Below are 108,642 nucleotides of genomic sequence, written 5' to 3'. Positions count from 1 at the left end.
TGCGAGAAGGCCCGGCCGGGCTACGATCCCGACCCCCGAGGCACCACCACAGAACACCCATCCCACCGACTCCCCCAGGGCCAGCCCCCAGAACAACCGACGACTTCTTCGGTGCCGAGAGCGGGCGGCAAGACCTCCGGCGCGCCACTCACCGAGGACGAACAAGCATCACTCGAGGCTCACGACGACCTCATGGAGCTCCGCCAACGCGCCAGGACCGAACGGACCGACCCCGAAGCCTGGCACCTGGCACCTGACGGATACGGTCTTCCTCAGCACCAGACCCTGGAACTCCTGACACCGGGCACCGTGCGGCGGTGGACGCTGGGGGCGCCCTTCGGCCGGAGCGCGCCCCGCCCAGCCGCGTCAGCAGTCAGTAGCGCGTCAACAGTCAGGGGTCATGGGTCAGGAATCGGTCGCCTCGCGCCAGGCGTCCAGGTAACCCGGCAGCTCCTCCTCCACCTCGTCCCAGTCGGGCTCGAAGACCTCCACCCCGTCCATGATCTCTTCGAGCTCCTCGGCGTCCTCCCCCGTCGCCTCGACATCGTCGCGCGCGGGGAACCCTCCGGCCTCGGACGGCACCCGCTCCTGCGCCTCCTCCGACAGCAGGAAGTCGATCAGCGCCTGCCCGTTCTCGCTGTCCGGCGCGCCATCCAGCAACCCGACGGTGTACGGCAGCGCGAACGTGGTCGGCTCCCCTCCCTCCCGCGCGGGGAACCAGAGCTCGAGGTTGGGCATGGTGCGGCTCTGGTCGTAGTTCATCTGCACGTCGCCGTTGGCCACGAGCAGCTCGCCCTTGTCGACCTTCGGCCCCAGCGCCCCCGTCGAGGACGAGGGCCCGACATTGTTCTCCTGCAGGTCCCCGAGGTACTCCATCGCCGGTTCGAGGCCGCCGAACTGCTCCATCGCCTGGATGAGCACGGCGGTCCCGTCCCCCGCCACCCCGGGCGTGGAGTACTGCAACCGTCCCTCGTACTCGGGGTCGAGCAGGTCCTCCCAGGTCTCGGGCGGCTCATCGACCTCCTCGGAGTTGTGCACGAACGCGAAGTAGTTGTCGACGACGGTGGTCCAGGCCCCGTCGGGGTCCCTCGTGGACACCTGCTCGGCACCTTCGGGTTCGTACTGCTGCAGGAGCCCGGCGTTGTCGGCCTGCTGGATGAACGGCGGCAGGGTGAGCAGTACGTCGGCCTGCGGGTTGGAGCTCTCCCGCTCGGCCCGCTGCACCATCTCGCCGGATCCGCCCTCGACGTACTGGACCGTCACGCCGGTCTCCTCCTCGAAGTCCTCGAAGAGCTGGTCCAGCCACCCGTCGCCGTCGACGTCGCTGAGCCCGTCGGCAGCGTAGACGGTGATGGTCTCGGCGGGTTCGGTGATGCCGCACCCGGTGAGGGCGAGCGCGGCGGTCAGGGTGAGGGGCGCCAGGGTTCGGACGCGCATGGTCTCCTCCGGATGGTCAACGGTGCCCGGCGCGGGTGCGCACCAGGGAGAGGGCGAACATGACGAGCAGGGTGGTGGCCATGAGCACCACCGCGAAGGCGGAGCCGGTGAAGAGCGCCCCGCGGTCGGTGGCGGTGAAGATCCGCACCGGGAGCGGGGTCCAGTCCGGCGGGTAGAGCATCATCGTGGCGCTGAGCTCGCCCATGGACAGGGCGAAGCAGAGCCCGGCGGCGCCGCTCAGCGACGGCAGCAGCAGCGGCAGCCGCACCAGGAACAACGTGCGCGCGGGCCGGGCCCCGAGGGAGGCGGCGACCTGGGCGTGCACGGGGTCGAGCCGGTCCAGGGCCGCCGACACCGACTGGTAGGCGAAGGCGGTGACCAGCACGGTGTGCGCGATGAACACGATCATCTGGGTGCCGTTGAGCAGCACGGGCGGGCTACTGAAGGCGACCAGGAGCGCGAGCCCGACCACGACCGTGGGAACGGCGACGGGGAGCATGAACAGGGCGTCCATGACCCGGCGTCCGCGCGGGCCGAGGGAGTGCGCGGACAGCGCCGCCCAGGTCCCGGCGACGAGGGCGCACACGCTCGCGATGACCGCGGTGACGACGCTGACGCGCAGTGCGTCCAGGGTGGGCCCGTTCAGGACGGCGGCGTAGTGCTCCAGGGTGAACCCGGAGGGCAGCGCCCCGCTCCAGTTGGTGCTGAGCGAGGCCGCGAGGATCACCGCCAGCGGCAGGGCGAACAGGGGCAGGAACACCAGGAGGAAGACCGTCTGGATGCTCCGGCGGGTGAGGCGGTCATGCACCAGCACGTCGGCCCCCCTTCTGCGTGCCGTCCTTCTGCGTGCCGTGCTTCCGCGGCCCGCCGGCCGGTCCCCTCAGGCGTGAGGTGGCGGCCCGGTAGAGCAGGTAGAGGCACACGGACAGGGCGGCGTTGACGGTGGCGACCACGCACGCGGTGGTGTAGTCCGCCTCGAGGATCGCCGCGCTGTAGACGAGCATCGGTAGGGTCACCACGTCCTTCGCGCCGGTGAAGAGCACGATCGCGAACTCGTTGAGGGACAGCACCAGGACCAGCGCCCCGCCGGCGACGAGCGCGGGGAAGGCCTCGGGCAGGATCACCGAGCGCACGATCCGCCCACCCCTGGCCCCGAGCGAGGAGGCGACCTCCAACTGCGCGGTGTCGAGCTGGGTGAAGGCGGCGAGCAGCGGCCGCAGCACGAACGGGGTGAAGAAGGTGATCTCGGCGAGGATCACGCCCCAGGGTGTGGCCATGAAGTCGAACGGACCGGTGTCGGCGCCGGTCACGTCGGTCCAGATCCCGTTGGCCACACCCACGGTCCCGTACAGGAACAGCAGTGCCAGGGTGATGAGGAAGGACGGGAACGACAGGTAGGTGTCGACGAGGCGTCCGGCGGCGCGGCTGCCCGGGAAAGGCACGAACGCGATGACCAGGGCCAGGCCGAGCCCGAGCACGAGGCAGCCGGCGGTGGCGCAGACGGCGACGAACACGGTGGTGGCCAGGGCGTCCCGGAACCTTTCGGTGGCCAGGACCTCGGCGTAGTGCGCGGTGGTGGCGGCGCCGTCGGGTCCGGTGAGGGACTCGGCGACCACGGCGCCCAGGGGGTAGAGCACCACGGCGGCGAGCGCGAGCACGGGCGGGACGGCCCACACCCACGCGGGCAGGCCCCGGCGGGGCGGTGGCGGCCCTTCGGCGGGGCGGCGCGGTTCGGGCACCCGGGGCGCGGGGTGCGGGGCGAGGGCGGTCACGGTTCCTCCCCCGCGGGCACGACGACCAGGTCGCGGCGGGTGAACCCGAGCTCGACGGTGGTGCCGAGGTCGGGGATCTCCGCGGTTCCGGGCACCTCCGCGGTGAAGCTGTGACCGTCGACGTCGGCGGTGACCCGGTGGGTGGACCCGCGCCAGCTCAGATCGGTGACCCGGCCCCGGACGGTGTGTTCGGACGGGCCGAGCGTGAGCCGGTGCGGGCGCAGGCACACGCGCAGGTCGTCGCCGTCGGCCACCCCGGAGGGCAGGGCGTCGGGCGCGTCCACGTCCAGGCCGCAGAAGCGCACGCTCCCCCGGTCCAGGCGTCCGGGCAGCAGGTTGGCACTGCCCACGAACCCGGCGGCGAAGGCGGTGCGGGGCCGGTCGTAGAGGTTGCGCGGGGTGTCGTACTCGCGCAGGCGGGCGCGTTCCAGGAGCGCGACCCGGTCGGCGAGGGTGAGCGCCTCGCCCTGGTCGTGCGTGACGTGCAGGACGGTGAGGTCGGGCAGGTCGCGGTGCAGGCGCGCGAGTTCCGTGGTCATCTCGCTGCGCAGGCGGGCGTCGAGGGCGGAGAGCGGTTCGTCCAGGAGCAGGACCTGGGGGCGCACGGCCAGGGCGCGGGAGATGGCCACGCGCTGCTGTTGCCCGCCGGAGAGTTCACGCGGGTGGCGGCGTGCGTACTCGGCCATCCCCGTGAGTTCGAGCGCCTCCCCGACCCGGGTGCGCACCTCCCGGCGGGGCACACCCTGGGCGCGCAGCCCGAAGGCGACGTTCTGGTCCACGCGCATGTGCGGGAACAGGGCGTAGCTCTGCACGACCATCCCGATGCCACGGCTGTACGGGGGCAGGTCGGTGACGTCGCGCCCGCCCAGGAACACCCGGCCGGAGTCGGGTCGCACGAACCCGGCGACGCTGCGCAAGGCGGTGGTCTTGCCGGAACCGGAGGGGCCGAGCAGGGCGGTGAACTCGCCCGGTTCGACGGTCAGGTCCAGGGAGTCCAGAACGGTGGTGCCGCCGTAGGAGACGCTCACCCCGTCGAGGCGGATACCCACGTCAGCCCTCCCTCGCCTCGAGCAGTCCGGGCAGGGCCGCCACGGAGTCGAGCACGTGGGTGGCCCCGGCGGCGCGCAGTTCCTCCTCGCCGTGGGCCCCGGTGCGCACCCCGGCCACGATCCCGGCGCCCGCGTTGAGCCCGGTGCGCACGTCGGAGTCGGTGTCACCGGCCACGGCGACCGCGGCCACGGAGGAGACACGGGCGCGCAGGGCGGCGGTGAGCACCATGTCGGGGTGGGGGCGCCCGCGTCCGGCGTCGGCCGGGCAGAGGGTGAGGTCGGTGAGGCCCTGCCAGCCCAGGGCGGCGATGATGCGTTCCTGGGTGGTGCGGGCGAACCCGGTGGTCAGGGCGATGGTGCGGCCCTGGTCGCGGAGGCGGCGCAGGGTCTCCTCGGCGCCGGGCAGGGGCGCGCAGTGGCCGTCGTCGACGAGGCGGGCGTAGGCGTGCTCGAAGGCGGTGTTGGCCTGTTGCGCGCGGGCCTCGTCGCCGCCGGTGAGGTGGCGGAAGACGGTGATCTTGGAGGTGCCCATGGTGGCGCGCACGTAGGCGGTCTGTTCGGGGCCGGCGCCGGGCAGGGCGGTGCGGAAGGCCTCCTCGACGAGCCCGTCGTCGGCGACGGTGGTGCCGGCCATGTCGAGCACGACGAGCTCGGTGCGGGCGAGGCGGTCGGTGAGGGCGGGGTTCGGGGCGCGGTCGGTCATGGTCACCATCCCAGGTCGTTCGCGGTGGTCTCGGCGATGGCGGGGGAACAGGTCATGCCGCGCCCGCCCGGCCCGGTGACGAGCCAGGCGCCGTCGGCGACGGGTGCGCGGTGCACGACGGTTCCGGGGTCGGTGCACTGGGCGTAGACACCGGCCCAGCGGCGGCGGATCGAGGGCAGCGGGCGTCCGAGCAGGCCTTCGACGACCCCGGTGAGGTGTTCGTAGGGGGCCTCGTCGGTGTCGAAGGAGAAGGGGTGCTCGTACTCGTGGGTGTCGCCGATGGTCAGGGAGCCGTCGGCGCGCTGGACCATGAGCAATTGCATGGCGTGGTCGCGGGCGGTCGCGGGCTGGGGCTGGTGTGCGTTGAGGGTGTCGAGCCCGGGGCCGCGGTAGGCGGGGTAGTACCGGAAGCTGTCGGCGTCGGCGACGGAGGTGGTGAGGGTGGTCTCCAGGGGCTCGGTCTGCATCATCTGGAGGCGCACGCGGCGGACGGGCAGATCGGGGGCGAGTTCGCGGACCAGGCCGCCGAGCTGGGCGCCGGTGCACAGGACGACGTGGTCGCCCTCGTGGAGGTCGCCGTGGTCGTCGCGCACGGCCCCGGGGCGCGGGAGCTCGCGGGCCTCGCGCCCGGTCAGGAGGGTGTACCTGCCGCTGCGGGCGAGGGTGTCCTGGAGGGCGCGTTGGGCGGTGCGGGGTTCCACCTGGGCGTCGCGGCGGCACCAGAGCGCGCCGAGCATCTCTCCGCGCAGGGCGGGGTTGACCTCACGGACCTGGTCGGGGTCGAGGTAGTGCAGGTCGCGCAGTCGGGCCTCGGGGGCGGCGAGGGCCTCCCGGGCGACGGCGCGTTCGCGGTCGGTGGTGACCGGGGTGAGGGATCCGGAGGCGCGGAACCCGAGGTCGGGGACCTGCTTGCCGATCTCCTCCCACAGTTCCCGGGCGCGCAGGGCGGTGTCGAGTTCGGGGCCGGCGGAGCGGCCGCTGACCCAGACGAGGCCGAAGTTGCGGACGGACGCGCCTCGGGCTGCAGCCTCGCGTTCGAGGTGGACGACCTCGTGTCCGCGGGAGACGGCCTGCCAGGCGTGCATGGTGCCGAGTACGCCGGCACCGACGATGATGACTCGCATGCCCCCGAGCGTGGCGAGCGCGGGTTGAGGCCCCGGTGACCTCGGGGGACACGCGGGTGAACGCGCCCGAAACTTTGGACCAGACACGTGATCTTTCCGTGATCTCAGGGGTCCGGGCGTGCCGGGTCGCTGCTTCGGAGGCCGGGGCGCGGGGCCGGGGGTTCGAGGTCAGGCGGGTCCGGGACCGGCCCCGGACAGGCGAGCGGTGAAGCTGAACCGGTCGCCGCGGTAGAGCGAGCGCACACGTTCGAACGGCCGACTGTTCCCGTCGCGGGAGACCCGGTGGATGAGGAGCATCGGCAGCGCGGGCGGCGTTCCCACGAGCAGCGCCTCCCGGGGTGTGGCCAGCACCGTCTCCAGTCGTTCGTCGGCGTCGGCGAAGGTGATGCCGACCCGCTCGTGCAGGAAGGCGTAGAAGCTCGAGTCCGGGTCGAAGTCGCTGCTCAGCCCCGGAACCCGGGCGACCGCGACGTAGGTGGACTCCAGCCCGACACGTTCGTCGTCGGCCCACAGCACACGTTCCATGTGCCAGACCGGTTCGCCCTCGGAGAGGTCGAGTTCTTCGGCGAGCGCGGCCGGGCAGGGCCAACTGCGCAGGTCGACGAGGGTGCGGCCCGGGCGCAGACCCTGGCGGCGCACGCCCTCGGTGTAACTGGCCAGGGAGAGCGGTTGGGCGAGCTTGGGCCCGGCCACGACCGTCCCCCGGCCGCGGCGGCGCAACCGGCCCTCCAGGAGGAGGTCGCGCAGGGCCTGGCGCACGGTCTCACGCGCGGCGCCGAAGCGTTCGGTGAGATCGCGCTCGGTGGGCAGGGTCTGGCCCTCCTCCAAGCCGTCGACGAGCTCGGTGAGCAGGATGCGCACCGCGTAGTACTTGGGCACACGGCCGTGCTCGGGCACCCCGGCGCGTACCGGGGCCCCGCTGTCCTGGGGGATTCCTGTGACCGACACGCGGGTCATTGTGCCCGACCCCGGTGAACGCCCCGGTGAACGGACCGACAACGCACCCGAACCACCACGGCCCCACCCGTCACCCAGGCCCAACTACGCCCCGCGTGACACCCCAGCACCAAGGCACCCTCTTCCACCGCGCCCACACCACGCACGAACAACGAAGCACGCATCCCACCACGCCCACAGAACGCGCGAACACCAGGTGCCCCAATCACGCCCCGCGTGACGCGCGAACGCCAGAGCACCTCCGCTACACCCACGCCACACAGAACGCGCGAAAACCGCGCGAATGCCGGGCCACCCCACCGCGCCCCCGTCACACGCCGACGCCAGAGCACCCCCGCTACGCCCCGCGTGACGCGCGAACGCCAGTGAGTGCGTCACGCGGGGCGAGAACGTCTTGAGCCCGGGCCCCAACAACGGTGCACGACTCGAGAACCGGGCCATGGTGGTTTCCGCTCCGTCCTGCACACTCGCCGGCGCTCACATGCAGGACGGAGCGTGTCTCGGGCTCGCACCCGGCCCCACCCGTCACCCGTCACCCGGGCTCGGGCACCGTCTCGATGAGCGCGGCCAACCCGTCGCGGTCGAGCAGGTCGGCAGGGCGCACGGTCTCGTTCGCGCGCACGTAGTGGAACGCCGCGTGCACCTCGGCCAGGTCCACACCCTGCAGGTCGGCCCAGGCCAGCCGGTAGGCGGCCAGCTGCACCCCCACCGCGCGGCGCTCGCTCTCGTTCGAGGGCGGGCTGCCGGTCTTCCAGTCCACGACGTCCCAACGGCCGGTGTCCGGGTCGTGGAAGACGGCGTCCATGCGTCCGCGCACCAGGCGATCACCGATCACGGTCTCGAACGGCACCTCGACCTCGACCGGGACCCGCGGCCCCCACTCGCTCTCCTCGAACGCACGCTGCAGCTCGGCGAGGTCCTCGTCCTCCCCCGCGGTCTCGTCGGCGGCGCCCGGGAGCTCGTCGAGCAGGGTCGCGCCCTGGCCGAAACGCTCCTCCAACCAGCTGTGGAACGCCGTGCCCCGCCGGGTGTGCGGCGCGGGCGGACGCGGCAACGGACGCCGGATCTGCCGCGCCAGGGCCGCGGGGTCGCGGGCCAGCCACACCATGGACGACACGGACAGGTGGTCGGGCAGCTCGACCTCCACCGGTCCGGGGCCGGGTCCGCTGCCCTCCTGGTGGCGGTGGGCGAGCAGGAGTTCGGTGTCGCGTTCCCACCCGCCGAGCCGGTGGCGCAGCCCGGGCGGCGGGGCGGGGCGTTCGGCCGGGTCCTCCTCCCCCGCGAGCATGCGCGCGCGGGCCTGCTCGACCATCGCGGCGCCGTCCAGGATCTCCTCGCGCCGGGTCCGCGGCCCCTCCTCCGGCGGTTCGGAAGGCCGGTCCCCCCGCCCGGGCAGTTCCTCCTCGGGCGGCCACACGGCGGACTCCTCCTCGTCGCCGTGCGGGCCCTCCTCGTCCGGGTCGGGCCGCGGTTCCCAGTGGTCGACGGTGCCGGCCCCGGCCTCGCACGCGTCGTGCACCTCATCGAGGAACTCCGACGGCCCCCGCTCGCTGGCCGCGTCGCGCCCCCACCAGTGCCCGGTGCACAGCAGCGCGAAGGACGCGCGGGTCACGGCGACGTAGGCGAGGCGGCGCTCCTCCAGGCGGTGGCGTTCCTGCTCGGCCGCCTTGAAGTCGTCGATGCCCTTCTTGTCCACGGACCGCAGTTCGGGCAGGTTGAGGCGGTCGCCGCGCAGGCGGTACGGCAGCAGGTGCTCGCCCTGGATCCACATGTCGCCCGCCTTGAGCTTGGTGGGGAACAGCGGCGCGCCCGACCCCTCGCTCATGCCGGGCACGACCACGACCGGCCACTGCAGCCCCTTCGCGGCGTGCATGGTCATGAGCTTGACGCTGTCGCTGCTGCCGACCCGCTCGCCGGGCGCAAGGCCGCTCTCCTTCTCCGCGGCGGCGTTGAGGTAGCTCAGGAAGCTCCCGAGCGTGGGGGTGTCGCTGTTGCCGACGAACCGCACCGCGTGGTCGACGAACGCGTCGAGGTCGGCGCGGGCGGAGAGCGGGTCGCGTCCGCTGCGGGAGGCGACCTCGATGTCCAGCCCCAGCACCCGTTCGACCTCGGTGACCAGGTCGGGCAGCGGCTGGCCGATCTGCTTGCGCAGGTGGCGCAGTTCTTCGGCCAGGCGGGTGATGCGGGCGTAGGCGGTCTCGGAGTAGTGCTCGGCCGGCCCGGGGTCGTCCACCGCGTCGACGAGGCTGCCGCTCTCGGAGGTCAGGTCCAGGACGGTGCGGCGCAGCAGGTCGTCCTCGCCGGCGTCGCCCTCGGGCCCGTCGGTGGTGAGGTCGCGCCGGGTGCTGCGCGCCAGGTCGGCTGCGCGCCGGCCCAGCGCGGCCAGGTCTCCGGGGCCGATGCGCCAGCGCGGCCCGGTGAGCAGGCGGGCGAGCTCGTTGCCGGCGGAGGCGTCGTGCACCACGCGCAGGGTGGCGATGATGTCGCGGACCTCCGGCACGAGCATGAGCCCGCCCAGGCCGACGACCTCGACGGGGATCCCGCGTTCCTCCAGGGCCTCGCGCAGGGCGGGGAACTGGGACCGCTTGCGGCACAGCACCGCGATGTCTCCGGGCCCGATACGACCGTCCGTTCCGGAACCCGCTTCCCCCTCGGGCCAGGGGATGCCGTCCGGCGCCAGCCGAGGCCCGCCCGGCTCACGCGGCCCGGCGCCGAGGTAGGCGTCGAGGCGGCGGGCGATCCACTCCGCCTCCTCGACCTGCCCGGAGAACAGCGCCGCGTGCGTGTGCCCCCGCCCGCGCCGCGCAGGCCCGGGGTGCAGCACCGGGACCTCGGCGGCCTGGGCGCGCAGCGGTTCCGAGATGCGCTCGGCCACCCGCAGCACGCGTTCGCCGTTGCGGAAGCTCGTGGCCAGGCGGCGCACCGGCGCGGACCTGCCCGGGGCGGCGGGGAAGTCCTGCGGGAAGTTGGTGAGGTTGGCGGCCACCGCGCCCCGCCACCCGTAGATCGACTGGCAGGGGTCGCCGACGGCCGTCACCGCGTGCCCCTCGCCGAACAGCGCGCGCAACAGCACGAGCTGGGCGTGGCTGGTGTCCTGGTACTCGTCCAGCAGCACCACCTTGAACCGGCCGCGTTCGATCAGCCCGACCTCGGGGTGGTTCTGCGCGATGCGGGCGGCCAGCGCCATCTGGTCGCCGAAGTCCATGACCTCCCGCCCGCGTTTGGCGTGCTCGTAGCGTTCCACCAGGGGCAGGAGCTGTTCGCGCCGCTGCTGGGCCGAGAGCAGGTTGCGCGTGGCCGGCGCGGGTTTCTTCGGCAGGTTCTCGGCCTCGGCCCGCAGCCACCGGCCGATGCCGCGCACCTGCTCGGGCCCGGTGAGGTGGTCGGAGATCTGCCCGGCCAGCTCCAGCGTCCGGCGGGTGACGGTGTCGGCCCCGACCGTGATGTGGTCCATCGGGCCGTCGTACTCGCCGACGATGCGGGACGCCAGCTGCCAGGACTGTCCCTCGCTCAACAGCCGGGAGGTGGGTTCGACCGCCTCGCGCAGGGCGTGGTCGGAGACGATGCGCCCGGCGTAGGCGTTGTAGGTCGAGACGGTGGGTTCGCCGTCGAGGAGCTCCTCGGGCAGCTGCTCCGTCTCGCGCAACTGGTCCAGGCGTTTGCGCACACGTTCGGCCAGCTCGGCGGTGGCCTTGCGGGTGAAGGTCAGGCCGAGCACGTGTTCGGGGCGCACGTACCCGTTGGCGACCAGCCAGACCACGCGCGAGGCCATGGTCTCGCTCTTGCCGGAACCGGCGCCGGCCACCACGACCCCGGGTTCGAGCGGGGCGGCCACGACCTCGGACTGTTCCGCGGTGGGTTCGGGCTGTCCGAGCAGGCGGGCGAGCTCGGCGGGAGAGAAGCGGGGGCGGTGGGGTTCAGACATGGCGTCCTTCGTCCTGGACCGGGCAGCAGGCGCGTACGGCGCACGACCTGCACCCCTGGTTGACGGTGGCGGTGAAGCGCGAGCCGCCCATGCCGGAGGCGACCTCGTGCACGAGGGTCTCGGCCCACCGGGGGTCGGGGTCCTGCGCCAGGGGAGGCTGGGCCTGCTCGCGGGCCTTCTTGATCTTCTCGCCGAGCTGCACGAGGGAGGCGCCGCCAGGTTCTGTCAGGCCGAGGCGTTCGAAGGCGCCCTGCAGCACCGCCATCTGGTAGACGCCGAGCTGGGGGTGGCGGCCGAGGTCGTCGGCCTTGCTCGCGCCGGTCTTGAGGTCCACGACCACGGCGCGGCCGTCGGCGTCGCGTTCGAGCCGGTCCACGCGTCCGGTGATCTCGACCCCGCCGACCTCGACGCGGAACCCCTGTTCGGTGACGACGAGCTCGCGCGGGTTGTCGGCCTCCCAGTCGAGGAGCTTGCGGACCATGGTGTCGGCACGCTCGCGCTGTTTGTCGGCCTGCCAGGGACCCCCGAAGTCCAGGTCGGCCCAGATCTCGTCCATACGCCGGCCGCCCTCGTCGGCGCTGCTGCCCTCGGCCACGAGCACGGCGACCGCGTGCACGACTGTCCCGAGCGCGGACGCGGAGTCGCCGGAGGAGGCCCCGGCCGCGCGCTCCAGCAGCCAGCGCAGTTGGCAGTTGGTGAAGCTCTCCACCTGCGAGGGCGAGACGCGGATGGTCTCCTCCTCCCCCGCGAGCGGCCGGTCGTCGCTGAAGGGCACCAGCGCGTACCACTCGGAGGGGTCGGCGCCGCGCACACCCTCCTCGGCGAGACGGGCCAGGTGGTCGGCGGCGCCCTCGCGCAGCGGGCCGGGTGCGGACGGATCGGTGACCACCGAACGCAGGTCGGCCACGAGCGCGGGCAGGGACAGCCAGCGCATGCCGGTGCTGACCGGTTCGGGGTCCCCGGCCGCCATCTCGTGCAGGAACCGGGAGGGGCGCTGGTCGCTGTCCTCGCCGCCGACCGCCGTGACCACGAGGGTGTGTCGGGCGCGGGTGAGCGCGACGTAGAACAGGCGGCGTTCCTCGACCAGGAGCTTGGAGGCCAGGGCCGCGCCCGAGGTGTCGGCGGAGTGCACGTCGGCGTCGACGAGCTCCTCCACCCCCAGCAGCGAACCCCGCAGGCGCAGGTCGGGCCAGTCGCCCTCCTGCACGCCGGCGACCACGACCAGGTCCCACTCCAGGCCCTTGGACCGGTGGGCGGTGAGCACGCGCACGGCCTCGCCGTCGGGGGCGCGTTCGGCGAGGCTGTCGCCGGGGATCTCCTGGGCGGCGAGGTCCTCCAGGAACCCCTCGGGCGAACCGGGCGGCAGCCGGTCGCAGTACCGGGCGGCGCTCTCGAACAGCGCGACGACGGAGTCGAGGTCGCGGTCGGCGGCCGCGCCCCTGCGTCCCCCGGCCAGGCTCGCGCGCAGGAGCCGGTCGGCGAGGCCGCTGTCCTTCCACAGCCGCCACAGGACCTGTTCGGCGTCGGCCCCCTCGGCGGCGAGTTCGCGCACGGTCGCCAGCGCTGTGGCCACGCGTGTGGCGGGGGCGGCCACGGCGCGGTCGACGAGTGTGAGGTCGCGGGGGTCGAGCAGGGCGTCCACGAGCAGCTGCGCGGAGGGCCGGTACCCCTCGTCGGTCTCCTCGGACCGCGCACGGTCGAGGTCGAGGCGGCGCAGGGCGCGCAGCAGCCGCCGAAGCCCTACGGTGTCGGCCTCCCCGAACGGACTGGTGAGGAGCTCGCGTGCGGCGGTGTCGTCGAGTTCTCCGGGGGCGAGCCCGTACCGGATCAACGCCAGCAGGGGCCGCACGAGCGGTTCGTCGGCCACCGGGAGGTCGTCGGCGCCCACGACCACGGGCACGGACGCCGCGGTCAGGGCGCGGCGCAGCACGGGCGTCTGGCGCACCGACGACCGCACGATCACGGCCATGCGCGACCACGGGACCCCGTCCACGAGGTGCGCGCGCCGCAGGGTGTCGGCGATGACGGCGGCCTCCTGCGCGGCGTTGTCGGCCTGCAGGAGCTTCACGGTCCCGTCCGCGGTGTCCTCGCCCGGAACCAGGTCGCGGTGCTCGTTGATCTGGCCCGGGGCGCCGCCGGCCACCGCGGGCAGACGGCGGGCGACCGCACGGGAGGCGGCGAGCAGGCCGACCCCGCTGCGGCGGCAGGTGCGCAGCGCCACGACGTCGGCGTCCTCACCGCGCGCCGTCGGGAAGCGCCGCGGGAACTCGAGGATGCCGCGCACCTCGGCTCCGCGGAACCCGTAGATGGACTGGTCCGGATCGCCGACCGCCACGAGGTCGCGCCCGTTGCCGGCCAGGGCGCGCAGCATCTGTTCCTGTGCGGGGTCGGTGTCCTGGTACTCGTCGACGAACACGACCTCGTGGGCGTTGCGTTCGCGTTCGCGCACCCCGGGGTCGGACAGCATGTCGGCGGCCACCCGCACGAGTTCGGCGTAGTTGAGGGTAGGCACGGGCGCGATGTCGAAACGGCCCGTGTAGCGCTCCAGGAACCCGGCGGCCGAGCGCCAGTCGTCCCGTTCGCGTTCGGTACCGAGCAGGTCGAGGGATGCGGGGTCGAGGCCGCGTTCCTGGGCGCGCATGAGGAAGTCGCGCAGTTCCTCGGCGAACCCGCGGGTGTTCAGGGCCGGGCGCAGGCGTTCGGGCCAGCCGTCGGCGCCGTCCTCCAGTTCGCCGCGCAGGAGTTCGCGCACCTCCATGAGCTGTTCGGGGCCGGACAGCAGCCGCGGCGGGTGATCGCCCATGCGCTGGAACTCGCGCCGGATCAGCGCGTACGCGTAACTGTGGAAGGTCATCGCCAGGGGCTCGCGCGTGGTCCGGCGCAGGCGGCCGGTGATGCGCTCGCGCAGTTCCTGGGCGGCCTTGCGCCCGAAGGTCAGCACCAGCACACGTGAGGGGTCCATGCCGCGGTGGTCGATGCGGTCGACGACGGCCTCGACGATCGTGGTGGTCTTGCCGGTGCCCGGGCCCGCCAGCACCAGCAGGGGCCCGCCCTTGTGCTCGACCACCCGGCGCTGGTTCTCGTCCAGCACGGGCGGCGGCTGCACCTGGTGGGCGCGCCGCACGAGACGGTACGGGGAGGAGTTCACTCCCCCAGTTCATCAAAGGGCAAAGACCGTCTCTGCCATCACCCGGGACGAAGGCAGCCCTCGGCCGGCGTTCAGGAGCCCTGCGGGCCCGCCCAGCGTGCCCTGCGCATGTCGACGCGGTCGCTGCGCGGGCGCAGGGGTGTGGCCTCCGCCGCGTAGTGAGAGAGCGCACGCACCTCGTGCCCGGCGGGCGGGCGGCCGTCGGCGCGCACCACGCGCCACCACGGCACGGCGCCGCCCCAGCCGGCCATGACCGCGCCGACCTGGCGGGGGCCGCCGCGTTCCAGGTACTCGGCGATGTCGCCGTAGCTCATCACGTGTCCGGAGGGGATGCGGTCGACCAGGTCGAGGACGTCCTGGCTGTATTCGTCGGGCTCCACCACAGCGCCCACCCTAGAGCGGGGATCTTGCTACCAGCGCCAATATCGGCGCCGAAGTCGGCTCTGGTAGCAAGATCCCAGGCAACGGGGCCGCCCCGGAAGGAGCGGCCCCGTGTGCGCAGTGTGCTCAGACCGACTGCGGCATGTGGTTGCCCCAGGCCAGTTCCGGGTCGCGCTTGACGTTGGCGCGGGCCGAGACCAGGCCGATGACGCCGAGGACCGCGATGACTGCGCCCAACCCCCAGGCGGTCGCGGCCGCCGCCGTCGAGCCGGTGAAGGCCAACAGCCACGGCAGGAGGAACGCCAGCACTCCGGCGCCCGTCACGGCGGCCTCGCTCGAGACCGCGCCGGGGCGGGTGATGGAGATGGTGGAGGCCATGATCGTGATGAGGCCCAGCACCATCATGAGCCCGCCGGGGAACCCCAGCAGGTAGTGCCAGGTCCAGCTCAGTGCGAGGGCGAGCCCTGCGGCGATCGCCACCCAGTTGTCCCAACGTCCCCTTCTACGCATCGCGCCACCTCCCAGCAGCGGGCCACCACCGGTCGGATCGGTGGCCTTCGAGGGGTTCGTACCCATTCGGTAGACCCCACAAGACGCACAGCGGTGCCCGGACCTGGGCCCGGGCACCGCTGTGTGTGCTGCCGTGGTGGCCGCGCGGGGCGGCCGCCGAAACGCCTAGTACGTGGGCAGGCTGGTGTCGACCTGGTTGGCCCAGGCCAGCACACCGCCGCCGACGTGCACGGCGTCGGAGAAGCCGGCGGCCTTGACCGCGGCCAGGGCCTCGGCCGAACGCACGCCCGACTTGCAGTGCAGGACGAGGCGCTTGTCCTGCGGGAGCTGCTCCAGGGCCTTGCCGTTGAGGAAGTCGCCCTTGGGGATCAGCGTCGCGCCGGGGATGTTGACGATCTCGTACTCGTGCGGCTCGCGCACGTCCACGAGGAAGATGTCGTCCGGCTTCTTGTCCAGGAGCTCCTTGAGCTCGGGCGCCGTGATGGTGGAGTCGGCGGCCGCCTCGGTCGCCTCGTCCGACACGGTGCCGCAGAAGGCCTCGTAGTCGATGAGCTCGGTGACGGGCTCGGTGTCGGGGTCCTTGCGGACCTTGACCTCGCGCCAGGTCATCTCGAGGGCGTCGAAGATCAGCAGGCGGCCGACCAGCGGCTCACCGATACCGGTGATGAGCTTGATGGCCTCGTTGACCATGACCGAGCCGATGGAGGCGCAGAGCACGCCCAGGACGCCGCCCTCGGCGCAGGAGGGAACCATGCCGGGCGGCGGCGGCTCGGGGTAGAGGTCGCGGTACTGGGGACCGTGCTCGTTCCAGAACACGCTGACCTGGCCGTCGAAACGGAAGATCGAGCCCCAGACGTAGGGGATGTTCAGGATGACGCAGGCGTCGTTGACCAGGTAGCGGGTCGCGAAGTTGTCGGTCCCGTCGAGCACGAGGTCGTAGCCGCGGAAGATCTCCAGGGCGTTGTCCGACTCCAGGCGGTCCTGGTGCAGGACGACCTCGACGTTGGGGTTGACGTCCTTGATGCTGTCGCGCGCGGACTCGGCCTTGGGGCGGTCCACGTCGCTCTGGCCGTGGATGACCTGGCGCTGCAGGTTGGACTCGTCGACGACGTCGAAGTCGATGATCCCGAGGGTGCCCACGCCCGCGGCGGCGAGGTAGAGCAGCGCCGGGGAGCCCAGACCGCCGGCGCCGACGACCAGGACCTTGGCGTTCTTGAGGCGCTTCTGCCCGTCCATACCCACGTCGGGGATGATGAGGTGGCGCGAGTAGCGGCGCACCTCGTCCACGGTCAGCTCGGCGGCTGGTTCGACCAGCGGCGGCAGCGACACGGTGACTCCTCAAAGTCTGTTGGTAGCTTCACACCGCCCGAATCCGAGAGGGACCACCGGGCGAGGGGGCGGGTCGCGAAGCGTGCTTGCACTTATACCCAACCTATCGGGTGGGGTATCTGATTCCCACCTCGGGGAGGTGTGGGACACGGCGCCCGCACGCTGGACCGTCCCACTCGATCACAACCACCGCCTCCCCCGAGTTCATTCCGAGGTGTTGACCCCCGACGGACCCTGGGAAGAGTAGTGTCCGCGAGAGCCGCGACAGTAGGGAGGACCTCGTGAGTACCCACGACGAGACGGGCAACCACCAGCCGGGGGCCGGAGAGGACCCCGCCGAGGCCGTCCCCGAGGCCGACTCCGCAGAACAGAGCACCGACGCAGCCCCCGCGGGTGAGCGGGAGGACTGGCAGCAGCGGGTCGCCGACACCCCCTTCACCGAAGGATCGGAGGCCGACGTGGTCGAGCAGTCCATCGACGCCGGCAGCGACGACGAGGACGAGCACCGCTGAAACCGCCGGCGGCACGGGAACCGGTGTGAAGTCACCCTCAGGGCCGGCCCCGGGCGCACCGTCGGCCGGACCGTGCACCGCCCGTGCACGCGTGTTTCCGGCCGGTTCCCCCGTGTGCCCGTGCCGGAAGGCCCTGCCCGCGCCGAACCTACGCGGGAGTAGGATGTGAGGAAACTGTGCGACGCGTCACCGATGGCGGGGGCGCAGGGCAGTACTAGCCACGCAGATGTTCGGTATGGCGTGCATCTGCCATGCCGAGTTCGGAGGGTGTGGGTGTGACAGCTCCTTCAGACGCCCGCTCCCGGGGCACCCGCTTGCCCCGGGTCAGGCGCCGACGCCAGCTCCTGGCCGCGGCACAGGAGGTCTTCGTCGCCCGCGGGTACCACGCCGCGGCCATGGACGAGATCGCCGACCGCGCCGGGGTCAGCAAACCAGTGCTCTACCAGCACTTCCCAGGGAAACTGGAGCTCTACCTGGCCCTGCTCGAGGAGCACTCCGAGGCCCTCGTGGAGAAGCAGCGCGAGGCCCTGGAGAGCACCGACGACAACGCACAGCGCGTCGCCGCGAGCTTCCGTGCCTACTTCGACTTCGTCGCCGGCGACGGAGAGGCCTTCCGGCTGGTCTTCGAGTCCGATCTGCGCAACCTGCCCGCGGTGCGGGAGAAGAGCGAGCAGACGATGCAGCGTTGCGCCGAGCTCATCGGCGAGGTGATCCGCCAGGACACCAGCATCTCGGACGAGGAGTCGCACCTGCTGAGCATCGGGCTGGTCGGCATGGCCGAGACCAGCGCCCGGTACTGGCTCAACAACCACGGCGCCGTCCCCAAGGACGCCGCCGAGCAGCTGGTGGCCCGCCTGGCCTGGCGCGGCATCAGCGGTTGGGGCCTGCAGCGCGGCGCCGACGAGCTCGCCACCGAGAACCTCGAGAGCGACGGGTCCACCGACAGCTGAGCGGATCCCCCGTGTGACGGCGGCCAGGGCCACGGGCCCCGGCCGCCGTTCTCGTTCTTCCACCCCCTGGGAACGGCGCCCACAGCTTCCTCGGAACCGGGTTCCGACCCCATTCCTGCGAACGGTCAATACCCGCCCAAGAATGGCCCAAGAAACAGAATTGCCCCCGCCCCGACTGCGCGTAGGGGTTCAATTCCATTTCGTCGGGTATCGCCGGAATGAGAAGTACAGACTTCTCCGCGACGTATCCGCCCCGGCCCGCAGAGCCTCGGCGGAACAAGCGAATCGGGGGTGAACACGTATGGACATGGGTCAGGGCCTGACGAGCGCCTGGGAGGCAGTCGCCTCCTTCGCGCCGTTGCTCATCGGCTTCCTGGTCGTCCTGGCACTGGGCTGGCTGATCTCATGGCTCGTGGGAAAGGCCGTCGGCAAGGGCCTGCACGGGATCGGTCTGGACCGTGCCCTGCACCGCGGCGGTGTGGGCGAATACTTCGAGCGCAGCCGCTGGGGCGCGAGTGAGCTCTGCGGCAAGATCATCTACTACGTCGGACTGTTGTTCACGTTCTCGTTCGCGTTCAACATCTTCGGCCCGAACCCGGTGAGCACTCTGCTCAACCAGGTGATCGCCTGGATCCCGCAGGGCATCGTCGCGCTGGTGATCGTGGTGGTGACCGCGATGATCGCCAAGGCGATCCGCAACGTGGTCTCCGGCGCGCTCGGCGGCCTCTCCTACGGCCGGTTCCTGGCCAACCTGGCAGCGGTGTTCGTCCTCGGTCTGGGTGTCATCGCCGCGCTGAACCAGGCCGGTGTGGCGCAGGCAGTGACGGTTCCGGTGCTGATCGCCGTACTCGCGACGCTCGGCGGCATCCTCGTCGTCGGCGCCGGCGGCGGTCTCATCCGGCCCATGCAGGAGCGTTGGGCCCGGTGGCTGGATGTGGCCGAGCGCGAGACCGGCCGCATGAGCGAGGAGTCCAGTTACCAGGCCGGCAAGGAAGCAGCGATGAGCCGACCGGGTGCCGAGCGCACCGGAACGGAGGAGGAGAGCCGCGAGGGGGCGTCGGCCTCCGGGCGCGGACCCGAGTCCACACCGTGATCGACCTCGAACGCGGCCGCCCTCACCCGGCGGCCGCACACGACGAGGGCGGAACCGCAGCGGTTCCGCCCTCGTTCATGTCTGTGGCCCGCGCCGTGACGGCCGGGCGTGGCCCCTAGAGGAACTCCGAGTCGCGCAGCTCGAGCTTGGACAGCTGCTCGATCCTGCGGAAGACCAGTACACCGCACGCGACGATGGTCAGCAGCCCCAGCCAGAACACGATGCTCGCGGGACCGCTGAAGACCATGGAGACCAGCGCGATGACGCCGATGAGCACAAAAAGCGCGAAGTCGATGCGGTCCTGTTGGATCAGGACGCCGACCGGTGGACGCGCCGCCCCATGCCGACCGCTCCTCATTCGCATTCCTTTCTCGCGGCCTCAGGGCCGCTCCGCCGTTCGGCGGTGCCCCGATCCTTCTTTCTCCCGGACCGGTAACACCGAGGGTCCCACGTTGCATTCCGCAGGGCCCGTACAGCGGGCAGGGTGGACCGGGCGACCGCCCGATTCTCAGCGTACGCGCGAAACCGGGTTTTCGCCGGGGAACAGGAAAAGGACCGGCAGTATCCAGGGGCCCAACGACATCGGTGGGCGGTTTCGGCGTCGTGGCTCACACCGTCCTGCGGACGTCACGACCCTAGCGGACGAAACCGCGCTCCTTCGCCAGGCGGCAGATGGCGAGGACGCGCAGGGTCTCCCAGTCGTAGTCCGCGGTCTCGGAGTCCCAGCCGCGCTCGAGGCAGCCGTCGAGGAACCCGTGGAGGTAGGTACCGAGTGTGCGGGCGTTGATCTCGCTGCCGGCATCGGCGATGCCGTCGCACACCTCCGCGGTGTGCTGGTCCAGCTCAGCGCACATCCAGGGTTCGAGCGGACCGTCCAGCGGACCGATCCGGTGGAAGTCTCTGGTGAGCCCGGCCAGCGGGTGGCGCACGGAGGTGCCGATGGGCATAGGGGTACCTACTAGTGATTGGTCTGAGGACGACGAGCGACCCCTACTGTACGTGCGGCCATCACCCGAACGTTACGAAAGTGTGCGAAATTACCCGCTCTTGACCAAGCGGAACCCAAGCTCCGGTCAACCCGGTGTCAGTCGCTCAACCCCATGGCCTTGAGCCGGGCGGCGTGCCGGTCGGCGATGGAACCGAACATGCGCGTGACGGCCGCGAGATCGCCGATGCCCGCGTCGTCGCCGCCCCCGTCCTCGGCCAGCAGGGCGGCCAGGCGCGGGCGTGCCACGGCGACCTGCTGGGCCTGGCTCAACGCTTCCCCGACCAGGCGGCGGGCCCACAGGGACAGGCGTCCGGCGAGGGCGGGGTCCTCCTCCAGGGCCGCGCGAACGGTCTCGGAGATGAACGCACCCCGGCTCTCCTCGGCGAGCACGGTCTCCACGAGGGAACCGGTGCCGGGGTCGGCGAGCTCGGCGACCTTGCGATAGAAGTCACCCGCGATGCCGTCGCCGACGTAGGTCTTGACCAGGCTCTCCACCCAGCTCTGCGGTTCGGTGCGCGCGTGCCAGGAGTCCAGGGGCTCCACGAAGGGCTCCATGGCCTCCTCGGGGTCGGCCCCGTACTCGACGAGCCGCTCGCGCAGGAGCTCGTAGCGCCTCTGCTCCTCGGCCGCGAGCGAGGCCAGACGGCCCTTGTCCCTCAGGGTGGGCGCCAGCGCCGCGTCGTCGGTGAGGCGGAAGAACGAGCCGAGCTCGGCGTAGGCGAGCAGACCGAGCAGATCGGTCACGGCGGGGTCGACGGAGGGGCCTGGGTTCATGCCCGTCAGAGTATCGCCCGCGCTCGCCGGGACGGTAGCGGGGACTAAACGGACGGCGGGCGCGGTTGCACCGCGTGGGAGCGGGTACGGTCCCTGCCGTCCACGGCCCGGTGAACCGGCATGTCGAACGGTGGGGTCTGCGGCTAGACTCTGCGTGATGACGAGCGTGTGCAGACGGCGCGGCCACCTGCTCCGCCGAAGTACGGCGGCGACCGGGCCTCGTTCACGGCGCCACGCGCGACCGATCCACGACGGCCCGCCGCGATCCCGCCCATGCGGGGTCCGTCGACCCCGACCACACACGACAGAACTGCGGATGGTTCCGGATCCGCGGCCGGGCTCCCCCGCGCCGGCCGGGACCAGGAGGCAGCGCCACCGTGTCCGTGCGACGTCACGACGTCGTGACACCGGTGAGCCGCGCCCTCGCTCGGCAGCACGCCGAATGCGACCGCACGCCGCGGCCACGCCAACGTTGCGGCCCGCCAAGATGGAGGCATGAGCCCTGAGCAGTACAGATGAGACCAACGAACCCCGGACCACTTTCCGTGCCCTGGGTGTGAACACCGACCTCGCCGACGCCCTCGAAGCCGAGGGGATCGTCGAGCCCTTCCCGATCCAGGAACAGGCCCTGCCGATCGCCCTCGCAGGCAGCGACATCATCGGCCAGGCCCGTACGGGTACGGGCAAGACCCTGGCCTTCGGGCTCCCCCTGCTCCAGTCGGTGCAGGAGGACCCGGGCACGTCCAAGCGCCCGCACGCGCTGATCGTGGTCCCGACCCGCGAACTCGCCATCCAGGTCGCCGCCGACCTCACCACGGCCGGCAAGCGCAGCGGCGCGAGGATCCTCACCGTCTACGGCGGCCGGTCCTACGAGCCGCAGATCAACGGCCTCAAGGAGGGCACCGACGTCGTCGTCGGCACCCCGGGCCGCCTCCTCGACCTGGAGAATCAGAAGCACCTTCGTCTGGACGCGGTCTCGGCCGTGGTCCTGGACGAGGCCGACAAGATGCTCGACCTGGGTTTCCTCCCCGACATCGAGCGCATCCTGACCAAGATCCCCGAGAAGCGCCAGACGATGCTGTTCTCGGCGACGATGCCGAGCGAGATCGTCACCCTCTCCCGCAACTACCTCACGCGCCCCACACACGTGCGCGTGGGTGACGACGACGAGATCGACGGCAGCTCGATGCCCGGGGGCATCACCCAGCACGCGTTCCGCACGCACCAGATGGACAAGCCGGAGATGCTCGCCCGTCTGCTGCAGGCCGAGGACCACGGCCAGAGCATGGTCTTCTGCCAGACCAAGCGCGCCTGCGACAGGGTGGCCGGCGACCTGAAGACGCGCGGTTTCGCCGCGGCGGCGGTCCACGGCGACCTGGGGCAGAGCCAGCGCGAGCGGGCCCTGCGTGCGTTCCGCAACGGCAAGATCAACATCCTGGTCGCCACCGACGTGGCCGCCCGGGGTCTGGACGTGGACGACGTCACGCACGTGGTCAACTACGAGACGCCCGAGGACGAGAAGACCTACACGCACCGCATCGGCCGTACGGGCCGCGCCGGGCGCAGCGGGACCGCCGTCACGTTCGTGGACTGGCAGGAGATGCCGCGCTGGAAGCTGATCAACGCCGCGCTCGACCTCGACAAGGCCGAGCCGGAGGAGACCTACTCCACGTCGAAGCACTTCTTCGAGGCGCTGCGCATCCCCGCGGGGACCAAGGGCCGCCTGGCGGCCGACAAGCGCGGTGAGCACGCCGGTCTGGAGGCCGAGGAGGTCGAGGACATCGGCGACACCGGCCAGCGGTCCGAGCGCAAGGAGCGCGGCAACGAGCGCGGAGGAGGGGGCGGGAACCGTCGCCGTGGCGGCGGCCGCAACCGTTCGCGCAAGCGCACCCGCGGCGGTGAGTCGGCGGAGGCCTCCACCGGGGGCAAGACCGAGAACCGCTCCGAGCCGTCCGAGAAGGGTTCCTCCGACGATCAGGGTGCGCGCCGCGTGCGCCGCCGCCGTCGGACCCGCGGTGGTGTGAGCGCCGCCCGCCGGGACCCCGAGAACACCTGATCCGGGCCGTGCCGCGCCCGCTCCGAGGCGGGCGCCACGGCCGACGCAGATGTGTCACCCGCGGCCACGGTCGCGGGTCCGTTCTTGTCCGGGGACCGTCCCCGTTCCCCAGCGGTCCCCGCAGACACAGGGGCACGGTCGCGGATCGCCTTGCGCGCGGCCCCGATCGTCTAGGGTGTCCCGACGTGAGTACACCCCAGTTCCTGACCCTGCCCCCGGGCGTCTTCCCCGTGGAGCTGTCGCTGCCGCACGGCCCGGTGGCCGCCCTGCGCGCGCTCCCCACCTCGGGCAGCAGCCCCGAGCTGTGCCCCGCCGTGCTCGTGCACGGGTACACGGGGAGCAAGGAGGACTTCATCGCGCTCCTCCAGAGCCTGGCGCAGGTCGGCCGGGAGGTGGTCGCGATCGACCTGCCCGGCACCTACCGTTCCCCCGGTTTCGAGACCCTCTCCCCCGCCCCCGGGTCCCCGCGCCCCGACTACCGGTTGCCGTCGCTCGGCATGGTGGTCGCGGAGGTCTGCGAGCTCGTCGGCGACGGCCGTCCGGTGCACCTGGTCGGCCACTCGATGGGCGGGCTGATCGCGCGCGAGACCGTCCTCTCCCAGAGCACGGAGGTGCACACCCTGACGCTGCTGTGCTCGGGCCCGGGTGCCATCGCCGGGCAGGCCGCCGCCCAGGTCCGCATGCTCATCGCCGCGCTCTCGGCCGTCGACCCCTCCCCGGACCGTATGCGCGAGCTGTGGGAGGAGCACGTGGCCGAGGGGGTCCGCGCGCGGATCACCGACCCCGAGATCCGCGACTTCCTGCGCGACCGCACGCTCTCCAGCAGCCCCGAGGCCCTGTTGCACACCGCCGAGGACCTGTTGGGCGCCCCGGACCGCACCGCGGAGCTGGCCGGCTCCGGCGTTCCGGTGCTGGTGCTCTACGGCGAGAACGACGACGGTTGGACCACCGCGGACCAGGAGGAGATGGCGGACCGGTTGGGCGCCGAGCGCATCGTCGTTCCGGGCGCCGGGCACTCCCCCAACGTCGAGGCCCCGGAGACGACCTCCTCCGCACTGACCACGTTCTGGAACTCCCGCGAGTCCGTCGGTCAGCGCTGAACCCACCGCACACGACGGCGCCGTGCCACCACCCGGGAATGGGCGGGGCACGGCGCCGGACTCCGTGTCAGGACCGGGGGATCAGACCCAGGAGTCGAAGTTGCGGCCCTCGGCGGCCGTGGTGGTCGCCGGCCCGCGGTCGGGCAGCAGACGCGTCTCGGGCGGGAGGGAGAGCAGCTTCTCGCCGATGGAGGCGAGCTGCGTGGTGTAGTCGAGGTAGGTGTCGCCGACCATGCCGGGCTCGCCGGAGCGGACGGTGTCGCCGCTGAAGACGACGCCCTTCTGGCTGATGGAGTAGCCGACGGTGCCCGTGGAGGTGCCGGGCAGGGCGAGCACGTCGATGTGCAGGTCGCCCACGTCCAGGGAGCCCTGGCCCTCGACCTCGATCTCGGGGCGGTGCTCTGCGCCGTGGTAGCGGCGCCAGACGCGCATCTCGCGGGGGTGGAGGGCGATGGGGGCCTCGGCCTCCTCGGCGACGGCGATGGCGGCGGCGATGTGCGGGGAGTAGCCGTTGGTGCAGGCCACGAGGTAGATGTCGCGCTCGCCGACGGCCTCGAGGATCGCCTCGGAGTCGTACGCGGGGTCGATGACGATCACACCGTCCTCGTCGGCGTCGACGATCCAGGTGTTGGCGACCATCTCGAACTTCTCGCCGTCGAACTCGAAGGTGCCGGCGGTGCGCACGCGGGTGATGCCCTCGCTGTCGGGGCCGGTCACACCGGTCTCCTCGCCCTCGTCGGCGAAGACGTCGGTGGAGGCGGGCTCCTCCGCGGCGGCGTCCTCGGGGTCCTTCTCGTCCCCGGCCTCCTCGTCGTCGGAGTCCTCGGCGCTCTCGTCGGAGGCGGTCTCCTCGGTCTCCCCCTCGTCGGAGGCGGTCTCCTTCTCACCGTCCCCGGCCTTGTCGGCGCCGTCCTTGCTCCCGGCCTTCTCGCTCCGGTCCTCGGACGCCGTCTCCTCGGCCTCTTCGACCTCCTCGGCCGACCCCGCCGCCTCCGCAGCGGAACCGGTGGCCTCCTGGCCGTCCTTCTTCTTCGACTTCCGCTTCCAGAACACGGCTCAGACCTCTCGCATCGTCCGGGTACGGGTTTTCACGCTGCGACCCATTGTGGCGCGCCCGCGCAGTGGTCCGTACCGTACCGAACCGTCCGGTGCTGACCGTTCACCCCCGGATGAGGGAGGCCCCGGTAGCGGGCCCGACGAGGCGTTCGAAGGCCTCGGGGGCGGTGGTGCAGCGGCCGAGGCGGTGGCCGGTCAGGGCACCGTGGTCGTCACTGGAACCGGTGACGACCACCCCGAGGTCGTCGGCGACCCCGCGCCAGTACCGGGCCTCGCGGCGTTTGTGCGAGGGATGGTCGGCCTCGATCCCGCCGAGCCCGGCCTCGGCCATGCGTTCGACCAGGTCCGGGGGGACCGCGCCGTTGAGGGCACCCTCGGCCCGGCCGGGGTGGGCCAGGGAACACACACCGCCCGCGGCGCGCACCAGTTCGACCGCGCGCACGGGGTCGATGGCGTACCGCGAGGCGTAGGCGGGCCCGCCCGAGCCGATCCACCGGTCGAAGGCGTCCTGCACGTCCCGGGCCGCACCGGCCTCGACGATGGCGCGCGCCAGGTGCGGGCGGCCGATGGTGTTGGCGTCGGCGTACTCGTCCTTGCCGGCCCCGGCGATCTCCAGGACCCGTTCCCACTCGACCTCGACCCCGTGCGCCTGCAGTTTCCCGACCATCTCGCGGGCGCGGGAGGCGCGGTCCGACCGCACTCTGCGCAGTTCGGCGAGCAGCCCCGGGTCCCCTGGGTCGAAGAGGTAGGACACCAGGTGCACGCTCGACCCGGCGTGGGCGCACGACAGCTCCATGCCGGGGACGAGGGTGAGACCGGGAGGCAGGTGCTCGGCGGCCTCCTCGATCCCGCCGACGGTGTCGTGATCGGTCAGGGCGAGCACGTCCAGACCGGCGGCGACCGCGTGGTCGACGACTTCGGCGGGGGTGTCGGTCCCGTCGGAGACAGAGCTGTGGGAGTGCAGGTCGATACGTGTCACCGGGCGATTGTACGTAAGGGGTGCCCCACACCCCCGGGCCAGATGCGGCTAGTCCGTTTCCTCCCGGGCGGCGAGCTCTCCGACCAGAAAGGGGCTCAACGCACCGAACGGGGGCTCCAGTGACACGCCCCCGTCGTTGATGCCGCGCAGGTCCCTGAGCGCGTGGATCTCGCCCATGAGCATGCCGGTGTCGGCGTCGGCGAAGATGATCCACAACCAGTGGGCGAGCGCCTCACCGGTGTAGACGGCCCGGCCGCGCCCGAGGTCGAGGTTCCAGAGCGCGATGTCGTGGCCGTCGAAGCGGAGTTTGTCGTCGGGGGCCCCGCCGTCGAAACCCTCACCCGGGTCGGGTCCGTCGAGCCCCGCGAGGCGGGCGCCCAGGCCCACCCCCGGGTCCTCGGCGACCACCGCACACTCGCCGACCCCGCCCAGGGGGCCTGGGCCGGACAGTGCCACGGCGGCCGCGACGGCGCCCGAGCGTTCGTCCCCGGCCTCGGCGAACCCCGTGACCACCCACCCGGTCGGCAACGGCCACGGGATCCACAACGGGACACGGGCCTGCGGAAGAAGCGTCTCCAAGGAGGCGGCCCCGGGCTCCCGCACCGGCTGGAGCGGGGCGACGGGACCGTGTGCGTCGCACTGCCAGGCGCTGGTCCACAGCCCCGGGGGCTGGACCACGCGCCCGCATCTGGGACACGAGGGCTCGGACTTCATGCTGGTTGCGGTCTACCCGTGTGACCTGCGCGAAAAACGCGGGGGCGGACCGCCCGTGCGGCCCGCCCCGATACGCCTGCGTCCCCGGGTCAACAGCCCCGGACGGCGCCCTCTAGGAGGACTGGCGCTTCTTGCTCGCGGCCATGCGCCCGCGCTCCTTGTGGTCCAGGACCACCTTGCGGATGCGCACCGCGTCCGGCGTGACCTCCACGCACTCGTCCTCGCGGCAGAACTCCAGGGCCTGCTCCAGGGAGAGGTGGCGCGGCGGCACCAGGCGCTCGAGCTCGTCACCGGTGGCCGAGCGCATGTTGGTGAGCTTCTTCTCCTTGGTGATGTTCACGTCCATGTCGTCGGCGCGGGAGTTCTCGCCGACGACCATGCCCTCGTAGACCTCGGTGCCCGGCTCGACGAACAGGACGCCGCGCTCCTGGAGGCTGAACATCGCATAGGTCATCGCCTGCCCGGCACGGTCGGCCACCAGGGCACCGTTGGGCCGGGTGCGCAGGTCGCCGAACCACGGCTCGAACTTCTCGAAGACGTGGTGGGCGATGCCGGTGCCGCGGGTCTCGGTGAGGAACTCGGTACGGAAACCGATGAGACCGCGGGAGGGCACGAGCCAGTCCATGCGAATCCAGCCGGTGCCGTGGTTGACCATGTTCTCCATGCGGCCCTTGCGGACGCTGAGGAGCTGGGTGATGGCGCCGAGGTAGTCCTCGGGGGCGTCGACGGTCAGTCGCTCGACCGGCTCGTGCACCTTGCCGTCGATGGTGCGGCTGACCACCTGCGGCTTGCCGACGGTGATCTCGAAGCCCTCGCGGCGCATCTGCTCGACCAGGATCGCCAGGGCCAGCTCGCCGCGGCCCTGCACCTCCCAGGTGTCGGGGCGCTCGGTGGGCAGCACGCGCAGCGACACGTTGCCGACGAGCTCCTTGTCGAGGCGGTCCTTGACCAGGCGCGCGGTGACCTTGGCGCCCTTGACCTTGCCGACCAGCGGCGAGGTGTTGGTACCGATCGTCATCGAGATCGCCGGCTCGTCGACCTGGATGAGCGGCAGCGGGCGCGGGTCGTTCAGGTCGGCGAGGGTCTCACCGATCATGATGTCGCTGATGCCCGCGATCGCGACGATGTCGCCGGCCCCGGCCTTGTCCGCGGACTTGCGCTCGAGGCCGTCGGTCTTGAGCAGCTCGGTGATCTTGACCTGCTGGGTGGTGCCGTCGGTGCGGATCCACGCCACCTGCTGGCCCTTGTGGATCTCGCCCTGCTTGATGCGGCACAGCGCCAGGCGGCCCAGGAACGGCGAGGCGTCCAGGTTGGTCACGTGCGCCTGCAGGGGCGAGTCGGGCACGTACTCCGGGGCGGGGATGGTGTCCAGCAGTGTGCTGAAGAAGGGCACCAGGTTGTCGTTGGCCGGCACCGAACCGTTGTCGGGGCGCTCCAGGGAGGCCTTGCCGTCACGGGCGCACGCGTAGACGATCGGGAACTCGATCTGCGACTCGTCGGCGTCCAGGTCCATGAACAGCTCGTAGGTGTCGTCCACGACCTCGGCGATCCGGCTGTCGGGCCGGTCGACCTTGTTGATCACGAGGATGACGGGGAGCTTGGCCGCGAGGGCCTTGCGCAGGACGAAGCGGGTCTGGGGCAGCGGGCCCTCACTGGCGTCGACCAGCAGGACGACACCGTCGACCATCGACAGGCCGCGCTCGACCTCGCCACCGAAGTCGGCGTGGCCGGGGGTGTCGATGATGTTGATGACCACGTCCTCGCCCTCGGGCGTGGTGTAGTGCACCGCGGTGTTCTTCGCGAGAATGGTGATGCCCTTCTCGCGCTCGAGGTCGTCCGAGTCCATGACGCGGATGTCGACGTCCTCGTTCTCGCGGAAGACACCGGACTGCCAGAGCATGGCGTCAACGAGGGTCGTCTTGCCGTGGTCCACGTGGGCCACGATGGCCACGTTGCGGATGTCTTTCCGGCGGGCGGAGCCCTCGACGGGCGTAGCGCTGGACATGGGTAAGTCTCGATCTCCTGATACTGGGTAGAGACCGCAGAATGCCACGGCCCACTCGCCAGTTTATGTGGTGGATGGTGTCTGGTCGGGTGCCTGTGCTGCGCCTCACTCCGACCGGGCGGCCGGCGGCGCCAGATGCGCCCCGACCGGTGCGAGGAAGGGCAGGTCCGCGGGCAGCCATTCGACCGTGTGCAGTTCACCGGCCGACAGCCACCGTAGAGCCAGGTGCTCCAGTGGGCGGGGGTCGCCCTCGACGAGCTCGGCCGTCCACAGGCGCAGGACGGCGCTCGGTCCCACGGCCGTCAGGGGGACGTCGGGACCTACCTGGTGGAGCGGGCGCACGTGCGCACCCAGTTCCTCGCGGCACTCCCTGACCAGCGCGGCCTCCGGGGCCTCCCCCGGCCGGGCCTTGCCGCCGGGGAACTCCCAGCGGCCGCGCAGGGCCTCGGGTCGGGCGCGCTGGGCCGCCAGCACACGGCCGTTGCGGAGGACGGCGGCGCCGACCACGACGAGAGTCTCTTGCACAGTCTTCCAGCCTAGGGCCCCTCGGAGCAGCGCGGGACCACGGAGGGCCGCACCTCGGCTCAGCGGGGCCCGTCCGCGGCCGTGCGCAGCCGGTGGGCCAGGGCGGTGTGGCGGCGTCCGGACGAGGCGTTGCGTACCGCCTGCGCCAGTGCCCGGCGCGAGCCCACGAGCACGACGAGCCGTTTGGCGCGGGTGACGGCGGTGTAGAGCAGATTGCGCTGCAGCATCATCCACGCGCTGGTGGTCACCGGCACGACCACCGCCGGGTACTCGCTGCCCTGGGAACGGTGCACGGTGACGGCGTAGGCGTGGACGAGCTCGTCGAGTTCGGCGAAGTCGTAGCCGACCTCCTCGTCCTCGTCGGTGCGCACGGTGAGCTCCTGTGCGACCGCGTCGACGCCGGTGACCACCCCGAGCGTCCCGTTGAAAACCCCGTTGCGGCCCTTGTCGTAGTTGTTGCGGATCTGCGTGACCTTGTCGCCGACCCGGAAGATGCGCCCGCCGACGCGGCGTTCGGGCACGTGGTCGGCGGCCGGGGTGAGCGCCTCCTGCAGCGCGGTGTTGAGGTTGCCGGCCCCGGCCGGCCCGCCCTTCATCGGCGCCAGGACCTGTACGTCGCGGCGCGGGTCGAGGCCGAACCTGCGCGGGATACGCCGGGCGACCACGTCGACGGTGAGGTCGGCGGCCTCGGCCGGGTCCTCGCAGGGGAACAGGAAGAAGTCGTCCAGGCCCTGCAGCACGGGCGGTTCGCCGGCGTTGACGCGGTGGGCGTTGGTCACCACCCCCGATTCCTGTGCCTGCCGGAAGACGTGGGTCAGGCGCACGTTGGGGATCCCGGTCCCGTCGTCGAGCAGGTCGCGCAGCACCTGCCCGGCCCCGACGGACGGGAGTTGGTCGACGTCGCCCACGAGCACGAGGTGGGCGCCGGGCGGGACCGCCTTCACGAGCTTGTTGGCGAGCACCAGGTCGAGCATGGAGGCCTCGTCCACCACGAGCAGGTCGCAGTCGAGGGGGTTGTCGCGGTCGTGGGCGGCCTCACCGCCGGGGCGCAGTTCCAGGAGCCGGTGCACGGTGGAGGCCTCGGCTCCGGTGAGCTCGGTCAGGCGTTTGGCGGCCCTCCCGGTCGGCGCGGCGAGCACGACCGTGTGGTGTTTGGCCAGGGCCGTGGTCACGATCGAGGAGACGGTGAAGGACTTGCCGACCCCGGGCCCGCCGGTGAGCACGCACACCCGCTCGGTCAGGGCGAGGCGCACAGCACGCTGCTGTTCCTCGGCCAGGTCGGTGCCGGTGCGTGTGCGCAGCCAGTCGAGCACCACGTCCCAGTCCACCCCGGCGAAGGCGGCCATGCGGTCGACCCGTGCGTCCAGCAGGCTGCGCAACCCTCCGGCCAGACCCAGCTCGGCCCGGTGGAACGGCAGCAGGTACAGGGCGCGTACGGGGAGCCCGTCGGGCCCCGGAACCGTCTCGGCGGCGATGCCCTCGGTCTCGACGAGCTCACCGACGCAGTCGATGACCAGGGACGAGTCGACCGACAGGATCTTCACGGCCTGCGCGATGAGCTGCTCCTCCGGCAGGTAGCAGTGGCCGTCGCCGGTGGACTCCGACAGTGTGAACTGGATCCCCGCCATCACCCGTTGCGGGCTGTCGTGCGGGATGCCGACCGCCTGCGCGATGGTGTCGGCGGTCTTGAAACCGATGCCCCACACGTCGGTGGCCAGGCGGTAGGGCTCCTTCTGCACCACGTCGATCGAGGTTTCGCCGTACTTCTTGTAGATGCGCACGGCCAGGGAGGTACTGACCTCCACACCCTGCAGGAAGACCATGACCTCCTTGATGGCCTTCTGCTCTTCCCAGGCGTCGGCGATCGCCGCGGTGCGCTTGGGGCCCAGGCCCGGGACCTCGATCAGCCGGTCGGGTTCGTCCTCGATGACCTCGAGGGCGCCGGTGCCGAAGTGGTCCACGATGCGTTCGGCCATCTTCGGCCCGATGCCCTTGATGAGTCCGGAACCGAGGTAGCGCCGGATCCCCTGCACGGTCGCGGGCAGCACGGTCGTGTAGTCGTCGACGTGGAACTGGCGCCCGTACTGCGGGTGGGAGCCCCACCGGCCCCGCATGCGCAGCGACTCCCCCGGTTGCACACCCAGCAGGGAGCCGACCACGGTGAGCAGGTCTCCCCCGCGTCCGGTGTCGACCCGGGCGACGGTGAACCCGTTCTCCTCGTCGGCGTAGGTGACACGTTCGAGGACCCCCTGCACGACGGCCCCGCGGGGGCCCTGCTCCGACACCCGTGCCTCCTTCTCCGACCCTGGTTGCCCATCGTGCCCCGACGGTACGACAGAGGCGTCCCGGGCGTACGGGACCTGTGAAGAGAACGGCACCCGCAGACGTCTGCGGACGCTGTGACACCGTGGTGTCGGGTGTCCCTTCCCCCGTCCCTGGAGAGAACCGGGAGAGTGCCGATGAGAGCTCGCGGTGCGCGCAGACTCAGCCGTCTGGAGCCCGAGGACCCCGAGGAGGTCGGCGGCCACGCCGTGCGGGGCCGGATCGGCTCGGGCGGGATGGGTGTGGTCTACGCGGCCGATTCACCCGGCGGCCAGGAGTACCTCGCGGTGAAGGTCGTGCACGCCGAGCACGCTGCGGATCCCCGGTTCCGGGAACGCTTCGCACACGAGGCCCGCCTGCTCTCGAAGGTCAACAGCGCGTCGGTGGCCCGCTTCGTGCACGCCGACGTCGAGTCCGAGCAGCCGTGGATGGTGACCGAGTACGTCCCTGGTCCGCCGCTGCGCCGGCACGTGGAACGCTTCGGGCGCATGCGCGGCGGGATGCTGCTGGGCCTGGCGGTGGGCACGGCCGAGGCGCTGCGCGACGTGCACGCGGCCGGGGTGGTCCACCGCGACCTCAAGCCCGGGAACGTGGTGCTGTCGGCCGCCGGCCCGAAGATCCTCGACTTCGGGATCGCCCACGCGGTCGAGGAGCCCGACCCCACGAAGTGGCTTCGGCTGCGCCGGATGCGCCGTGCCTACCGCGAGCGCGGGCTCCCTTCCCCCGAGTCCCTCGCCGACGAGCGCACGGCCGACCACCGCGACCGGCGCGGCACCCCGGGGTGGATCAGCCCGGAGCAGTACCGCGACGAACCCACGACCGAGGCCTCCGACGTGTTCCTGTGGGGCGCGCTGGTGGCCTTCGCGGCTGCAGCGCACGACCCCTTCGGCCGGGCCCCGGTCAGGGAGATGGCCCGCCGTGTCGTGCACGAGGAGCCGGACCTGGAGTACCTTCCGCCGGGGCTCGAACGCCTGGTGCGCGCGGCGATGGCCAAGGACCCGGCCGCGCGCCCGGACTCAGTGGAGCTGTTGCGCGCGGCCCTGGCGTCGGAGGGCCCCCAGGGCGGGGTGCGTACCCCGCAGGACGGCATCGCCGACGGCCTGGGCCCCGCCGCGGTGCGCGGGGTCATGGAACGCCACTGGACCCGCGCGGACGTGCGGGTTCCGCGCCCGCCCCGCCTGCCGCGGCGCAGGGCGCGGGCCGCGGGTCAGAGCAGCCCGTAGTGGGCGCGGCTCTCCTTGGACATCATGAACACGATCATCGTGATGGTGAAGCCCAGCGGGATCAGCATCAGGAAGTCGCCGGCGAACAGGGCGAACACGAGCACCGCGGCGGCCAGGCCCTGGAACAGCACGACGCCCCAGAAGACGCCGACGGTGCGGTTGCGGATCCGGCTCGCCAGGAGCACCGACAGCGCGCCGTAGATACCGGTGACGGCGAGCAGGTTGGCCATGAGGGAACGCATGTAGCCGACGTCGATGTCGACCTCCATGCCCTCCTCGGCCATGAGGCGCTCCTGCTCGGCGAAGGCCTCGCGCATGGCCTCCTCGGGTGTGCTCAGCGACAGCAGCACCATCAGGGCCATGCCGAGGCCGCAGGCGCCCCCGATGAACATGAGCGTGCGCACGACCATGACCTTCTTGGGGGTGGGTGCGTCGGGCCGCATCGCGTTGAGGTGCGCGTCCAGGCCGGAGAATCCTCCCTGCGGCGGAACGTCGCCCCCGCCCCGGGCCCCGTCGTGGTCGTTCGGGTCGTGGCCAGAGGGAAACACGGGTCCTCCGAGGGAGTTCGGCGCGAGCTTTCGCTTCCATGGTAGGCGTGCGGCGCCCGGCGGGACAGCGAGGCCGGTCCCCCGGGGCGATGTCGGAAACCGCCGCCGCAACCGCGGGTTCTGCAAATCGTAACCGCGGGGGCCGTGCTTCCCCGGTCCCCGCGTCTTAGGGTGAACCCTCCCCCGCCCCCACATTCCCCAGAGGAGTCACACGGATGTCCAGATTCGTGCGCGCGTCCGGCGCGCTGCTGTTGAGCGGTGCCCTGGTGGTGCCATCGGCGCAGGCCGCGTCCGCCGAGCCGGAGCAGGACCCGGCCGGGGAAGCGGACTTCACGCTCACCCTCCTGCACGGCAACGACCCCGAGTCCCAGCTCCTGCACGCGTCCGGGGAAGAGGACTTCGGCGGTGCCGCCCGGTACACGACCCTGCTCGACGAGCTCCGTACGGCCGAGGCGGCCGGGGACGGTGCGGGCGAGGACGAGTCCGACCACCGCGGTGTGGTCGCGGTGAACGCCGGCGACATGTACCTTCCGGGGCCGGAGTTCGCCGCCTCGCAGGAGGAGGGCGCCCCCTTCTACGACGCGATCGCCGCCGGGTACGCCGAGTACGACGCGGTCTCGATGGGCAACCACGAGTTCGACTTCGGCCCCGACGTGTACGCCGAGTTCATCGGTGAGCTGCCGGAGGGGACCCCGGTGGTGGCCGCCAACGTCGACGTGTCCGGCGAGCCGGAGTTGGCCGCGCTCGAGGAGGAGGGCCGGATCGCCCCGAGCACCGTGCTCGACGTCGAGGGCGAGCAGATCGGCGTGGTCGGTGCCCTCTACCCGGACCTGGAGGCGATCTCCAGCCCGCGCGACGTGGTCGTGGACGAGGTCGCCGGCCCGGTCCAGGACGAGGTGGACCGCCTGGCCGGGGACGGTGTCGACAAGATCATCACCGTCTCCCACCTGCAGGACATCACCAACGAGGAGGCGGTCGCCGCCGAGCTGAGCGGTGTCGACGCCATGGTCGCCGGCGGCGGCCACGAGGTCATGGCCGGCGAGGACGACGCCCTGGTGCCCGGCGACGAGGTCACCGAGCACCCCGGTTCCGGTGATCCGCTGTCCTACCCGCTGATCACCGAGGACGCCGACGGCGCCGACGTCCCGATCGTCACGGCCGGTGCGGACTACAAGTACGTGGGCCGCCTGGTCGCCAACTTCGACGCCGACGGGAACCTGGTCTCGATCTCCGACCGTTCCGGCCCCGTCGTGGTCGACGACTCGGTGGAGCCCGACCCGCGGGTGCAGGAGGAGGTGACCGAGCCGGTCGCCGATCACGTGGCCGAGCTCGCCGAGACCGAGGTGGCGCAGAGCGAGGTCGACCTCGACGGCCGCCAGGACCCGGGTGTGCGGACCCAGGAGACCAACCTGGGCAACCTCCTGGCCGACTCCCTGTTGGAGACCGGGCAGGAGAACGCCGAGGAGTACCAGGTCCCCGAGCCGCAGATCGGGATCCAGAACGGCGGCGGCATCCGCAACAGCTCGGTGCTCCCGGCCGGCCCGGTGACGGCGCTGGACACCTACTCGGTCGCTGCGTTCGCCAACCAGGTCGCGGTGGTCCCCGAGGTGCCGCGCGACCAGATCAAGGAGCTGCTCGAGCACGGGGTGTCCGCCCTGCCCAACGCCGACGGCGCGTTCATGCAGGTCGGCGGGGTCAACTTCGCCTACGACCCTGAGGGCACGGCCCAGGAGGTCGACGAGGACGGCGAGGTCCTGACCGAGGGCACACGCGTGCGCAGCGCGGTCCTGCACGACGGCACCGTGATCGTCGAGGAGGGCGAGGTGGTGGACGGCGACCCGGTCTCCGTGGCCACCAACGACTTCTCCGCGGCGGGAGGGGACTCCTACCCCTTCCGCGGCGCGGACTTCACCGTGGTGGGCTCGACCTACCAGGCCGCGCTCGAGGACCGGCTGACCGGGACCCTGGAGGGTGTGGTCTCCGAGGCCGACTACCCCGAGGGCGGTTCCGGCCGCATCGTCGAGGGCGAGGAGGCCACCGAGCCCGAGGACGGCGGTGAGCCCGGCGCCTGAGACCGCGTGAGCGCGGTGTGACGACACGAACGGGGCCCGCCCCGCCGGTGCGTTCCGGTGGGGCGGGCCCCGCTGTGTGAGGGCCCTGCCCGGTGATCGCCGTCGCCGGTCAGGGGCAGCCGATGGCCTCGGTGGCGTCGTCGGCGATGGTGTCGCGCTGGTCCTGGTCGGTGTTGTTCTCCTCGAACCAGACCAGCACCACGTGGCAGGCGTCGGTGACGTCGATCGCGTCGCCGTCGTCGAGGTTGTCCTCCATGTTCTGGCTCACGGAGCCGGCCACGATGGCGTTGTCGAAGGCGATGACACGCACGAGGTCGGTGTCCATGGCGCTGGAGCAGCTGAAGAGGTCACCCAGGGGGTCGTCCTCGTCCGATTCCTCCTCGCACACGTCCTCGGTGGTGTCGAACCGCTGCTCGATGTCGTGATCACTGCGCAGCTCGTTGACGACCTCCTCGGCCGTGAGCAGTTCCTCGGGCTCCTCCGTGGGCGAGGGTTCCTCGGTCGGGGTGGGCTCCTCTGTGGGTGTGGGCGTCGGGGACGGCCTCGTGGTGGGGGTGTCCTCGTCGGTGGGCGACTCCGAGGGGCCGTCGGTGGGTTCGTCGGTCTCGTCGTCCTCGGCGACCGCGGAGGTGACAGCGTTGCCGGCGAGCAGGGTGCCGCCGACGACGGTCGCCCCGGCGAGCACGGCGATCACGGTGAGGACGGCGATCATGCCGGCGCCGTAACGTCCGGGGCCACCCGGTCCGCCCGGGGCACCCGGACCGCCCGGACCACCGGGGCCGTGCGGGGGCGGACCCTGCGGGCCCTGCGGACCGTAGGGGCCCTGCGGCGGCGGGCCCTGGGGCGGGGGACCCTGGGGCGGCATCCCCGCTCCGCCTCCGGGCTGGGGCGGGCCCTGGGGCGCCGCGTGCCCGGCTCCCCCGCCCGGCTGCTGCGGATACCCCTGGGGCGCGTACGGAGAGGGGGCGCCCGGGCCTTCTGGGGTCCCGTGGGCGTAGGGGTCGTGTCCGCCCCCGTCCGGGCCGGGCATGTGGTGGGGGTTCACTGGGCAGGCTCCTCGTGGTGCGTTCAGGCAGGGACGGCGCCGGGTGAGGACGATCCGGTGGGGGTTCCGCCCCTGACGCCGGCCCCAGTTTCCCAGTTTCGCCAACAAAGTGCAAAGAAAAGGCACATACCGGCCAATTGCACCTTTCGTCAGGTATGTGATTAGCGCATTTTCGGCCAACCTTGGGGCATCCGGCGCGCATAATAGGGAAATGCGCCACCCCAGATCTACGATCGGCAGCATGACCTGCGTTTTGCTGGCCGAAGACGATGTCTCGATCTCCGAGCCCCTCGCGCGCGCACTCCGCCGCGAGGGCTATACGGTGGACGTGACCGTCAACGGCATTGAGACACTCGACCGTGCCCGTGCGGGAGACATCGACCTCATGGTGCTGGATCTCGGGCTGCCCGAAATGGACGGCCTGGAAGTGGCACGGCGTCTGCGCGCCGAAGGCCACGGAACGCCGATCCTCATCCTGACCGCCCGCGCCGACGAGGTCGACACCGTCGTCGGCCTGGACGCCGGCGCCGACGACTACGTCACGAAGCCGTTCCGACTGGCCGAGCTCCTGGCACGCGTCAGGGCCCTGCTGCGCCGGGGCGGCGCCGAGGTGCCGGTCGTGCACGGGGTGCGGATCGACAACGACTCGCGCCGCGCGTGGCTGGGCGACCGCGAACTCCAGCTGACCACGAAGGAGTTCGACCTGCTGCGCGTGCTCGTACGCGATGCCGGAAAGGTGGTCACCCGGGAACAGATCATGCGGGAGGTGTGGGACACCAACTGGTGGGGCTCGACCAAGACCCTGGACATGCACATCTCCTGGCTGCGGCGCAAGCTCGGGGACGACGCGAACCAGCCGTCGTACATCACGACCGTGCGCGGGGTCGGCTTCCGGTTCGAGCGAGACTGACACGATCTTCCGGATGCGACGCACTCGGCGCCGGTCGACCGCTTCCGGGGTCGGACGTTCATGAGGTGACATGCGCAGGCGGATGGTTTTCTCCACACTGGTGGTGACCGTCATCGCCGTCATGCTGCTCGGGCTGCCCCTGGGCGCGCTGACCTATCAGCTCATCCACGAGGAGGCCGCCCGCCAGCTGCAGGGCGAGGCGGAGTTGATCGGCGCCGAGAGCGACACGATGCTGGAGCTCCAGGACGAGATCGACACGGCCAGGTTCGACCAGGACTACCCGCGGCGGCACATCCGCGTGACGCCCGCGGCCGGCTCGGAACCCGTGACGGCCGGGGATCCCGCCCTGGACCCCGATGCGCCCGAGTCCCCGAACACCCTGTTGGGGACGACCACGACCGGGCGCGACACCCACGTCGAGGTCTGGGCGGCCGCCGACGACTACCAGAACAGCGTGATCCGCGCCTGGTTGGGCATCGCCTCCCTGTCACTGCTGGCGATCGGTGTGGCGGTGGGGCTCTCGATGTTCCAGGCCAGGCGCCTCACTCTGCCGCTGATGGACCTGGCCGCCACCGCGGAACGCCTCGGTTCGGGTGTGGCCACCCCGTGGGGCCACCGCTACGGGATCCCCGAGGCCGACCGCGTCGCCGAGGTGCTGGACCGCAGCGCCGAACGCATCGCGGGCCTCATCGCCACCGAACGCCACTTCGCCACCGACGCCTCACACCAGCTGCGCACACCCCTCACCGCTCTGACCATGCGCCTGGAGGAGATCATCCAGGTGGCCGACGACCCACAGCTCGTGCGGGAGGAGGGCGAGGCCGCCCTCACCCAGACCGAACGCCTCGTGGAGACCGTCGAGAGCCTCCTGGGCCGGGCCCGCAAGAGCCAGAACCCCGAGGTCGAGCCGGTCGAGCTCGACCCGGTCTTCAACAACCTCCAGGCCGAGTGGGCCCCCGTCTTCCAGCAGGAACGCCGCCGCCTGCTCGTGGTCGGCGACTCCGGGCTGACCGCGATGACGGTGCCCGCCGACCTCGCGCAGATCCTCGCGACCCTGGTCGAGAACGCCTACAAACACGGCGCCGGAACGGTGACGCTCCGGCGCATCGACACCGGCCACTCCGTGCGCATCGAGGTCAGCGACGAGGGCGAGGGCGTGCCCGACCACCTGTCCGGCCGCATCTTCGACCGTGAGGTGAGCGGCGGCGACGGGACCGGCCTGGGTCTGGCGCTGGCCCGGCACATCGCCGAGTCGGAGGGCGCGCGCATCGAACTCGTGCAGACCCACCCGGCCACGTTCGCGCTGTTCCTGCCGGCGGGGGCCGGGGGCCTGTCGAAGATGACCGGCCCCGTCTGACCCCTCCCCCGGTCAGGGCGACGGGGTCGCGGCCGCGGCCGGCGCCTCCGTTCCCTCGGGACGCTTGCCGCTCACCACGAGGTCGGTCCACAGCGACCGCACCCGTCCCAGCCCGTAGGAGCCCACGATCTGGGCGCGTGCCCGCTCGGCGGTCTCGGTGAACCGGCCGTCGGCCACCACCGCGTGGATCGCCTCGGCCATGGCGACCGGGTCCTCGTGGATCCACTCGGTGTCGTAGATGGTGTCGGCGCCGGGCCAGGGCAGCACGGCCGGTACCCCGCCGGAGGTGGCGCACTCGGCCGGGGCCAGGTGGAAGGACTCGTCGTCGCTGGTGGAGAGCGTGAACCCGATCCTGCGCAGCCAGGTTGCCACGTCGGGCCCGAACGGGTCGAAGACCACCGCGCCTGCCAGGGCCTCGTCGCGCTGGATACGGCGGTAGGACTGCTCGAAGAAGGAGCGTTCCTCGGGCCGGTTCCACACCCACCAGTAGTCCCAGGGGTGCTTGCTCTTGATGGAGAGGGTGAAGCGGGGTTCGAGGCGGCGCAGTTCGGCGAGCACGTCCAGGGCGCGGTCCATGCGCTTGCGCGAGGGTGCGATCCCGATCATGCCGAGGGAGAACTCGGTCCCGGCGAGCTTGGGCCGGTCGAGTTGCCGTTCGTCGACCCAATTGGGCAGGACCACGACCTTGTCGGCGGGCCAGCCGGTGAGCTCCCTGGTCAGGGACGCGTAGTGGGGACTCACGCAGACGACGGCGTCGACCTTGTCGATGTCGAGCTTGCGCGGCCACTCCGCGTACAGCTCGAACCGGTGCAGGCGCACGATGAGGCGCTGGCCGGGGCGCTTCCACTTGGAGTAGAAGAGGGCGTTGGGGCCGCACCACTCGCAGATGACCACGTCGGCCCAGGCGGCGAGCTCACGGGACCGGTACTGGTCGTGGGTGCGCAGGCCCTCCCACTCGTCCATACGCACGTCCAGCCCGGGCAGGGAGTCCAGGTACTCGGCCAGCCTGGTGAAGAACTTCATGTCGTGCCCGGCGATGACGACCTTGAGCGGACGCTGGGTGTCGGTACCGGCCGGTGCGGGCGGGAGCGCCTCGTCGAGCAGGCCGCGCAGGCGTTCGGCGGCCCGGTCCAGGGTGTGCTCGGCCGCGGCGGAACGGCACCGCTCGGCAGCGTCGGCGTAGACGGCACGGTCGGTGTGGGCCCGGGCGACCACGTCGGCGACCGAGTCCAGGTCCTCGTCGGCGAAGAGCGGGTAGTCGGCGCCCAGCAGGTTCTCGTGCATGGGGGTCCGGTTCAGCACCACCGGCAGGCCCAGCGCACCCAGTTCGAGGACCTTGGTCGACAGTTCGAGGCTGGCGTCCATGGACGGGTCGCGCCAGGACAGCCCGAACCCGCACTCGGCCGACTGGGTCAGTGCCTCGGCCCGCGACATACCGCCGCGCCAGTCAACGCCCGGGGTGGTCTCCAGGGCACGGCGCATGCGCTTGGCCCACTCGGCCGGTTCGGAGTGGATCTTGTCGCCGATCATGACGACCTCGGAGTCCACCCCCCGGCGGGAGAGCGCCTCGGGCAGCTCGGTCATCTCCAGGGTGTTCCACAGGGGGGCGAACTTGCCCGTGTAGGCCAGGCGGGCGCTGGCGTGCACCTCGCCGTCGGCCCGGACGCCCTCGGGCACCACGACCACCGGGGGGAAGAGTTCGGCACGCCCGCACACGGCGGGCACGTTCGACTCCAGGAACGCCCGCATCTCCTCGGTCTGGCACAGGAGGAACCGGGAGGCCACGGCGATCTCGGTGAGCTCGGTCGTGGCGGAGGCGCCCAGTTCCCCGACGCTGTGGGGGAAGTCGGTGAGGTAGGTCCACAGCCGCCCGGCCAGGGACTCCTCCTGCGCGGCCAGCCCGGCGAGGCGGCGGCCGCGCACCACGACCAGGTCGAAGGGGGTACGGGCGTGCCGGTCGCGCATGAGGCCCACGGCCTGCTCCGGGGTGAGCCCGCGCGGGCCGAGGTCGCCGAGCAGCTTGTCCTCGTAGGGGCGCAGGAGGCGCACACCGGGGGTACGGGTCAGCGGTTCCGTGAGCCGGTCGGTGCGCACGGGCGCTTTGAGCAGCACGGTGACCTCGCAGCCCGCGGCGGCCAGGGCCTGCGCCATCGACTGGGCCCAGATCGCGGAACCGTCGATGATGTTGAGGTCCACGTCCCCGTACAGGAGCGCGCGCGGAGGAGGAGTACTCACGATCTTCCCTTCGGATGCTTTCGGGTTGCCCTGGGGCGGCCGGCGTTCCCGCCGGTCAACCGACGGCGCCCGCGTCTGCGGAGGTGTGGGTGGTGCCGTCGGCGCCGGAGGAGCGGCCGGGGCCGTTCTCCGGTCCCAGGGCGAGCAGGCGGCTGCCTCGCCGGTACCACTGTCCCGGGGGCCACCCCTGCAGGAGCAAGGACGCGCGGGCCAGTTCCGGTCTGATCTCGCTGACGAACACGTACTGTCCGCCCTCGGTCCGGGGCCGGTCGAAGAAACCGCGATCGCCGGTCTCCTCGGGGTCGGCGCTCCTGGGGCGGGCGCCGACGGCGTCGGCTCCGGAGCACTCGGCCGCGCACACCAGGTCGGCGAGGCGGTGCTCTCCCAGGGGCGCGGTCCAGGGGTGGGCCCACCGGGCCGTGGCGCGGGCGGCCAGCACCGCCCAGCGTTCGACGGCGAACCCGTCGGAGCGGGCGGCGGTGCGGGTGAGTTCCTCGGGGGTGTCGGGTGCGGTGAAGCGTGCGGTGCGGACGGTCAGGCCCTCCGCGCGCAGGCGCCGGATCCCGGCCAGGCGGGCCGCGGCACCCGGGACGACGACCTCGGCCGGGCGCAGGCGCGAACGCAGCACGTCGTCGGCGAGCTGGTCGGCCTCGGCCTCGCCGGCGGGGTCGGCCAGGACCGCCACCGCACGCCCGCGCAGGGGCATTTCGGTGCCGGGGGTCCCGGGCGGGAACTCCAGCCCGCCGAGCACCTCGGCCAGGCGCACGGGTGTGGCCTCGTCGAGGAACACCCCGCGCAGCATCTCGCGCTGTTCGACCGCGGTGGGTGCGTCGGCGCGCAGGCGCGGGACGGACACGGCGAGGTCCTCCTCCCCGGCCAGGGCGGCCGCGGCGGAGTGGGTGACGGTGCGGGTCCCGCAGGCGCGGGCCCGGCGGTGCAGGGGTCCGCTCACGGGTCCGCTGCCCGGGACGACCGCGACGTTGGCGGCGCGCAGGGCCTCGGCGAGGTCCGGGGCGTCCGCGTCGACCACACGCACGCCCAGGTCGGCGAGCACGTCGGGGACCCGGTCGGACGTGTCGCCGCGCACGAAGACCGCCTCCGCCCCGGACGCGAGGTCGGCGGCGACGGGGTTGAACAGGTGGAGGGGTACACCGGCGTCGCCCTGGTGGATGCGGTTGAAGCCGAGCTCGCGCAGGGCGGGCGGGGTCGGCCCGTCCTCGAGGAGCACGGCGGGGATCCCGCGGGAGGCGGCCGACTCCAGCACCCAGCCGAGGGCGCGGGTCCGGTCGGCCACGGCGGGGTCGCCGACGTGGGCCCACGGCGACCCCGGCGCCGCGGCCGAGGAGGAGACGAGGACGAGGTCGACGTCGACGCCGTCCATGACGATCTGGGCGTCGTGGGGGCGCAGCGGCACCGACCGCAGGTAGGGGTCGACGGCCTGCTGGATCCCGGTCCCCACGACGGTGGCCGCGACCAGGTGGTCCTCGCCCTGGCCCACGATCCCGCTGAGGAGGCGGGCCTCCTGGCGGTCGGCGTCGAAGGAGCGCACCGGTTCCACACGCCGGCGCTGGGAGTGCGTGGTGGTGCCGCTGTGCCGCCAGAGCCGGTAGAGGTCGCGCGGGAGGCGGACCAGTGAACGGCCCGGGCGTTTGGCGGCGTTGGTCAGGGCCCGGCCGACCTGGAGCGACGTCGAACCCTCGAGGGAGGCCAGACGCACCTGTGCCTCCTGGAGCTGGGCCTCGCGTTCGGCCAGTGCCTGTCGGAGCTGTTCGGTCTGGCTCTGTTCACGCCGTTTCACGGTCTGCCACCTTGTGTTCTGGTCGGGTCGGCATCAGCGGGGACGGCCGGTGGGACCGGCGCGCCCCCGGCCGGGAGCGGATGCCCAGCCTCAGGCGGGCCCGGGCTCCCGTGGGACGCCCGCACTCGACGGTTGGTGTGCCTGGCAAGGGGAGATCACCTCGACCGGTGTTCTTGGTAGGGGGAGGGTGCGGGGCCGGGGACTCATCGGACCCACCCGGACAGCACGGCGGCGATGCGTTCGCCGGAACGGCCGTCCCACAGGGGAGGGACGTCGTCGCCGCTGCGGCTCTCGGGGCGGCCGTCCAGGACCTTGGTGAGCGCCTGGACGAGGTCGTCCTCGGTGACGAGCTGGTTGGTTCCGTGGGTGATGGTCACCGGCCGTTCGGTGTTGGGGCGCAGGGTCAGGCAGGGCACGCCGAGGATGGTCGTCTCCTCCTGCACACCCCCGGAGTCGGTGACCACGGCGGACGCCCCGCGGGTGAGCGCCACGAAGTCGAGGTAACCGAGCGGGTCGAGCAGCTGCACGCCGGGGTGGTGGCCGAGCCCGGCCCGGTCGAAGGCGGCCTTGCCGCGCGGGTGGACCGGCATGACCACCGGGATCTGGTCGGCGATGGCGTGCAGGCGGCCGGTGAGGCGGGCGACGTTGTCGGCGTCGTCCACGTTGGCGGGACGGTGCAGGGTGGCGGCGACGTAGCTCTCGGGCAGTCCGATCCGGGTGCGCAGGGCGTCGGCGTCGAACCGGTCCAGGTTCCCGAGCAGGGTGTCGATCATGGGGTTGCCGACGAGGTGCACCCGGTCGGTGGACACCCCTTCGTCGGCGAGGTGCCCGATCGCCTCGGGGCTGGTGGCGAAGCACAGGTCGCTGAGCTGGTCGGTGACCCGGCGGTTGATCTCCTCCGGCATGGAGTTGTCGAAGGAACGCAGACCCGCCTCGACGTGTGCGACGGGCACACCGAGCTTGGCGGAGACCAGCGCGGCGGCCACCGTGGAGTTCACGTCGCCGTAGACCACGACCAGGCCGGGCTCGCGGCGGGTGAACTCCTCCTCCAGGCCGACCATGAGCGCGGCGGTCTGGGAGGCGTGCGAACCGGACCCGACGCCGAGGTCGACGTCGGGTGTGGGAAGGCCGAGGTCGCGGAAGAACACCGCCGACATCCGGTCGTCGTAGTGCTGTCCGGTATGGACGACGGACTGGTGCGCCCCGCGCTCGCGGAGTGCGGAGACGACCGGTGCGGCCTTGACGAAGTTGGGCCGCGCGCCGACGACGTGCACGATGCCGGTGTCCCTGGTCCCTAGGGGAGCGCTCGCTGCCACGACTGTGTCTCCTTCTGCTGTGGCGCGGCCGTCACGGTACGGCGCCGCGGTCGGTCCGCGAAGGTGTGCCCGGGGCCTTGCCCGAGCCGTCCCCCGCGTGTCGCCGTGGCGTCACCGCTCGGCCACGTCCGCGTGGTTGTGTTTCTGACCGTGCACGAGAACCGGACTCACCAAGCCCACGTACCGCACGTGCGCGCCCGTTGGCCGCGCGCTCTGACGTTCACGGCCTCCCTGGCCTGGCGGCACCTGCGTGCCGAGCCGGCCCGTCTGCCGCTGCTGGCGCTGCGGTTGGCCCCCGGACCGCCCCGGCGGGCGGTGCGCTCGGCCGCGTCCCGGCTCGGCGGTCTGCCCCTGGCCTACGCGTTGTGGGACCAGGGCCGGCGCGAGGAGGCCCGCGAGGCCGTGCTCGCTGCGGCCGACGGCGCCGGGGACCGCGCGGTCGGCCGTCTGGTGACGGCCTGCCTGGCCGCGGGTGACGCCGCCACCGCCCGTGAGCTGGTGGAACGGCTGCCCGGGGGTGCGACCAGGGACACGGCCGAGCACAGGACGGCGCTGGCCACCGGCCGGGCCGTATCCGCTTCGTCCGTAACGCCTGATCATCACGGGATCACGTTAACGCGCGGTGACCGAACACGGCCCGACGACACGGTGAACGCTCGGCGACCGCCCGACGCCCCTGGGGAACTGCGTGTCCTGCACCTGGTCACCAACGCGTTGCCGCACACGAACGCGGGCTACACACAACGCACACACCGCATCGCGGTCGCCCAGCGCGAGCTCGGTATCGACGCCCACGTGCTCACGCGGGCGGGGTACCCGCTGACCAAGGGGGTGCCCGACCCGCGGCCGCTGGTGGCGGTGGACGGGGTCCCGTACCACCGGATGATCCCGTGGACGGCCCCGGCCGACGCGGACGCGGAGTTCGAGGCAGGGCTGCGCATGGGCTCCGACCTGGTGGAGGCGTTGCGGCCGGACGTGCTGCACGCGGCGAGCAACCACCACAACGCCCGGCTGGCGCTGGCCCTGGGCGAGCGGTTCGGGATCCCGGTGGTCTACGAGGTGCGGGGGTTCCTGGAGGAGTCCTGGCTCTCGCGCGACCCCGAACGCAGTACGCGGGACGCCTTCTACCGGGCCGAGCGGGCGGCCGAGACCGCGTGCATGCTCGCGGCCGACCTGGTGGTCACGCTCGGCGGCGTGATGCGGGCCGACATCGTCGACCGCGGGGTCGACCCGGACCGCCTGCTGGTGGTGCCCAACGCGGTGGACCCCTCGTTCCTCGAACCGCTGCCCCCGGCGTCCGCCGTGCGCGAGCGGCTCGGCATCGGCGCCGACGCGTTCGTGGCCGGCACGACGACGAGCTGCTTCGGTTACGAGGGCCTGGACACCCTCTTGGAGGCCGTGGCCCTGATGCGGGAGCGCGGCGAGGACGCGCACGCCCTGGTGGTCGGAGACGGCCCCGAACTCCCGGCCCTGCGTTCCCGCGCCGAGGCCCTGGGGCTGTCCGGCGCCGCCCACTTCCCCGGCCGGGTGCCCGCCGGGCAGGTGCGCGACCACCACGGGGCGATGGACGTCTTCGCCGTGCCGCGTCGGGACGAACGGGTGTGTCGTGTGGTCACTCCGCTCAAACCAGTGGAAGCTATGGCAGGCGGGTTGCCCATTGTGGCCAGTGATCTCCCTGCATTGCGAGAGATTGTGGAACCCGGGGTGACCGGCGAGTTAATTCCGGCAGGACAATCGGTATGTCTTGCCGATGTTCTCTCAAAACTCTCTTATAGTCACAAAACGCGCACCTCTTACGGATGCGCAGGTCGAAGCGTTGTCGAAGAAGAACGAACCTGGGCCGGAGCCGCATACCGCTACGACGTGGCGTACAGAGGTCTCATCCGAAAATTGTCCGGACCAGGCCACATCCCGTAATACCGGCAAACGGACGCCTAGACTCGGACGGCCGCCGCCGAAATAGCAGACCTCCCGTACGTACGCCCGTTCTCGAAACGAATGCGAGTGTGACAGCCAAGTGGATGCCGCATCCTCCAACCGAGCAACCGTCGAGCGGCCCGGGACACCGGCGAGCGACCTCGTCGTCCTGGGCCTGGGCTACGTGGGGCTGCCCCTGGCAGCAGAGGCCGCCGCATCGGGTCTGCGGGTCGTGGGGCTGGACGTCAGCACGCGGGTCGTCGAAGGCCTGAACGAGGGCGGATCACACATCGACGACCTGTCCCCGGACGACATCGCCATGATGCTCGACCAGGGGTTCAGCGCCACCACCGACCCGGCCTGCCTGGCGTCGGCGCGCACCGTCGTCATCTGCGTCCCCACACCCTTGTCACCCGAGGGCGGCCCCGACCTGGGCGCGGTCACGTCCGCGGCCAAGTCCATCGCCGCGAACCTGACCCCGGGCACGCTGGTGATCCTGGAGTCGACGACCTACCCCGGCACCACCGAGGAGGTCGTCCGACCGATCCTCGAGGAGTCCGGCCTGGTCGCCGGCTCCGACTTCCACCTGGCGTTCTCGCCCGAGCGCATCGACCCGGGCAACGCGGCCTTCGGTGTGGCCAACACCCCGAAGGTCGTGGGCGGCATGACCCCGACCTGCGGGGAGCGCGCCGCGGAGTTCTACGGGGCCTTCGTCGACAGCGTGGTCCGCGCCCGCGGCACCCGTGAGGCGGAGATGGCCAAGCTGCTGGAGAACACCTACCGGCACGTGAACATCGCGCTGGTCAACGAGATGGCGGTGTTCTGCCAGGAGCTCGGCATCGACCTGTGGGACTCCATCTCGGCCGCGGCCACCAAGCCGTTCGGGTTCCAGGCGTTCTACCCGGGCCCGGGTGTGGGCGGGCACTGCATCCCGATCGACCCGAACTACCTGTCGTACAAGGTCAAGACGCTGGGGTACCCGTTCCGGTTCGTGGAGCTGGCGCAGGAGATCAACGGGCGCATGCCCTCCTACGTCACCCAGCGCGCCCAGGAGCTGCTGAACGACAGCGGCCTGGCCCTGTCGCGCTCCAAGGTGCTGATCCTGGGCGTGACCTACAAGGCCGACATCGCCGACCAGCGCGAGTCGCCGGCCCGCCCGGTGGCCCGCAAGCTCGCCGCCAAGGGCGCGACGCTGACCTACCACGACCCGCACGTGGAGTCGTGGACGGTCGACGGGGCCGAGGTCCCGCGCTCGACCGACCTGGACCAGGCTCTGGCCGACGCCGACCTGACCGTGCTGCTCACCGACCACACCGACTACGAGCCCAAGCGGCTGTCCGAGTACGCACGGCTGCTGCTGGACACCCGCGGGGTGCTGCGCCGCACCCCGCCCGAGACCGAGGCCGACGTGCCGCCGCAGGTGCGCCGGCACATCGAGCGCGAGGGCCTGCAGGTGCTCTGACACCCGGCCCCCCGGGCCCCGAACAGGGCCCGCACCACCGACGGCACGTCGGGGACGTACGGCGTCCCCCGGCGTGCCGTTCGCCGTTCACCTGCCTCTGCCACAAGGTTCACCGGATGCCCCCTTGCCGTCCATCGCGCTTTTCTCGCGACGTTTCCGCAGGTGAATACCGTGTCGAAAAGCTGGTCGCGCCACCGAAGAGCAGATCATCGGTGAGGCGGCCCTTTATACAGGCGACACAGGTAGGTGATCTCCATGCACGTGCTCGTGGCCACGGTCGTGCACCACCCCGAGGACGCGCGCATTCTGCACCGCCAGATCAGGGCACTGCTCGACGCGGGGCACTCCGTCACCTACGTGGCACCGTTCCGCGAGTGCGGGGTCACGCCGTGGGACGCGGTGCGATCGGTCGACGTGCCCCGGGCCGCGGGAAGGGAGCGCCTGGCGTCCCTGCGGGCGGCGCGCCAGGTCCTGGCCGAACACGCCCCCGGTGCCGACCTTCTGCTCTTCCACGACCCCGAACTCATGCTCGCGCTTCCGGAGAACCGTCCGCTGACGGTGTGGGACGTGCACGAGGACACCCCGTCGGCGCTGCTCACCAAACCCTGGGTCCCGGGACCGCTGCGCCGGCCCCTGGGCGGCGTGGTGCGGATGTTCGAGCGCCGGGCCGAGCGCCACATGCGGCTGCTCCTGGCCGAGGAGGGCTACCGGAACCGTTTCCGCCTCGACCACCCGGTGGTGCCCAACACGACCAACGTGCCCGAGCAACCGGCGCGTGAGCCCGGCGAAGACCGGGTCGTCTACCTGGGCCACGTCTCGGTGGCGCGGGGCGCACACGAACTGGTGGACCTGGGCCGACTCCTGCAGCCCTACGGCATCCGGCTGGAGGTCATCGGCGGCGCGGACCCGAGCGTGCGGCCCCTGCTGCGCGAGGCCTCCCAGGACGGGGCCCTGCACTGGTACGGCTACGTGCCCAACGACCGGGCCCTGCGGATGTGTGCGGGGGCCCTGGCAGGGGTGAGCCTGCTGCACGACGAGCCGAACTACCGCCACTCCATGCCGACCAAGATCGTCGAGTACATGGCACACGGGCTCCCGGTCGTCACGACGGCGGGCCCGGTGGCCACCTCCCTGGTGAACGGACGCCCGGAGGGTCCGGCCGGGTCGGTCGTGCCGTTCGGCGACGCGTTCGCGGCCTCGCAGGCGATCCTGCGCCTGCGCCGGGAGCCGCGGCGGCGCGCCGAGTACGCGCGCACGGGGCACCGGATCGCCCAGACCTCCTTCCACTGGCCGGTGCAGGCACGCACTTTCGTCAAGCGGCTGGAGAGCTGGGTGGACGAGGCGACGGGGCCGGTCGTTCACGTGCCGCGCCCGCGCAGGCGCGCCCGCCGCGCACCCGCGGGTCCGGCCCTGGCGAGTGAGTGAGACCACACTCATCGACTCTGGAAATATCTTCCTGGGAAATCAGGTTGAGGTCGTGTGACAGCCCCGGGCACCGTACCCGGGACCCCACAGGACACCGAGGTTTCCCCATGAACGACGCCCTGGCCCTCGACAAGAACGCGCAGGACCTGCTGTTCCGCGACGCCCGCACCGCCAACTCCTTCACCGACGAGCCGGTGACCGAAGAGCAGCTGCGCGCGATCTACGACCTGGTCAAGTACGGCCCGACGGCGATGAACAACCAGCCGCTCCGCGTGACCGCCGTGCGTTCGAAGGAGGCCCGGGAGCGTCTGATCCCGCACATGGCCGGCAACAACGCGCCCAAGACCTCCACCGCGCCGCTGACCCTGATCCTGTCGGCCGACAGCTCCTTCCACGAGCACTTCCCGACGACGTTCCCGGTCGCCCCGGACGCCCGTGAGAACTTCGCCGGCATGCCCGTCGAGGCCCGCGAGAAGGCCGCCCACGAGAACGCCATGCTGCAGGTCGGCTACCTCATCATGGGCGTGCGCGCCGCAGGCCTGGCCGCCGGTCCGATGAGCGGCTTCGACGCCGAGGGCGTGCGCAAGGAGTTCTTCGGCGAGGACTCCACCCTCAAGCCGGTCGTGGTCATGAACATCGGCAAGCCCGGCCCGGACGCCTGGTTCGACCGCCTGCCGCGCCTCGAGCACGAGCAGGTCGTCACCGAGCTCTGATCGACCGCGCCGAGACGTCCGTGGGGCCGCTCCCGTCCGGGGGCGGCCCCACGTGTGTCCGGGGCCGGTGCCGCCCTCCGTGACCGGAACCGGTCAGACCGCGCCCTCGCGCCCTCGCCAGTCCACGCACACCACCAACGTGTCGTCCTCGCTGGCCCGGCCCTCGCGGTACCCGGACAGGTGGCGCAGGACCTCCTGCGGCACGGACGCGGCCGGGAGCAGGCGGGTGCCCATCACCGCACGGGTCAGGGCACGGTCGCCGAAGGACTCCCCCGTCAGGTTCCGTGCGTCGAAGACCCCGTCGCTGACGAAGACGAGGCGGTCGCCGGGGCGCGCACGGAAGCGTTCGACGGAGTAGACGGTGTCCTCGGCCATCCCTACGGGCATCTGCGCCTCGAAGGGCCAGGGCACGACCTCGTCGCCGCGCAGCACGTACAGACGGGGCGATCCGGCGTCGACCGCCTCGACCTCGCCGGTGGCGGCGTCGAAGGAGAGCAGCAGCATCTCCAGGAACCGGCGTCCGCCGTGCTGGGCGTAGACCGCCTGGTCCACGAGCGCGGCCTGCCCGGCCAGGGGCGCCCCGCCGCGGCGGGCGTTGCGCAGGGCGTTCACGGCCAAACTGGTCAGCAGCGAGGCCTCGATCCCCTCCCCCATGCCGTTGGTGATGCTCAGGTGGAGCCGGTCGCCCGAGACCGACCAGTCGAAGTTGTCGCCGCGGATCGCGTAGGCCGGTTCGAGCTGGGCGCCGATGCTGTACTCGGGGCATTCGTAGGCCCGGCCGGAGAGCAGGTCCCACTGCATCTCCGCGGCCAGGGTGAGCCGGTTGCGGCGGCGGGCCACACGGTAGACGTCGGTGTCGCGTTCGGCCACCAGCAGGGCCCGGCCGGCGTCCTCCGCGATCCTCTGCAGTTCGAGCTGGGTGGGGCCGGGCAGGCTGCGACCGGGGGTCTCGACGGTGAGCACCCCGAGGCGGTCCCCGCGCACGCTCACCGGCAGGTGGACCATGATGGTGCCCCGCCCGGAGCGTTCCTCCACCAACGGCTCCTGTGAACCGAAGGCCCGCCCCGCGGGGCTGGTGAAGACCGAGTACTGTTCACCCTCGTCGGCGCCTGCTGCCACGTGGCAGAGTGCGGTCATCCCGTAGTCGACGAGGAGGAGGTCCACTGCCACCGCGCCGTAGTGTTCGGCGAGGGCGGATCGCAGTGCCGCCAGAAGCCGGTCCGGTCTGGCCTCGCGCAGCGACCGCGCGACGGCTTCGTAGCTCTTCAAGGTATGACCTGTGTTCTCTGTGCGGGGCGGTGCACGTGTTCACCTCCCTCCAGGCACGGCATCGGGCGTTCCGTTATGGTTTTGGAGAAACCCGGCGACCGGCCGGAGCGCGGGATCGGCGCACAGCCGTGATGGGTGAGAGTGGAAAGTGAGTTCTGAGTCGCAGGAGCAGACGCAACAGACAGCTCGGGCCGCCTCGGCGGTGACCGAGGTCATCGAGGTGCTCTGGGGCCGTGGCCGCGAGGTCGCCACCTCCCCGGTCTCCCCCTCCCAACTGAAGGTCCTGTTCATCCTGGAGGACGAGGACGGCGTCAACCTGCGCACCGTCACCGAACGACTGGGTTCCACCCCTCCGTCCGTGAGCAGGCTCTGCGACCGCCTCGAGGCGGTCGGTTTCGTCAACCGTACGGCCAGTCCGAGCAGCCGGCGCGAGTTGCGGCTGTGGTTGACCGACGAGGGCCGCTCCTTCCTCCATGACCTGCGTGGCCGGCGGGAGAAGGAGCTCCACACGGTGATCGCCCGCATGCCCCCGAGGAAGCGCGCGATGCTGTTGGAGGGCCTCACGGCCTTCCAGGAGGCGGCCGCACAGGCCGAGGACGCGGGGGTTCGGGACTCCCGGACCGCCTGACAAGGGGAACCGCCAGGTACCTCCACCGTGTGGAGCGAAGGCACCGTCCTGTGGTTCCGCCTTCCCCTCGGGTCCGGGTCGCTCCTCCCAGGGGTAACCCTGCCCAGAAGCTTAACTATTGTCAATATGCAATAGTTTTCGGCAATCCCTTACGGGTGGTACGGACAGGGCGAATCCCCTCCGGCCCGACCCCGCACACACGAACGGAGGGTCCGCACACCTCTGGTGTACGGACCCTCCGTCGTTTCGTGGGCGCGCCTGCGCCGGTCAGATGACCGGGGGCCGCCCCGCACGTGTCATCCGCCAGACCGTGCGCCACCCGATCGGCGTGCGCGGACCGGCGTCCTCGCGCCAGCCCTCCCGGAACCCCTGGAACCAGGACCGCAGCGCGTCGCGATCGCGCTCGCGCAGCAGCGTCAGCCCCACCCAGGTCCCCAGGTACGGCAGCACCAGCAGCCACGGCAGGTTCCGGCGGGCCAGCCACACCCGGTTACGGGCGTTGAGGCGGTAGAAGTCGGCGTGCCGGGTCGGGGCGACGGCCGGGTGGTACATGACCGCGTCGGCGTCGTACTCGATGCGGTAGCCGGCGTCGATGATGCGCCAGGCCAGGTCGGTCTCCTCGTGGGCGTAGAAGAAGTCGCCCGGGAGCCCGCCGCCGGCCTCGAAGGCGGTCCGCCGGATCGCGCTCGCCCCGCCCAGGAACGTGGTGACCTCGCTGGACTCGCGGGGGTCGCCCACCCGCAGCCGCGGCACGTGGCGGCGCTGGTCGGGCCCGCCGTCGGGGTCGGCGATCCGGAAGGAGATCGCGCCCAGCGACGGGTCGGAGGCGAACCGCTCCCGCACATGGCGGGCCAGGTCGGTGGAGCGGTACCAGCCGTCGTCGTCCAGGAACAGCACGATGTCGCCCTCGGCGGCGCGCACACCCTCGTTGCGCCCGGCCGGGATACCGACGTTCTCGGGCAACGGGACGGTGCGCACGCCCTCGGGCAGCTCGGGCAGCTCGGCGCCGTTGCTGACCACCACGACCTCGACGTCGGCGCCCTCCTGCTCGAACACGCTGGTGATCGCACGGCGCAGTTCGGCCGGGCGGGTCCCCATCGTGAGCAGGACACAGGACAGTGTGGGCGCGGACACCTCGGCGCGGCTCCGTTCGGCGGCGGTGGGCTGGGAGTCCTCCGCCCCGGACGCATCGGAACCCGATGCGGGCGGAATGACAGGAGTAGCCATGGGTTCGACCGATCAGTGGACGGCGTGCGACGGGCAGGTGAAGTACCGGCAACGGTCGCAGAAGCAGACTAACGAAAGCATAAAAGGGGGGTGTAGGGGGCTGTGAACGGGGTAACGCTCACAGCCCCCTCTGTGACGGTAACGTCACTACCGCGTTATTCCAGGCGGCGCGAGGCCACCACGCTGACGAAGTGGGCCGCGCTCATGAGCGCACCCACGAACGCACAGACCGCGACGAGGATCCGGGTGGCGGTCAGATCGCCCAGGAAGGCGTCCACGACCGCGACCACGACGACGAGCAGGGAGAGCTCGACCGCCTGGATCACCCGGTGCACCTTGAGCACCGAGGCCAGGCGCCGGGCCAGGCTCAGCCCGGAGGACCGCGGGTCCATCGCGGCGTCGCTGATCTTCTCGGGCAGCCCCGCCTTGGCGCGGGCGACCACCACGTTGTCGGTCTCGGCCTTGATGAGGGCCACGCCCAGCGCGGCGGCCATCCCCAGGATCACCCAGCCGCCGGCCTCGAACTCGCCCTGGGCGCGGATGCCCAGGCCGATGAGCAGGGCGATCTCGGACACGTAGTGCCCGATGCGGTCCAGGTAGATCCCGGCGACGCTGGTGCGTCCGGTGTAGCGGGCGACCTCGCCGTCCGAGCAGTCCAGGAGCAGGTACACCTGGACCATCACGGCCGCGAGGATCGCCGACCACAGGCCGCCGAAGGCCACCACGACACCGGCCAGGACACCGAAGGCCATCATCAGGTAGGTGATGGGGTTCGGGGGGACGCCGAGACGGACGAACACGGTGCTCACGTACGGGGAGAGGTCCCGCATGTAGAGCCGCCCGGCCCAGTGCTCCTCGTTGGTGCGCTCCTTGATCCCCTCGGGCTGGCCGCCCGAGCGGACCTCAGCGACCGACGGCTTCGACATACTCAGCGACACTCCGCCCGATCTCGTCCTCGGAGAGGTTCAGGTGTTCCAGGATCGTGAACCGGCCGGGACGGGTGTCCGGTGCGAGGACCACCGCCTTGGCGAACTCCTCCGCGGACAGGCCCACGTCCGAGGGGACGATGGGCAGGTCGTGGCGGAGCAGGCAGTCACGGATCTCGTGCATGCGCGCCTCGGACCAGCCGAGGTCGCGCACCCGCAGGAACGACGCGTACAGCGCACCCAGGCCGGCGAGCTCGCCGTGGTTGCTGGTGCCGGGGTAGAGCTGCGTGACCGCGTGCAGGATCTCGTGGCAGGCGCCGCTGGCCGGGCGGCTGGAGCCGGCCACCGACATCGCCATTCCGGACAGCACGAGGCCCTCGGCGAGCACGGTCAGCAGCGCGTCGGACTCCACCGAGTCGGGCCGGTGCAGGATCGCCTCGGCCGCCACACGCGCGAAGGTCACGGCCATGCCGTCGACCGGCTCGCTGTTGACGCGCCCGGCCAGCTCCCAGTCCTCGATCGCGGAGATGTTGCTGACCACGTCGCCGATACCCGAACGCACGAGGTGGGAGGGGGCAGCCCGCACGTAGTCGAGGTCGATGACCAGGGCGATGGGCATGGTGACGCCGATCGACGGCTTGCCGCCCTCGTGCTCGAGGGAGCTCACCGGGGAGGCGATGCCGTCGTGGGCCAGGTTGGTGGCCACGGCCACCATCGGGATGCCCGCCATCGTCGCGGCGAACTTGGTCACGTCGATGGTCTTTCCGCCGCCGATGCCGGCCACCGCCTCGTAGGCGCCCGAGCGCAGCTTCTTGCCGAGCTCGGTGGCGGCGTCCACGGTGCCTTCGCTGACCTGGAAGACCTCGCACTGGGGCAGGTCGACGTCGCTCTCGATGCGCTCACCCTGGCCGGGGCCCACGACGAGGGCGATACGGCCCTCGGTGGCGATGCGCCGGTCGGCCAGGACGTCGCCGAGCGCGGCGATGGCCCCGCGGCGTACGTCGATGGCCAGGGGCGACTGAAGCATTCGGGCTAGTAGCGGCACGCGATCTCCCTCGCCTTGGCCAGGTCGTCGTGGTCGTCGACCTCGACCCAGTCGACGTCGCCGATGGGCGCGATGGAGACCTTCTCCCCGCGGTTGACGAGCTCCTGGAAGCCGTCCTCGTAGTACAGCTGCGGGTCGCGCTCCCAGGTCGCCTTCAGCGCGTCGGCCAGGCGGTCGCCCAGGGAGCCCTCGATGAGGGTGGCGCCGATGTACTCGCCCGAGGCGATGTCCGGGTCCATGAGCTTGGTGATGTTCTTCAGGTGACCGGAGTCGTCCAGGGTCACCTTCATCTCCTCGTCGGCGAGCTTCTTGACGTTGTCGACCGCCAGGAGGAGCTCGGAGCCGCGGGAGGCCAGCAGCGTCTCCTCGACGCTCACCGGGTGCACGGTGTCGCCGTTGACGAGGAGGACACCCTCGGAGAAGAACTCACGCGCGGTCCAGAGGGAGTAGGCGTTGTTCCACTCCTCGGCCTTGTCGTTGTAGCTGAGGGTGATCTTGACGCCGTGGCGCTCCTCGAGAGCCTCCTTGCGTTCCTCGACGGCGTTGGCGGCGTAACCGACCACCACGACCACGTCGGTCAGCCCGGCGGCGGCCAGGTTGCGCAGCGAGATGTCCATGATGGTCGTCTCGCCGTCGACGGGCACCAGGGCCTTGGGCAGGGTGTCGGTGTAAGGACGCAGTCGGCGTCCCGCGCCCGCGGCGAGAACCATTCCGAGCATGAGGGCGTGTTCCTCCTTAGGTTGAGGAGGCGTTCACGCCTCCTCGGTCGTTGTGGTCGTCACGCAGGTCGGTCACCGGTGTCGCGCTCCAGGTGCGCACGGACTCGCGGACGAGCAGCGCCACCAGGTACGCGGCGAGCAGGCCGTAGGCGGCCGTGAGCGACTCCAGCGCTCCCCCGACGGCGACGACGAGCAGGCGCCCGTCCCAGCCGAGGGCGGCGGCGCGTACCCACCCGGGTCGGACCATGCCGACCGCGGGGCGGGTGACGTCGTCGCGGTGGTGGAGGACGACCGCCACCAAGAGTACGAACACCAGGGGACCGGGTACACCGGACGCCAGTCCCAGGACCGTCAGGAACCCGTACTCGGTGACGCGCAGCACGGGTGGCACGAGCCAGTCGAACCGTCCGTCGTGGGGGTGGCCCGAGACCAGGCCGGACAGTAGCAGGGATGCGACCGGTGCGAACAGGGTAATGCCTGTCAGCTGCCCCCCGTCTGCCACGAGGAGGGTACCGGCGACCAGGGCCACGGTGAGTGCGGTGAGCAGAGGTGGGAAGGCGCCGGGGACGATCCTCCCCAGCAGCAGTCCGATGTGACTGTCATCACGAAGCTGGCGAAGATCGGGCCGTCGTGGGGCCGCCTCCCGCACGGCCCCGCTCACGCCTGCTCCACGCGGTCCCCGGCGCCCACGAGTTCGCTCGTCACGGCGATCGTGCACCCGACGACCAGGGTGACGAAAGCGACCCTGGGGTCCCACACGAGCGTGGTGACGGCGATCGCGAGGAAACGCACGGGCTGGGTGAAGGACAGCCAGCGGCGGGCGAGGTCGGGCAGGGAGATGACGGCGCCGGGAGCGGCCGGGGCCGGGCGCCGGCCCTCCCGCGCGGCCACACGTGTGCGGCCGCCCTCTCCCTCCGCGCCGAGCAGGCGGCCCGTGAGTTCGGGGTCGCTGTCGCCGGGCGGCCGCGGCGCGGGGACCCCGACGCCGCCGAGGAGGCCCTCAGAGCGCCGCTGCGCGGGCGCCGCACCGCGGGCCGCATCGCGCCCCTGCGGCTCGGCGGCGGGGGCCTTGCGGGCCACCAGGAGCGAGTCCCGCAGCGCCAGGGCGATGAGGGCGCCGGCAGCCCACGCCCAGGCGCCGTTGATCCCGGCGGCGACCGCGCCCAGGGCCAGACCGGCGTAGACGATGTACTCGCGCAGTTGGCCGAGCATGGTCACGAGCCACAGGGTCAGGGAGTCGCGGCGGTTGGCGCGCATCGCCGAACGCACCGCGTCGCAGGCCAGGACGAGCGCGAGGAAGACCGACCCGACCAGGGGCCCGTCGTCCCCTCCCTGTGCGAACCAGACGGCCGCACCGAGGGCGGCCAGCACGCTGATCCGGGTCATGCCGGCCCGGGTGACGTGCCGCCGTTCCAAAACGCGTGCGATCGTCCGCGCGGGTGAAGCGTGTGCCATGTCCGTGCCCTCCCAGTTGTACCGAGGGACACGTTTACTCACGCTGGGTGACCATTCAATGCCGACACGCATATTGACCCGGTAGCCCCAGGTCGGCGGGGGTTTCGGACAGGCCAGGACGCAAGCGAGCGCACCACCGGAAACCCCGGGGTGCGCTCGCGGATGCTTGCGTGGAGGGAGGAGAGGGGGCTAGGCCTCGTCGCCCTCGGACTTGCCGTCGCCGGGCTTCTTGTCGCCGCCTTCGGCGCGCTTCTTCTTCGCCGCGTCGCGCTTCTTGCGCTCGGCGATCTCGGCCTTGGTGTCCTCGTTGTAGGCGGAGAGGGCCGAGTCGATGTCGGTGTCCAGGGCCAGGCTGCCGTTGCGGATGTAGAGACCGCGGTTGCAGAACCGGCGCAGGTCCTTCTCGCTGTGGGAGACCAGGACCATCGTGCGCTCGTTGGCGAGCATGCGGTCGATGGCCGCGTAGCACTTGAGCTTGAAGGCCTTGTCGCCGACGGCCAGGACCTCGTCCACCAGCATGATCGGGTGCTCGAGCTGCGAGATGAGCGCGAAGCCCAGACGTACCTTCATGCCGCTGGAGTAGTGCCGCACCGGGGTGTCGACGAACTTCGGCTTGATCTCGGCGAAATCGATGATGTCTTCGAAACGCTCGTCGATCTGCTTCTCGGTCATGCCGTGCAGAGAGCCCACGAGGTACACGTTCTCGCGGCCGGTCAGGTTGTCGTTGAACCCGGCCCGCAGCTCCAGGAGCGGGGCGACCTTGCCGTGGACCTGGACGTCGCCCTCGTCGGGGATGAGGACGCCCGCGATCATCTTGAGCAGCGTCGACTTGCCGGTTCCGTTCTTGCCGACGATGCCCACGCAGTCGCCCTTGGCGATCTCGAAGGACACGTCGCGCAACGGCCAGAAGTCGTCGCCCTCGGCGTTGGGGTCGCGCTTGCTGCCGTGGATGAACATCTCGCGCAGGCTGCGCTTGCGCCTGCGGTTGACGGCGAACTTGACACCGAGGCCCTTGGCCTCGATGACCGGGCCAGCGCCATCCGTGGTGTATGTGGAGGGCTGAGCCATCACAACTCCTTCAGGACGGACATCTCCAGGCGGCGGAACGTCCAGTATCCGATGACGAGCATCAGAATCGAACCCACCACCGACGACCACAACGCGATCGTGGTCGGGGTCAATTCCGGGAATCCAGCGAACCACACCGCTCTGTGCATCTGGAAGATGCCCAGCAACGGGTTGAGCTGGTACAGGGTCTTGAGCCATTCCGGGATGTTGGACTGCAGGACCATGTGCGCCGGGTACAGGATCGCCGATCCGTAGAACAGAAGGCGCGTGATGATGCGCACCATCCGTTCGATGTCGCGGAACATCACGTTCACCGTCGACAGGAACAGGGTCATACCCAGCCCGAACGCGAACTGCAGGAGGATCGCCGAGGGCAGCCAGACGAGTATGCCCGTCCAGCTGAACGTACCGCCCAGGAACACGACGAACGCCATCAGGACCGGAAGGGTGAGCACGTACTCGATGAACTTCGTGCCCACGGTGGCCATCGGGAAGATCTCCCGCGGCACCTTCATCGTCGTGATGAGCTTCCCATGCGTGATCATCGCCCGGGGTGCTTCGCCGAGCATCGCCCCGAACGAGGTCCACGGCAGGATGCCCGCCACCAGGTAGAGCAGGAATCCGCCGTGGTTCAGGGCCTCCGGCGGCATCCCTCGATCGGCCTGGAGGATCACTCCGAAGACGAAGAAGTAGACCATCGTCAGAGCCAACGGCTCCAACATGGTCCACGCGTACCCCAGTACGGACTGCTGGTACTTGACCTTCAGGTCGCGCCGGACCAGGAGGCCGACGACCTTCCGGTGCTCCCAGACGGCCAGCGCCCTTGACGCCACCGCCACCTCCAAGGGTTGAGTTCTCTTCGCCCGGAACACGGGGTGCCGGACGGCCGCGTGCATGTGTGTCTGTCGCCTTGCGCGCACCGGGCCTCTGCACGCGGTCCGACCCACGGCAGACGGCTTCCGGCACGGGGGGAGAGCGTGTCCGGGCGACCGGGGGAGTGTCACGGACCGCGCCCGGCTCCACGACCGAATCAGAGGAGGTCTGGACCGAGCACGCCATATCAGGCGTCCAACAGAGTACCGCCGTGAACGACGGGTCGCGCCCATCGCCCCGGCCCCCGACGCTTCGCCACCCGGACACCGCCGACCGTACGTAACCCCCGATCCCCCGTCATGCAGCCGCTCCGGGCGTGTGATGGGTGTGGACTAATGTCGGGCGGGACCGTACAGGCATCGACGAGGGGGTGGGCCGCATGACCGCTCGGCCCAAGGTGATCGCGGCCGTCCTGGCCGGCGGGGTGGGTGCCCGGATGGGCGCCCCGTCCCCCAAACAGCTGCTCCCGCTGGAGGGCAGGCCGATCATCGAGCACTCCGTGGCCGCCTTCGAAGCGTGCCCCGACGTCGACGAGATCGTCGTACTCATGGTCGACACCCACGTGGGGCGTGTCGAGGACCTCGTGGCGGAGGCCGGGTTCACCAAGGTCAGCCGTGTGCTGCCCGGGGGTGCCACACGCACCGAGACCTCGAACGCGGCGCTGGAGGCGATGTCGGCCGCCTCCGACGACGACCTTGCGCTGCTGCACGACGCGGCCCGCCCCCTGGTGCGGCCGGCGACCGCCTCGGCGTGTGTCGAGGCTCTCGGCGAGGCCGGCGCGGTCGGTGTGGCCGTCCCCGCGGGCGACACCGTGGTGCGCATCACGCCCGGCCGGACCGGCGGCGAGGCGATCGCGGACGTCCCCCCGCGCGGGGAGCTGCGGCGCATGCAGACGCCGCAGGGCTTCAGGCTCGGGGTGGCCCGCCGCGCCTACGCCCTGGCCATGGCCGACCCCGGCCTGGTGGCCACCGACGACTGCGGCGTGGTGCTGCGGTACCTGCCCGAGGAGGAGGTCCGGATCGTGCCCGGGGACGAGTCCAACATCAAGGTCACCAACCCCGGCGACGTCGAGGTCGCCGAGGCCCTGCTGCGCCGCGCCCGCGCGCGTGCGGCCGTGACGGGGGCGGCGTGATGGGCGGCACCTTCCGACCGACCGAGGTCATCGGCCACCGGGGCCTGGGGCGCGGCGTCGTCAACGGGCACCGGGAGAACACACCGGGTTCCTACGCGGCCGCCGCGGAGGCCGGCGCGGACTGGGTGGAGATCGACGTGCGCCGCACCGCCGACGACGCGCTGGTCCTGTACCACGACGCGGCGCTGGCCGACGGGCGCGCCGTCGTCGACCTGACAGCCGCCGAGTGCGCCGAGGCGGGACTGTACGGGCTCGCCGAAGGGTTGGAGGCGATCCCCGAGGGCGTGGGCCTGGACGTGGACGTCAAGACGGTCATGGAGGACGCCGTGGACTCCCCCGCGCGGCGCACCGTGTCCCTGGTCCTGCCGCACCTGCGCCGCGAGGCCAGGCGGCGCAGGGTGTTCGTGTGCTCCTTCGACCCGGGGCTTCTGACGGCCGTGCACGAGGGCGCGCCCGAGGTTCCGACCGCGTGGATGCCGTACGTGCGCAACCCGGCCGACACGGCGATCCCCGGGGCGGTGGGCCTGGGCTGTCCGATCGTGGCGGTCGACGCCCGTGCACTCGGTCTGGAGGGCGAGGAACCGCGTCCCGGACGCCGGTCGCTGGAGTACACGGTCGAGGTCGCACACGCGGCCGGACTGGAGCTCATGTCGTGGTGCCCGGGGCCCGAGGACGCCGTGCGGTACACCGCCGCCGGCATGGACGCGGTCGTGGTCGACGACGTGCCGGAGGCCCTGGCGGCGCTGCGCGACGGCTGACCCCCGCGGGGATCTTGCTACTGGAGCCGACTTCAGCGCTGAACCCGGCTCCAGTAGCAAGATCCCCGGGCCCGACTTCAGATACGGCGCAGCAGCTCGGCCTTCTTCGCGCCGAACTCCTCCTCCGNGCGACGGCTGACCCCCGCGGGGATCTTGCTACTGGAGCCGACTTCAGCGCTGAACCCGGCTCCAGTAGCAAGATCCCCGGGCCCGACTTCAGATACGGCGCAGCAGCTCGGCCTTCTTCGCGCCGAACTCCTCCTCCGACAGCAGCCCCTTGTCGCGGAGCTCGCCCAGGCGCTCGATCTGGGCGTAGACCCAGTCCGTGTCGTGCCCGGTGCCGCCCTCGGCCCTCTGCTCGGCCGCCGGGCCGGTGCCGTCGTCCGCGGGTTCCACCGCGCCGTCGTCACCGCCGTCGGCGGGCGCTCCCCGCCCGAGGCCGGGCAGGTTGATCGTCAGGCGCGGCGCGGCCAGGGCGCCGACCGCGTTCTGCGCCGCCTCACGCCACCACTCCGGATCCTTGATGCCGGGCCGGCCGTCGATGTCGGCGTCGGAGACCTCGCCCGAGCCCAGGCGCGCACGGGCCGCCGCACCGCGGGCCCACAGGTGCGCGGTGACGGTGGCGGCCATGAGGAAGACCCGGTACTGGCCGTCGTCGTCCTCGTTCGCGCGCAGGATGTTGAGGTCGTGCTTGGGCTTGGCCGCGGCCTCCTTGGCGGTCCGGGCGGTGACCACCCGCAGGAAGGTCCATCCCCAGTCGTCCAGGGGCACGATCTCGACCCCGGTGATCTCGGAGAGTGTGTACTCGCGCCGCTGCTTCTTGCGCTTGTACCCGCCCGCGTGCGAACCGGACCAGAGCAGGCGCAGACCGTCGGGGTCCAGCACCGCCTGTCCCTCGCACGTGGTGATGAGCAGGGGCAGACCGGGGACCAGGCGGGTCGGGAGCCAGGGGTCGGGCGGTGTCTCGGCCTGGCCCGCGGCGAAGCGCATCTGGTCGGCGAGGTACTCGGCGACCAGCTCGGTGCGGGCGGGCCCGGTGAGGCGGAAGGGCTGGAGCTTGGGGTCGATCTGGGAGCCCACCGCCAGGTAGGGGTCGGTGCGCTCACGCAGGCGCAAGGAGAGCACCCACCCCTTCTTGCGGGCCGCGCCGGGTTCGAACACGACCGACTCGACGGCGCCCATGGGCACGCTCAGGGAGCCGAGCTCCTTGAGGAGCGGGCTCTTGAACCAGCCCTGGGTCTCGTACCGGATCTCGATGGTCTCGCCGTCGAAGACCCAGACCGCCTCGTTCCCGCGCAGGTCGTCCATTCCCACCCTTCCCGTGCCTCACCTTCTTCGATAGCAGAGATCCGGCCCGGGCGGCAGGGCGCGGGTGGCCGCTTCCGGCCGGACCGGGTGCTGGCGGCGCGGGTCAGCCCTGGGCGGCCTGTGCGGTGCGGGAGTCCGAACCCAGGCTCGGCGGGCTCGTGATGAACCCGGCGCCCCACGACATGTGCATGGTGGCGAGCGCCAGCGGGATCATCGGCCGGGAGGCCGCCGGGAGCCCGCGGCCCAGCGGCAGGGTCGCGCCGACGACGAGGGCCAGGTAGGCGCCGGGCACGAGCCACAGCGGCCACCACAGGAACCCGCCGACGAGGCCGGCGAGGTTCCCTGCCAGGGCCACCGGCGGCGCGAGGTAGCGCAGGTTGATGGTGCCCTTGTGCTGGCGGGCGACCACACGCCGCCAGCGCCCGTAGTGGAAGTACTGCTTGGCGAGGAGCGCGACGGTGCGGCGGGGACGATAGGTCACACGCATGCGCGGCTGGAACCAGACGGTGCCGCCGGTCTGCCGGATGCGGTGGTTCATCTCCCAGTCCTGGGCCCGCAGGAACGCCTCGTCGTAGCCGCCCACGCGGTCCAGCGCCGAACGCCGGAACACACCCAGGTAGACGGTGTCGGCGGGGCCGCCCTCGCCCCCGGTGTGGAAGCGGGCGTTGCCGACGCCGATCTTGGAGGTCATCGCGGCCGCCACGGCCTTCTCCCAGGCGGTGACGCCCTCGGCCGCCATGATCCCGCCGACGTTGTCCGCGCCGGTCTCCTCCAGGGTCTCCACGGCCACCCGCAGGTAGTCGGAGGGCATCATCGCGTGGCCGTCGATGCGGGCCACGACGTCGTGCGAGGAGGCGCCGATGGCGGCGTTGAGCGCCGACGGGGTCTTGCCGGAGGGGTTGTCGACCACGGTCACACGCGCGTCCGCGGCGGCGATGCCGTCGGCGACCTCACGCGTGCGGTCCTTCGAGGGGCCCACGGCGAGCGCGATCTCCAGCTCGCCGGGGTAGTCCTGCTCCAGGACGTGTTCCACCGCCGCGGCGAGGTGGTGCTCTTCGTTCAGAACGGGCATGACGACGGAGACGGAGGGCCAGGACACAGGTACTTCCCAGGATCAAAAGGGGTTGGAACGCCCCAACGGTACTGCACGCGCGGGGCCGGGCCGCACCTCCGCGGAGCAGGCCTCCCGGCCCCTTCTCCCCGCGTTTCCCGTCCGCCCCGGACGGGCACGCCTTTCGCGGATTTTGGGTTCCCCTCGAACGGTTCCGCCCCCGTGTGCGTCCGACCCAAAGGGGCAACAACACGCCCAGCGTTGACATCCCGCGTCCTTCGGGGATTCGGGTGACAACCTAGGGAGAAGAGCACCGTTGACGGGGTTGGGACGGGGATGTCGATGAGCGACGACAACGCCGGACAGCAGGGGTCGGCGGGTGAGTTCCGGCGTGAGCGCTCACAACCCCTGCCACCCGAGAGGCGCCGCTCCCCCCGCAGCGGACGATTCACGGTCCCTTCGGCCGGTGCCCGGCGACGGCGCACCGGCCTTCTCCTGATGAGCGCTCTCTCCGTACTCGTGCTGCTGGCCTCGGGCATCTCCTGGGGCGCCACCGAGTGGGTCTCGGGCAACATCAACCGCTCCGACGTGTTCGGGGGCCTGGCCGAGGACGACCGCCCCGACAACGACTCGGGGGCGCTGACCTTCCTGGTGATCGGCTCCGACGGCCGCGACGACATGAGCAGCGAGGACCAGAACGCGCTCAGTGTCGGTTCGACCCCCGGCCAGCGCTCCGACGCGATCATGCTCGTGCACCTCAACCACGACCGCGACCGTGTCACCGTCGTGGGTCTCCCCCGCGACCTGTGGGTGGACATCCCCGGCGAGGGCGAGGACAAGATCAACGCCGCCTACGCCTACGGCGGCCCGCAGAAGTCGGTGGAGACCGTGGAGTCGGTGACCGGGGTACGTATCGACCACTACGTCGAGGTGGACTTCACCGGGTTCGTGGACGTCGTCGACTCGCTCGGCGGCGTCGAGGTGTGCCTGGAGGAGGACATCGAGGACCCCAAGGCCAAGCTCGACCTGGAGGCCGGGACCCACGAGGTGGACGGTACCGAGGCCCTGGCGTTCTCCCGCACCCGCGCGACCGAACGCGGCGACCTGGACCGCATCGACCGCCAGCAGCAGGTCGTCGCGGCGATGATGGACCGGGCGCTGAGCACCGAGACGCTCTCCGACCCCGCCAAGCTCACCTCGTTCCTGCAGACCTCGCTGTCGTCTCTGACGGTGGACGAGAGCCTGGACACCGCCGCCCTCAACGAGCTCGGCCACCAGATGCGCGGCCTCGACCTGGGCGCCGTGGACTTCGCGCAGGTGCCCATCGCCGACATGGAGCACTGGACCGAGCGCGGCGACGTCGCCGTGCTGTGGGACGAGCCCGCCGCCCGCGACCTGTTCGCCGACATCCAGGCCGACCGCCCCGTCGGCGACGAGGAGGAGGCCGCCGCGGAGGACGAGGACTCCGAGCCGACCCCGACCGACATCCCGGTGCGAGTCTTCAACGGCACCGCCTCCCCCGGCGTCGGCGCCGAGCTCGACGCGCAGCTGTCGCAGGCCGGGTTCGAGCTCACCGGTGAGGCCGAGAACTGGACCAGCCGGGACCTGGCCGGGACCCAGGTGCGGTACGGGCCGGACATGGCCGAGGAGGCCGCCTACGTGTCCGGGCTGATCGACGGTTCCGAAGCTGTGGAAGAGGACACGCTGGACGGCGAACTCCAGATCGTGATCGGATTCAACTACACGTCGTTCGACGCCCCCGCTGCCGAGGCCGACGCGGAACCGGCGGAGGAAGAGGAAGCCGAGGAGACCCCCACCGAGCTTCCGGAGGAGTCCGAGGGCTCGGCCACCACCTCGACCGCCGAGGACAACATCTGCTCGTAGGAAGGTTCCCCGTGCTCCGCCATCTGGTCGGCCTGCTCATCGGTGCCGCGCTCGCCCCCGCCCTCTGGGGTGCGGTCTCCTGGTCGGCCGAACAGTTGCCGCAGCTGGCCGGCGGAACCGTCTCGTTCGCGACGGTCTCGGCCGCCGTGCTGCTCGCTGCGGTCGGCGCCGTGGGCGCAGGGCTGGTCGCCACGCGGGTCTCCCCCCTGATCGCCGCCACCGGCGGCCTGCTGCTGGCGGCGATCGCGCTGTGGCCGGCGGTGGCTCCGCAGTCGATGGGGCCGGCCCTGGGCTGGCTCAACCAGGAGAGTTTCCTGTACCCGTCCGGCCCGGGACTGGCCGTCGCGCTCCCGTTGGGGGTCCTGCTCTTCGGCTCGGCGCTGACACCGACCCGATGGCACGCCCTGTACGTCGTGCCGGGCGGGGCCGCCGCGACAGGCGACGACCGCGGCCGGTACCGTTCCGCACCCGTGGAGGAACCGGCCGCCCCCGACCTCTACGGACCCGCCGGGGACACCGTTCCCGAGCACCGTCCTCCGCCTCCTCCTCCGCCCCCGCCGCGCGGCAGCGGGCTGCAGGGCGACCCCGACAAGACCACCACCCCCTTCCGGCGTGGCGAGGACGGGGCCTCCTGGAGCCCGTTGGAAGATGAGGCCGGACGGAGCCGGGCCCACGGTGACGACCCGGTCTGAGGCAGGCCGGTGGTCGGAACGTCCGAACTCGCCGGTAATCTGAACGACTGACTGTTCACGCCGTGTTCGGTCGTACGACTTTCCGCGGCGCGTAAGGTGTTGCCCCGCCTCGGTGGGGGTCACCCGATCACCACAGCCAAATGTCCGTTTCGCCCCTCCTTGCACGGATGCTGGACGGGTCCAACGGGCACAAGAAGCACACGAGCGCGGACAGCAAGGAAGAAGGGACACCACCAGTGGTCGAAGCAGAACGTATGCGTGTCTCGGTCATCGGGACCGGATACCTCGGCGCCACCACCGCTGCGTGCCTCGCCGAGATGGGTTTCGAGGTCCTCGGCGTCGACGTCGACGAGGCCAAGGTGGACATGCTGCGCCAGGGCCGTCTCCCCTTCTTCGAGCCGGGCCTGGACGAGCTCCTCAGCGAGAACCTGCCGACCGGGCGCCTGCGGTTCACCACCTCCTTCGCCGAGGCGGCCGAGTTCGCCGACCTGCACCTGATCTGCGTCGGCACCCCGCAGCTGGACGACTCCGGCGCCGCCGACCTGAGCTACGTCAACTCCGCGGTCGACCAGCTCGCCCCGCACCTGACGCGCCCGGCCGTGGTCGTGGGCCGGTCCACCGTCCCGGTCGGTACCGCCGCGACGCTGGCCGCGCGCCTGTCCTCGCTGGCGCCGGTCGGTGAGGAGGCCGAGCTGGGGTGGAGCCCGGAGTTCCTCCGCGAGGGCTTCGGCGTCGAGGACACGCTGCACCCCAACCGCATCGTGATCGGCACGGACTCCCCGCGGGTCGAGAAGGCCGTGCGCGCGCTGTGGCAGCAGCAGATCGACGAGGGCGTGCCCTTCCTCGTGACCGACCTGCAGACCGCCGAGCTGGTGAAGGTGTCGGCCAACGCGTTCCTGGCCACCAAGATCTCCTTCATCAACGCCATGGCCGAGGTCTCCGAGGTCGCGGGCGCCGACGTCATCAAGCTCGCCGAGGCGCTGTCGCACGACGACCGCATCGGCGGCAAGTTCCTGGGCCCGGGCCTGGGCTTCGGCGGCGGGTGCCTGCCCAAGGACATCCGCGCGTTCATGGCCCGCGCCGACGAGCTGGGTGTGGAGCCCGCGCTGTCGTTCCTGCGCGAGGTCGACGCGATCAACCAGCGCCGCCGCGCGCGCACGATCGACATCGCCCGCCAGCTGATCGGCGGCAACTTCGCCGGGCGCACCGTCGCCGTGCTGGGCGCGGCGTTCAAGCCCAACTCCGACGACATCCGGGACTCGCCCGCGCTGGACGTGGCCTCCACCATCGCGTCGCTGGGCGCGCACGTGACGGTCTACGATCCCCAGGCGATGGACCGGGCCCGTGAGGAGCACCCTCAGCTCAACTACGCGCCGAGCCTGCGGGACGCGGCGCGGGGAGCCGACGTGGTGCTGCTGCTCACCGAGTGGGCCGAGTTCAAGGAGGCCAGCCCCGAGGAGCTGGCCGAGGTGGTCGCCGAGCCCAAGATGGTGGACGGGCGCAACGCCCTGGACCCCACGTACTGGCGTTCCTCCGGCTGGACCTACCGGGCGCTCGGCCGCCAGTAACCCGAGACACCGGCGAGGGCCGGGTCCGACCACCGCGGTCGGGCCCGGCCCTCCGTCGTGCGCTCACACCCGCGTGGGCGCGCCCGGGTCCCGGTCCGCGGGTTCGTTCCGGGTGCCCGCGGGCAGGCGCCGCAGGGACGCGGCCGCCACGAGGGCGATGGCCAGGAGCGCCCCGGCACCGGTCGCGGCGGCGGTGCCCACACCCTCGGTATAGGCCTCGAAGGCGGCGGACAGCAGGGCCGCGGCCTCGTGCGGCGGCAGGTGCGCGGCGGCGGAAGCGGCGCCGGCGACGGTCTCGGTGGCGGCCGTGCCCGCGTCGGGGGCGGCGTCGGCCATGGTGCTGCGGTAGACGGAGCTCGCCACGGTGCCCAGCGTGGCGATACCCAGGGCCGCCCCGAGTTCGGTGCTGGTCTCGGAGACCCCGGCCGCGGCCCCGGCGCGCTCGGGCGGGGCGGTGGCCAGGATCAGGGTGTTGGCCAGGGTGGCCACGGCCCCGATGCCCAGGGTCACGACGGTGTAGCCGCCGACGAAGACCGCGAGGTGGGTCTCGGCCCCGACGGCGGCGACGATCCCGAACCCGCCCGCCCCCACGAGCAGCCCGGCGGGCAGCAGCACCGCGGGGCGTACCCGGTCGGCGAGGACCCCGGCGAGGGTCGCGCCGGCGACGGTCCCGAGCACGGTGGGCAGGGCGTACAGGGCGGCGAAGAGCGGGCTCAGGCCGTGCACGACCTGCAGGAACGTGAAGGTGAGGAGCCCGAGCCCGGCCACGGCGAAGGACACCGCGGTGTTGCCGAGCACCGACGCCCCGAAGGCGGGCCGGGTGAACAGCGTCAGGTCGACGAGCGGGTGCCGGGTGCGGCGCTGGCGCAGGACGAACAGCGCCAGGGCCGCGGCCCCGACCGCGAGCGCGGCCAGGCCGGGGACGTCGGCACCGTACTCGACGAACCGCTTGGCCGCCTGGACCAGGCCGATGACGGCCACGAGCGAGGCCGCCGCCCCGGGCAGGTCGAAGGCGGAGCGTTCCGTGCCCCGGTACTCCGGCAGCAGGAAGGGGCCGGCGGCCAGGAGCACGGCCATGACCGGCAGGTTGATGAGGAAGACCGAGCCCCACCAGAAGAACTCCAGGAGCACCCCGCCGATGACGGGGCCGATCACCGCTCCCCCGGCGAAGGCGACGGTCCACATGCCCACGGCGGTGCGGCGCTGGGCTGGGTCGGTGAACATCGCACGGAGCAGGGACAGCGTGGACGGGGCCAGGGTCGCGGCGCCGACGCCGAGCAGGACCCGTCCGGTGATGAAGAGCTCCGGGGAGGGTGCGGCGGCGAGCAGGGCCGAGGCGGCGCCGAAGGCGAGGGCGCCGACGAGCAGCAGGCGACGGCGGCCGATGCGGTCGCCGAGCGCGCCCATGGTGATGAGCAGCCCCGCCAGGACGAAGCCGTAGACGTCCATCATCCACAGCCACTGGGTGGCGGTGGGGTCGAGGTCCTCGACCACGGCCGGTGCGGCGACGAAGAGCACCGAGATGTCCATGGAGACGAGCAGCGCGGGCAGGAGCAGGAGGACGGCGCCAGCCCACGTTCGGGGACCGGCACGGTTCCGGGGTTCCGTGTTCATGATTTTGATCGTACGTCCGTCAAAATCGACCGTCAATATGTACGTACGTTCAAGACTGTTACGGTGGGCCCATGAGTCAACGTGAGGACCTGCTCGCCGGCGCCAAGCAGTGCCTGGTGGAGAAGGGATACGGCAGGACGACCGCGCGCGACATCGCCGCCGCCTCCGGTGCGCACCTGGCGTCCATCGGTTACCACTTCGGGTCGAAGGACAAGCTGCTGAACACCGCGGTGATCGAGGCGACCGGCGAGTGGGGCGACGTGTTCGAACGCGCCCTGGAGACCTCACGCACCGAGAGTCCGGACCAGCGCGTGCACGTCCTGCTCCGCACGCTCTTCGCGACCCTGCCCGAGAACCGGGACCTCATGGTGGCCAGCGTCCAGGCGTTCACCCAGGCCCAGTTCGACGACGACATCGGCTGCCCCCTGCGTGAGGGCATCGTGCGCGCACGCCGGGAGATGGCCGCCCTGTTGCTGGACACCACCCCCGACGACGTCGACGACGCCACCGCGGCGGGCCTGGGTTCGATGGTCTACAACGTCGTCTCCGGATACGTCCTCCAGTACCTGGTCGACCCCGAGGGCCTGCCGACCGTCGACCAGGCCGTCGAGGGCCTCCACCTGCTCGTGCGCCCCCGGCCCGCCTGAGCCCCGGGGGCACCTCGGAACCCCGGCGGAACCGACCCCGCTCGGCTACTCTCGGTCATTGACCGAACACGATGACCAGCCGAGAAGGAAACACACGTGAAGCTCTCCGCCCTCCGACCTCCGGCCGTGTGCGCCGCGCTCCTGGTGGGGGCCGCGGCCCCGGTGCACGCCGACGCCGCGCCCGGCCCCGCCCCCGTCGACTGCCCCGTGCCGGCGTCCCCGCCCTCCGCCGAGGACCTGGAACGGTACGTGTGCGGCGACCCGCGGCTCGGCCCGGCCGAATTGCCCGAGGACGGCCCCGTCGCCCAGCTCACCAGCGGCTACGAACCCTTCGGTTCCCTGTCCCCGAGGGAGTTCCTGGAGACCTGGCGCAGCTCCGGCGACACCTGGGACTACCCGCCACACGACGGGTTCGCGGTCGAGGACGGAGAGCCGGTCACCGAACCGGTCGACCTGGAGGAGGGCGACCTGCTCGACCGCTTCGGATCACCGCACGGCACGTTCCTCGCGCCCGCCGGGGCACCGTTCGAGGAGCGGGCCCTGCCGCCGGACTCCCTCAACACCTGGCCGCAGGGCAACGAGCACAACTACTCGTGCTACGAGGTCACCACCGGCTTCGAAGCCCTCACCGGCCCGATCGCGCCCCACTTCGAGCAGCCCGGGGGCGGCGAACAGATCCTCGTCCCGGCCGACGGCCTGCCGGGGGTGGAGGCCGACACCCACGCCTCCGCCGCCCAGCTCATGCACGCCGATTACGTGCGGGAACGCCCTGCCGAACTGTGCGTGGAGCAGGCCCAGCGCGTGCGGTTCTGACCCCGGACACACGTCGGGCCCGGGGCGAGCGCTTGAATCCGCCGCGCCCCGGGCCCGTGGTGCGTCGTGGGGAAGGTCAGAATCCGAAGCCGGTCGTCTTCTGGCCGTCGGCGACCTCGCGCCGCAGCCGCTCGCCCTTGGCGTGGGCCTGCGACTTGAGCTCCTCCTGGTACCGGGCCATGCGCTCGGTCAGTTCCGGGTCCTGGGCGGCCAGCATCCGCACCGCCAGCAGGCCGGCGTTGCGGGCGGCCCCGACCGCGACCGTGGCCACCGGCACGCCCGCGGGCATCTGCACGATCGAGAGCAGCGAGTCCATCCCGTCCAGGTGCTTGAGCGGGACGGGCACCCCGATCACCGGGAGCGTGGTCACCGACGCGAGCATCCCGGGCAGGTGGGCGGCGCCCCCGGCACCGGCGATGATCGCGCTCAGCCCGCGCCCGGCGGCCTCGCTCCCGTAGGAGATCATCTCGTGCGGCATCCGGTGCGCCGAGACGACGTCGGCCTCGAAGGGGACGTCGAACTCGCGCAGGGCGTCGGCGGCCTCGCGCATCACCGGCCAGTCGGAGTCCGACCCCATCACGATGCCCACACGGGGCTGGTCCTCGGCGGTCACTGCTGGTCTCCTCGCAGGTAGGCGGCGGCGTCGCGGGCACGGTCCAGGAGGTCCCGGTGGTCGTCGCCCGCCACCGTGACGTGCCCGATCTTGCGGCCCGGACGCACGTCCTTGCCGTAGAAGTGCACCTTCACCTCGGGGTCCTTGGCCATCACGTGCAGGTAGCGGCTGTAGACGTCGGGGTCCTCACCGCCCAGCAGGTTGGCCATGACGGTGAAGGGGGCGTTGGTGCGGGGCGAACCCAGCGGAAGGTCCAGGACGGCCCGCAGGTGCTGTTCGAACTGGGACGTGCGCGCGCCCTCGATGCTCCAGTGGCCGGAGTTGTGCGGGCGCATCGCGAGCTCGTTGACGACCACCCCGTCGGCGGTCTCGAACAGCTCCACGGCCAGCACACCGGTGACCTCGAGGGCGTGGGCGATCTCGATGGCCAGTTCCTGCGCGCGGGTGGCCTTCTCCTCGGCCAGACCCGGGGCGGGGGCGATCACCTCGTGGCAGATCCCGCCGCGCTGCACGGTCTCCACGACCGGGTAGACGGCGACCTGCCCGTGCGGGGAACGCGCGACCTGGACGGCGAGCTCGCGGGAGAAGGCGACCTTCTCCTCGACCAGGAGCGGCACCTCCTCGGCGGCCGCCCGGTCCACGACCTCACGTGCCTCCTCGGGCCCTCCGACGACCCAGACGCCCTTGCCGTCGTAACCCCCGCGCGCGGCCTTGAGCACCACCGGCCACCCGGCCTCCTCGGCGAAGGAGGACACGTGGTCGAGGGTGGTGACGGCGCGCCACCGGGGCGACGGGGCGCCCAGCTCGCTCATGCGGGTGCGCATGCGGAGCTTGTCCTGTGCGAAACGCAGGGCGTCGCGGCCCGGGCGCAGCAGACCGCCGGCCTCCTCGACCGCACGCAGGACGGGTTCGGGCACGTGCTCGTGGTCGAAGGTCACCACGTCGCGGTCCTTGGCGAAGGCCAGGACGTCGTCGAGGCCGCGGTCGTCGCCCAGGGCGACGTCCCCGCAGACCAGGGCGGCGCTGTCGGCCGGGTCGGCCGCCAGGACCGAGAAGTGCACGCCCAGGCCGATGCCGGCCTGATGGGTCATGCGGGAGAGTTGGCCCCCGCCCACCATGCCGACGCGGGGGACGGTGCGGTTGTGCTCGCTCACAGTTCCTCAGTTCATGCTCGACGCCGCGGTGACGGGACGGTTCCGCACGCGCACGGCGGTACCTGGCCCTCCGGTGCAGGGCTCGGAACCCGCGGCCGGGGTCAACAGCGGTTCCCCCGAGAGAAAGTCTAGGGCGTGGCAGGGTGGGGGTCCGAAGTGGCCACGGCACTGGGGGCGCGGGTACCGTCGGCCGACCCCCTGTACGAGCGAGCGGAGGCCCCGTGCGCGCATTCCTGGAACGCCGTCCCCGGCTGGCGAAACTGGCCGGGGAGATCGCCCGGTTCGGATCCGTGGGCGCGATGGCCTACGTGGTGCAGCTGGGCGTGACCAACCTGCTGTGGGCGCTGACCGACCTCCCGGTGATGGCCGGCCAGGTCATCGGCACCGTCTGCTCCATCGCGGTGGCGTTCGTCGGGAACCGGTTCTGGACCTTCGGCTCGCGCGCACGCACGGGCTACGGGCGCGAGACGGTGCTGTTCCTGGCGATGAACGGCGTCGGCATGCTCATCCAGTTGGGGTGCCAGGCCTTCTCGCTGTACGTGCTGGGCCTGGACGGGCCCCTCGCGCAGAACATCGCGGGCAACGTCGTGGGGGTCGGGCTCGGGACCCTGTTCCGCTTCTTCTCGTACCGCACGTGGGTCTTCCCCGAACAGCCGCAGGAACCCGGCACTGCGCCGACCCCGCAGGGCCCTGCGCCCGAGGACCCCACCGCGACGCACCCCGGCGACGCCGCCCGGAGGACCGTGTGAGCCGCCCTCCACGCGCGCTCCCGCTGGTTCGCGCCCTGGCCCCCGCGGCGGCGCTGGCCTGCCTGGCCCTGCCGTTCCACGCGCTCGCGGGCACGCACCCCTCCCCCGCCCACATGACCGGGTTCGAGGTCCTCGCGGCGGCACCGACCGGAACCCCGGCCCCGGGACCGGTCGCTGTGGCCGCACTGGTGGTCTGCGCGTCGGCGCTGGGGCTGGCGGGCCTGTGGCGGCCGTCGGTCCTGGTCGTGCTGGCCGGGTTGTTGTCGACCGTCTCGGCGACCGCCCTGCTCGTGCACCACCAGTCCGCGCTGAAGGCGCTCTCCCCCGGGCCCGACCTTGCCGGTTACTGGCTCGCGGTGTCGTTGCTCGTGATGGCGGTGCTCGCTTCCCTCGCCGAGCTCCTGTACACCGACGTGGGCGAGGATCTCGGCGGGTCCGACGACCTCAGGGACTGACGCGGCGCACACCCCGGCGGTTCGCGGAGGCCACGACCACCAGGGCGAACAGTCCGACCTGCAGCACGGTGAGCAGCAGCCCGAAGGGGGTCCCCGCGCCGGCGGGCAGACCAGCGCCGACCACGGCGCCCGTCCCGATCTCGTCGATGCGCCCGTCGTAGACCACGAGCGAGTACTGCACGAGGCTGTTGACCAGGTGCAACCCGATGGCGGCCTCCAGACCGCCGGTCCGCCAGGTCAGCCAGGCCATCGCCATGCCCAGCACGACGAGGGCCGCGGTGGTCCACACGTTGCCGGGGTGGCCCGCCGCGTAGAGGCAGGCGAACAGGGTTCCGGCGGCCAGGATCCCGGGCCAGGGCGAACGCAGCACACGCGCGGTGGCACCGGTGCTGTCCTTCGGTACGAGCGACCCCATGAGCTGCATGACCATGCCGCGCAGGGTCATCTCCTCGGCGGCGGCCTGGAAGGGCACCACGAGCACGATGACCAGCAGCGCGCCCAGGAACATCCCGGTCCCGGACACCGCGACCGACGACACGGCCTCGGGCGCGGTCCCGGCCACGAGGGTGTCGGAGAGCGCCCACGACAGGAGCAGGCACAGCGCCACGGGCCCCACGGCGAGCACCAGGCAGCGGCCCAGCCAGGGCCACCGGAGCCGGCCCTCGACCGACATGAGCGATCCGAAGCGGCGCCACTGCACCACGCGGACGAGGAAGAACACGATCGGTATGAGCAGGGCGGTCGAGGCCAGCCCGAACGCGAGCGTGGCGATCGCGCCGACGCTCACCGATTCCGGGGTGAGCCCGCTGCCGCCGATGACCGAGACGATGGTGATCGCCAGGGCCATGCCCATCCACAGGACGGACAGGAGCACGGCGAAGACGAGCAGCGTCAGCGGCGTCGTCCACCAGCGCGAACGTGTCGTACGGGCCAGTGTGTGGTAGGACTCACCGGACGGGATCTCCGCGGTCGCGAAGACGCTGGTGCGCACGGGGCGCGGAGGTGGCCAAGCCCATACCCCCGAGTCCGCGTCGACCTGGGGGTGTCCCCCGGGAGGGGTCAGCCTGCCACCACCGGGCGGTCCGGCCCAGTCCTGATCCTGTGGATACCGCCCGTCGGCAGGCCCTTCGGTCCCCTCGGGGGCGGCGGGCCAGGACGAACCGGGCGGTGGCGGCACATTTCCCATCGTGCGCTGAGACTACTATCCGGCCATGTATTGCCTGCGTTAAGACCGCGCCGTTATCCCGCGCCTGCGCCGAGCATCCGGCGCCGCGAAACCGCCCGTGCCGGGCCTTCCGGACACACCCGGCACGGAATAGGGTCGCGCCCCGGACCCGTTGTACCGAGTGGTCCGTGCGTGGCTTGTGCACAGGCCGAGTCCTCGTCCCGCTGACCTACGATTGAGTACATGTCCTCCACACCATCCACCGAGCAGGTGCACAAGGCCCTGGCCACGGTGCAAGACCCGGAGATCCACCGACCCATCACCGACCTGGGCATGGTCAAGAGCGTCGACGTCGCCGACGACGGTGCCGTGCACGTGGGGATCTACCTCACGGTGGCCGGTTGCCCGATGAAGGGGCGTATCGAGAACGACGTCTCGGAGGCCGTGCGCACCGTCGAGGGTGTCCGCCACGTGACCGTCGAGCTCGACGTCATGAGCGACGAGCAGCGCAAGGAGCTGCAGACCAAGCTGCGCGGCGGACAGGCGGAGAAGGAGATCCCCTTCGCCAAGCCGAACTCGCTGACCAAGGTCTACGCCATCGCCTCCGGAAAGGGCGGCGTCGGCAAGTCCTCGGTGACCGTGAACCTCGCCGCCTCGATGGCCGCCCAGGGCCACAAGGTCGGTGTGGTCGACGCCGACATCTACGGCCACTCCGTGCCCACCATGCTCGGTGCGTCGGACTTCCCGACCAAGGTCGAGGACATGATCCTCCCCCCGAGCGCGCACGACATCAAGGTCATCTCGGTCGGGATGTTCACGCAGGGCAACCAGCCCGTCGTGTGGCGCGGACCGATGCTGCACCGCGCGCTCCAGCAGTTCCTGTCCGACGTCTACTGGGGTGACCTGGACGTCCTGCTCATGGACCTGCCCCCGGGCACCGGCGACATCGCCATCTCCGTGGCGCAGCTCCTGCCCAACGCCGAGCTGATCGTGGTCACCACGCCGCAGCAGGCCGCCGCCGAGGTCGCCGAGCGCGCCGGCGCGATCACCGCGCAGACGCACCAGCGCATCTCCGGCGTCATCGAGAACATGTCCTACTTCCTCCCGCCGGACGGCGGCGAGAAGCTGCACCTGTTCGGTGAGGGCGGCGGGCAGACCGTGGCCGACGCACTCACCAAGACGCTCGGCACCGAGATCCCGCTCCTGGGCCAGGTGCCGCTGGAGACCCGCCTGCGCGAGGGCAGCGACGCCGGCGAGCCGCTGGTCCTGAGCGACCCCGACAACGAGGCCAGCAAGATCATCTCCGGTATGGCCGAGAACCTGGTCGGCAAGCCCCGTGGGCTGGCCGGCATGCAGCTGGGGATCTCCCCGGCCGGCCGCTGACCGACCCGCACACCACACATCCGCGACGTGACGCCCGCGCACACCGACGAGTGTGCGCGGGCGTCTCGTGTCCGGGGCCGGGTCAGTCCTGCGACGAGCCCAGCGTGACCGTGGTGGAGTCGTTGTCGCCGTCGCGTTCGTAGTCGACCTCGACCTCGTCCCCCGGTGCGAAGTCGCGGAGCATCGCCATGAGCTCCTGGCCGGAGTTGATGCGGCGGCCGTCGAACTCCACGAGAACGTCGCCGGGTTCCAGGCCCGCCTCGTCGGCCGGTCCGCCGGAGTCCACACCGTCCTCGTCGATGACCGCGCCGGCGATGGGGCTCTCGGTGTCGATGGCCACCCCGAGGTCGGCGTACTCGGACTCGGCCTCCCCGCCGTTCTCCACCAGGGACGAGACGACGCCCTCGGCGTCGGCGGAGGGCACCGCGAACCCGAGGCCGATGTTGCCCTGCGGTTCGCCCATCACGTCGTTCATCGTCACGATCATCGAGTTCACTCCGATGACCCGGCCCTGCACGTCCACGAGCGGGCCGCCGGAGTTGCCCGGGTTGATCGCCGCGTCGGTCTGGATGGCGTAGAACTGGCTGCCGCCCTCCTCCGAGCCCACCGGACGGTCCAGGGCGCTGATGATGCCCTGGGTGACCGTGCCCGCCAGGCCCAGCGGAGCACCGATGGCGATGACCTCGTCGCCGACGATGGCCTCCTCGGAGTTGCCGAACTCCAGCGGTTCGACGTCGTGCGGGTCCTCCAGGGAGAGCACCGCCAGGTCGTACTCGGGTTCGGTACCCACGACAGTGGCCTCGGAGGTGCTGCCGTCGCTGTACTCGATGTGGATGCCCTCCTCCATCGGTTCGGCGACGTGGTGGTTGGTGACGACGTAGTCGCCCTCGATCACGAAACCGGAACCGGTGTGGGGGATGCTCGGGTCGGCGCTCATGATGTGCACGACGCTGGGGCTGACCCGCTGCGCCACACCCGCGATGGTGTCGGGGTCGCGCTCGGGCGCCTCGGGCGGGGGCTCGTTCATGTGCGAGGACTGGGACTCGTCCTCCTCGGCGCCGCCTCCACCGGGGTTCAGCACGGTCCCGGCGAGCCCACCGGCGCCGCCGGCGATGAGCGCGACGACGAGCATGCCCGAGAGCGCGAGCCACGCGGGGATCCCCCGGCGCTTGCGGGGGCCTCCCCCGCTCTCGTTCTGCGCCTGGGGGCCGGGTCCGTGCGGCGGTTGGCCGCCCGCACCGGCAGGCATCCCGGCGGTGGGCGCGACGCCGGGGCCGACCGGGGGCTGCCCGTCCGCGGGTGTGCCCGGTTGCTGCGGTCCGGGGCCCTGCGCCGGCCCCTGGTGCGGTCCGGGGCCGGGCCGGCCCGGTTGCGGAGCCCCGCCCTGGTGGGGGTCGGGTCGGTGCCACTGCTGCTGCGGTTCCGGGGCACCGGCCGGGGGTTGCGGAGGCCCGAAGGAGGGTTGGGATCCGGTTCCGGAGGGCGGGTGGTGTCCGGGACGGTCTCCCGGACCCTGGGGCGGGGTGTGGTTCATGGGTTCTCCGCTGCCGGAGGGCATGGCGTTGGGGTCAGGGGTTCTTCGCGGCTCTGCGGTCAGAGGGGACCGAGGCGGGACAGGCCCCGCTCGACCCGGGCCCAGAAGCCCGAGCCCTCGGGTGACGGGAGCGCCGTCACCGCCGAGCCCGCGAGCCCGGCCGGGGCATCGGCCAGGACGGTGAAGACGAACCCGTCCGCCTGCCACATGCTCTGGTACTGGCCGACGTCGCCGCCGAAGATCGTGTCATGTTCGGGTGAGATGCCCGTTCCCCCCTCTTCGGTTCCGACATATCCGCCGGAGGGGGACGAGGCATGACCCGGCCCCAGCTTCCCACGTTGCACGAACAGGGAGATCTGGGACAGACCGTCGGAGTAGACCGCGTGCACGACCTTGTGGCCCTCGTGCTCGGTGGCGCGCGCGTCGACCAGGCGCAGGTTCCAGGTGAGGTGCTCGTCGACCTTCCAGCCCTCCGAGCGCAGGTCACCGCGTTCCTGCGCGTCCAGCGCCTCTCCCCACGGTTCGCCGGTCTCGGCGCGGTCGGGCCACTCCCCCTCGCCGAGCTCCAGTTGGGTCAGGTTGGAGGACAGCGCGGGGTCCCCGGCCTGGTCGTAGATGGTGCGGGCCACGAGCAGGCCGCTGTCGCCGTCGACCCAGAAACGTCCGGCCACGGTTCCGTCGGCACGCTCGGCCTCCACGAGTCGGGCCGGTCGGCCGCCGAGGTCGGTGTGGCCGGCATCGGCCACGCGGTAGGTGTCGCGCAGCATCTGCAACAGGCGGTCGTCGAGCGATTCCAGTGCCTGCGAGGCCTCCACGACGAAGGGCTCGTCCTCGGAACCGACCGGCGCGAGCACCAGACCCTCGTCGGGCCGGTTGACCACACGCAGGCCGTAGGGCCGTCCGTCGGGTCCGGTGACCTGGCGGACGGCGGCGTAGGGTGTCTCCCCCTCGGCCTCGGCGGCGGCGCGCAGCACGGGCATCCCGTCGTCGTCTCCCCCGGCGGGGACCTCGTGGGCCCGGGGGTGCACGGCGGACGTGAGCAGCAGTGCGCACAGGCCGGTGAGGACGAACAGGACCGCGACGGCGGGGCGGCGTGCACCGGAGGAGGGGTCCTCCGTGCTCAACGGCCCGCCTGCTCCACCCCGGCCCCGGGCGGCGGCTCGTAGCCCTCCGGCGAGGTCTCGACGGGGATGTGGCGGCTGGTGACGGCGTGCTCCACGGCGTAGTCGGCGAGGCGGGGTTCCACGACAGGGGTGTCCTCGGCCTCGCCCCCGGCCACGAATGCGGTGCCGAGCAGCGCGGTGACCACGGCGGCGCCGGCGACGGCGTACCTGCTTCCGGCGAACGGGTTCAGCAGCTGGGAGAGGAGCTCGGACCCGCCCCGGTCACTGCCGCCCCGGTCCTCCTGTGTCGCCGTGCCCGGGTTCGGGGCGCCGGGTGCGGCCGTCGCCGGTCCGGCGGTCTCCTGGGCGCTCGCCGCGAGCGGTTCGCCGCCCAGGCCGCCGGGTCCCCCGGGGAAACCGCCGATCGGCCGGGAGGAGCCCAGGGGCGGGCTGGAGCCGAACCCGCCGCCCCCGCCGAAGGGGGGATCGAAAGGGCCGGGGCCGTCCCCTCCGGGGCGGCCGTCGAGGGAGGACAGGCGCCCCATGAAGTCGAGGTCGGGTTCGGGTTCGCCCAACCCGTGGAGGCGGCGCTTGAGCCGCCGGGTCATGTCGGCCTCGAAGCGGCAGGCCTCGCACTTGGCCAGGTGGATGAGCGCGCTCTCGTGCTCGGCGGGCCCGAGCTCACCGTCGACGAGCGCGGACAGGCGCTCCCCCAGGTGCTCGCTGCTCACTGCTGCGCCTCCCCGTTGCTCGCGTTCGCCCCTTCGTGCTCGCGCTCGGCCTGAGCGGCCAGGGAACGCCGGTGCTCCAGGGCGCGGCGCAGCTGTGCGCGGCCTCGGTGGATGCGGCTGCGGACCGTTCCGAGCTTGACCCCGAGCGTGGCCGCGATCTCCTCGTAGGAGAGCCCCTCGATGTCGCAGAGCACGACCGGGGCGCGGAACTCGGCGGGCAGCGCGTCCAGCGCGCCCTGCACGTCGGCGTCGAAGTGGCGGTCGTGGTAACGCTGGGCCGGCGAGGGTTCGCGCCCCTCCAGGCGTTCGTCGGCGTTCTCGGCCAACCCCTCGAACCGGATGCGGGCCTTGCGGCGCGCGCCGTCGAGGAAGAGGTTGGTCGTGATGCGGTGGAGCCAGCCCTCGAAGGTCCCGGGGGTGTAGTTGGCCAGGGAGCGGAAGACGCGGATGAAGACGTCCTGCGTGAGGTCCTCCGCGTCGTGCTTGTTACCGGTGAGGCGGTAGGCCAACCGGTAGACGCGCGGCGAGTGGTCTCGGACCACCTCGTCCCAGCTCGGGGGCTCCCATGGCTCGAAGTCCACGGCAGGACCGGTCTCGGGCACCGCTGCTCCCTTCATCGGGTCGACCGGCGGCGAGGGCGCAGGTCGGGGGAGTAGGCATTCGTGGCGATCAACGTACGTTCATCCCGTTTCAACGCTCAGGGACGCCCGATAAGTTCCCGCTGCCACGCTCGGAGTTCGCACCGGTTCAGGCTAGTCTTTTGCCGGGGACGTGACCTGGCGGCCATCTTCATCCTACGGTGAGTGACCTCTCCCTGGTCAGAGCCCTGGACCGACACCGCACCGCCCCAGTGGGAGGCCGTCATCACAGCGCCGGAGGAGAGCCCGATCCACATGAGCTGGGCCAGGACCGAGCAGTCGAGGTTCGAACAGGACGCCCTGGAGGACCCGGTGATCGCCGAGGCCTACGAGGCCGGCGCCCGGACGGGGGCCACCCCGATGGACACCACGGCCGGGGCGGCCCTGCGTTTTCTGGCCGCGGCCACCCGCGCGCGTTCGGTCGTGGAGGTCGGGACCGGTTGCGGGGCCTCGGGCCTGTGGCTGCTGCGCGGGATGCCCCCGGAGGGGATCCTCACCACGGTCGACGCCAACGGGGCCCACCAGGAGTTCGCCCGCGGGCTGTTCTCGCGCGCCGGCGCGGGTGCGGGGCGGGCCCGGCTCATCCGCGGCTCGGCCCACGAGGTGCTGCCGCGGCTCACCGACGGCGGTTACGACCTGGTGCTGATCGACGCGGACGCCCTCTCCTACCCCTTCTACCTGGACGAGGCCCGGCGGCTGCTGCGCCCGAACGGCCTGGTGGTCTTCCACAACGCGATGGCGGGATCCCCCGAACCCGACGGCCCGCTGCGCGCACCCGACCCGGGCGAGACGGCGGTGCGCGAGGTGATCCGGATGGTGCGCGAGGACGAGAGCCTGATCGCGCTCCTGCTCCCGGTGGGTTCGGGGCTGCTCGCGGCGATCCGTTCCTGACCCCGCGGGACCCGGGGGAACCGGGGCGGATCGGGGCACAGGAGACCACGCGGACCCCCCTGTGGGCGGGCCCCGGAGAACCGGGGCGGACCGGGTTCCCGAAAACCCCGCGGGGCGGCGGTCGGGTCCGCTAGGTTACGGGCCGATCCCCGACCGACTCCCTGAACGGAAGGCCCCCGATGAGTGCAGAGCCCACCCGGATCCGGCGTGTGGACCCGAGCGACGAGGCCTCGCTGACCGCCTGGTTCGAGGTCCTGAGCCGCGCCCTGGACTTCGGTGAGGAGGACCCCCTCCCGCCGCTGGAGGAGATGCGCGGGCTCCTGGCCGGCGAGGAACCCGGAATCCACGCGCTGGGCCTGGTCTCCGAGGAGGACGGCACCGCCGTGGGCGCGTTGCTCGTGGAGTGCGACGAGAGCGGGTCCGACTCGATCGAGGCCGACATCGGCGTCCTGCCGGGATCGCGGCGGCGCGGCCACGGCACCGCCCTGCTGCGCGCGGCCGGGACGGTCGCCGCCGAGCTGGGCCGTACCTCCCTGGAGGGCGAGGTCTCCGCCGCACCCGGCGCGGACCTGGACTCCACACCCGGGGGTGCCTTCGCGCGCGCCCACGGGTTCGAACCGGTGCGCACCCAGGACCTCTACGTGCTGGACCTGCCGCTGCCGGGCGCGGTCGAGGCCCTGTTGAAGGAGCGCACCCGCCCGACTGGCGACGACGGCCCCGAGATCACCGGGTGGGTCGACGTCTGCCCCGAGGAGTACGCGGAGTCCTGCGCACGCCTGCGCCGGACCCTGGACGGGGACGCGGGCCGCGCGTTCACGGTGGAGGACTACCTCGCGCAGGCGTACGCGGCCGACGCGGCCCGGGCCGAGGACGGGGTGGGTTTCCTGGCCTCCGCCGCGGTCGACGCCGACGGCACCGTGGTGGGCCTGTGCGAGCTCGTGCTGCTCCCCGGCGACGAGTCCGCCGACCGGTCCGGGATGTGCGTGCTGCCCGAGTACCGGGACCGCGGTGTCGGCAGCCGGATGTGGCTGCGCACCCTGACGGAGCTGGCCCGCCTGTACCCCGAGCGCAGCCGGGTGCGTACGTGGGCCGCCCCGCAGGAGACCGAGGCCGGGGAGGCCGTCACCGAGCTGGGGTTCCGCCCGGTCGAGCGGGGCATCGCGCTCCGGGGCGCCGCGCCCTCGGCCTGACCCGCGCACACGGACGCCCCGCCGGCGTGTGCCGACGGGGCGCCCGAAGGTTCGCAGCAGGGGCGCGGCTACTTGGCGGCGAGCCAGCGCAGCAGCGTACGGGTGGTGAAGGCGGTCCCGCCCTTGCTGAGCAGACCGGACTCCTTCATGGAACGGCCGGGCCCGGCGATGTCCAGGTGGGCCCAGGGCAGCCCGCCGGTGAACTCGCGCAGGAAGAGCGCGGCGTCGGTCGCGCCGGCCGGACCGAAATCGGTGCCCCTGGTGCCGATGTTGGCCAGGTCGGCCACCCGGGACCGTGTGGTCTCCGCGTACTCCTCGGTCAGCGGCATGCGCCAGAGCGGCTCGCCGGAGTCCTGCGACGCCTGCTCGAGCTCGGCGGCCAGGGTGTCGTCGGTGCTGTAGAGCGCGCCGGTGCCGGTGCCCAGGGCGAGCTTGGCCGCGCCGGTCAGGGTGGCCACGTCCACGACGAGGTCCGGCCCGAGCTCGGTGGTCGCGTACCCCATGGCGTCGGCCAGGACGAGGCGGCCCTCGGCGTCGCTGTTGAGCACCTCGACGGTCTGCCCGGTGTAGGTGGTCAGCACGTCGCCGATGCGGGTGGCGTCACCGGAGAAGGAGTTCTCCGCGAGGGCGAGCAGGCCGGTCACCCGCACACCGCTGCCCACCGCCCGCAGCGCCGAGAGCACGCCCAGGACGATCGCCGAACCGCTCATGTCGGTCTTCATGAGCTTCATGTTGTCGTTCGGCTTCAGCGACAGGCCGCCGGTGTCGAACGTGATGCCCTTGCCGACCAGCGCCACGTGCGCGGTGGGGTTCTCGGGCACGTAGGAGAGCTCGACCAGGCGCGGCGGGCGCGCGGAGCCCTGCCCGACACCGAGGATGGCGCCGAACCCGGCGTCACGCAGCTCCTCCTCGTCCCACACCCGCACCGTCAGTCCGCCGTCGCGTGCGACCTCGCCGGCGCGCTCGGCCATCCACTCGGGGGTCTTGGTGCGCGAGGGCGTGTTGATGAGGTCGCGCGCCAGGGCCGTGGCCGCGGCCAGGCGGGTCCCGCGCTCGACGGCGTCGGCGGAGGCGTCGCCCACGAGGTCGATCGCGGGCGCCGGGCGCCGGCTCTCGGGTGTCTCGGCGGACTTGAGGGTGAAGGTGTAGGACGCCAGCAGGGCACCCTCGGCGAAGGCCGTGGCGGACTCGGGGGAGAGTTCCGGCCACGCCAGCGCCACACGTTCCTTGCCGCGGGCCGCGCGTGCGATCGCGGCCCCGGCCTTCCGGAGGTCGTCGGGCGTGCCCGAGCCGACCCCCAGAAGTGCCAGACGGGCCAGTCCGGCCTCGCGCCGGACCGGGAACTGGGAGAGCTCGCCGGCAGCGCCGGTGAGCGCGTAGTGCTCGATCAGATCGGTGAGCGGCGCCGGGAGGACCGCGGTGAGACCGCCGTCGACGGTCCCGGAGGGGGAGCCGTCCTCCTTCGACACGGGCAGGACCAGCAGGTCCGCGGGGGATTCGGCGAGAGTGCCCGGTACCGGGCTGATCTCCGTGGCGAATGGCACAGGCCGCTCACAATCGTTCACTCAGGGTCGGGAGGTGTGCGTACCTCGGGGGTTTCGGGGGATGCGCGTGCGCCGGGTCAGCCGACGACGCCCTTGAGCTCGTCGCGGAGCTGGTTGGCCTCGTCGGGCGTGAGCTCGACGACCAGGCGGCCTCCGCCCTCGAGCGGGACGCGCATGATGATGCCGCGACCCTCCTTGGTGACCTCCATAGGCCCGTCACTGGTCCTCGGCTTCATGGCCGCCATGCCATACCCCTTTCTGGTGTTCCTCGCGGGTGAGCACCCACGCCCTCGTGACCCGAGGGACGTGAATCACTCTTCGACCATTATCTCGGACGTTGATCCCCGGATGTGCGCCGGACGACAGCCGGACCGCCACCACGGGCGCCCCACCAACGAAGAATCGTCGATCCTCAAGGTTATATCGGCACTGACCGAAACCGGGGAGACGGAAGTCGTCCGCCCTTCCGCAACGGGCTATTGCTCGAGGGTTCCGGTGGAGACCATGCGGGTGCCGCCGTCGGTGACCGAGGCCCACTCGGCGTCGAGCCCGCCGTCACCGTCGGGGCGGACCGTCAGCTCCGACTCGTCGACGCAGCGGTCCTGGGGGTCGGAGGTCTCGGTGTAGGCGTAGACCAACCGGTCGCCCTCGCGGGCGCTCAGTTCGAGCGTGCCGGAACAGGTGAAGGTGGTCCAGGCGGTGCTGCCGCGCTCGGCCCCCTCCTCGATACGTACCTGGGCGTCCCACTCGGCGACGGACTCGCCGTCGGTGTCGACCTGGGCCATCCGGCCCGACCAGGAACCCTCGAAGTCGGTCACGGGCACCTCGCCGTCGGCGGTGGGTGCCGCGCCGTCGTCGTCCAGGACGAACGCCCAGAGGGCGTAACCGCCCGCGCCGAGCAGCAGCAGGAGCACCAGCACCACGGCGGCGACGGTGGCCTTGCGGCGGCGACGGCCGCTGTGCCGGGTCGAACGCGGCGGCGGCCAGAGCGACATCTGGCGCACGGGCGAGGCGGGAGCGTCCGCACCGCGCCCGCCGTCGGAGCCCGGTTCGAGTTCGGCTGCTGTGTCCATCCTCGCCATCCTCACCGACAGGGTCCCCACCCGCGGTCCGGGGCGGGGAGACGCATGTACAGCGACCGAGAATAGAGCACACGTTCACGGCGCATCACCCTCGAATCACCGTCGAACGGCGGGTTACGTGTGATGCACGACATACCGGAACACCGTGCGGAGGCCCGGCGCAGCGCTCCGATCAGGCCCCGGTGCCCCGGCTCCCGCCGCCCGCCGAGGCCTCCTGCGCCTCGGGGCCGGACCCGGACGCAGTGTCGGCGGTCTCACCCTCGGGGGAGGTTTCGGGCTCGGCAGAACCGTCCTGGGCGCTCTCCTCCGGGTACCCGGGCAGGCGCGCGCCGGCGTCGGGTCCGGTGCCCTCGGGTTCGTAGGAGGGGTCGAGGCGGGACAGGCGCCACTCGAGGTCGGCGATGCGCTCCTCGCGTTCCTTGAGCGTCCCGGTCAGGCGCACCAGGAGCTCGTCGACCGCGCGCACGTGGTACCCCCACAGCGACAGCGGGACCATCAGGCGGCTGAGCTCGGAGGCGCGCACGGGGCGGTCCTCGGGGAGGTCGAGCGGGGGGAAGTCCGCCTCGTACCGGGCGAGCTGGCCGCCCTTGCCGAGCACGACGTAGACGACGCCGACCAGCACGGCGAGCGCGGCCAACCCGATCAGGATCATGATGAAGACAGGCACGGCACCGATCGTGCCACAACCGCCCCGTCCGTAGGGCGGGCGGCAGCGGCCGGATCAGGAGCCCTGCGCCTGTTCCCGCTCGATGCGGTCGTGCATCCGCTCGATGTCCTTGTGCACACGCTGGATGAGCTCGACGGCCTCGCCGGGGTCGTCGACCTGCTGCACGAGTTCCATGTCGTCGGGCTTGATGAGGCCGTTCGCCAGCAGGGCGCCCTCGATCCACTCGCGCAGGCCGCTCCAGAAGTCGGAGCCGACCAGCACGACGGGGAAACGGGTGACCTTCTTCGTCTGCACGAGCGTGATCGCCTCGAAGAGTTCGTCGAGGGTTCCGAAGCCGCCCGGCAGCACGACGAACGCCTGCGCGTACTTGACGAACATCGTCTTGCGCACGAAGAAGTAGCGGAAGGTCATCCCCACGTCGACGTAGGGGTTGAGGGACTGCTCGAACGGCAGCTCGATGCCGAGCCCGACCGAGCGCCCGCCGCCCTCCTGGGCGCCCTTGTTCGCGGCCTCCATCATCCCCGGTCCGCCGCCGGTGATGGTCGCGTAGCCGGCCTCGGCGAGCTTGCGTCCCACCTCGACGCCCAGGTTGTAGTAGCGCGTGCCCGGCTCGATGCGTGCCGAGCCGAACACGCTCACCGCCGAGGGGAGCTCCGACAGCAGGCCGAAACCCTCCACGAACTCCGACTGGATGCGCAGGACCCGCCACGGGTCGGTGTGCACCCAGTCGGTCGGCCCCCTGCGGTCGAGGAGGCGCTGGTCGGTCGTGGTCGTGGGGATCGCGCTGCCGCGGTAGGTGAGCGGACCCGCTCGGCGAATGTGTTCTTCTTCCGTCATGGGCCAAAGCTATCCGGCACCGGGCCGGTCACACCCTGCACTCGGGTGAATCCTGCGGCAACACGATCCGCACGGGCCCCTCACTGCGCGTGGCCCCGCTCAGACGGCACCCCGGAGCCAGGCGAGCATGCGGGCCTCGGCGTCGGCGATCTTGGCGGTCTCGGCGTACTCGTCCCGGGTGTGGGCGAGCATGGGGTCGCCGGGACCGTAGTTGACGGCGGGCACGCCCAGGCCGGAGAACAGGGAGACGTCGGTCCAGCCGAGCTTGGCGCGGGCCCGGCCCTCACCGACGGCCTCGACGAAGGCGGCCGCGGAGGGGTCGTCCAGCCCGGGCCGGGCGGGCGCGGCGGCGTCGACGACGGTGACCTCGAAACCGTCGAAGACCTCGCGCAGGTGGGCCTCGGCCTCCTCCACCGACAGGTCGGGCGCGAAGCGGTAGTTCACCGAGACCACGCACTCGTCGGGGATCACGTTGCCGGCGACACCGCCCTGCACGGAGACGGCGTTGAGCCCCTCGTGGAACTGGAGCGCCTCGACGACGGGGTTCCGGGGCGTGTAGGCGCGCAGGCGGTCGAGGATCTCCCCCGCCTTGTGGATCGCGTTCTCGCCCTTCCAGGAACGCGCGCTGTGGGCACGCTTGCCGTACGCGGCGACCTCGACGCGCATCGTCCCCTGGCAGCCGCCCTCGATCATGCCGTCGGTGGGCTCCATGAGGATCGCGAAGTCGCCCGCCAGCCACTCCGGGTGGTTGCGCGACAGGCGCAGGAGCCCGTTGCGGGAGGCGTCGACCTCCTCGTTGTCGTAGAAGACGTAGGTGACATCGTGGACGGGCTCGGTGACCTCCTGCGCGAGGCGCAGCTGCACCGCCACGCCCGCCTTCATGTCGGAGGAGCCGCACCCGTAGAGGCGGCCGTCCTCCACACGGGAGGGCACGTTGTCGACGATGGGCACGGTGTCGATGTGGCCGGCGACCACGACCCGGCGGTCGCGGCCCAGGTCGGTGCGGGCCACGAGGGCGTCGCCGTCCCGGTGCACGGTGAGGTGGTCCAGCTCCCGGAGCCGGGCCTCGATCAGGTCGGCGAGGGCGCGCTCGTCCCCGCTCTCCGAACGCACGTCGACGAGGGCTCCGGTGAGGTCCACCGCGTCGGAGGTCAGGTCCAGCATGCTCGCGCCCGCTTTCGTTGAGGGTCTGGTGTCGTGGCTCGCCGACCACGATAGGACGACGGGGCACCCCCTCACGCTCGGCGAAGGGATGCCCCGTCGGTGGTGCGGACCGGCCGCACCGGGGTCCTGCGGTGCGTCAGGCGTTGACGCCGTGCTCGCGCAGAAGGTTGTTCAGGGCGAGCTTGTCGTGCTCCTGGCCCTTCTCGAGGCGCTTGAGCACCAGCAGCACCGGCATGCCGAACTCGCCGCCGGGGAAGCTCTTGTTCCGGTTGGCGGTCACGCAGACCGACCAGGCCGGGGCCTCGCCGCGGGGGAGCTCTTCACCGGTCTCGGCGTCGAAGACGCGCGTGGAGGAGGTGAGGATCGTGCCGGCACCGAGCTTGGCGCCGGTGCGCACGCGGGCGCCCTCGACGACCATGCTGCGGGAACCGAGGAAGGCCTCGTCCTCGATGATCACCGGCGAGGCCTGCGGGGGCTCGAGCACGCCGCCGACGCCCACGCCACCGGACAGGTGCACGTTCTCGCCGACCTGGGCGCAGGAACCGACGGTCGCCCAGGTGTCGACCATGGTGCCGGAGCCGACGTGGGCGCCGATGTTGGTGAAGGACGGCATGAGGACGACGCCGGGGGCCAGGAAGGCGCCCCAGCGGGCGATGGCGCCGGGCACCACGCGCACGCCGTCGAAGCGGGTCTTCAGAGGCACGCGGTCGTGGTGGTAGAAGTCGCCGACCTGCGACTCCTTCATGTCCAGGACCTTGAAGCCGAGCAGGATGGAACGCTTGGCGCGCTCGTCGACGACGACCTCGTCGGTGGAGGGGTCGACGAAGGCGACGCGGGCCTTGCCCTCGTCGATCATGTCGATCGCGCCGGTGATGATCTCACGGGCTTCGGTGTGGCCGGGGGTGAGTTCGGGGCGCTGCTCCCAGAGCTCATCGATCCGGTCGGGCAGCGGGCTGGTGTACGAGCTGGTCATGTGCCACACGTTAACGGACTCCCCCGAGTGGCGGGCCACACCCCCGGGCACGGAAAAGCCCACAGTGCCCCGGGTTTCCTCGACGGCCCGGCGGTGCCGACTAGAATGCGGGGCCGGCGCCGCGTGCGCCGCGCGGCCCGCCCGGCCCCCCGAACGTGCGGAGCAGGCCGCACCGTCCTGCTCCCGACCCCTTGGGGCGTCCGTGCCCAGTAAGCGCCGTAGATTCTCCGCCTTCGTCAAGATCCTGTTCAGCGTCACCCTCGTGTGCGGCCTGCTCGTCGCCGGGGGTTACTACGTGCTGACCACGGTCGAGCCGTTGGACACCGAGGAGCCGGAGCCGGGCTGCCGCCTGGACCTGTCCGAGGGCTCCTACGACATGCGGGTCTCACAGGCCGCCAACGCCGCGACCGTGGGCGGTGTCGCCTTCAGCCGGGACCTGCCGCCGGAGGCCGTGACCGTGGCGTACGCGACGGTGTGGCAGGAGTCGACCTTCCACAACGTGGAGTACGGCGACCGCGACTCGGTGGGCCTGTTCCAGCAGCGCCCGTCTCAGGAGTGGGGCGACGCCGACGAGATCCTCGACCCGGTCTTCTCGAGCCGGGCCTTCTACGACGCGTTGGCCGACATCGAGGGCTGGCAGGGCATCCCGGTGTACGAGGCCGCTCAGCAGGTGCAGCGCAGCGCCGACGGGTGGGCCTACGACCAGCACGAGCAGCTCTCCGAGCAGATGGCCGCGGCCTTCGGCGGCGCCGACGGCCCGGCGGTCACCTGCTGGTACGACGAGCAGCGGTTGGCGGACCTGGAGGCGGCGGAGGCCGACCCCGAGGGCGCGCACGAGGAGATGGTGCGGGTCTTCGGTTCCGCACCCGACGCCCTGCCCGCCGACCACGACCCCGCGACCGGGGACCTCGGGTGGGCGATGGCGCTGTGGGCGGTCACGCACGCCGAGGAGTACGGGCTGACCACGGTGACCTACGACGGCCACCGGTGGACCGCCTCGGACGGGATCGACGGCGCCGAGGCCTGGGAGGGCGACGGCTCGGACACCGGCGGCCAGATCACCCTGAACTGACCGGTCGGCTTCCACGGGCCGGGTGAACGGGCCGCGGCGCGGGTTCAGCCCCGGCCGAGCACCCCTTCGACGGCGTCGGCCGCGGCCGGTGCCCCGCCCGCGGCGTCGATCTCCCCGCGCATCCACGCCACCCGCTCGCGCACGTGCGGGTCGGCGGCGGTCTCCTCCACGGCGGTCCACAGGGCGTCGGCGGTGAGGCCTTCGGTGTCGAGGTGGCGGCCCAGGCCGAGCTCGGCGATCCGGTCGGCGTTGGCGCGCTGCTCCGCCATCTGAGGGAGCGCGACCAGGGGCACACCGTGGGCGAGGCCCTCCATCGTCCCGCCCATGCCGGCGTGGGTGACGAAGACGTGAGCATGGCGGAGCACCGCGAGCTGGGGCACCTGCGCGTGGACCTCGACGTTGGGCGGGACCTCCCCCAGGGTCGCGGGGACGGCCTCCCCGACCGCCATGACCACGTGCCAGGGGCGGCCGGCGGCGGAGTCCAGAACCGCACGGTAGAGGTCGGGGCGGTCGTTGTAGGCGGTGCCGAGCGAGACGAGCACGACCGGGCCGGCGCCCTCCGGCGGTTCCCAGGTGTCCTCGAACGCGCGCCCGCTCAGCACGGGGCCGACAAAACGGTGGCCGGTGAAGGTCTCCCCCGCCGGCTGGAAGGCCCGGGGCAGCGTCACCAGGCGTTCGGCGGCGTCCGTTCCCTGGAAGAAGGCGCCGACGTCGGTCATCCCCTGCGCGCGCACGTACCGGCCGGTGCGCAACAGCACCCGCCACAGGGCCGGGCTGAGCGGGTTGAGGCGGACGTAGGACTTCATCGACCAGTGCCGGTTGCCCACGAAGTTCGGCCAGGTCTCCACCGAGGGCACACCCCAGCGGTGGGCGAGGATCCTCCCCCACCAGACGAGCGTGCCGTCGTGCACGACCAGATCGGGCGGGGCCAGGCCGTCGAGCTGGTCGACCGCGGCGCGGGTCTCCTCCAGCAGCAGGCCCATCGCACGCACCAGCTCGCGCCCGTGCATCTGCGGAACACCCTCGTCGGAGCCCTCCCAGGTGGAGGTGACCGGAACGTACTCCGCCCCGGTCGCGGCGATGCGGTCGGCGAAGGGACGGGGAGCGGCGTAACGCACCCGGTGCCCGCGGGCGACCAGCTCCGCCGCGATGCCCAGGGTCGGGTTGACGTGTCCGGCGCCCAGCGGCCCCAGGAAGAGGAGGTCGGCCATGGACCGAACCTACTTCGCGGGGCCGGCGGACACACGGGAACGGGGGCCGGTTCAGGCCAGGCGGGCGGCGGCCTCGGCGACACGCTCGTCGGTGGCGGTGAAGGCGACCCGCACGTGGCCGGACCCGGCACGCCCGTAGAAGTCGCCGGGCGCCACGATGATGCCGCGCTCGGCCAGGTGCTCGACCGCGCCCCAGGCGTCCAGGTCGGGGTGGCTCGCCCAGAGGTACAGGCCGGCCTCGGAGTGCTCGACCTTCCAGCCCGCGCCCTCGAACGCCGAACGCAGGCGCGTGCGGCGGGCCCGGTAGCGCTCCTTCTGCTCCGCGGCGTGGGCGTCGTCGTCCAGGGCGGCCTTCATCGCGGCCTGGACGGGGGCGGGCACGATCATGCCGGAGTGCTTGCGCACCTCCAGCAGCTCCTTGACCAGCGCGGGGTCGCCGGTCAGGAACGCGGCCCGGTACCCGGCCAGGTTGGAGCGCTTGGAGAGCGAGTGCAGGGCGAGCAGGTTCTCGTGCGAGTCGCCGCACACGTCCGGGTGCAGGATCGAGACCGGCTCGGTGCCGTCCCAGCCCAGGTCGAGGTAGCACTCGTCGGAGGCGACGATCACGCCGCGCTCGCGGGCCCACTGCACGACCTTGCGCAGGTGGTCGACGCCGAGCACACGCCCGGTCGGGTTGCTCGGGGAGTTGACCCACACCATCGACACCGGGGCCGGGCCCAGGGAGGCGAGGCCGTCGGCGGCGACCGGGGTGGCCCCGGACAGGCGCACACCCACGTCGTAGGTCGGGTAGGCCAGCTCGGGGTGGACGACGGTGTCGCCCTCGCCCAGCCCCAGGAGGGTGGGCAGCCAGGCGACCGTCTCCTTGGAGCCGATGGTGGGCAGCACCGCACCCTCGGCCACCGTCACACCGTGGCGGCGGGACAGCCAGCCCTCGATGGACGCGCGCAGCTCCGGGGTGCCCCAGGTCTGCGGGTACCCGGGCGAGTCCGCGGCGTCGGCGAGCGCCCGCTGGAGCGTCTCGGGCACCGGGTCGACCGGGGTGCCCACGGACAGGTCGACGAGACCGCCGGCGTGGGCGGCCGCGGTGCGCTTGTACGGGGCCAGGCGGTCCCAGGGGAAGGTCGGGAGCCGGTCCGCCAACGGTCGCCGCTCACCCATCGCTGATCACTCCATCCGGTTCCGGTCCGGCCTCTGCGGCCGGGGCACAGGGCAAGAACAAGAGTCGCGCCGACCCCCGTCGAGGGGGCCGGCGCGACACACGTGCTGTGACGTGCTCGGGACATCCTCTGCGCCATAGGGGTGTCCCGAGCGGACGGCCCTCGCGGACCGCCCGCCCTCGGTTCTGCCGCCGCGGGCTCTAGGCCTGCGGAGGCAGCTTCGCGACGATCGGGTGGTCGGTGTCGATCTTGCCGACCTTCGAGGCCCCGCCCGGGGAGCCCAGGTCGTCGAAGAAATCGACGTTCGCCTTGTAGAAGTCCGACCACTGGTCGGGGAGGTCGTCCTCGTAGTAGATGGCCTCGACCGGGCAAACGGGCTCGCACGCACCGCAGTCAACGCACTCGTCCGGGTGGATATAGAGCATGCGCTCGCCCTCGTAGATGCAGTCCACGGGGCACTCGTCAATGCACGCCTTGTCCAGTACATCAACACAGGGCTGCGCGATGACGTAGGTCACGTCGTACTCCTTGTCTCCCCCCGCAATCCCACGGGGGAGGCGGGGACCTTCGGATCACCGGAACGTCGGGGCGGCTTGCGGGCGCCACCCCTGCCGGGGTCCGTAAGCGATTGGCACAGATGTCGTACTCCTAGTATGGCTTCGGAGAATACTCGAAGCACAATCGGGGGCGCGTTACATGCACTTCTCCGGACGGCTCGTCCACCGGATCGGCCCCGACGACGTCGGGGAGCGGGTCTCTGTACGTATCCGCCTGCCCGACGGGGGCTTCACCGATATCGTCGGTGTGGTGGAGTCCTGGGATCGGGGAACCCTCACACTCCGGCGCCGGGACGACTCCGTGGCCGAGGTCGCGGAGGAGACGATCGCGGCCAGCCGGATCGTCCCGCGCACGCCCCCGAAACGCCGGGGAAGCCCCTGACCCTCAGGCATTCTTCCTGCCCCAGCGGGGTAGGAGAGCCTCAGTCCCGAGGGCGGGCCCCTGCTCACCGTCCCGGGCGTCCACATCGAGCTCCGCGCCCCGCCGCGACCCCGCGCGGCCAGGGCGCCAGTCACGCGGGGAGGTGGTGAGCGCTCGTGCGCGAAGCGGTGGCGTCCGCACTGGCCGAGCTGGCGCGACGGGACGAGCGGGCCGCCGACATGGCGGGTCTGGCCCTGGACACCCTCGTACCCGAACGGGACCTGGAACGCCTCACCCAGCACTCGGTCCAGCGTTTCTGCTGGTACGAGCTGCCGGTGCGCTTCCAGAACAACCACGACGACCAGCTCTTCGCCGCGCGTTCCCTCGGCAACCTGTTCTCGCTGCTGCAGCTGTACCAGTACGCGCACATCTGCCAGGCGCCCGAGACGCTCACCCTGTTGGCGGTCTACCGCGACGACCACGAGGCCGGCGTGGCCATGTACGAGCGGCTCATGTGGGAATCGGGTGTGGAACCCCCCGACCTCCCGGAACTGACCTGGGGCACCGCCGTGGGCGACGCCGAGCTCCGGGCCCTGGCCGAGACCGCGGCCTCGCTGGAGCTGGCGATCTCCCTGCGCGACATCCGACCCGGAAAACGCGGGTGGCGGCCGGCCCAGGAGCACTTCGCACGGTCGTTCCTCACCCAGCCGGACGGGCACGGCCTGAGCCACCTGGACCGGGTGCGCGAGGAACGGGTGCGCGCCTGGCTCAACTCCCCGGTCCATCCGCACCGCCAGCGGCTGTGGCCCCTGGTCGGCCAGATCATCGCCGGGACCGACGTTCCGCGCACCGCCGACGCCGTTCTCGCGCCGCTGCAGCGCCTGCTGGAGCTGGCGGCGGACGGGGTCCCGCTGACCCAGATCGGCTACATCTCGCCCAGTGTGGTGCGGCAGATGTGCGAGGACTTCGGTTGGCGCACCACCCCGAGCCCGCCCCGCAGTGAGACCGACGTCACCCAGCTGATCGCGCTGCACCAGGTGCTGCGCGGCATGCGGGCGGTCCGGCGTTCCGGACGGCGCCTGGTGCTGACCCGGCGCGGGCGGCGGCTGCGGGAGAACCCCGAGTCCCTGTGGGAGGCCGCGGCCGAGACCCTGTGCCGGACCGGCGGGCTGGAGCAGGCCGCCGCGGAGACGCTCCTCGGGCTGCTGCTGACCCGGACACCCCAGGGCAGCGGGTCGCACGCCCGCCGCGCGGAACCCGACATCGAGGCCGCCGAACGGGTGCTCACCGAGACCGGGTGGCGGCCGGTCGAACCGCCCGCGGGCCGGCACGCGGCCGCACACAGGCGCACCGCCGAGACCGCGTCAGACCAGGTACGGGCGATGGTCATGTCCACCGGGTGGCTGCTGGAGGCGCTCAACCTGGTCACGGAGGAGGACGCGACCGGCCACCGGGAGCTGACCACCCCCGGCCGGGCCTTCGCGATCGCGTGCCTGCACAAGTCCGCGGTGGCCCCGCGAGCGGTGGTCTGACACTCACCCGGACCCGCTGCGGAAGGGTCCCGAGCAGGGCCTACTCTGGAGCGCGGATCCACCCGCGACCAGCAGGAGCACCATGCCCACGCCCGACAAACCCGAAGCGCCCGAGGACCTGTGGACGCGGATGCCCGACGACGCCGCGAACGTCCCGGACCCGGACGTCGCGCGGGAAGCGGACGCTGACGCGGAGGCCGGGGACGGGGATCCCGGGGCCGGGGAGCCCCGGGCCGAGGGCTCCGGTGCGGCCGGGGAGACCGGGACCGCTGATGACGCCGGGGACGAGGGGTCCGCCGGGACCGCCGACCCGGACAGCACGGACGGCGCCGACGGTGCGGCCGAGCCCGGCGAGCCCGTGCACGCCCCTCCGCGCACCTCGGCGATGGACTTCTTCCCCAGCCCCGTGTTCCTGCTCCTGCTCGGCCTGGGCGGGTTCGCCGGGTGGCTGTCCTGGAACGCCGTCGAGCTGGACTGGGCGGCCGAGGACACCGAGGTCACGCCGCTGATCCCGCCGCTGATGATCCTCATCGGGTGGCTGCTCTCCACGGCCGTGCACGAGTTCGCGCACGCGCTCACCGCCTACCTCGCGGGCGACCGGTCCCTGCGCGGTTCGGGGTATCTGCGCCTGAACCCCTTCGCCTTCCGGGAGACCTTCGCCGGGACGGTGCTCCCGGTGCTCTACCTCGGTGTGGGCGGGTTCGGCATGAACGGGCCGGCCGGTTACGTCGACTGGGAGCGGATCCCGACGCGGGGCCGGCGTGTGGCGGTGGCCATGGCCGGGCCGATCGCGAGCCTGCTGATGGCCGTCGTCTTCGGCGGCGTCGTCACGTACCTGGTGCCTCCGGGCAACGACACCACGAACTGGGCCCTGGCCGCGCTCGCGTTCCTCTGCCTGGCCAACCTGACCTCGGCGCTGGTCAACCTGCTGCCGATCCCGGGCCTGGACATGTTCGAGGCCGTCGCCCCGGACCGCCCCTGGGTGCGCAAGGCCCGCACGAACCAGCTGTTCTTCTCGGTGGGTGCGTTCGCGATTCTCGCGCTCCCCGTGATCAACCCGTGGCTGCAGGAGTCGGTGTTCGCGCTGCTCGACCTGATCATGCCGAACCCGACCTTCCCCGGGACGGCGTTCCTGGGCCAGCTCCTGTGGCAGTTCTGGGCGGCGTGATCTCCCCGGCCTGAACTCGGACGTCCGACTCGCGCCACGCGGCCCCAGGGGCTGCGTGGCGCGAGTCTTGTGCGGGGTCGCGCGATGGTCTGTGGGACTGCGTCGCTCCGGCACACGCAGTGCTCGGGACCCGGGGCCTCAGGCGGGGCGGCGCCGGGGCGCCGAACGCACCACGGCGGCGGCGAGGGCGACCATCGCGCCGATCAGGAAGGCGTAGTGCACCGGGTCGTCCTGCAGCAGCACGTCGCCGCCCGGCAGGTAACTCGTGGCCGCGAACAGCACCACCGCGTACCCGAGCGCGAACGCCACGGCCGCGGACTGGCGCCGCCCGCCCCAGGCCGCGAGCCGGCACAGGACGTACAGCAGCACCACGTACACCACGAGCGCAGCGATCGCCAGCGCGGGCGCGGGCTGGCCGCCGTCCCAGTACCGGGTCAGCCATCCGGCGCTGACGGTGGAGACCGTCCCCAGCACGAGGCCGAGGAGGAACAGGACCACGCAGGTGGCGCCCGTCAGCACCGAGGAGACCGTGTCCTCGGAGACCGTCGGACGCTTGCTCTGCTGGGGTTCTTGGGGCTCTGTGGTGGTCACGTGAACCGAGGGTAGGCGGTCACGGCAACCTCCCGTCACAGGCCCGCGAAGAGATCCGTCTCGTAGCCGTCGTCCCCGGGGCGCACGGGCGGCCCGAGCAGCAGCGTGAAGTGCTCGACCGCGTCCAGCTCCTGGGCGATGTCGTTGGAGAGCGCGAACCGCTCGCCGTCCACGGTGATCTGGGTGGTGTGCGCGCGCATCGCCAGCGCCTTGGCCGCCCAGTGGGGACCGGCGTCGATCCGCGTGGTCACCTGCGCGTCCGGGGTTCCGCGTGCGATGTCGGAGACGCTCTCCGGCGGGGTGAAGGGGCCGGGGTCCACGCGCATGCGGTCCACGGACGCCCGGATCCGCGAGACCGGCTGGGCGATGGCGTACAGCTTGTCCACCCGCCAGGGGTCACCGGGCACCGAACGGTCCGCGGCCAGGTCCCAGGCGCGGCGGGTGACCCGGTGCGCCTGGATGTGGTCGGGGTGCCCGTACCCGCCGTGCTCGTCGTAGCTCACCAGCACCTGCGGCCGGACCTCGCGGATCTCGTGCGCGAGCCGGAGCGCGGCCTCCTCGACGTCGGCACCCCAGAACGCCTGCGGGTGCTCGTTGGTCTCGCCGCCCATCATCCCGGAGTCGCGGTAGTGCCCCTGCCCGCCGAGGAAGCGGTGGTCCCGCACGTTCAGGGCCCGGCAGGCCCGGGAGAGCTCGCCGACCCGGTACTCACCGAGGGTGTCGTCGCGGTCGGAGGCCAGGTGCGCGAGGTTCGCGGGGATGACCTCGCCCTCCTCTCCCAGGGTGCAGGTCACCAGCGTGACCTGGGTTCCCTCGGCCGCGTACTTGGCCAACGTGGCACCGGTGACGATGCTCTCGTCGTCGGGGTGCGCGTGCACCATCATCAGTCGCCTGTCCATCACGCAGCGAACCATACCGTCCGGAACGGGGTTTTCCGGCCCGAAGTGACCACCCGGTATCCGACCGGAACCCCGGCCCGGGGCCGCGACCCGCTCAGCTGCGTATGCGACACAATCGCCCTATGAGCTTTCCTCGCCAACAGGCCCGAACCCAGCGCTTCACCATCGGTGTGCCCCGCGGTTTCCAGGTCTCCCCCGACGGGGACCGTGTGACCTTCCTCCGCTCGCGTGACGGCTCCGACCCGGCCACGTGCCTGTGGATCCACGACGCAGAACGCGGCACCACCGAGATGCTCGCCGACCCGCGGGTGCTCGGCGCCGACGACGAGAACCTCCCCCCGGAGGAGCGGGCCCGCCGCGAACGCCTGCGCGAGCACGGCGGCGGCATCGTCTCCTACACCGTCGACCGCGCCTTCACCCGCGCCGTCTTCACCCTGTCCGGCCGCCTGTTCCACGTGGACCTGGCCGGCGACGACCGCGAACCCCGCGAGCTCCCGGCCACCCAGCCGGTCGTGGACCCGCGGGTGAGCCCGGCGGGTGACCGTGTCGCCTACGTCAGCGGCGGCGCGCTCAAGGTCGTGGACATCTCCGACGCCGAGCCCGGCCACGGCGACCGTGTGGTGGCCTCGCCCGACGGCGAACACGTCACCTGGGGCCTGGCCGACTTCGTGGCGGCCGAGGAGATGAACCGGTTCCGCGGTTTCTGGTGGTCGCCCGACAGTGCGTCCCTGCTGGCCACCCGGGTCGACGAGTCGATGGTGGCCCGCTGGTACGTGGACGACCCGGCCTCCCCGGCGCAGGAGCCGACGGCGCTCCGGTACCCGGCCGCCGGGACCGACAACCCGGACGTGCGCCTGGCCGTGTTCACCGTGGCCCCGGCCGCGCGCCACCGCGCCGAGGGCGAGCCGGCCCCGTCGTGGATCGAGTGGGACCGCGAGGCCCTGCCCTACGTGCCGACCGCCGGGTGGACGAGCGGCCCGGACGGCACCCCCACGGTCGTCTTCACCGGTCAGAGCCGCGATCAGCGCACCCTCACCCTGTTCTCCGCCGACCCGGCCACCGGTCTGGTCGCCGAGGCCCGCACCGAGACCGACGACGTGTGGGTCGAGCTCATGCCGGGCGTGCCCGACCACACCTCGTCCGGGGCCCTGGTGTGGATCGGCCGCGACCACGAGGCCGGCGGCGAGCGGCGTGTGTACGTGGGCGTGGACCCGGTCAGCCCGGCGGGTGTGTACGTCCGCGGTGTGGTGAGCGTGGACGGCGAGCGGATCCTGTACTCGGGGTCGCCGGCCGGCCGCCCGGGCGACGTGTCCCTGTGGCTGGTCGACCTGGAGAGCGGCCTGTCCGCCCCGGTCGAGCTCCCCGACGCCGACACCCCGGACGACGCCGCCCACGGGGGTCTGCGCGCCGGCCGCCTGCGCGGGGACACCCTCGTCCTGCAGCACCGGTCGATGGACCGCACCGGCGTCCGGACCCTGATCGTGCGCCACGCGAGCACGGAGACGCGGCGCACCCACACCGAGATCGAGAGCTTCGCGCAGACCCCGGAGCTCCCCGAGCCCCGCGTGCGGTTCTGGCGCGCCGGGGAACGCGGCATCCCGAGCGCCCTGGTGCTGCCGTCCTGGTACTCGGAGGGCGACGACCCGCTGCCGGTCCTGGTCGCCCCCTACGGCGGCCCGCACGCCCAGCGGGTGCTGAACGCGCGCGGTGCGTTCTGGGGTTCGCAGTGGTTCGCCGAGCAGGGGTTCGCGGTGCTCATCGCCGACGGCCGCGGCACCCCGGGCGTGGACGTGGCGTGGGAACAGGCCGTGCACCTCGATCTGGCCGCCCCGGTGCTGGAGGACCAGGTCGCCGCGTTGGAGGACGCCGCCGAACGGTTCGGCTGCCTCGACACCTCCCGCGTCGGGATCCAGGGGTGGTCCTTCGGCGGGTACCTGGCCACGCTCGCGGTGCTGCGCCGCCCCGACGCCTTCCACGCCGCCGTCGCGGGTGCCCCCGTCATCGACTGGGAGCTGTACGACACCCACTACACCGAGCGGTACCTGGGCACGCCCGAGGGCGAGCCGAAGGCCTACGAGCGCAGTTCCCTGCTGGCCGACGCCGGTGACCTGGAACGCCCGGTGATGTTCGTGCACGGGCTCTCCGACGACAACGTGGTCTTCGCGCACACGCAGCGGATGTCGTCGGCGCTGCTGGCCGCCGGGCGCCCGCACACCGTGCTCCCGCTGTCGGGGGTGACGCACTCGCCGTCGGACCCGACCGTGGCGGAGAACCTGTTGCTGCTGCAGGTGGAGTTCCTGAAGGAGTGCCTGGGCGTCGAGGGCGACCAGGAGGGCTGACCAGCCCGATCGCCTGCCGCCGGCCGGGCGCCCCGACGCGGGTGCCCGGCCGGCTCCGGGGCGGTCGTTCCAGAGCCGCCGGGTGAGTCTTCCGGTGCCGGGTCAGCCGTCCGGGGCGCCGTCCTGGATCTCGGACTCGTCCGGCCGCTCGATCTCGACGGGCCCGTCGAAGGGGGCGAAGTCGATCCGGCTCTGGTACTCGAGCACGACCTCCTCCCCGGAGGGCCCGAAGGCGGGCTGGGTGGTCACTTCGTCCGTGTACTCCACGGTCTCGAGGAAGACCGGGTGGCCGTTGTCGCCGATCCACAGGTCGAACTCCACCTCGTCCTGTTCCCGGTCCCACCAGACGTCCGGCATCGTGCCGGTGTAGTGGTGGCCCGGGCGCTGCGAGCTGTCGGGGCGCGGGTTCTCGGGGCCCGTGTCCTCGGGGATGATGTCCGCCGGGACCTGGCCGTGGCCCTGGTACTCGACCTCGGCGTCCTCGGCGGCGACCGACTCGAGCCGGTCGACCTCCCGCTCCCATTCGTCCATCGGTTCCACGTCCGCGAGCTCGTCGTCGCGGTAGTACACGCGCTCCCCCTCGTCCTCGGGAAGTTCGCTGATGCCGACGAGGTCGTCCAGGTCCGGGCCGAACGCGGTGTAGCCGTTCTCGCGGCCCTCCGCCAGCATCGTCTCGCTGTAAGCGGGCTCGGGGTCCTCGGTGTAGCGGTACGAGAAGATGGCGCGGTCCCCGGTCTCGTTGGTGTGCCTCGCGACCCTGGCATCGAAGGACTCCGCCCCGGAGGCCACGGCGACGGCGTCGGCGATGACCGCTCCGATGTCCTCGGGGTCGGTCTGCACCGCCGGCTCGTCCTGTTCGCCGGACGCCTCGCCCTCTCCCCCATCGGCTTCCTCGCCCGCGCCGCCACCGGGGCTGTCCCCTCCCCGGAGCCCCAGCACGGCGGAGACCAGGACGACCAGCACGAGCGCACCCGCGGCGGCCGCGAACCACCGGGCGCGGCCGTACCGGCGTCCGGTGGGGACCGGGTCCGGGGCGCTGATACCGCGCCACTCGCGCTCGAGCAGCACGGGCACGACGCGCGTGGGTTCGGTCTCCGCCGGCGGCTCGACCTGGGTCGCGCTCCACTCCCCCATGAGGGTGGCCAGGGCCTCCTCGGCGGTAGGGCGGTCGGCCGGGTTCTTGGCGAAGGCCCGGTCCACGATCTCGGCCAGCTCCACGGGCAGGTCACCGGTGTCGGGCTCCTCGGTCCGGGTGCGGCGCGCGACCTCGTCGACCGCCCCACGCCCGAAGGGTTCGCTCCCGGTGGCGGCGAACAGCACGAGACCGGCCCAGGCGAACAGGTCCGAGCGGTCGGTGGCGTCCTCTCCCGCGTACTGCTCGGGTGCGATCCACCCCGGTGTACCGAACAGGCCCCCGGTGGCGGTCAGGGCCGTGGCGTCCACGGCGCGGGCGATACCGAAGTCGAGCACCTTGGGGCCACCCGGGGACAGGATCACGTTCCCGGGCTTGAGGTCCCGGTGCACCACACCGGCCGCGTGGATCGCGGTGAGCGCTTCGGCCGAGCCCGCCGCGAAGGCCGTGAGCCTGCCCCCGGTGAGGGGACCGTTGCCGCGCACGTACTGGCCGAGGGTGAGACCCGGGACGTACTCCGTCGCGAGCCACGGCGCCTCGGCTTCCACGTCGGCGCCGAGGAAGCCCGGGGTGCAGGCGGCGTCCACGCGTGCGACCAGGTCGACCTCGCGGGCGAAGCGCGCACGGAAATCCGGGTCGGCCGCGATGTGCGGGTGCACGGTCTTGACCGCCGCGCACCCCTCCTGCGCGTCGAGCCCGGCGTGCACCACCCCCATGCCGCCGGCGCCGATCCGGCCGACGATCCGGTAGGGACCGATCTGCTCGGGGTCGCCGGGGGCGGTGGGTGCCACCCCGGGAGGGAGGCGGTTCCGGTCGAAGTGCCGCGGGGGGTCGGTCGGCATACTCGTCCTCACTGCGTCGTCGGGGCCCGGTCGACCACGGCGTGGCCGTTCCCAGGAAGGTGTCAGTCGGCGGAACCGGGTTGCTCCCCGCCGATCTCCGATTCATCCGGGATCTCGACCTGCACGGGGTCGTTGAACTGCTCGAACAGGAGGAACTCGTCGAGGTAGGACTGGAAGTCGGCGCTCCCGCGGGTCGTCGACTCGTGGAGATACAGGAGCTGCGGGTAGCCGTCCTCGGCGATCCAGAGATGGAAACGGCGTACGTCACCGGGCTGCCACTCCTCGTCCGAGAACGGCAGGTTCCCGGTGTAGAGGTGCCCCAGCTCCTCCGTGACCGGGTTGTCCTGCAGGAGCGGGGCCCCGGTGCCCACGTCGTCGTGCATGCCGGCCCGGCCGATGCCCTCGCGGGTGACCTCCCCCGATTCCTCCACCGTTTCCGGGATCAGCCGCAGCAAGCGCTCCCACTCCTCGCGCCCGGTGTCGGGGTCGGCGTCCTCGGGGTCCCGGTAGAAGGAGTCCTCCTCCCCCGGGTTCTGCATCCTGCTGTTGCGGATGACGTCGTCGGGGCCCTCACCGACCTCGATGACCTCGACCAGGGCCGGCCCGCCCCTGTTGGTTTCCCGGTAGCGGGGTTCCGGGTCCTCGGTGTACAGGAACTCGTACGCCGGGGCGTCACCCAGCTCCGGTCCGTCCATGAAGTAGAGGCTCTCGAAGCTCTCCGCCTCCAGTGCGAGCTCGACCGCTTCCTGGGCGACCGCGGCCGCGTCCTCGGGGTCGGTCTCGATGGCGAGCTGCGGCTCCTCCTCGGCGGCGGCCTCCTCCTCGGTGAGGGCCTCCTCGTCCGGGTCGCCGTCCTGTTCGGAGCAGGCGGCCAGCAGTGCGGCCGCCAGCAGGAGGCAGGTCGTGAGGCAGGCGGTGGAGACCAGCGGGCGGGAGATCCGGGCGAGGGGTGCGCGTGATGGCGGTCCGGGCATGCTCGTGTTCCACTCGGTGGGGGGATCGAGGTTCTCCTGTTCCGATGCGGCCCGGCGCGCTGCGGTTCACCCGGGCCCCGGACCGCCGGGTCAGTCGGTCCCGGGGTCCGCCCCGCCCTCGATCTGCGACTCGTCGGGGATCTCGATGTCCACGGGCGCGTCGAAGACCATGAAGTCGAGGTCGTGGCTGTAGGTGAGGGCGCCGCCCCCTTCGGACTGCTCCCCCTCGACGGTCTCCTCCACCCTCAGGGCCAGCGGGTACCCGGCCTCGGAGACCCACAGGTCCACGTCGGCGGTGCGGTCACCGGGCTCCTCGTCCGATCCCGGGTGCAGCCAGAAACCGCCCGCGGCCGTTCCGGTGTACCGGTGCCCCTCGCGGCCGGCCAGCTCCTCGCCGTCGGGGCTCTGGCCCGGCATCTCCTCCAGGGAGACCATGACCTCGGGGACCTCCTCCGTGCCTTCGTAGGAGAGCTCGGATCCGTCGGCGGCCAACGCCTCCAGGCCCGCCAGCTCGTACTCCCACTCGTGCAGCGGGTTGTCGACGGCGTCCTCGTCCCCCGCCTGGCCGTACGTGCGTTCCTCCTCACCGGTGATGTAGTCGTTGCGCTCGGAGACCCCGACGATCTCCTCCAGGTCGGGCCCGTACGCGAGGTGTCCGCCGCCAGTGGGACCGAGCATGCTCAGGCTCAGGAAGGCACGTTCCGGGTCCTCGGTGTACCAGTAGAAATAGGGCGTGCTGTCACCCGGTTGGTTGGAGTACCGGTGGGAGGCGACGATGAAACTGGAGGCCCCGCGCGCCGTCTCCGCCGCTTCCTCGAACACACCGGCCGCCTCCTCGGGGTCCCGCGCGACCTGCGGTTCTTCGGCTTCTCCGGAACCCTCCGCCCCTTCCTCGGCGTGGTCGGCCGCGGCGTCCTCGTCGCCACCGGGGCCGGTGTCCGCGAACAGCCAGACCGCCAGGAGCCCGACCGCCGTGCCTGCGGCGACGACCCCCGTCACTCCGAGCGCCCACGCACGGCCCCGGCCGCGCACGCGCTTGACCGGCGGCGCCTCGACGCCGTCCCACTCCTGGGCCAGCAGGGCCGGGACGACCTCGGTGGGCGCGTCGGGCACGGGCCCGGGCCGCACGCGGGTGTGCCGCCAGCGGTCCGTGAGCTCGGTCAGCGCCTGCTCGGCGGTCGGGCGCCGTGCGGGGTCCTTCGACAGGCCGTACCGGACCAGCTGTTCCACGTCGCCGGAGACCCCGGTGAGGTCGGGCTCCTCGGTCTGCGTCCGGTGCGAGACCGCCTCGATCGGCCCGCGCCCGAAGGGTTCCCGCCCGGTCGCCGCGTACGCGACCATCGCCGCCCACGCGAACATGTCGGAGGCGGGGGTGGCCCCGTCCCCCTCGTACAGTTCCGGCGCCATCCACCCGGGTGTCCCGAGCAGGCCGCCGGTACTGGTCAGAGCGGTGCCGTCCGTGGCCCGGGCGATGCCGAAGTCGAGCACCTTGGGGCCGTCCGGGGACAGGATCACGTTGCCGGGCTTGAGGTCCCGGTGCACCACACCGGTCCCGTGGATGGCGACCAGGGCCTCGGCCATACCGGTGGCGAACGCGGTCAGCATGCCACCGGTGAGCGGACCGTTCCGGGACACGTGCGCGCGCAGTGTCAGGCCGGGCACGTAGTCGGTGGCCAGCCACGGTGTCTCGGACCCCAGGTCGGTCCCGAGGAACGCGGGTGTGCAGGACGCGCGTACCCGCGAGACCAGGTCGACCTCGCGTGCGAACCGGGACCGGAACTCGTCGTCGGCGGCGAACTGGGGGTGGACCACCTTGACCGCCGCGCACGTACCGTCCTCGCCGAGCCCCGCGTAGACCGCGCCCATGCCGCCCGCGCCGATGCGCCCGAGCACCCGGTACGGGCCGAGGCCCTCGGGGTCACCCTCACCCAGTGGCTTGAGATCGGCCGGCACGTGCTTGCGGTCGAAGGGGACCGCCGTCTGCTGGTTCATGCGTGTTCCTTCCGGTCTCGCACCAGGGGGGTCAGTGGCCGTGCAGGTCGGGGAGGTCGTGGTCGTGCGCCAGGCGGTCCTCGGGGCCGGAGACCGAACGCGGCAGGTAGTGGAACGGCTCGTCCTCACGGTCGACCGGGGCCATGAAGCCGAAATCGCTCCTGGTCGGGTTGTCGGGCGAGAGCACGGCCATGCCGCCCGAGCTCAGGCGCTCGACCTCCATTTCGCTGCCGTCGGCGGCCGAGGGGTCGGGCTGCTCGGCCCAGACGAAGTCGCTCTCGCGCACCTCCAGCGCACCGAAGTCGAGCAGGTACTCGAAGTCCAGCCAGAAGAGGGACTCCGAGGGCTCCTCGGTCTGCACGATCCGCAGGACGTCGAGGCCCTCCCCGTCGCCGTCGGCGGGTTCGATGCGGCGGACGGCCGCGAGGGGTTCGTCGGGGTCGGGCACGAGGGTGACCTCGCCGTCCTCGAACAGGTCCTGGTACTCGGCCGGGGCGTCGGCGACGTCGTGCTCCACGCGGTCGGCGTCGGCGTCCTCCTCGGAACCGCCGCCCCCGTCCGAGGCGTCCCCGTCGCCGTCCGCGGCGCCGGAGCCATCGGCCCCGCCGGAGCCGCCCCCGTCGGCCGCGAAGGGTTCCCCGTCCTCGACCGAGGGATCGCTGCCCGGGACCAGCGGCACGGACCCCGAGCCGTCCCCGGCCCACGCACCGATGCCGAGCGAGGCCACGAGGGTGAGCGCCAGCGCGCCCGTCCCGACCGCGATGCCGCGTCGGTGGCGGCGCACCCACGACTCGCGCGGGGGCGCGTTGGCGACCCAGAGGTCGACCCCGGGGACGGTCCCGTCCGGTGTGCGAGGGGCACCCGGGCCCGCCCAGGCCTGCCCCATGACGAGCGTGACGTCGACGGCCCCGCTGGGTGACACCGCGGGGGAAGCCTCGTCCGGCACGAGCACGGCCAGTTCCCGCATCAGCTCGTCGGCGCGCGGCCGGCGGCCGGGATCCTTGTCCAGCGCGCGTTCCATGATCAGGGCGAGCGACCCGGGAACGCCGTCGAGGTCGGGGCGCCCGTCGAGGACCCGCGTGACCACGGACTGCGTGGTGCCCGCCCCGAAGGGTTCGCGCCCGGTCGCGGCGTGTGCGACCAGGCAGGCCCAGGCGAAGACATCGGAGAACCCGGTGGCGTCGTCGCCCCGGTACTGCTCGGGTGCGATCCAGCCCGGGGTACCGACGACACCGCCGGTGTGGGTCAACGCGGTCTCGTCGGCGGCGCGGGCGATCCCGAAGTCGAGCACCTTCGGCCCGGTCGGCGACAGGATCACGTTGCCGGGCTTCAGGTCGCGGTGCACCACACCCACCGCATGGATCGCCGCGAGCGCCTCGGCGGCGCCCAGAGCGAAGAGGGTGAGCTCCGGGCCCCGCAGCGGGCCGTGCCGCAGGCGCTCGGTGAGGGTCGGGCCGGGCACGTACTCGGTCGCCAGCCACGGCACCTCGGCGCCGGGGCCGCACCCCACGAACCTGGGCACACACGCGGCCTGCACGCGCCGCACCATCGCGACCTCGCGGGCGAACCGGGTCCGGAAATCGGCGTCGGAGGCGAAGATCCGGTGCACCGTCTTGACCGCCACCCGCCGGTCGGCGTCGTCCAACGCCGCGTACACCACACCCATCCCGCCGGATCCCAGGCGCCCCACCAGGCGGAACGGGCCCACCCGCCGCGGGTCGCCGGCGCCGAGCGGCTGCACGCCGGGCGGCAGGGGCGGGGGCGCAGGGTCGGTACCGGGTGCGGGGGAAGGGGGGATCATGCGGAACCGTTCTGTCACGGGGGATCGGCGTCATCAGCGTACGACGGGGCGCTAGATTTCCGGCCGGTCGGGGGAGATCTCCTCCTCCGAGGGGATATGGATGTCCACGGGTTCACCGAAGTTGAAGCTTGTGGTCGTCGAGTGCGCGAGGTCCTCCGAGTAGGTGCCACCGACCTCCCCGTCCTCGAACGAGGCGAAGTGCAGCGGGTAGCCGTCCTCGTCGATCCACAGGTCGAAGCTCTCCTCCGTCCCCTCCTCTCCGGTGTAGGTGCCCGAGTAGTGGTGTCCCTGCGCCTCCTCGAACTCGACGTGCCTGCCGACCCCGGTGCTCTCGGTGTCGGGCACGGGGGCCCAGCTCTCGCCCTGATACGTCACCTGCTCGTCCTGCTCGGCCACGAGCTCGATTCCCAGGACGACGGCGCGCAGGTCCGGGTCGAAGGGTTCGTCACCCGTGCTGAACGGGCCCTCGTAGTAGTCGAGGTCCTCCTGCATCTCCTCGAGGTCGTCGCCCAGGTAGCGCACCAGCCCCGCCACTTCCTCCTCCAGATCGTCACCGTGGCGCAGGCCGAGGCTCGCGCCGGCGGGATCGTAGCCCCACCGCTGCTGGGCCCGGACCGGCTCCTCCGTGTACTCGACGACGTCGATGTTCGGGTGCCCGATCTCCGTGCCCAACTCCCGCACGCGCCGGAACTGGTAGTCGGAGGCCCCGACCGCGAGCTCCACGGCCTCCTCGATCACGGCGTCGGCGTCCTCCGGGTCCCGCGCGACCGCGGGGCCGGCGGGTTCGGGGTCCTCCGGCGGTTCCGCGTCCTCTCCGGGCCGGACCACGAACCAGGTACCCAGCAGGGCGGCGACGAGCACGACCGCGCCCCCGCCCATGAGCAGGGCCCTGCCGCGACGGCCGCTGCGGCCCGGCTCCGGAGGTGCGCCGCCGACCCCGCGCCACTCGGTGGCCAGCAGCTCGGGCACCACCTCCGTGGGGTCGTCGGCGGCCGCGCGGCCGACCTGGGTGGCCTGCCAACCGCCGGTGAGCTCGGCCAGGGCCTGGCAAGCGGTCGGTCGCTGCCGGGGATCGGGACCGAGGGCGGCACGAACGAGCGGAACGAGGTACGAGGGCAACCCGGTGAGGTCGGCCTCCTGCGTGCGCACCCGGTGGGTGACGGCCTCGGCCCCATCGCCGCCGAAGGGGTCGCGGCCGGTCGCGGCCTGGAGCACCAGACCGCCCCACGCGAACATGTCGGTCGCCGCGGTGGCGTCCTCCCCCTCGTACCGCTCGGGCGGCACCCACCCCGGCGTCCCGAGCAGGCCACCGGTCGCGGTGAGGGCGGTGCCGTCGGCGGCCCGGGCGATGCCGAAGTCCAGCACCTTGGGGCCGTCCGGGGCCAGGATCACGTTGCCGGGCTTCAGGTCCCGGTGAACCACACCCGCCGCATGGATCGCCACCAGCGCCTCGGCCAGGCCGGCGGCGAACGCCGTCAGTGTTCCGCCGCTCAACGGCCCGTGTGCGCGCACGTACTGGCGCAGGGTCAGCCCCGGAACGTACTCGGTCGCCAGCCAGGGTGCCTCGGCCTCCACGTCGGAGCCGAGGAACGCGGGCGTGCAGGTGGCACGGACCCGCGCCACGAGCCCGGCCTCGCGTGCGAAGCGGGCCCGGAACTCGGTGTCGGCCGCAAAGTGCTCGTGCACGACCTTGACCGCCGCGCAGCCCCCGGACCCGTCGATGCCCGCGTACACCGAACCCATACCGCCGGCCCCGATGCGGGCCACGACCTCGTACGGGCCCAGGCGGGAGGGGTCGTCGTCGCTGCGGGGCCCGGCCCCGGGAGGGAGGCGGTCACGGTCGAACGGGGGTGTCTGGGGGGTCATGGTCTCTTCCTGGTCGGGGGTCACTGAACCACGCGGTCCTCGAACACGCAGCTGTCCTGCGGCGAGTCCTCCGCGAGAGTGGTGTCGTGCGGGGCGACATCGGCCGGGCCGAAGGGGTCGTCGGAGTCGTCCCGGATGAAACAGACCCCGCCCGGACGGTCGATGGGGATCTCCCGGCTCTCCTCCGACGCCGTCTCGGGCGGCAGGTGGTGCACGAGCGCGCTGCCGTGGCTGGTGAAGAAGGCGACACGGACCTGGCCGGTCGGTTCCTCCGGGGAGAGCACCACCTGGCTCCCGGAGCTGTTGGGCGGGTCCGGGACGATGCTGCGGTCCTCCGGGGTGATGACGGCGACCATGCCGAAGTCGCTGCTGCGCACCGTCGCCTCTCCGGTCTCCATGAGGTACTCGGCGGTGACCTCGAGGTCGAGCCTGTCGGTCTCGATGGCCGCGTAGCTCAACCGCAGCTGGGGCTGCCGATCGCCGTCGGCGTCCTCGATGTACCGGATCACCGAGGCGGGGTCGTCCGGGTCGTTCTCCACGGTCACCACGGTGTCGTCGGAGGTGGCGGCGCCGTCATCCGCGGCCTCGCCCGCCCCTGCGGCACCCTCGCCGTCGCCCGCGGGCCCCTCGGCCTCCGTCCCCGCACGGGTGTCCCACAGCAGGGCCCCTCCCCCGGCCACCAGCACCAACGCGGTGGCCGCTGCGGCAACGGTCAGGCCCCGCCGGTGCCGGACCGGCCACGGACGCGGAGGCACGGTGTTTGCGGTCCAGCGGTCCAGGTCGTCGCCGTTCCCGTCCAGCTGCCCCGGGGCGTTGAGCACCCGGGTGGCACCGTGTCCGGCGGAGGTGGGGAGCTCATCGGCGACCGCCGCGGTGAGGGCGTCCCGGAGCTCCGCGGACGTGGGGCGCTGCTCGGGGTCCTTGGCCAGGGCGCGTTCCAGGTGCGGTCGCAGGGGGCCGGGCACCCCGTCCAGGTCCGGGGGTTCGTGGAGCACCCGCCGTGCCAGGGTCCCGGTGTCGCCGGTCCCGAAGGCTCCGGAGCCCGTGGCGGCGTACACCACCAGGTTGGCCCAGGTGAAGACGTCGGAGCGGCCGGTGGCGGGGGTGCCGCGCAGCTGTTCGGGGGCGATCCAGCCGGGGGTGCCGACCAGGCCGCCGGTACGTGTGA

Annotated in this window: 94 protein-coding genes (1 of these 94 only partly in view); 31 read left to right on the top strand and 63 right to left on the bottom strand. The window is 72.1% G+C overall.

What is annotated here, in order from left to right; all coding sequences use genetic code 11:
• Positions 1 to 405 precede the first annotated feature (405 nt).
• The 12 genes from IDM40_RS11730 to moeZ form a co-directional block, all read right to left on the bottom strand.
• On the bottom strand, positions 406 to 1,437 hold the full coding sequence (locus tag IDM40_RS11730) for a 2-aminoethylphosphonate ABC transporter substrate-binding protein (RefSeq protein WP_193121986.1): 1,032 nt from the start codon (positions 1,435 to 1,437) through the stop codon (positions 406 to 408).
• Between the two features lie 16 nt (positions 1,438 to 1,453).
• Positions 1,454 to 2,251 carry an ABC transporter permease gene (locus tag IDM40_RS11725; protein ID WP_193121985.1) on the bottom strand — a complete coding sequence of 266 codons (798 nt, stop codon included), beginning with the start codon at positions 2,249 to 2,251 and terminating at the stop codon, positions 1,454 to 1,456.
• Positions 2,238 to 3,209, bottom strand: coding sequence for a 2-aminoethylphosphonate ABC transporter permease subunit (locus tag IDM40_RS11720; protein WP_407939959.1), 972 nt, complete (start codon positions 3,207 to 3,209; stop codon positions 2,238 to 2,240). Before IDM40_RS11720 ends, IDM40_RS11725 begins: the two co-directional genes overlap by 14 nt.
• A complete protein-coding gene (locus IDM40_RS11715) occupies positions 3,206 to 4,258 on the bottom strand; it encodes an ABC transporter ATP-binding protein (protein ID WP_193121984.1) in 1,053 nt (350 codons plus the stop codon). The genes IDM40_RS11720 and IDM40_RS11715 overlap by 4 nt, the downstream gene beginning before the upstream one ends.
• 1 nt (position 4,259) lies before the next feature.
• Positions 4,260 to 4,970, bottom strand: a complete 711-nt coding sequence (locus IDM40_RS11710) for a phosphonatase-like hydrolase (protein ID WP_193121983.1) — start codon at positions 4,968 to 4,970, stop codon at positions 4,260 to 4,262.
• Positions 4,964 to 6,085 carry a TIGR03364 family FAD-dependent oxidoreductase gene (locus IDM40_RS11705; protein WP_193121982.1) on the bottom strand — a complete coding sequence of 374 codons (1,122 nt, stop codon included), beginning with the start codon at positions 6,083 to 6,085 and terminating at the stop codon, positions 4,964 to 4,966. Before IDM40_RS11705 ends, IDM40_RS11710 begins: the two co-directional genes overlap by 7 nt.
• A gap of 168 nt (positions 6,086 to 6,253) precedes the next feature.
• Complete coding sequence (locus IDM40_RS11700) at positions 6,254 to 7,042, bottom strand: GntR family transcriptional regulator (protein ID WP_193121981.1); 789 nt, start codon at positions 7,040 to 7,042, stop codon at positions 6,254 to 6,256.
• Positions 7,043 to 7,574: 532 nt separating this feature from the next.
• Positions 7,575 to 10,967, bottom strand: a complete 3,393-nt coding sequence (locus IDM40_RS11695; RefSeq protein ID WP_193121980.1) for an ATP-dependent helicase — start codon at positions 10,965 to 10,967, stop codon at positions 7,575 to 7,577.
• A complete protein-coding gene (locus IDM40_RS11690; protein WP_328806996.1) occupies positions 10,960 to 14,115 on the bottom strand; it encodes an ATP-dependent helicase in 3,156 nt (1,051 codons plus the stop codon). The genes IDM40_RS11695 and IDM40_RS11690 overlap by 8 nt, the downstream gene beginning before the upstream one ends.
• Positions 14,116 to 14,186: 71 nt before the next feature.
• Positions 14,187 to 14,498, bottom strand: a complete 312-nt coding sequence (locus IDM40_RS11685) for an MGMT family protein (RefSeq protein ID WP_193121979.1) — start codon at positions 14,496 to 14,498, stop codon at positions 14,187 to 14,189.
• Between the two features lie 124 nt (positions 14,499 to 14,622).
• Positions 14,623 to 15,006 (bottom strand): hypothetical protein, encoded by a 384-nt coding sequence (locus IDM40_RS11680; RefSeq protein ID WP_193122007.1) that lies wholly within the window; start codon positions 15,004 to 15,006, stop codon positions 14,623 to 14,625.
• 165 nt (positions 15,007 to 15,171) lie between these two features.
• Positions 15,172 to 16,335 carry an adenylyltransferase/sulfurtransferase MoeZ gene (gene moeZ / locus IDM40_RS11675; RefSeq protein WP_193121978.1) on the bottom strand — a complete coding sequence of 388 codons (1,164 nt, stop codon included), beginning with the start codon at positions 16,333 to 16,335 and terminating at the stop codon, positions 15,172 to 15,174.
• 281 nt (positions 16,336 to 16,616) lie between these two features.
• Between moeZ and IDM40_RS11670 the strand changes: the two genes are divergently transcribed.
• The 3 genes from IDM40_RS11670 (at position 16,617) to IDM40_RS11660 (ending at position 18,890) form a co-directional block, all read left to right on the top strand.
• The gene (locus IDM40_RS11670; protein WP_193121977.1) at positions 16,617 to 16,847 is read left to right on the top strand and encodes a hypothetical protein; all 231 of its coding nucleotides are present in this window, start codon (positions 16,617 to 16,619) and stop codon (positions 16,845 to 16,847) included.
• Positions 16,848 to 17,122: 275 nt separating this feature from the next.
• The gene (locus tag IDM40_RS11665; protein ID WP_193121976.1) at positions 17,123 to 17,797 is read left to right on the top strand and encodes a TetR/AcrR family transcriptional regulator; all 675 of its coding nucleotides are present in this window, start codon (positions 17,123 to 17,125) and stop codon (positions 17,795 to 17,797) included.
• A 301-nt stretch (positions 17,798 to 18,098) separates the two neighbouring features.
• Complete coding sequence (locus IDM40_RS11660; protein WP_193121975.1) at positions 18,099 to 18,890, top strand: mechanosensitive ion channel family protein; 792 nt, start codon at positions 18,099 to 18,101, stop codon at positions 18,888 to 18,890.
• Between the two features lie 115 nt (positions 18,891 to 19,005).
• On the opposite strand, the gene IDM40_RS11655 is transcribed toward IDM40_RS11660, so the two are convergent.
• From IDM40_RS11655 to IDM40_RS11645, 3 genes are all read right to left on the bottom strand, one after another.
• Positions 19,006 to 19,248 carry a hypothetical protein gene (locus tag IDM40_RS11655; RefSeq protein ID WP_193121974.1) on the bottom strand — a complete coding sequence of 81 codons (243 nt, stop codon included), beginning with the start codon at positions 19,246 to 19,248 and terminating at the stop codon, positions 19,006 to 19,008.
• Between the two features lie 277 nt (positions 19,249 to 19,525).
• Positions 19,526 to 19,837: a DUF6401 family natural product biosynthesis protein gene (locus IDM40_RS11650; protein ID WP_193121973.1), complete on the bottom strand. Its 312-nt coding sequence runs from the start codon at positions 19,835 to 19,837 to the stop codon at positions 19,526 to 19,528.
• A 137-nt stretch (positions 19,838 to 19,974) separates the two neighbouring features.
• Entirely contained in the window at positions 19,975 to 20,652 is a 678-nt protein-coding gene (locus tag IDM40_RS11645) for a ferritin-like fold-containing protein (RefSeq protein WP_193121972.1), read from the bottom strand.
• Between the two features lie 556 nt (positions 20,653 to 21,208).
• On the opposite strand from IDM40_RS11645, the gene IDM40_RS11640 reads away from it, so the two are divergent.
• Positions 21,209 to 22,708, top strand: a complete 1,500-nt coding sequence (locus IDM40_RS11640) for a DEAD/DEAH box helicase (protein WP_193121971.1) — start codon at positions 21,209 to 21,211, stop codon at positions 22,706 to 22,708.
• A 185-nt stretch (positions 22,709 to 22,893) separates the two neighbouring features.
• Complete coding sequence (locus tag IDM40_RS11635; RefSeq protein WP_193121970.1) at positions 22,894 to 23,808, top strand: alpha/beta fold hydrolase; 915 nt, start codon at positions 22,894 to 22,896, stop codon at positions 23,806 to 23,808.
• 81 nt (positions 23,809 to 23,889) lie between these two features.
• Here the strand turns inward: IDM40_RS11635 and IDM40_RS11630 are convergent, their stop codons facing one another.
• From IDM40_RS11630 to recD2, 6 genes are all read right to left on the bottom strand, one after another.
• The gene (locus tag IDM40_RS11630) at positions 23,890 to 24,861 is read right to left on the bottom strand and encodes an MBL fold metallo-hydrolase (protein WP_193121969.1); all 972 of its coding nucleotides are present in this window, start codon (positions 24,859 to 24,861) and stop codon (positions 23,890 to 23,892) included.
• A gap of 106 nt (positions 24,862 to 24,967) precedes the next feature.
• On the bottom strand, positions 24,968 to 25,843 hold the full coding sequence (locus tag IDM40_RS11625; protein ID WP_193121968.1) for a PHP domain-containing protein: 876 nt from the start codon (positions 25,841 to 25,843) through the stop codon (positions 24,968 to 24,970).
• Between the two features lie 48 nt (positions 25,844 to 25,891).
• Complete coding sequence (locus tag IDM40_RS11620; protein WP_216630626.1) at positions 25,892 to 26,557, bottom strand: DUF6758 family protein; 666 nt, start codon at positions 26,555 to 26,557, stop codon at positions 25,892 to 25,894.
• Positions 26,558 to 26,669: 112 nt separating this feature from the next.
• Positions 26,670 to 28,562, bottom strand: a complete 1,893-nt coding sequence (gene typA, locus IDM40_RS11615) for a translational GTPase TypA (RefSeq protein ID WP_193121966.1) — start codon at positions 28,560 to 28,562, stop codon at positions 26,670 to 26,672.
• Positions 28,563 to 28,667: 105 nt separating this feature from the next.
• Entirely contained in the window at positions 28,668 to 29,087 is a 420-nt protein-coding gene (locus IDM40_RS11610; RefSeq protein WP_193121965.1) for a (deoxy)nucleoside triphosphate pyrophosphohydrolase, read from the bottom strand.
• 59 nt (positions 29,088 to 29,146) lie between these two features.
• The gene (gene recD2 / locus IDM40_RS11605) at positions 29,147 to 31,372 is read right to left on the bottom strand and encodes an SF1B family DNA helicase RecD2 (RefSeq protein ID WP_193121964.1); all 2,226 of its coding nucleotides are present in this window, start codon (positions 31,370 to 31,372) and stop codon (positions 29,147 to 29,149) included.
• A gap of 174 nt (positions 31,373 to 31,546) precedes the next feature.
• Here recD2 and IDM40_RS11600 point away from each other — a divergent pair, with 174 nt between their 5' ends.
• The gene (locus IDM40_RS11600) at positions 31,547 to 32,632 is read left to right on the top strand and encodes a serine/threonine-protein kinase (RefSeq protein ID WP_193121963.1); all 1,086 of its coding nucleotides are present in this window, start codon (positions 31,547 to 31,549) and stop codon (positions 32,630 to 32,632) included.
• Here IDM40_RS11600 and IDM40_RS11595 read toward each other — a convergent pair.
• Positions 32,617 to 33,180, bottom strand: coding sequence for a hypothetical protein (locus IDM40_RS11595; RefSeq protein WP_193121962.1), 564 nt, complete (start codon positions 33,178 to 33,180; stop codon positions 32,617 to 32,619). The genes IDM40_RS11600 and IDM40_RS11595 overlap by 16 nt on opposite strands.
• Before the next feature lie 215 nt (positions 33,181 to 33,395).
• Between IDM40_RS11595 and IDM40_RS11590 the strand changes: the two genes are divergently transcribed.
• Positions 33,396 to 35,252 (top strand): bifunctional metallophosphatase/5'-nucleotidase, encoded by a 1,857-nt coding sequence (locus tag IDM40_RS11590; RefSeq protein WP_193121961.1) that lies wholly within the window; start codon positions 33,396 to 33,398, stop codon positions 35,250 to 35,252.
• Between the two features lie 109 nt (positions 35,253 to 35,361).
• Here the strand turns inward: IDM40_RS11590 and IDM40_RS11585 are convergent, their stop codons facing one another.
• The gene (locus IDM40_RS11585; RefSeq protein WP_193121960.1) at positions 35,362 to 35,964 is read right to left on the bottom strand and encodes a hypothetical protein; all 603 of its coding nucleotides are present in this window, start codon (positions 35,962 to 35,964) and stop codon (positions 35,362 to 35,364) included.
• Between the two features lie 574 nt (positions 35,965 to 36,538).
• Here IDM40_RS11585 and IDM40_RS11580 point away from each other — a divergent pair.
• Both IDM40_RS11580 and IDM40_RS11575 read left to right on the top strand, forming a co-directional pair.
• The gene (locus IDM40_RS11580) at positions 36,539 to 37,207 is read left to right on the top strand and encodes a response regulator transcription factor (RefSeq protein ID WP_026128827.1); all 669 of its coding nucleotides are present in this window, start codon (positions 36,539 to 36,541) and stop codon (positions 37,205 to 37,207) included.
• 70 nt (positions 37,208 to 37,277) lie between these two features.
• Positions 37,278 to 38,564 (top strand): sensor histidine kinase, encoded by a 1,287-nt coding sequence (locus tag IDM40_RS11575; RefSeq protein ID WP_193121959.1) that lies wholly within the window; start codon positions 37,278 to 37,280, stop codon positions 38,562 to 38,564.
• Positions 38,565 to 38,576: 12 nt separating this feature from the next.
• Here IDM40_RS11575 and IDM40_RS11570 read toward each other — a convergent pair whose 3' ends face one another.
• The 3 genes from IDM40_RS11570 to wecB form a co-directional block, all read right to left on the bottom strand.
• Positions 38,577 to 40,799: a glycosyltransferase gene (locus tag IDM40_RS11570; RefSeq protein WP_328806995.1), complete on the bottom strand. Its 2,223-nt coding sequence runs from the start codon at positions 40,797 to 40,799 to the stop codon at positions 38,577 to 38,579.
• 55 nt (positions 40,800 to 40,854) lie between these two features.
• Positions 40,855 to 42,597 (bottom strand): hypothetical protein, encoded by a 1,743-nt coding sequence (locus IDM40_RS11565; protein WP_193121958.1) that lies wholly within the window; start codon positions 42,595 to 42,597, stop codon positions 40,855 to 40,857.
• Between the two features lie 203 nt (positions 42,598 to 42,800).
• Positions 42,801 to 43,913 (bottom strand): non-hydrolyzing UDP-N-acetylglucosamine 2-epimerase, encoded by a 1,113-nt coding sequence (wecB, locus tag IDM40_RS11560; protein ID WP_193121957.1) that lies wholly within the window; start codon positions 43,911 to 43,913, stop codon positions 42,801 to 42,803.
• Positions 43,914 to 44,102: 189 nt separating this feature from the next.
• Here wecB and IDM40_RS11555 point away from each other — a divergent pair, with 189 nt between their 5' ends.
• The 4 genes from IDM40_RS11555 to IDM40_RS11540 all read left to right on the top strand — a co-directional run bounded on the left by IDM40_RS11555 (position 44,103) and on the right by IDM40_RS11540 (position 49,430).
• Positions 44,103 to 45,830 (top strand): glycosyltransferase family 4 protein, encoded by a 1,728-nt coding sequence (locus tag IDM40_RS11555; RefSeq protein WP_193121956.1) that lies wholly within the window; start codon positions 44,103 to 44,105, stop codon positions 45,828 to 45,830.
• A 100-nt stretch (positions 45,831 to 45,930) separates the two neighbouring features.
• Positions 45,931 to 47,292 (top strand): nucleotide sugar dehydrogenase, encoded by a 1,362-nt coding sequence (locus IDM40_RS11550; RefSeq protein ID WP_193121955.1) that lies wholly within the window; start codon positions 45,931 to 45,933, stop codon positions 47,290 to 47,292.
• A 255-nt stretch (positions 47,293 to 47,547) separates the two neighbouring features.
• Positions 47,548 to 48,717 (top strand): glycosyltransferase family 4 protein, encoded by a 1,170-nt coding sequence (locus IDM40_RS11545; RefSeq protein ID WP_193121954.1) that lies wholly within the window; start codon positions 47,548 to 47,550, stop codon positions 48,715 to 48,717.
• Positions 48,718 to 48,824: 107 nt separating this feature from the next.
• A complete protein-coding gene (locus IDM40_RS11540; RefSeq protein ID WP_193121953.1) occupies positions 48,825 to 49,430 on the top strand; it encodes a malonic semialdehyde reductase in 606 nt (201 codons plus the stop codon).
• A 93-nt stretch (positions 49,431 to 49,523) separates the two neighbouring features.
• Here the strand turns inward: IDM40_RS11540 and IDM40_RS11535 are convergent, their stop codons facing one another.
• The gene (locus tag IDM40_RS11535; protein ID WP_193121952.1) at positions 49,524 to 50,699 is read right to left on the bottom strand and encodes a PP2C family protein-serine/threonine phosphatase; all 1,176 of its coding nucleotides are present in this window, start codon (positions 50,697 to 50,699) and stop codon (positions 49,524 to 49,526) included.
• A 148-nt stretch (positions 50,700 to 50,847) separates the two neighbouring features.
• Here IDM40_RS11535 and IDM40_RS11530 point away from each other — a divergent pair, with 148 nt between their 5' ends.
• Positions 50,848 to 51,327 (top strand): MarR family winged helix-turn-helix transcriptional regulator, encoded by a 480-nt coding sequence (locus IDM40_RS11530; protein WP_193121951.1) that lies wholly within the window; start codon positions 50,848 to 50,850, stop codon positions 51,325 to 51,327.
• 267 nt (positions 51,328 to 51,594) lie between these two features.
• On the opposite strand, the gene IDM40_RS11525 is transcribed toward IDM40_RS11530, so the two are convergent.
• The 8 genes from IDM40_RS11525 to IDM40_RS11490 all read right to left on the bottom strand — a co-directional run bounded on the left by IDM40_RS11525 (position 51,595) and on the right by IDM40_RS11490 (position 58,612).
• Complete coding sequence (locus tag IDM40_RS11525) at positions 51,595 to 52,461, bottom strand: glycosyltransferase family 2 protein (RefSeq protein WP_193122005.1); 867 nt, start codon at positions 52,459 to 52,461, stop codon at positions 51,595 to 51,597.
• A gap of 248 nt (positions 52,462 to 52,709) precedes the next feature.
• Positions 52,710 to 53,480: a CDP-alcohol phosphatidyltransferase family protein gene (locus IDM40_RS11520; protein WP_193121950.1), complete on the bottom strand. Its 771-nt coding sequence runs from the start codon at positions 53,478 to 53,480 to the stop codon at positions 52,710 to 52,712.
• Positions 53,458 to 54,507 carry an iron-containing alcohol dehydrogenase family protein gene (locus tag IDM40_RS11515; RefSeq protein ID WP_193121949.1) on the bottom strand — a complete coding sequence of 350 codons (1,050 nt, stop codon included), beginning with the start codon at positions 54,505 to 54,507 and terminating at the stop codon, positions 53,458 to 53,460. Before IDM40_RS11515 ends, IDM40_RS11520 begins: the two co-directional genes overlap by 23 nt.
• Before the next feature lie 5 nt (positions 54,508 to 54,512).
• Positions 54,513 to 55,244 carry a phosphocholine cytidylyltransferase family protein gene (locus tag IDM40_RS11510; RefSeq protein WP_193121948.1) on the bottom strand — a complete coding sequence of 244 codons (732 nt, stop codon included), beginning with the start codon at positions 55,242 to 55,244 and terminating at the stop codon, positions 54,513 to 54,515.
• Positions 55,245 to 55,260: 16 nt separating this feature from the next.
• Positions 55,261 to 55,905 carry a DUF5941 domain-containing protein gene (locus tag IDM40_RS11505; RefSeq protein WP_193121947.1) on the bottom strand — a complete coding sequence of 215 codons (645 nt, stop codon included), beginning with the start codon at positions 55,903 to 55,905 and terminating at the stop codon, positions 55,261 to 55,263.
• Positions 55,902 to 56,699 carry a hypothetical protein gene (locus IDM40_RS11500; protein ID WP_193121946.1) on the bottom strand — a complete coding sequence of 266 codons (798 nt, stop codon included), beginning with the start codon at positions 56,697 to 56,699 and terminating at the stop codon, positions 55,902 to 55,904. The genes IDM40_RS11505 and IDM40_RS11500 overlap by 4 nt, the downstream gene beginning before the upstream one ends.
• Positions 56,700 to 56,888: 189 nt before the next feature.
• Positions 56,889 to 57,767, bottom strand: a complete 879-nt coding sequence (locus IDM40_RS11495) for an ABC transporter ATP-binding protein (RefSeq protein ID WP_193121945.1) — start codon at positions 57,765 to 57,767, stop codon at positions 56,889 to 56,891.
• Positions 57,767 to 58,612: an ABC transporter permease gene (locus tag IDM40_RS11490; protein ID WP_193121944.1), complete on the bottom strand. Its 846-nt coding sequence runs from the start codon at positions 58,610 to 58,612 to the stop codon at positions 57,767 to 57,769. The genes IDM40_RS11495 and IDM40_RS11490 overlap by 1 nt, the downstream gene beginning before the upstream one ends.
• A 407-nt stretch (positions 58,613 to 59,019) precedes the next feature.
• On the opposite strand from IDM40_RS11490, the gene IDM40_RS11485 reads away from it, so the two are divergent.
• Entirely contained in the window at positions 59,020 to 59,772 is a 753-nt protein-coding gene (locus tag IDM40_RS11485) for an IspD/TarI family cytidylyltransferase (RefSeq protein WP_193121943.1), read from the top strand.
• Positions 59,772 to 60,530 carry a glycerophosphodiester phosphodiesterase gene (locus IDM40_RS11480; RefSeq protein ID WP_193121942.1) on the top strand — a complete coding sequence of 253 codons (759 nt, stop codon included), beginning with the start codon at positions 59,772 to 59,774 and terminating at the stop codon, positions 60,528 to 60,530. The genes IDM40_RS11485 and IDM40_RS11480 overlap by 1 nt, the downstream gene beginning before the upstream one ends.
• Before the next feature lie 216 nt (positions 60,531 to 60,746).
• Here the strand turns inward: IDM40_RS11480 and IDM40_RS11475 are convergent, their stop codons facing one another.
• Positions 60,747 to 61,838, bottom strand: a complete 1,092-nt coding sequence (locus tag IDM40_RS11475) for a DUF4429 domain-containing protein (protein ID WP_193121941.1) — start codon at positions 61,836 to 61,838, stop codon at positions 60,747 to 60,749.
• A gap of 103 nt (positions 61,839 to 61,941) precedes the next feature.
• Complete coding sequence (locus IDM40_RS11470) at positions 61,942 to 62,937, bottom strand: glycosyltransferase family 2 protein (RefSeq protein ID WP_193121940.1); 996 nt, start codon at positions 62,935 to 62,937, stop codon at positions 61,942 to 61,944.
• A 294-nt stretch (positions 62,938 to 63,231) separates the two neighbouring features.
• Here IDM40_RS11470 and IDM40_RS11465 point away from each other — a divergent pair, with 294 nt between their 5' ends.
• The 3 genes from IDM40_RS11465 (at position 63,232) to IDM40_RS11455 (ending at position 67,033) form a co-directional block, all read left to right on the top strand.
• Positions 63,232 to 64,773, top strand: a complete 1,542-nt coding sequence (locus IDM40_RS11465; protein WP_193121939.1) for an LCP family protein — start codon at positions 63,232 to 63,234, stop codon at positions 64,771 to 64,773.
• An 11-nt stretch (positions 64,774 to 64,784) separates the two neighbouring features.
• Complete coding sequence (locus IDM40_RS11460) at positions 64,785 to 65,465, top strand: YIP1 family protein (RefSeq protein ID WP_193121938.1); 681 nt, start codon at positions 64,785 to 64,787, stop codon at positions 65,463 to 65,465.
• Positions 65,466 to 65,701: 236 nt separating this feature from the next.
• Positions 65,702 to 67,033 (top strand): UDP-glucose dehydrogenase family protein, encoded by a 1,332-nt coding sequence (locus tag IDM40_RS11455; RefSeq protein ID WP_193121937.1) that lies wholly within the window; start codon positions 65,702 to 65,704, stop codon positions 67,031 to 67,033.
• Between the two features lie 63 nt (positions 67,034 to 67,096).
• Here the strand turns inward: IDM40_RS11455 and IDM40_RS11450 are convergent, their stop codons facing one another.
• On the bottom strand, positions 67,097 to 68,647 hold the full coding sequence (locus IDM40_RS11450; protein WP_193121936.1) for an MFS transporter: 1,551 nt from the start codon (positions 68,645 to 68,647) through the stop codon (positions 67,097 to 67,099).
• A 71-nt stretch (positions 68,648 to 68,718) separates the two neighbouring features.
• Between IDM40_RS11450 and IDM40_RS11445 the strand changes: the two genes are divergently transcribed.
• The gene (locus IDM40_RS11445) at positions 68,719 to 69,294 is read left to right on the top strand and encodes a TetR/AcrR family transcriptional regulator (RefSeq protein WP_193121935.1); all 576 of its coding nucleotides are present in this window, start codon (positions 68,719 to 68,721) and stop codon (positions 69,292 to 69,294) included.
• A 96-nt stretch (positions 69,295 to 69,390) separates the two neighbouring features.
• Positions 69,391 to 70,107: a TNT domain-containing protein gene (locus IDM40_RS11440; protein ID WP_193121934.1), complete on the top strand. Its 717-nt coding sequence runs from the start codon at positions 69,391 to 69,393 to the stop codon at positions 70,105 to 70,107.
• A 76-nt stretch (positions 70,108 to 70,183) separates the two neighbouring features.
• Here the strand turns inward: IDM40_RS11440 and purE are convergent, their stop codons facing one another.
• Together purE and IDM40_RS11430 are read right to left on the bottom strand one after the other, a co-directional pair.
• Positions 70,184 to 70,720, bottom strand: a complete 537-nt coding sequence (gene purE / locus IDM40_RS11435; protein ID WP_328806994.1) for a 5-(carboxyamino)imidazole ribonucleotide mutase — start codon at positions 70,718 to 70,720, stop codon at positions 70,184 to 70,186.
• Positions 70,717 to 71,874 carry a 5-(carboxyamino)imidazole ribonucleotide synthase gene (locus IDM40_RS11430; protein ID WP_193121933.1) on the bottom strand — a complete coding sequence of 386 codons (1,158 nt, stop codon included), beginning with the start codon at positions 71,872 to 71,874 and terminating at the stop codon, positions 70,717 to 70,719. The genes purE and IDM40_RS11430 overlap by 4 nt, the downstream gene beginning before the upstream one ends.
• Positions 71,875 to 72,095: 221 nt before the next feature.
• Here IDM40_RS11430 and IDM40_RS11425 point away from each other — a divergent pair, with 221 nt between their 5' ends.
• Together IDM40_RS11425 and IDM40_RS11420 are read left to right on the top strand one after the other, a co-directional pair.
• Complete coding sequence (locus IDM40_RS11425; protein WP_328806993.1) at positions 72,096 to 72,623, top strand: GtrA family protein; 528 nt, start codon at positions 72,096 to 72,098, stop codon at positions 72,621 to 72,623.
• Positions 72,620 to 73,078, top strand: a complete 459-nt coding sequence (locus IDM40_RS11420) for a hypothetical protein (RefSeq protein ID WP_193121932.1) — start codon at positions 72,620 to 72,622, stop codon at positions 73,076 to 73,078. The genes IDM40_RS11425 and IDM40_RS11420 overlap by 4 nt, the downstream gene beginning before the upstream one ends.
• Here the strand turns inward: IDM40_RS11420 and IDM40_RS11415 are convergent.
• Positions 73,068 to 74,069, bottom strand: a complete 1,002-nt coding sequence (locus IDM40_RS11415) for a CPBP family intramembrane glutamic endopeptidase (protein ID WP_193121931.1) — start codon at positions 74,067 to 74,069, stop codon at positions 73,068 to 73,070. The two genes, IDM40_RS11420 and IDM40_RS11415, sit on opposite strands and share 11 nt — an antisense overlap.
• 417 nt (positions 74,070 to 74,486) lie before the next feature.
• Here IDM40_RS11415 and IDM40_RS11410 point away from each other — a divergent pair, with 417 nt between their 5' ends.
• A complete protein-coding gene (locus tag IDM40_RS11410; RefSeq protein WP_193121930.1) occupies positions 74,487 to 75,626 on the top strand; it encodes an Mrp/NBP35 family ATP-binding protein in 1,140 nt (379 codons plus the stop codon).
• An 82-nt stretch (positions 75,627 to 75,708) separates the two neighbouring features.
• On the opposite strand, the gene IDM40_RS11405 is transcribed toward IDM40_RS11410, so the two are convergent.
• From IDM40_RS11405 to sigE, 4 genes are all read right to left on the bottom strand, one after another.
• Positions 75,709 to 76,758, bottom strand: coding sequence for a S1C family serine protease (locus IDM40_RS11405; RefSeq protein ID WP_193122003.1), 1,050 nt, complete (start codon positions 76,756 to 76,758; stop codon positions 75,709 to 75,711).
• 461 nt (positions 76,759 to 77,219) lie between these two features.
• Entirely contained in the window at positions 77,220 to 78,284 is a 1,065-nt protein-coding gene (locus IDM40_RS11400) for a LolA-like protein (protein WP_193121929.1), read from the bottom strand.
• Entirely contained in the window at positions 78,281 to 78,994 is a 714-nt protein-coding gene (locus IDM40_RS11395) for an anti-sigma factor family protein (protein ID WP_193121928.1), read from the bottom strand. Before IDM40_RS11395 ends, IDM40_RS11400 begins: the two co-directional genes overlap by 4 nt.
• Positions 78,991 to 79,611 carry an RNA polymerase sigma factor SigE gene (gene sigE / locus IDM40_RS11390; RefSeq protein ID WP_193121927.1) on the bottom strand — a complete coding sequence of 207 codons (621 nt, stop codon included), beginning with the start codon at positions 79,609 to 79,611 and terminating at the stop codon, positions 78,991 to 78,993. The genes IDM40_RS11395 and sigE overlap by 4 nt, the downstream gene beginning before the upstream one ends.
• 276 nt (positions 79,612 to 79,887) lie before the next feature.
• Here sigE and IDM40_RS11385 point away from each other — a divergent pair, with 276 nt between their 5' ends.
• Positions 79,888 to 80,523 carry an O-methyltransferase gene (locus tag IDM40_RS11385; protein ID WP_407939960.1) on the top strand — a complete coding sequence of 212 codons (636 nt, stop codon included), beginning with the start codon at positions 79,888 to 79,890 and terminating at the stop codon, positions 80,521 to 80,523.
• Between the two features lie 179 nt (positions 80,524 to 80,702).
• Complete coding sequence (locus IDM40_RS11380; RefSeq protein ID WP_193121926.1) at positions 80,703 to 81,713, top strand: GNAT family N-acetyltransferase; 1,011 nt, start codon at positions 80,703 to 80,705, stop codon at positions 81,711 to 81,713.
• A 68-nt stretch (positions 81,714 to 81,781) separates the two neighbouring features.
• On the opposite strand, the gene IDM40_RS11375 is transcribed toward IDM40_RS11380, so the two are convergent.
• The 7 genes from IDM40_RS11375 to IDM40_RS11345 form a co-directional block, all read right to left on the bottom strand.
• Positions 81,782 to 83,257, bottom strand: a complete 1,476-nt coding sequence (locus IDM40_RS11375) for a leucyl aminopeptidase (RefSeq protein ID WP_193121925.1) — start codon at positions 83,255 to 83,257, stop codon at positions 81,782 to 81,784.
• Positions 83,258 to 83,334: 77 nt separating this feature from the next.
• The gene (locus IDM40_RS11370) at positions 83,335 to 83,502 is read right to left on the bottom strand and encodes a DUF3117 domain-containing protein (RefSeq protein ID WP_017613641.1); all 168 of its coding nucleotides are present in this window, start codon (positions 83,500 to 83,502) and stop codon (positions 83,335 to 83,337) included.
• Between the two features lie 231 nt (positions 83,503 to 83,733).
• Positions 83,734 to 84,330: a hypothetical protein gene (locus tag IDM40_RS11365; RefSeq protein WP_193121924.1), complete on the bottom strand. Its 597-nt coding sequence runs from the start codon at positions 84,328 to 84,330 to the stop codon at positions 83,734 to 83,736.
• A 181-nt stretch (positions 84,331 to 84,511) separates the two neighbouring features.
• Positions 84,512 to 85,006, bottom strand: coding sequence for a hypothetical protein (locus IDM40_RS11360; protein ID WP_193121923.1), 495 nt, complete (start codon positions 85,004 to 85,006; stop codon positions 84,512 to 84,514).
• A gap of 54 nt (positions 85,007 to 85,060) precedes the next feature.
• A complete protein-coding gene (locus tag IDM40_RS11355; protein ID WP_193121922.1) occupies positions 85,061 to 85,843 on the bottom strand; it encodes an LOG family protein in 783 nt (260 codons plus the stop codon).
• 99 nt (positions 85,844 to 85,942) lie between these two features.
• Positions 85,943 to 87,007, bottom strand: a complete 1,065-nt coding sequence (gene dapE / locus IDM40_RS11350) for a succinyl-diaminopimelate desuccinylase (RefSeq protein WP_193121921.1) — start codon at positions 87,005 to 87,007, stop codon at positions 85,943 to 85,945.
• A gap of 136 nt (positions 87,008 to 87,143) precedes the next feature.
• Complete coding sequence (locus IDM40_RS11345) at positions 87,144 to 87,980, bottom strand: 2,3,4,5-tetrahydropyridine-2,6-dicarboxylate N-succinyltransferase (RefSeq protein ID WP_193121920.1); 837 nt, start codon at positions 87,978 to 87,980, stop codon at positions 87,144 to 87,146.
• Positions 87,981 to 88,182: 202 nt separating this feature from the next.
• Here IDM40_RS11345 and IDM40_RS11340 point away from each other — a divergent pair, with 202 nt between their 5' ends.
• Entirely contained in the window at positions 88,183 to 89,052 is an 870-nt protein-coding gene (locus tag IDM40_RS11340) for a hypothetical protein (protein WP_193121919.1), read from the top strand.
• Between the two features lie 44 nt (positions 89,053 to 89,096).
• Here IDM40_RS11340 and IDM40_RS11335 read toward each other — a convergent pair whose 3' ends face one another.
• From IDM40_RS11335 to fdxA, 3 genes are all read right to left on the bottom strand, one after another.
• Complete coding sequence (locus IDM40_RS11335) at positions 89,097 to 90,263, bottom strand: macrolide family glycosyltransferase (RefSeq protein WP_193121918.1); 1,167 nt, start codon at positions 90,261 to 90,263, stop codon at positions 89,097 to 89,099.
• Positions 90,264 to 90,314: 51 nt separating this feature from the next.
• Positions 90,315 to 91,421 (bottom strand): succinyldiaminopimelate transaminase, encoded by a 1,107-nt coding sequence (gene dapC, locus IDM40_RS11330; protein WP_193121917.1) that lies wholly within the window; start codon positions 91,419 to 91,421, stop codon positions 90,315 to 90,317.
• Between the two features lie 199 nt (positions 91,422 to 91,620).
• Positions 91,621 to 91,938 (bottom strand): ferredoxin, encoded by a 318-nt coding sequence (gene fdxA / locus IDM40_RS11325; protein ID WP_193121916.1) that lies wholly within the window; start codon positions 91,936 to 91,938, stop codon positions 91,621 to 91,623.
• Between the two features lie 178 nt (positions 91,939 to 92,116).
• Between fdxA and IDM40_RS11320 the strand changes: the two genes are divergently transcribed.
• The 3 genes from IDM40_RS11320 to IDM40_RS11310 all read left to right on the top strand — a co-directional run bounded on the left by IDM40_RS11320 (position 92,117) and on the right by IDM40_RS11310 (position 95,038).
• On the top strand, positions 92,117 to 92,359 hold the full coding sequence (locus tag IDM40_RS11320) for a putative acetyltransferase (RefSeq protein ID WP_193121915.1): 243 nt from the start codon (positions 92,117 to 92,119) through the stop codon (positions 92,357 to 92,359).
• 155 nt (positions 92,360 to 92,514) lie between these two features.
• A complete protein-coding gene (locus IDM40_RS11315; protein ID WP_193121914.1) occupies positions 92,515 to 93,870 on the top strand; it encodes a hypothetical protein in 1,356 nt (451 codons plus the stop codon).
• An 82-nt stretch (positions 93,871 to 93,952) separates the two neighbouring features.
• The gene (locus IDM40_RS11310; RefSeq protein WP_193121913.1) at positions 93,953 to 95,038 is read left to right on the top strand and encodes a site-2 protease family protein; all 1,086 of its coding nucleotides are present in this window, start codon (positions 93,953 to 93,955) and stop codon (positions 95,036 to 95,038) included.
• 138 nt (positions 95,039 to 95,176) lie between these two features.
• Here IDM40_RS11310 and IDM40_RS11305 read toward each other — a convergent pair whose 3' ends face one another.
• Entirely contained in the window at positions 95,177 to 95,629 is a 453-nt protein-coding gene (locus tag IDM40_RS11305) for a hypothetical protein (protein WP_193121912.1), read from the bottom strand.
• A gap of 35 nt (positions 95,630 to 95,664) precedes the next feature.
• The gene (mshB, locus tag IDM40_RS11300; protein ID WP_193121911.1) at positions 95,665 to 96,531 is read right to left on the bottom strand and encodes an N-acetyl-1-D-myo-inositol-2-amino-2-deoxy-alpha-D-glucopyranoside deacetylase; all 867 of its coding nucleotides are present in this window, start codon (positions 96,529 to 96,531) and stop codon (positions 95,665 to 95,667) included.
• Between the two features lie 119 nt (positions 96,532 to 96,650).
• On the opposite strand from mshB, the gene IDM40_RS11295 reads away from it, so the two are divergent.
• Positions 96,651 to 98,867 carry a S9 family peptidase gene (locus IDM40_RS11295; RefSeq protein ID WP_193121910.1) on the top strand — a complete coding sequence of 739 codons (2,217 nt, stop codon included), beginning with the start codon at positions 96,651 to 96,653 and terminating at the stop codon, positions 98,865 to 98,867.
• Positions 98,868 to 98,969: 102 nt separating this feature from the next.
• Here IDM40_RS11295 and IDM40_RS11290 read toward each other — a convergent pair whose 3' ends face one another.
• The 6 genes from IDM40_RS11290 to IDM40_RS11265 form a co-directional block, all read right to left on the bottom strand.
• Positions 98,970 to 100,841, bottom strand: a complete 1,872-nt coding sequence (locus IDM40_RS11290) for a serine/threonine-protein kinase (protein WP_193121909.1) — start codon at positions 100,839 to 100,841, stop codon at positions 98,970 to 98,972.
• A gap of 62 nt (positions 100,842 to 100,903) precedes the next feature.
• A complete protein-coding gene (locus IDM40_RS11285; RefSeq protein ID WP_193121908.1) occupies positions 100,904 to 101,815 on the bottom strand; it encodes a hypothetical protein in 912 nt (303 codons plus the stop codon).
• A 90-nt stretch (positions 101,816 to 101,905) separates the two neighbouring features.
• Positions 101,906 to 103,807, bottom strand: a complete 1,902-nt coding sequence (locus IDM40_RS11280; protein WP_193121907.1) for a serine/threonine protein kinase — start codon at positions 103,805 to 103,807, stop codon at positions 101,906 to 101,908.
• Positions 103,808 to 103,838: 31 nt separating this feature from the next.
• Positions 103,839 to 105,608 carry a serine/threonine-protein kinase gene (locus IDM40_RS11275; RefSeq protein ID WP_193121906.1) on the bottom strand — a complete coding sequence of 590 codons (1,770 nt, stop codon included), beginning with the start codon at positions 105,606 to 105,608 and terminating at the stop codon, positions 103,839 to 103,841.
• A gap of 51 nt (positions 105,609 to 105,659) precedes the next feature.
• Positions 105,660 to 107,474 (bottom strand): serine/threonine-protein kinase, encoded by a 1,815-nt coding sequence (locus IDM40_RS11270; RefSeq protein ID WP_193121905.1) that lies wholly within the window; start codon positions 107,472 to 107,474, stop codon positions 105,660 to 105,662.
• 20 nt (positions 107,475 to 107,494) lie between these two features.
• A protein-coding gene (locus IDM40_RS11265) for a serine/threonine-protein kinase (protein WP_193121904.1) crosses the window boundary here: on the bottom strand, positions 107,495 to 108,642 show its 3' portion. 556 nt of this gene lie beyond the right edge of the window; the window shows 1,148 of its 1,704 coding nt (coding positions 557–1,704); the start codon falls outside the window, past its right edge; it ends in the stop codon at positions 107,495 to 107,497.

This window comes from Nocardiopsis coralli (assembly GCF_014892575.1).
GTDB classification, from domain to species: domain Bacteria; phylum Actinomycetota; class Actinomycetes; order Streptosporangiales; family Streptosporangiaceae; genus Nocardiopsis; species Nocardiopsis coralli.
Note: the sequence above shows the minus strand (reverse complement) of the source record. Positions and strands in the feature narration are given on the sequence as shown.

Bases quoted from the DNA above. Each gene is read 5' to 3' on its own strand.
- IDM40_RS11730 (WP_193121986.1), bottom strand. From the start codon at position 1,437: ATGCGCGTCCGAACCCTGGCGCCCCTCACCCTGACCGCCGCGCTCGCC.
- IDM40_RS11710 (WP_193121983.1), bottom strand. From the start codon at position 4,970: ATGGTGACCATGACCGACCGCGCCCCGAACCCCGCCCTCACCGACCGC.
- IDM40_RS11705 (WP_193121982.1), bottom strand. From the start codon at position 6,085: ATGCGAGTCATCATCGTCGGTGCCGGCGTACTCGGCACCATGCACGCC.
- IDM40_RS11700 (WP_193121981.1), bottom strand. From the start codon at position 7,042: ATGACCCGCGTGTCGGTCACAGGAATCCCCCAGGACAGCGGGGCCCCG.
- IDM40_RS11695 (WP_193121980.1), bottom strand. From the start codon at position 10,967: ATGTCTGAACCCCACCGCCCCCGCTTCTCTCCCGCCGAGCTCGCCCGC.
- IDM40_RS11680 (WP_193122007.1), bottom strand. From the start codon at position 15,006: ATGCGTAGAAGGGGACGTTGGGACAACTGGGTGGCGATCGCCGCAGGG.
- IDM40_RS11660 (WP_193121975.1), top strand. From the start codon at position 18,099: ATGGACATGGGTCAGGGCCTGACGAGCGCCTGGGAGGCAGTCGCCTCC.
- IDM40_RS11655 (WP_193121974.1), bottom strand. From the start codon at position 19,248: ATGAGGAGCGGTCGGCATGGGGCGGCGCGTCCACCGGTCGGCGTCCTG.
- IDM40_RS11650 (WP_193121973.1), bottom strand. From the start codon at position 19,837: ATGCCCATCGGCACCTCCGTGCGCCACCCGCTGGCCGGGCTCACCAGA.
- IDM40_RS11645 (WP_193121972.1), bottom strand. From the start codon at position 20,652: ATGAACCCAGGCCCCTCCGTCGACCCCGCCGTGACCGATCTGCTCGGT.
- IDM40_RS11620 (WP_216630626.1), bottom strand. From the start codon at position 26,557: ATGAAGTCCGAGCCCTCGTGTCCCAGATGCGGGCGCGTGGTCCAGCCC.
- typA (WP_193121966.1), bottom strand. From the start codon at position 28,562: ATGTCCAGCGCTACGCCCGTCGAGGGCTCCGCCCGCCGGAAAGACATC.
- IDM40_RS11600 (WP_193121963.1), top strand. From the start codon at position 31,547: ATGAGAGCTCGCGGTGCGCGCAGACTCAGCCGTCTGGAGCCCGAGGAC.
- IDM40_RS11590 (WP_193121961.1), top strand. From the start codon at position 33,396: ATGTCCAGATTCGTGCGCGCGTCCGGCGCGCTGCTGTTGAGCGGTGCC.
- IDM40_RS11585 (WP_193121960.1), bottom strand. From the start codon at position 35,964: ATGATCGCCGTCCTCACCGTGATCGCCGTGCTCGCCGGGGCGACCGTC.
- IDM40_RS11580 (WP_026128827.1), top strand. From the start codon at position 36,539: ATGACCTGCGTTTTGCTGGCCGAAGACGATGTCTCGATCTCCGAGCCC.
- IDM40_RS11575 (WP_193121959.1), top strand. From the start codon at position 37,278: ATGCGCAGGCGGATGGTTTTCTCCACACTGGTGGTGACCGTCATCGCC.
- IDM40_RS11545 (WP_193121954.1), top strand. From the start codon at position 47,548: ATGCACGTGCTCGTGGCCACGGTCGTGCACCACCCCGAGGACGCGCGC.
- IDM40_RS11540 (WP_193121953.1), top strand. From the start codon at position 48,825: ATGAACGACGCCCTGGCCCTCGACAAGAACGCGCAGGACCTGCTGTTC.
- IDM40_RS11520 (WP_193121950.1), bottom strand. From the start codon at position 53,480: ATGTCGAAGCCGTCGGTCGCTGAGGTCCGCTCGGGCGGCCAGCCCGAG.
- IDM40_RS11515 (WP_193121949.1), bottom strand. From the start codon at position 54,507: ATGCTTCAGTCGCCCCTGGCCATCGACGTACGCCGCGGGGCCATCGCC.
- IDM40_RS11510 (WP_193121948.1), bottom strand. From the start codon at position 55,244: ATGCTCGGAATGGTTCTCGCCGCGGGCGCGGGACGCCGACTGCGTCCT.
- IDM40_RS11500 (WP_193121946.1), bottom strand. From the start codon at position 56,699: ATGGCACACGCTTCACCCGCGCGGACGATCGCACGCGTTTTGGAACGG.
- IDM40_RS11495 (WP_193121945.1), bottom strand. From the start codon at position 57,767: ATGGCTCAGCCCTCCACATACACCACGGATGGCGCTGGCCCGGTCATC.
- IDM40_RS11485 (WP_193121943.1), top strand. From the start codon at position 59,020: ATGACCGCTCGGCCCAAGGTGATCGCGGCCGTCCTGGCCGGCGGGGTG.
- IDM40_RS11480 (WP_193121942.1), top strand. From the start codon at position 59,772: ATGGGCGGCACCTTCCGACCGACCGAGGTCATCGGCCACCGGGGCCTG.
- IDM40_RS11475 (WP_193121941.1), bottom strand. From the start codon at position 61,838: ATGGACGACCTGCGCGGGAACGAGGCGGTCTGGGTCTTCGACGGCGAG.
- IDM40_RS11465 (WP_193121939.1), top strand. From the start codon at position 63,232: ATGAGCGACGACAACGCCGGACAGCAGGGGTCGGCGGGTGAGTTCCGG.
- IDM40_RS11450 (WP_193121936.1), bottom strand. From the start codon at position 68,647: ATGAACACGGAACCCCGGAACCGTGCCGGTCCCCGAACGTGGGCTGGC.
- IDM40_RS11445 (WP_193121935.1), top strand. From the start codon at position 68,719: ATGAGTCAACGTGAGGACCTGCTCGCCGGCGCCAAGCAGTGCCTGGTG.
- IDM40_RS11410 (WP_193121930.1), top strand. From the start codon at position 74,487: ATGTCCTCCACACCATCCACCGAGCAGGTGCACAAGGCCCTGGCCACG.
- IDM40_RS11405 (WP_193122003.1), bottom strand. From the start codon at position 76,758: ATGCTCGTCGTCGCGCTCATCGCCGGCGGCGCCGGTGGGCTCGCCGGG.
- sigE (WP_193121927.1), bottom strand. From the start codon at position 79,611: ATGAAGGGAGCAGCGGTGCCCGAGACCGGTCCTGCCGTGGACTTCGAG.
- IDM40_RS11385 (WP_407939960.1), top strand. From the start codon at position 79,888: ATGAGCTGGGCCAGGACCGAGCAGTCGAGGTTCGAACAGGACGCCCTG.
- IDM40_RS11380 (WP_193121926.1), top strand. From the start codon at position 80,703: ATGAGTGCAGAGCCCACCCGGATCCGGCGTGTGGACCCGAGCGACGAG.
- IDM40_RS11370 (WP_017613641.1), bottom strand. From the start codon at position 83,502: ATGGCGGCCATGAAGCCGAGGACCAGTGACGGGCCTATGGAGGTCACC.
- IDM40_RS11365 (WP_193121924.1), bottom strand. From the start codon at position 84,330: ATGGACACAGCAGCCGAACTCGAACCGGGCTCCGACGGCGGGCGCGGT.
- IDM40_RS11355 (WP_193121922.1), bottom strand. From the start codon at position 85,843: ATGACGGAAGAAGAACACATTCGCCGAGCGGGTCCGCTCACCTACCGC.
- dapE (WP_193121921.1), bottom strand. From the start codon at position 87,007: ATGCTGGACCTGACCTCCGACGCGGTGGACCTCACCGGAGCCCTCGTC.
- IDM40_RS11345 (WP_193121920.1), bottom strand. From the start codon at position 87,980: ATGACCAGCTCGTACACCAGCCCGCTGCCCGACCGGATCGATGAGCTC.
- IDM40_RS11335 (WP_193121918.1), bottom strand. From the start codon at position 90,263: ATGGCCGACCTCCTCTTCCTGGGGCCGCTGGGCGCCGGACACGTCAAC.
- dapC (WP_193121917.1), bottom strand. From the start codon at position 91,421: ATGGGTGAGCGGCGACCGTTGGCGGACCGGCTCCCGACCTTCCCCTGG.
- IDM40_RS11320 (WP_193121915.1), top strand. From the start codon at position 92,117: ATGCACTTCTCCGGACGGCTCGTCCACCGGATCGGCCCCGACGACGTC.
- IDM40_RS11310 (WP_193121913.1), top strand. From the start codon at position 93,953: ATGCCCACGCCCGACAAACCCGAAGCGCCCGAGGACCTGTGGACGCGG.
- IDM40_RS11295 (WP_193121910.1), top strand. From the start codon at position 96,651: ATGAGCTTTCCTCGCCAACAGGCCCGAACCCAGCGCTTCACCATCGGT.
- IDM40_RS11290 (WP_193121909.1), bottom strand. From the start codon at position 100,841: ATGCCGACCGACCCCCCGCGGCACTTCGACCGGAACCGCCTCCCTCCC.
- IDM40_RS11285 (WP_193121908.1), bottom strand. From the start codon at position 101,815: ATGCCCGGACCGCCATCACGCGCACCCCTCGCCCGGATCTCCCGCCCG.
- IDM40_RS11280 (WP_193121907.1), bottom strand. From the start codon at position 103,807: ATGAACCAGCAGACGGCGGTCCCCTTCGACCGCAAGCACGTGCCGGCC.
- IDM40_RS11275 (WP_193121906.1), bottom strand. From the start codon at position 105,608: ATGATCCCCCCTTCCCCCGCACCCGGTACCGACCCTGCGCCCCCGCCC.
- IDM40_RS11270 (WP_193121905.1), bottom strand. From the start codon at position 107,474: ATGACCCCCCAGACACCCCCGTTCGACCGTGACCGCCTCCCTCCCGGG.